Raw genomic sequence first — 114,144 nt, 5'->3', positions numbered from 1 at the left:
AGGGAAATTTCAGCTCCGCCGCCAGCAGCATGGAAACGCCCGTCGCGCCTCCGTCAATGAAGTGACTCGATAGCAAAAAGCCCTTCAGACCCATGCCCGCGCTCAGAATACCGGTCCCAATGAGCGCCACGTTCTTTAAGCCCTCCAAAGCGTTCCGAATGGGCTCGATTGACGGCGGCCCCGGCGGCGGGGCCACCGCGGACCGTTGGCGCCGCCTGTTGAACAGGATAATCTGGGGCAGCAGCATAAACGAAAAATCAGCACGTTGTGAAATCCTGTATACGGGCGGTAGCCCTGCGACGGCGCAGTAGTCAATCAAAACGCCCTACACTGTCCGGTGTAGGGCGTCGGCAAAGAGCAAAAAACCAATTTTCTACCCTACCGGTACGGCCGCGTCGGGGTCGGCGTGGGCGGTGCGGTCCTTAGTCAGGATGGTGTGGCCCAGCTTGTCGCGCTTGGTGGTGAGGTAAGACTCGTTGTGCTGGTTGGGCGCAATTTCAATGGGCATCGTGTCCACGATTTCCAGGCCGTAGCCCACCAGACCGGTGCGCTTGCGGGGGTTGTTGGTGAGCAGACGCATCTTGCTGACGCCCAGGTCGCGCAGAATCTGCGCCCCCACGCCGTAGTCGCGCTCATCCATGCCGAAGCCCAGCTCGAGGTTGGCTTCCACGGTGTCGCGGCCGTTTTCCTGGAGCTTGTAGGCCCGCAGCTTGTTGAGCAGACCGATACCGCGGCCTTCCTGGTTCATGTAAACCACCACGCCGCGGCCTTCGCGCTCAATCTGCTGCATGGCCTGGTGGAGCTGGGAGCCGCAGTCGCAGCGGCAGGAGCCGAAGATGTCACCCGTCACGCAGGAGCTGTGTACGCGCACCAATACCGGCTCGTCGCCGCTGATGTCGCCTTTCACCAGCGCCAGGTGCTGGGCCCCCGTGGAGTTCTGGGTGAAGGCCACCAGCTCGAAGTCGCCGTGCTCGGTGGGCATCTGCACCGCGATGTCGCGGGTAATCAGGCTTTCCTTCCGCAGGCGGTACCGGATCAGGTCCTGAACCGAAATCAGCTTCAGGTCCCAGCGCTTGGCCACCAGCTCCAGATCGGGCAGGCGGGCCATTTCGCCGTCTTCCTTCAGGATTTCGACCAGCACCCCGGCGGGCTCAAATCCGGCCAGGCGGGCCAGGTCTACGGCCGCCTCGGTGTGGCCGGCGCGGCGCAGCACGCCTTCTTTGCGGGCTTTGAGGGGAAAAATATGGCCCGGCTTACCCATATCCTCGGGTTTGGTGCTGGGGTCGATAAGGGCCAGAATGGTCTTGCTCCGGTCGGAGGCCGAAATGCCGGTGGTCACGCCGTTCTTCAGCAGGTCGATGCTCACGGTGAAAGGCGTGGCGTGCAGGGCCGTGTTGCGGCCCACCATCAGCTCCAGCCCCAGCTCTTCGCAGCGGGCCTCGGTGATGGGCGCGCACACCAGGCCGCGCCCGTGGGTGGCCATGAAATTGATAACCTCGGGCGTGGCGCAGCGGGCGGCGCAGATAAAGTCGCCCTCGTTTTCGCGGTCCTCGTCGTCTACTACAATTACTACTTTGCCGGCCCGGATGTCGGCAATGGCGTCTTCAATGGAATCAAGCATGGGAGTTGGGAGCAGATTTTTACGGGCGCCCCGGCGATACAACCGGCTACGGCGGCCCGAAGTTACGGGGTATCGGCGGGCTTTGCGCCGTGGGGGGCGGCGGCCGTGGTGGTGCCACGACTCAAAGTCGTGGTACCACTATCGTTGCTGATGCCGGACGGTCGTGCAACGATAGTGGTACCACGACTAAAAAAGTCGTGGCACCACCACGCTTGGTTACCCTTCGAACAGCACTTCCAGCTGCCGCGTAGCCGCCGCCCAGTTGTAGTGACGGCGCACGAACTGCTGCCCTCTTTCCGCCAGACCGGCCGCCAGCGGGGCTGCTGCCAGCAGCCCCGCGATGTGCCCGGCCAGCTCGGCGGCCGTGTTGCCCACCAGCAGGTCCTCGCCGGGCACCCCGCGCAGGGCGTTGTTGGCCAGGGTCGTTGTCACGCAGGGCAGGCGCATGGCCATGGCTTCGAGCAGCTTGTTCTGCAACCCGGTGCCCACCCGCATGGGCGCTACAAACACGCGGGCCGAAGCGTAGGCATCGCGGATATCGGGCAGCCAGCCGCTGACGGTAACGTGCGCCGAAGCCAGGGCCAGCACCCGGGCAGCGGGCGTGGTGCCGGCAATCAGCAGACGGGCTTCGGGGTGGGTTTGCTGCACCAGGGGCAGAATCTCGGTGGCCAGAAACAGGGCCGCATCCACGTTGGGGTGGTAGCTCATATTGCCACAGAACACGATATCGTATTCTGTGGGTTGGGCCACGGGCTGAAAAAAATCGGTGTCGATGCCGTTGAGCACCACGTGAATCTGCTGGCGCCGGGGGTGGCCGATAAGCTGGCGGTCCTGGTCGGAAATGATGGTGTGGTGCGCAAACCAGTCGAAGGCCCGGGCCTCGTAGGCCAGCAGGCGGCGCGCTTCGAGCGCCAACACCGGGCGCTGCCAGACCGGGGCCTGCGCGGCGCGCCGGGTCATGCCGGCCGAAAATACGTCCATGTAGTCGAGCGTCATGGGGTAGCGGCCGGCGTGGGGACGCAGGTACTCGGCCATCCGGATCAGCTGGCAGTACACGTGCCGGGGCTGAAACTCCAGCAGCAGCGCGTCGAGGCGGCGCTGGGCGGCGGCATCGTAGAAATAGCCCACCTGAAAGGGCCGGCCGGTGGCCAGGGCCCGGGTCATGTTGGCGGCAATACCGGGCTTGCGCAGCGGGTGCACGTGCAGCCCACCCCGGCACAGGGGCCGCACGGCGGCTTCCGCCTCCGCGGTAACGGGCTCATCGGTGAGGGCCAGCAGGCAGATTTCGTGGTGCCGGGCCAGGTAGCGCAGCTGATGGTAAGCCCGCAGCTTGTCGCCTTTATCGAGGGGGTACGGAAACCGGGACAACAGAACGAGCAGCTTCATGGGGGGCAAACTTACGCGCTTTGCACCCGGCGGCTCACGATGCGGTACAGATCGAGGAAGCTTTCCACCACCCGCCGGTTGTCGTAGAGGCGGGCAATGGTGCGGGCCGCTTCCTGCCCGATGGCCGCGTGGCCCAGTCCGCCGCGGTAGTAGCTTTCAATCCGGCTCACCCATTCCGAGGGCTCGTCGCAGAGAATGATGTCGTGGCCGTTGCGCACGAAGATGCCCTCCGAGCCCAGCCCCGTGCTGATCACGCACTTGCCCAGGGCCATGCCCTCGATGATTTTGATGCGCATGCCGCCCCCCGACAGCAGCGGCACCAGCATCAGCTCGTACTGCTGCATAAACGCCGCCGCCGACTCCACGAAGCCGTGCACGAACACGTTTTTCAACCCCAGCTGCTGAATACGGGCGGGCGTATCCTTGCCGGCCAGGTGCAGCTCCAGATCGGGCATTTTCCCGTGCACCGCCGGCCATACTTCCCGCAGAAACCAGTCGAGGCCTTCCAGATTGGGCAGCCAGTTGAGGGAGCCAATCATAAACAGGGTGCGGGGCCTGGCCTGGCGGGCGGCATCCGGCCGGAACCGGCTCATGTCGACGCCGGCGGGCACGAACACCACGGGCTCAGGGCAGCCCAGGGCCCGCAGCCGGCGCTGGTCGGGCTCGGTAATGGCAGCCACGGCGTCGAACCGGCCGAGGTAATGTTCCTCAAATTTCTTCAGTCCCTTAGCCAGATGCGCCAGATAGAAGCGCTTTAGCGGGTTCAGCTCCCGGGCGGCCAGCATCTGCCAGATGGTATATTCCAGGTTATGGGCCCGCAGCACCACCGGCACCGTGGGCGCCACGCGCCTCACCACATCCACGTACCAGGCCACGAAAGTACCTTCCATCTGCACCACATCGAATTGCTCGTCGCGCAGCAGCCCGGTCAGCCGATCCGCTACGGCCGGACTGACGAAGCGCTCCACATTGTAGGGCATGGTGCCCACCAGCAGGTTTTTCAGCGCCTTCACCGGCGACAGGCGGGTATCGACGGGCACCGTGACGAGGCGCACCCCCGGCAGGTGCGCCAGCACGTCGGCCGCCTGGAAGTGCTTGGGCGTGTTGATGGCCAGCACCGTTACGGCGTGGCCCTGCCGGGCCAGCCCGGCCGCTACGTCGTACATAGCAATAGCGCCCCCATCGTGGGGGGGGAAGGGCACGCGGGAACAGACCTGGAGAATGCGCACGGAACGGGACGGGAAATGGAAGGCTGGCAAAGCTACGCAGAAAGGCTTTTCACTGCTGACGAGCCAAGTTTGTCAAATTCCGGTCATTTTACCCCCCCACGCGACAACCATTGCCCGCCCCTCCCCGGACGGGCGTTGGGAGCTACAGGCGCCGGGACTGCGAATTCAGCCGCTTGAACTGCGCCACCAGCGCATTCACCTGCTCATCCGTACCGAGCACCAACAGGATATCGTCGACGCCGGGCCGGGTGTCGGCGCTGGGGCTGATCAGGAATTCGCCGGTGCTCTGCTTGAGGCCGATGACGGTGGCCCCGGTGCGGGAGCGGATATCCAGCTCGCGGATGCTCATGCCCTGCCACTCGCGGCCCAGGTCGTGGTAGCTCATTTCCTCCAGGCGCAGCTTGTTGGGCCCCAGACCGCTGATCATTTCCAGAAACCGGATTACCTCGGGCCGCATAATCAGGTTGGCCATGTGGGAGCCCCCGATTTCGTCGGGCATCACCACCGAATCGGCCCCGGCGCGCAGCAGCTTACTCTCGCTGGTTTTGAGGCTGGCACGGGCAATAATCTTGATGTTGGGGTTCAGCTCCCGGGCCGTGAGGGCCACGAACACGTTGTCGGCATCCTTGGGCAGGGCCGTAATCAGGGCCCGGGCCCGCTCCACCCCGGCGGCGCGCAGCGCTTCGTCGGTAGTGGCGTCGCCGAAGACCACGGGAATAGCCCCGCCCCCTTCCTCGGCCTCCTCCCGCAGCAGGTCCTGGTTCTGCTCCACCACCACCACCCGGGCACCGTTGGCCCGCAGCTCGTGGTAGGCTTTGCTGCCGTTGCGGCCAAAGCCGCAGACAATCACATGGTCGGAGTAGCCGCGGATTTCGTGGTCAGATTTAAACATTTTGAATACGGTACGCAGCTCGCCGTCGAAGATATAGGTTGTCAGCACCGACACGAGGTAGGCAATGACGAGCAAATTGAAGAAGATGTAGATAGAAACAAACAGCCGGCCCGCCGGCGACAACGGATGCACCTCCCCGAACCCGACCGTGGACACGGTAATCATGGTCATGTATACCGCGTCGAGCAGGCCGTAGTCCTCAATGCTCATGAAGCCGACGATGCCCACGCCGAAACTGACGCCGGCCAGCACCAGCGCCAGCACAAACCGGCTCAGGTTGGCCCGCTTCCACAGGATCAGCAGGTTGTTGGTAGTAGAGGGCATGAATGGTGAGTGGAGATTTTAGAGCAGATTTCGGGATGGTGTATATAGTCGTTCAACGAGATGCCTCACCCCCCGGCCCCCTCTCCGAAAAAGGAGAGGGGGAGCCAAACGTCAGAAGCGTGTCCGGTGTTCCCTCCTCTTCTTTTCATTCCGCGCATCAAGCGGCGGAGGGGGTCAGGGGGTGAGGCGTCTCGTTGAACGGCCGGGTACACCAACCTGAAATTTACGTTAGAAGCTGACGTGCAGAGGTACCGCATTCTGAGTTCTCACCATATCACCACCTACATGGCTCCGCGCGGGATAACGGTGCCGAGCAGGTCGCCCAGGCGGTTGTCCATGTCCTTGAGCAGCTTGATGGTGCCCAGGGTTTCGAGCATGGTCAGCTCGTCCATGGGGTGGCGCAGGGCGTCGAGCTGCACGCTTAGCTCACGCTGCACATTCACTTTGTTGAGGCGCAGAATGGCATTGTCGCAGGCCTGCTGGAGCTGGTCCAGCTCCCGGGGCACGTAGATCTGGTGGGTGGTCCAGTTCGGACTCAGGTCGTACTTTTCGGTGGCCAGGTCGCTGACGGTGGCGCGGATATCGGCGCGGCTGTGCTGGATGAAGTGGCGCACGTCGGGCCAGCGACCCTGCTCCAGCTCCTGGCGGCACAGGTGCAGCAGGTCGGCATAAATCGGGGTGCGCAGGGGCGTGTCTTCCAGCTGCCCGAAGATGTACTGGGCCACGGCTATTTCCTCGCTGAGGGGCTGGGCGGCGTAGAGCACCATGAGGCGCACGATTTCCCGCTCGCAGACCTGCACCAGATCCGGTACCGGCTCCATGTCGTCGTGCGCCGGCTTGGTGCTGGTACCCGCCGGAGCGAAATCATCGGGCGAGCCGCCGTACATGGCCATTTCCGCTTCTTCCTCCGGGCTCATCGACGGCGCGGGCACGCGCGGGCTGGAACCGGCCGCGGCCGCGGGCCGGCCGCCGGCCGCACCGGCGCCGGCGGACGAGGAGCCGTATTTCTGCCCCACGTTCTTCACCAGCTTGTTGTACTCCGTAATCAGCACCTGCTCGTCGATGCCGAAGGCCCCGGAGGTCTGCTGCAGAAACACCTGGCGCTTGATGGGGTCGGGCACTTTGGCAATGCTCTGGAGCACGTCGCGGATGGCTTCGGCCTTTTTCACCGGGTCCTGGGCGGCTTCCTTGGCCACCACGGCGGTTTTGAAGCTGATGAAGTCCTGGCTGGCGCTGTCCAGGTGCTCCTTAAAGCGCTGGTCGCCGACTTTGCGGATGTAGCTGTCGGGGTCGTCGCCGTCGGGAAACAGCACCACGCGCACGTTCAGCCCGCCTTCGAGCAGCATGTCGATGCCCCGCAGCGAGGCCCGGATGCCGGCCGCGTCGCCGTCGTAGAGCACCGTCACGTTCTCCGAATAGCGGCCGATCAGCCGGATCTGGCTTTCGGTGAGCGAGGTTCCCGACGAGGCCACTACGTTCTTGATGCCGCCCTGATAGAGGCTGAGCACGTCGAGGTAGCCTTCGACGAGGTAGCAGACTTCCTCCGAGCGGATGGCCTGCCGGGCCTGAAACAGCCCGTAGAGCACATCCGACTTGTGGTAAATCTCCGACTCGGGCGAGTTGAGGTACTTGGCCGTCTTGTCGTTGGCCTTGAGCGTGCGGGCCCCGAAGCCGATAACCCGGCCCGACACGTTGTGAATCGGGAACATCACCCGGCCCCGGAACCGGTCGTAGCGGCGGCCGGAGTCCTTGCCCTGCTCGTCCTCGCGGATGACGGTAAGGCCGGTTTTTTCGAGGTACTTGGCCTGGAAGCCTTCCTTCTGGCCGGCTTTCAGCAGGTCGTCCCAGAGGTCGAGTGAGTAGCCCAGCTCGAAGGTCTGGATGGTATGCTGGTTGAGGCCGCGCTGGCGCAGGTAGCTCAGGCCGATGCTCTGCCCCTCCTCGGTTTCGAGCAGCAGCTTGTGGTAGTGGTCCTTGGCCCAGTTGGAGACGATAAACTGGGAGTCCTTTTCATTCTGGGCCAGCTGCTGCTCGGGCGTCTTTTCCTCTTCCTGGATTTCGATGCCGTACTTCTTGGCCAGGTACTTCAGGGCCTCCACGTAGCTGCTGCCCTCGATGTCCATGATAAACTGCACCACGCCGCCGGCCTTGCCGCAGCCGAAGCACTTGTAGAGCCCCTTGGCCGGGGCCACCGAAAACGAGGGCGACTTCTCGTGGTGAAACGGGCAGCAGGCCCACATATTCTGGCCCTTCTTCTTCAGGCTGACGAAATCACCCACTACCTCCACAATGTCGGCGAGGTGAATAATCTGGTCGATGGTTTCTTTCGGGATGCGGGCCAAGGGTACTGAGGGCAACAGGTGGAGAGCGGACAGGTCTACGAAGGTACGACGATATGCCGCCCGGAAAACACTCTTTTTCCTCCCGCAACACCCACTACCCCGGAACCTCACCCTGGTGCTGCCCACCGGATCGTCCACCGCAAAAGGCGGCTGTCCGGTGGGCAGCATATCGGCCACGAGCAATAAACCTGATATAAGAATATGCGGGCTAATAATTATGGCTGGCCGTGGTTTCCGGGATAATCACCACGTAGTCGTAGCCCAGGATGGTGGCTTCCAGCGCCTGACTGGCCACCGTGAGCTGCTCGCTGAGCAGGGCCCGGCGCAGGGGGCGCAGGTCGAAAACCTGCCAGGCGGAGCCGGGTTTGGTCTGGGCCATGAAGGGCTTGACCATCGCCTCGTCGGCGCTGGAATACGAGGTCACGTTCCTGGTGAAATCATCCGGGTTGGCTCCCCCTACTTTGGTCCCCTGCTTGCCCATGATGAAGATATGCAGCGACTTCTGGTCGTGGCTATCGGCCAGGCTCATGGCCAGGTTGCCGACGTCGTACATATCGCCCCAGATGCTGCGGCCCCGCCCCAGGTGGTAGGCCCCGAATTTAAAGAGCATTTTGGGCAGGGGCTGGCCCACCGACTGGTAGGCCTGCAGCTCGGTGAGCAGGTTGCGCTTCATCAGGTTGATGCGGGTGCGGTGGGCCCCGGGCTTACCGGCTTTGTTGAGCTGAAAGATCTGCCAGCTGGCCACGAAATCCTCCACCATCTGCCGGACGGCCGGGCTTTCCTGGCGCGTGAAGGCCCGCAGGCTGTCGACCCCCGACTGCTGCAAGGCAATCATCGTGCTGGTATCGTACTGGCCCGTTACCATGCCGGCCCGGTCGCGGGCCTGGTAGACCACCGCGCGCTGGCGCAGGTAGGCCCGGGCGGGCGGGCTCTTCACCTGCCCGGCCAGCAGCCCGAAAAAGCGGCCGGGAGTAGCCGACCCCACCTGCTCGATGCCCACGATGGACACGTTCTGGGCCAGCAGGGAACGGGCCAGCTCAAACTCTTCGGCCCAGCTGTAGAACGACAGCGCCATGGGGTGTTGCTTCTCGAAGGTGGACGGCAGACCGGGCTGGGCCGCCAACCGGTTCAGGTCCCGGGCCTGATACTTGTCAATCTCGGCTACGTACAGCGCCGGCTGCAGCACCCGGGCCAGGGCCGTGGTGAAGCCGGGTATCTGCGCCATACCATGATCTTCGCCGACCAGTACGAGCTGGCTTTTCTGAACATCGAGCTGCAGTTTCTCCCAGCCAGTGCCGGCAAACTGCCCGTTGCTTTGGGTGAGGGCATATTGATTTTTCTGCACCAACCGGGTAAGCGTACTGTCCTGGGCCTGCACCGCGGGGCTGAGCAGGCTGCCCAGTATTGTGCAAGCCAGGGGGAGAAGGCGGCAGCCGGCCGGAAAGCGACGTGAGCGGGCCGATAAGAAACGGGAGAAGCAAGCCATGGGAAAACCATTAGTTGGGTTGAGGAAGAATCTGACCCAAAGAAATTGCAGAGCTTTAAGGGCGGGAATATTATTCGACCAAGTGTCGGCCCCACCCCACCAAAGCCCGAGTTGTCCTCCTTTTTTCCATGCCCGACTCTCCTTCCGGTTCCGCTCTTGGCTGGCATACGCTGAGCGCCCGAACCACGGCCGTGCTGTTGCAGCTGCTGCTGTGGGCGCTGCTGTGCGGTTTTTACTTTGCCTGGTACAACCGTCCGAACTACTCCTTCGACGGCCCGATCGGGTCGTTGGTAGGGCTGCGGATGGTATTTGCCATCGGCCTGTTTAATGCGCTGGTGTACCTGATTATCCCGCGCTGGCTGTTGCGGGGGCGGTTCTGGCTGGCCCTGGCCGGAGCCGTGCTGCTCGTGTACGCCTACGGCTTGTTCAACTTCTACGGCTACCAGCTCGCCAACCGGTATCTGCCCGTCACGCCCGCGCTGGCCCGCTATTACCAAAGCGTTTACCAGCCGGGGCTCCAGCGCGCAGTATTCAGTGGTATGGGGCTGCTGACGATGGCGCTGGACATGCAGGCCAATATGGTGTTTCCCGTGGTCGTGAGCTTTCTGGCCTACGCCCAGGTCGTGGACCGGCGGCGGCTGGCCCTGGAGCGCAATCAGCTCGACTTGGAGCTGCGCTACCTGAAAGCCCAGATCAACCCCCGGTTTCTGTTCAATACCCTCGGCACGCTGCACCACTTTACCCGCCACCGCGACCCGCGGGCGGGCGACATGGTGCTGCACCTGGCCGACCTGATGCGCTACACCCTCTACGAGGCCGAAACGGAAACCGTGCTGCTAAGCCGGGAGCTGGAGTTTCTGGACGATTACCTGGCCCTGGAGCGCCTGCGCAGCCGGGTCGCCACCACCATCCACCACACCATCTCGGGCCCCGTCACGACGCAGCATATCGTACCCCTGGTGCTCTATCCCTTTCTGGAGCGGCTGTTTGCCGGTTCCGAAACTGACTCCGGCACTACTATCACCAGCACGATAGAGGTAACTCCGTACGCCGTGCAGGCCACTTTCGCGCGGGTTTGCGCCGCCGCCGGGGCCAGCGGCTACGGCACCGACGGCGCTATCCGGGCGGCGCGGCGGCGGCTGCAACTCCAGTATCCGGAGCGGCATACGGTTGAGCTGACCGAGGACGAAACCAGCGTACGGGTGCGGCTTCATATTCAACTGGTGCCCAATGGGTAAGCCCCTTTCCTTAGCGCCCTCTTTCGTCCCCCGGACCTACTCGGGCCGCGCGCGGGTAGCGCTCCACCTGACGATGTGGACTGGGCTGATGGGCTTCGAATATCTGCTGTCGTTGCTGCAGCCGACGTTGCCGGCCATCACCTTCGCCCTGATGGCCAAAGACCTGGTAGCCGCCGTCGTTGGGTTCTATTTCTTCTCGCACGTCGTGCTTCCCCGGTTTATCGTGCGGCGGCGGTGGCTGCTGAGCGGCTTGGGGCTGGGGGCCATCTACTACTTCTGGGCCCTGCTTTCGCACGCCACCTACGCCGCGCTGGTGCAGTCCGGCGCGGCCCTGGGCGAATGGGGCACTTACGTCCACCGCACGCTGGATAAGGGGGTGTGGGTTGGCGTCTTCTCGTGGTACGGCGTCAGCATGGGCCTCAACGACTTTATCATCATCCCGCTGCAGCCCATTCTGCTGCGGTTTCTGCTGTTTTTGCTTACCAGCAGCAACCGCAGCCTGCGCCTGCAGCGGGAAAATCTGAACCTGGAAATCAACTTTCTGAAAGCCCAGGTCAACCCGCATTTTCTGTTCAACACCCTGAACAATATCTACACGATGGTGGTGAAGCAGGACGAGCGCGCCCCCGCTATGGTTCAGCACCTTGCCCACCTGATGCACTACACCATGTATGAGTCGGATGCGGCGCAGGTTCCGGTACGCCAGGAAACCGGCTTTCTGGCGGCGTATCTGGAGCTGGAGCGGCTGCGCTACGGTCAGAAGGTGAGCATCGGCTACCAGCAGTCCGGCCCCATCGACCAGTTTCAGGTCACGCCCCTGCTGTTTTTCCCGTTCGTGGAAAATGCCTTCAAGCACGGCATCGACAGCAGCCTGGAGGCTTCGTGGGTGACTATCTCGCTGAAGGTGCAGAACGCGCAGCTCCGGTTTGAAGTCAGCAACAGCTGTAGCCCCGCCGCCCCCCGCCGCGAGTTTGGCGGCGTGGGCATCGCCAACGTCCGCCAGCGCCTGGCCCTGCACTTCGCCCCCGCCGACTATAACCTGGTCATCACCCACGACCTGGCCGCTCATACCTACCGCGTCTCCCTGACTCTTCGCCTGTCGCCCCTGGCGGCTCCCGCCCGCCCGCCGGTTGTTCCGGCGCCCGCTCTTACCCCTACCCCATGATCAACTGCCTGATTATTGACGACGAGCCCTTTGCCCGCGAACTACTGCAGGGCTACATTGCCCAGCTGCCCCACCTGCACCTGGTAGCCAGCTGTGAGCACGTATTTGAGGCCCTGGAAGTGTTGCAGCAGCAGCGCATCGACCTGCTGTTCTCGGATATCAACATGCCCCAGGTCAACGGAATTGAGTTTATCCGCTCCCTGCACAATCCGCCCTACGTGGTGTTTGTCACGGCCTCGCCGAACCACGCGCTCGAAGGGTTTGAGCTGGATGCATTGGATTACATCGTCAAGCCCGTGTCGTTTCCGCGCTTCCTGAAGGCCGTGAATAAGGCCCTGGCGGTAATAAACAGTCGCCCGACGGCCGTGGTAGCGGCCGAGCCGCAGTTCCTGTTCGTGAAGGAAGGCCATTCCCTGCGGCGGGTATTGTTCGATGAAATCTACTACATCGAGGGCATGAAGGACTACATCAAAATCATCCTCCAGGACCGCATCATCATCACCTATCTGCGCATGAGCCGGGTGGAAAATCAGCTGCCGGCAACCCGGTTTACCCGCATCCAGAAATCCTACATCGTGCGCATGGACGCCATCAGGGCCATCAGCGGCAACGAGGCCGAGCTGTATAATCTGCCCGAGAAGCTGCCCATCGGCAAGCAGTACAAGGAAGCGCTGCTGGCGCAGTTCGGCCTGAGCTAGCGCTAAATGATCCGCCGGCCCCCGGATCTAACCTTGGCCCGCATTTCCGGGTTATCTTTGCTCTCTGCACTTTGATTTCCATCCTATGGCCATTACCAAAGAAGACGTTCTCAAGGCCCTGAGCTACGTGGAAGAGCCCGACCTGGGCAAGGACCTCGTCACGCTCAACATGATTGAGGACGTGCACATCGACGGCAAAACCGTGTCGTTTTCCGTTATCCTCACCACTCCCGCCTGCCCGCTCAAGGAGCTGATCCACAACGCCTGCGTGCGCGCCATTCATACCATGGTCGACAAGGACGCGGAGGTGAAGGTGAACCTCACGTCCCGCGTGACTACGGCCCGGGCGGCCAATTCGGCCGTGCTCAGCGGCGTGAAGAACATCATTGCCGTGGCTTCGGGCAAGGGCGGCGTGGGCAAAAGCACCGTCACGGCCAACCTGGCCATTGCCCTGGCCCGCACCGGCGCCAAAGTCGGGCTGATCGACGCGGATATTTCCGGCCCCAGCATGCCGCTGATGTTTGGCGTGGAGAACGAAAAGCCGCACGTATTTCAGACTCCCGAGGGCAAAAACCTGATTCAGCCCATCGTCAAGTTCGACGTGCGCCTGATGAGCATCGGCTTCCTGGCCCCGTCGGATAGCGCCATCGTGTGGCGCGGACCCATGGCCTCGTCGGCGCTGAAGCAGTTCATCACCGAAGTGGAGTGGGGCGACCTGGACTATCTGCTCATCGACATGCCGCCCGGCACCTCCGACATTCACCTCACCCTGGTGCAGACGCTGCCCGTGACGGGGGCCATCATCGTGACCACGCCCCAGAAAGTGGCGTTGGCCGATGCGCAGAAAGGCCTGCAGATGTTCCGCCAGCCCCAGATCAACGTGCCCGTGCTGGGCGTGGTGGAGAACATGGCCTGGTTTACGCCCGCCGAGCTACCCGACAACAAGTACTTCATCTTCGGTGAAGGGGGCGGAAAAGCCCTGGCCGATAAGCACGAGGTGCCGCTGCTGGGCCAGATTCCGCTGGTGCAGAGCATCCGCGAAAACGGCGACCAGGGTACCCCGGCCGTATTGCAGCCCGGCACCCCTACCGGGGAAGTGTTCGCACACCTGGCCGAGGAAGTGGCCCGCCAGATTTCGATCCGCAATGCCGCAGCACCCCGCACCCAGGTAGTGGAAATGAATCGCTGAGTACTGCTGATTCGTTTGATTTCGCTGAGCAGCCTGGGCGACCAAGCTGCCGGCGAACTTCGGGGCCGGCCGATTGGTTGCTTCCTTACCGGCCAAAAGGATTACTTTTACGGGCTGGTTCTTTTGGTCCACCTGATGTCCGCTGGTCAGCGCAATCAGCAAAGCCAGCGTTAATCTGCGATTTATGACAACTCTCCCTGCCGTCGAAAATCACCCGCTGCTGCCCCGCATCGAGCTGGCGCTGGACTCCATCCGGCCCTACCTGGCTGCCGATGGCGGCAACGTGCGGGTGCTGGCCATCACCGACGAGATGGTGCTGCACCTGGAGCTGCTGGGCGCCTGCGGCACCTGCCCCATGTCGCCGATGACGCTCAAGGCCGGCGTGGAGGAATCGGTGAAGAAAGCCGTGCCCGAAATCCGGTCGGTGGTAGCCGTGAACCTGACGCCAATGGAAGAGCAGCCCGCCGGGCAGGTTCGGTGATTCTGGTTTTTGGTTGTTTGTTTTTGGTTTTTGGCTCAGGGCCGGTCGTTGTGGCCGGCCCTTGGTGTTTCCGTTGATTTCCAGTCGGCTACCTCGGTTCGGTGATTCTGGTTTTTGGTTGTTTGCTTTTGGTTTTTGGCTCAGGGCCGGCCGTTGTGGCCGGCCCTTGGTGTTTCCGTTAATTTCCAGTCGGCTACCTCGGTTCGGTGATTCTGGTTTTTGGTTGTTTGTTTTTGGTTTTTGGCTCAGGGCCGGTCGTTGTGGCCGGCCCTTGGTGTTTCCGTTGATTTCCAGTCGGCTACCCCGACTGCGGCCCGGGAGTGAAAATTGCCCACGCCCCGCTCCTGCCGGGTTGCGGCGGCCGCGGGGCGCGGTGGTGGGGCCGGCAGATTGCCGGTTCCGGGTTTGGCGGCTACTTGTTCAGGCCCTTGCGTTCGGGCAGGTTTCGAAGCACTCAGCTTCAAGTTTACACACTCCTGACTTTTAAGGCTTTTATTTCAATGCAAACAAGGCCGCATATTAGTAAAATCTCTCCAACAAAGTAGGTTAAACCTAAAACCGTAAGTTGATTATAAAAATATATCACGAGTCCCAACGTCAAAACACAGTAAGTTAAATTAGCCCCAATAATAGGTTTTAAAAGCTTTGGGGAGTCAGTGCCTGAAAACGCAAAACAAGAAAATGAATAAACAGCGAAAATCAATGCTAATATTGAAAGCAGTGTAAGTGCCTTTCGAGGCATTCCAAAATATTCATTGAAAGTCTTAAGAACTTCCGTCAAAATAACAGCCGTTAAAACAGCGCCCAGCCCATCAAGTAAGAAAACAGTTTTTGGTTTCAAGTTCAGGGTTTTATAATTCATTTTACGTATTTCATCGTTTAGTATTGAGTACCGTATATTACACTTTCCGCTAACGGTTTCGGGCTTTGCGTTGGTGGGTATTTTAAAATCGTCAGCCCGTAACCGAAGCTAAATTCATAAATAAAAGTTCATTGCTTATACCCTTGCTCAATGTTATTCGTCTACTGGAACTGAAGCTGATTACTGAACAAAACCCGAGAATGTATTCGTCGCCCCGCCATATTGCCAAACCGCCTGTTGTGCGTTCCTATTTCCTTTTTCGTTGGTTAAAGTCAGATTACGACCTGTCTTTTTTTATTCTGGTTTTGGACCTTTTGAAACAATCGTTCTCACCAAGCCGGGAAACCACCGCTGCAACCAAACAAAAACTCTCCCGTGGGTTGTGAAAACATAATTTCTTCTTCGCTTTATTATGGCCTTCACCATAACTTTCGCAGCTTTATCCGTTGGCCACATTAAATTTGATGGACGTGGATCTGGACGTTCAGGATGCCAAACGCCTTCATTATCAATTCTGGCAATCTCCGACACAACAAATCCAGGATGTATGGTAGTACAACTCACACCGGTACCCTTTAATTCAACCTGCAATGTCAGACCAATTGAATGTACAGCAGCTTTTGAAGCACCATAGGCTCCGACATTAGGGTTAGGAAGATAAGCTCCTACACTGCCCACTAAACCAATGCGACCCTGGTTTTGCTTCAAATGTGGCAGGGCATATTTTACCGTCAAGGCTAACCCGGTGACATTACCTTGTAATTGCCTGTTCCAATCTTTTGCAGTCAACTTATCTATACTCCCAAAAACACCAAACCCAGCATTGGCCACAGCAATATCTAAACGTCCCCAAGTGGTTATGATACTTTGCACAGCATTTTCTATTGATTTTTCTTCCATAATATCAACTGGAACTACCAATGTTTCTCCACCCGAATTCTTAATTTCAAGTGCAATATCCTCTAATAATTCTTTACGTCTAGCAGAAAGCACCACTTTATACCCTAATCTTGCCCACTCAAAGGCCATAGCTTTGCCAATACCAGACGAAGCACCTGTTATCCAAACAACGTTTTCTTTTGTATTTGTCATTGCAATTTTTATTTAGTTTACCTTTTCAATTTTTAAGCTGACGCACAACGGTTTGTAGCTACCCGAAGGGCGGGATTTTTAACACTAAACTCCATTCGGAGAACTGAACTTTCAGCTTGCACAAATGTGTCTGCGAAGCACGAAACCCCGCCTTTTGGGTAGGTGCTGTTAGCGGCTGGTGTTATCATTTCGTTTTTATTGGTATCCAAATTTCTTCTTCAGATATAGGGTCGTTGTTTTTATACTTGTCGCCCAAAACTTCAAAATGAGGTCTGTTGTCTAAAACGTAGTCTGAGTATGGCAACCAAGTCCCTAAAATATATTGAAAAATTGAATTGTCTGTGTTCAAACCTTTATAGTCAAAAACCGCATAAAGTCCGCCTTGTAAATCAAACGTTTCCATTTCGGACGGCACATTGTCAAAGGTCGAAACTTCAACTGTTGCCCACCTTTCAAATTCGTTAGTCATTTTGAAGTCGGCAAAATGATTGGGCTTGTAAACAACCAACGAAATTAGGTCGTTTGTCAAGTTGTTGGTAATTTCTTTTCGTCTTGGAGAAAAAGTCCGCCATAGCTCCCCAATTTTATAATCAGCAAAACTCATTGTTAGTCGTCTGCCGACTAATTTCTTTTCGTTTAATGTTTGAATTCTCGGTATCATTTTTTTAATTAAAAATATTTTTGTCGTCCTTATTTTGTCTAATGTGTCATTCGGAAATGTGGTCGTTTACACTTGCCGCTAACGGTCGGGTATTGCTGCAGGCAGGGAATTCATTGCTGTGTCCGACCCCAACCGCTGCTGAATAAAGTTATAAAAGTAAAAGATAACAAACAAAAGCCCAAAGATGCTTGTCCTGCTGAAACTGAAGCTGACAGCGAACTGCAACCGAAGATAACAACGTCATGCCCTGCTTGCAGCAATACCTTTGTTGCCTGCAGTTATTTGTCGTCAGTAAGTAAAGGCTTTTTTAAAAATCCTATCTATGTCTTTTTTTTATTTCCGTTTCTTTTTATTGTCACTTTGTAAATTCTGCTTTCCATGCAATTGCCAAAGCTGTCATAACTGTATTCCTCTTCATAAATGGTTTCTTCTCTTTTGAAGTTTTTACTTGTCCAATTAACTAAGTCGCCATTTGTATTATAGGTTTCCCTGTCGTTTGGAAACAAACTGGCTGTTTTAAAACTAATTTTAATTGTGTCAGAAGAAAGAATTCTACCATCATTGGAAACAACAGAATTAACCACTTTATTAATATCATATGAGTATTCCGCAATTTCTTTTCCGAATGAATTTCCAATGCCGTCAAATAGAGACAGTTGTATCGGATGTCCTTTGTCATTACAAACGAGGTCTGATTGGCGAAGAATATTTCCTTTAGCATCTTTGTCAGTTGTACTTGTCAAGAAATGATTGGTGTCATAATTGTAAAAAGCGGTTTCTTTTGAAAAGCCAAATTGATTCCATCTTTCGAAAGTTCTTGTCAGTTTAAGTCTGTTTGTTGTATCGTTTGTATATGTTAACCTTGCTTTAAGAGTTCCAATCTCATCATACCTTTCTTCAACTAACAACATTCCTGCTCCATCAAATGTCTTTACATTTTTGTCAACCTGGGTGCCACTTGTGTTATAGAAAGTGTTTGTCTCAACAATTTTTTTAGGCTTTTTGGTTTTGTATTCTCTTTCCTGATTTAATTGCAAAGCAGAGTAAATATTTTGTGAATTAGCAAGGTTGCTAATAATGGTCGATAAAAAAAAGATTGCTAAGATTCGCATGGTCAAATATAATTGCAGGCAACATCTGTATTGCCGCTACTACCCCTTGCCGGAGTGGCGGGTATCATCCTGCCATTGGCACGATACCCGCCACTCAGCTCCCCGCCGCTATAGCGGCAATCAGCAGCGGAAGATTCGGCTCAAGGTAGATGCTTTGGTGGATTTTGCCTAAACGACGCCCCTATTTAGCTGGACTTCCTTTTCATGTGGCGGGCTATTTTACCTTTGCGCCGTATCCACCCAGCTCTTCCCGATGACCAACCCGAACAACCCCGCGCTCCGCTCCTGGATTGACATTCCCGCCGGCCACGACTTCCCGCTGCAGAACCTGCCCTTCGGCATCTTCGAGACGCCGGAGCGCGGCCCCCGGGTAGGCGTCGCCATCGGCGACTACGTGCTCGACCTGTACGCCGTGAGCCAGTTCGGCTTTTTCGAAGACCTCGACATCCCCACCCAGCCCAAGGTGTTCCGCCGCTCGTCGCTGAATGCCTTTATCCGGCTGGGGCGGCCCACCTGGCGGGCCGTACGCCTGCGCGTGTCGGAGCTACTGCGCCACGACAACATCCTGCTGCGCGACAACGAGGAGGCTATGCACGCCTGCCTGGTGCGCCAGCGCGAGGTGGAAATGCGCCGCCCCGTGAAGCCCGCCAACTACACCGACTTCTATTCCAGCATCGAGCACGCCACCAACGTGGGCACCATGTTCCGCGACCCGGCCAACGCCCTGCTGCCCAACTGGCGCCACATTCCCATCGGCTACCACGGCCGGGCCAGCAGCATCGTGGTGAGCGGCACCGACATCCGCCGGCCCAACGGGCAGCGCAAGGCCCCCGACGACGCCGCGCCCACCTTCGGCCCTTCCCGGCAGCTGGACTTCGAGCTGGAGGTAGCCTTCGTGGGCGGCAAAGCCACCGAGCTGGGCCACCCGGTGCCGCTGCAGCACGCCGAGGAGCATATTTTCGGCCTCGTGCTGTTCAACGACTGGAGCGCCCGCGACATTCAGAGCTGGGAGTACGTGCCGCTGGGGCCGTTTCTGGGCAAGAGCTTCGGCAGCAGCGTGTCGCCCTGGGTGGTCACGCTCGACGCGCTGGAGCCCTTCCGCGTGGCCGGACCGGTGCAGGAACCCGAGCCCCTGCTCTACCTGCGCCAGACCGGGGAGCACAACGTCGACCTCAGCCTCGAAGTCACGATTCAGCCCGCCGACGGCCCCGAAACCACCGTGTGTCGCTCCAACTTTCAGTACATGTACTGGAGCATGGCCCAGCAGCTCACCCACCAGACCAGCAACGGCTGCAACCTGCAGGTGGGCGACCTGTACGCCAGCGGCACCATCAGTGGCCACACCCCCGACTCGTTCGGCTCGATGCTGGAGCTGGCCTGGAAAGGCACCAGACCCCTGCCCCTGGCCGACGGCACGGAGCGCAAATTCATCGAGGACGGCGACACGGTGACCATGCGCGGCTACTGCGAAAAGGACGGTGTGCGCATCGGCTTCGGCGAAGTGCGCGGCACCGTATTGCCGGCCAATCCCCTGTAAAACAGAATTTTATTCTGCGAAAGAAGTCCATTCTGATGACCAGGATGGACTTCTTGGTTTTACGGCGAGCTACTGTTCAGCTGGTGGTTCGTCCCCTGCCGGTGGCGCGGGCGCGGGTGGGGTTTCCTCGTCCAGCAGTTCCAGCTCGTGCAGGGCCGTGGTCGGATCGAACATATGGAGCATTTCCAGAATCGATTCTTCCACGCTTTCCGGCTGGGCTGAAGCGGGTGGCACGGGTAACTCGTCGGGGTTAATCATTGGCTGTGGTGAAGTGCGGGGAAAAACCGGTGCACCGGCGAGTTACGGAAGAAAGCAGCCTTGCGCTCCACGTTGGCAAGGGAAACGGCCAGCGGGTACAGCCCGGCAACACCGTTGCTAGGGCAAGCCATACCCGGCAGCCAGCGCCCGAAACGCCTTAAGCTGCTGCTGCTGCCAGGTTTCACTTAGCCCCAGCTCGGCCGCCAGCAGCCGGGCCACCACGGGAGCGGCGGCCTGAGCGGCCCGGGCATCCAGAAACAGCAGCCGCAGCCGGCGGGCCAGCACGTCTTCCACGGTGCGGGCCATTTCGTGGCGGGCGGCCCAGACCACCTGCGCCTGAATGCCGGAAAAACCCACTATCAGCTCTTCCGCCCAGGCCGGATTTTCGCGCAGCAAATCCCGCACCGCGGCGGCCTCACTCCCGTAGGTGGCCAGCGGATCGGCAGCTTCGGCGGGTTGGGCAGCCGAACCTGTTGGCACAAAACCGTGGATGGGCAGCTCCGCCGTTGAGCAGGGCTGAACGGCCAGCGCGCCGAGCTGGCGGGCGCGGTCCACTACGTCCTCGGCCATCTGGCGGTAGGTGGTCCACTTGCCCCCGGTGATGGTGAGCAGGCCCGACGCCGAGACCAGCAGCTTGTGCCCGCGCGAAATTTCTTTGGTGGCGGCCCCGACCTGCGTGGGCGCGGCCAGGGGGCGCAGGCCGGCCCAGGTACTGAGTACGTCGGCCCGTTGGGGCGGGCGGGCCAGGTAGCGGCCGGCGGTTTCCAGAATAAAGTCGATTTCGGCCGCCAGCGGGCGGGGCTCGGTAGCAGCCTGCGCGACCAGCGTATCGGTAGTGCCCACCACTACCCGGCCCTGCCAGGGCACGGCGAACAGTACGCGGCCATCGGGGGTACTCGGAATCATCAGGGCTTCGGCGCCGGGCAGAAACGCCCGGGGCAGCACCACGTGCACCCCCTGGCTGGGCCGCACCAGGGGCGGCGCGGGCTGGTCGAGGTGCCGTACCGCATCCACAAACACGCCGGTGGCATTCACCACTACTTTGGCCCGCAGCTCGTATTCCCGGCCGGTTTCCGCGTCGCGGACGGTGGCCCCGCCGAGGCGGCCGGCGGCGTCTTTTTGCAGGCCCGTTACGGCCACGTAGTTCAGCACCGTAGCCCCGTGGTCGGCGGCGGTCTGGGCCAGGTTCAGGGCGAGGCGGGCGTCGTCGAACTGACCATCGTAGTAGAGCACCCCGCCGCGCAGCCCCCGGGTTTGCAGGCCGGGCAGGTGCTGCCGGGTTTCGGCCGCGCTCAGGGCCCGGGCCGAGCCCAGACTCAGGCGGCCGGCCAGGGCATCATACAGCTTCAGCCCCAGCAGATACCAGCCCTGCTCCCACCAGTGGTAGCACGGAATCACGAAGGCCTGGCGGCGCACCAGATGCGGGGCGTTGCGCAGCAGGCGGCCCCGCTCCCGCAAGGCCTCGCGCACCAGCCGCACGTTGCCCTGGGCCAGGTAGCGGACTCCGCCGTGCACCAGCTTGGTGCTGCGGCTGCTGGTGGCCTGGGCAAAATCGGCCCGCTCCAGCAGCAGCGTACGGTAGCCCCGGGTGGCGGCGTCCACGGCCACGCCCAGCCCCGTGGCGCCGCCCCCGATGACCAGGATGTCCCACTCGGGCGTCTCGGCCAGACGGGCAAGGTGAGTTGCGCGGCGGAAAAAGCTAGGGCTTTGCATGGGGGAAGGAGTTATCAGCGAATCCGGAGCCTGCCCGGAGCGGATGGCAGGAATCAATACCGGCAATAGCACTGACCAACAGTAATTTACCAGACAGCACAGCTCTTACTGAAACCTTAAAAATATTGAACAGTATGTTTAGACTCACTGCTACGTGCTGCTGCCGGGTCGAAGATACCCGAAGCTACCGGTACTGCCCAGAGTAAACGTCCTACCGCTCCACTAACCACAACCGCTATGCTTGCAATGGAATACCGGGGCCCGAAAAGGGTCCGTGCAGTGCAGAAACCAATGCCGGAAATCAAGCATCCCCAGGATGCCATCGTGAAGGTACTGCGCACCTGCATCTGCGGGTCCGACCTGCACCTCTACAACGGCAACGTGCCCGACACCCGCGTGGGCTCCACCTTCGGCCACGAGTTCGTGGGCGAAATCGTGGAAATCGGCAAGGACGTCACCAAGGTAAAAGTGGGTGACCGGGTAATCGTCCCCTTCAACATTGCCTGCGGCGAGTGTCACTTCTGCCGCCAGGGCATGTTCGGCAACTGCCACGAATCCAACACCCAGTCCACGGCCGTGGGCGCCATTTTTGGCTATTCCCACACGGCCGGCGGCTTCGACGGCGGGCAGGCCGAGTACGCCCGGGTCCCCTACGCCAACGTGGGGCCGACCATCATCCCGCCCGATATGGACCTCGATGATGCCGTGCTGCTCACCGACGTGGTGCCGACCGGCTACCAGGCCGCCGAAATGGCCGGCATTCAGACCGGCGACACGGTGGTCGTGTTCGGGGCGGGTCCCATCGGGATTATGGCCGCCCGCTGCGCCTGGCTGTTCGGGGCCGGCCGCGTTATCCTCATCGACCAGGAAGACTACCGCCTCGACTTCGCCCGCGGCTACTCCTACTGCGAAGCCTACAATTTCCGGGAGATGAACGACCCGGTGGTCTTCATCAAGAAAATAACCGACTGGATGGGAGCCGACTGCGTGATTGACGCGGTAGGGGCCGAGGCCGAGGGCAACGCCTTGCAGACCATCACGGGCCGCAAGCTGCTGCTGCAGGCGGGCTCGGCCACGGCCCTGCACTGGGCCATCAACGCGGTGAAAAAGGGCGGCGTGGTGTCCATTGTGGGGGTATATGGCCCGACGGATAATCTGGTGCCCATCGGCAACATGATGAACAAGGGCCTGACCATGCGCGGCAACCAGACCTCGGTGAAGCGGCTGCTGCCCCGCCTGATTGACCACGTGCAGAACGGCATCCTCAACCCCAAGGGCCTTATCACCCACCGCATTCCGCTGGAAGAAGTGGCCGACGGCTACCGCATGTTCTCCGCCAAGCTGGACAACTGCATCAAGACCGTGATGATTCCCCCTACCGCCAACCAGTAATTGCCGCCGACCATGGAAAACAGCAAAGTAAATACGCCCATCGATCCGAAAAGCATCAAGGGCTGGGGCGTGGACGCCGACCCCAAAAATGACCCTACCTACCCCATGCGGGACCGCATGAACGTGGGCCAGGACCCCGACAGCAAGCACCGCCCCGCTTCGCTGCAGCCCGTCGATGTGGAGCTGCTCAAATCGGTGGAGCGGCCGCAGGTATCGGCCGTATTCGGCACGCCGGAGCCCCCTAAGGGGCTCAGCGGCATGATTCGCCGCTTTGCCTTCGGCTACAGCGAAAACCGCTACCGCCACTGGCTGCCCCTGGTGGTAGCCGACCGCGTGAACGTGGTAGAAGGCTTCGTGGAAGATCTGGCCCACGGCAAAGTGCCGAACCTCTGGGCCGAAAAAGGCTATGACATGGACTGGAAGTACAACCGCTCGGGCCTGATCATGAAACTGGCGGCTGTCACCGCCATCGGGGCGGGTATGGCGGTCTGGCTATCGTCGGGCAAGAAAGCTGCCCGCAAGCAAAAGACTTATGCCAGACATGCCAAAGGCTACATTGACTACAACGATTACAGCAGCTAAAGGACCCGTTGGCTGTGCCCCACAAAAAATCCCGGCTGGTAGCCTACCAGCCGGGATTTTCTGTTGAAGGTGGGACTTACACAAGTGGTTTGTCGAACTAGCCGCAAAGCGGCGACACATTGACAGTAAGATGCGGAAAGGCAACCGGGTGCCGTAAAGCGGCGGAACTCATCGTCGGACAGAAGTGCTGCCGCTTTGCGGCTCGAATAATTCATCGACTACCTAACTACCAACGGGCCGCCACTTTGCGGCTAGCCAACTGCGCAATTCCTGTCTTTGTGCGGGGCAACTACTCCGCAATAACCAGCCGTTCGACCTGCCGGTGCGTGGCCGTTTGCAGGATACAGTGATAGATGCCCGCCCGCAGCCCGGTCAGTGCAACCGTAGTTTCATGGATGCCGACGGGCTGCTCCCGGCTCAGCACCGTGCGCACGGTGCGGCCCAGGTTGTCCTGCACGGTGAGCCGCACCGGCCCGGCCAGCGGAAGCTGATAGCGCAAACGCACGGCACCGGTAGCCGGGTTGGGATAGACCTGCAGGCGTGCCACATCGGGTTGCACGGGCTGCGGAGCCGAAGCGGCCTCGGCTTTGCCCGGACGCGGCAGGGTGATGGCCGCGCGGTAGCGGGTGCCGTTGCACACGGCCGCCACCGTGGCTGGAGTGGCTTGGGGCAGCACACCGCAGGCCGCGACGGGTAAGGTCAGAAAGCCAGTACCGACATCTATGGTGTTGACGGGGTAACGGGCCACGAACAGCACATTCTGCTGGGTGGAAGAGCCGCCGATGGGCCGCAGGTTCAGGATGACCTTCAACGTGAGCTCCCCTTTTTCATGTAGGTTATTGCCGCGGGTGTCGTAGGCCGAACGGTAGTTAAAGATTTGATTTTTGATGCAGATGGCATCAAAGTAGTTGGTGCGAAAAGCCGCAGTCAAGCCGCCATTGCTCTGCACGACTGGCGCTTCTTCCTGGGCAAAGGCGGTGACTGGCCGGGGGCTGGCGGGGCCAACTATCTCCAGCACGAGGGCGGTCTGAAAATCCTGCACCTCCAGCCCGGAAGCCGGGTTGATCACGTACTGTAAGTCTTCGGCCAGCCGATACCGGTAGTTTTGGCGCCAGTAGCCGCCACTCTGAAACCAGGTGTCCTGCATCTGCATTTCCACGGTGGGCCGCTTGAGCAGGCTGAACACGCCCATAGCCTCGTTGTAGTAGGGCATTTTTTCCGGCACCGGGTCAGGCTTGGTGGTGCCGGGATTGTTGAATGAGGAGCTGGTGAACCAGTTGTTGGTGCTGATGGTCCCCGTGGTGGTGGTGCTCATCTCAATGGTCATAGGCTGCATAAGCACTTCCTGAGGCCCGGTGGCGTCCTTGCCGCCGCCCATAAAGTAGTCGAGCATGCTCACCGCCGCCCCCACCCATGGCAGCGCCCCCAGGCCCGCCTTGAGGAAGCCGGCGCTTTTGCTGGCCGCGGCCAAGGCATCCAGGGAAGCTGCTTTCGCCGGAAACTGGCCTTTGAGCTTGCCGCTAAACTTGTTGATGTTGTCGTAAGACTTTCCGCCGGCCCCCAACACAGCATTGGCTTTGCGGATGAAGGGAATACCTCTGTCCATATCGGGCCCGGTGGAGCCACTGGCAGTACCCGTACCCCCGTTTTGCATCGACACGAGGGTGCCGGTGGTTTTGCCAATCAGTTGCACGTCAGCCTGCGTAATCAGGTTAACTCTGATGTCAAGCCGGGAGCCAAACTGGCAAACGCAGGGGTCGTAGTCCATTGGAAAATCGGCGACGAACCAGCGGGAGCGGCTGTTGAGGTAGCGGGTCGCGGAAACGAATTCCGGGTTGGTGAGTGGCTCGGTGTCTTCCAACGCCACGCCCAGGGCACTCATTCGGTTGAGCGTACCGGCTTTATACGGCGCGTCGGGACCAAACTTGAGCTTAATTTCCGCGAATTGAAAATTGTTCTGCGGGTCACCCACGGCCGTAAAAATACGCAACACGCTGGTGCGGCGGTTGTATATAATCAGCAGGGGGTTGGTCGTTTGAGACGGAGCCCCCGAATCCTTATAGCCCAGGTCGCGCCGAATTAGCTCCCACCCGTCGCCGGGCGTATCAACCCGCCCCTGGAAGCGGTCCATCACGGCGTTGCTCGGCTGAAGCCAGGGCAAGTCAAGGTAGGGCTGACTGACCCCGGGAAACGGACTATTGAGCGTGTACATGGTACCCCCGTACAGCAACGGCTGATAGTCGCCGTAGTACCAGTTGAAGGTGTTAAGCTTCCCGCTCGGGTCGGCCGCATTGGCCGGGTCGGTACGGATGCCGACGGGCGGGCAAGGGTAGGTTTGCGCAAGCGCCCGCGCCGGGCCGGCCAGGGCTGCAGCGAGCAGCCCTACCCCGAAAAGGGTAGAAAAACGCATACAACAGGGGAAAAAAAGAGAAAAATAACGGCTAGCGGACCCGCTTGCCGACGAAGACTCTATCGATAATGGTGGGCGAAACCTGCGCGCGATACTCCAGCCGGATGCTGTCCCGGGTAGTCAGGTAGCCCTTATAGACAGGAACACTTGAACATCCCCCGCTGGTAGCTACGATGCCCCGCCAAGTAAGACCAATACGGTCATAAGGGGTACGACACCCTTTTGGAATACCAACCAGATAATTGGTCATCGCGCTTGAATGTTGCCAGTCCGGGCCAGAGTAAATCCGCACGCTGAACGTGTCGGCGGGCGCGTCCAGGTTGGCTCCTTGAAACTTGCCGTAGATGGGGGCCCGCGGGTCGCGCCAGGGCACCAGCGTGAGCATTTTGGTGAGCGTGTCCACCCCGTCGTCTTTGGGAAAGCAGGCCAGGTTGGGCGGGCGCGTGGCGATGAGCCGCACGGGAATGGAGCCCAGCGTTTGGTCGTCGAAGCTCACGCCGATGCGGCGGCCCGTGCGCTCATCGACGGGGCCGATGAGCCACTGGTAGCTGGTGTAGGGGGCGCCGGGGGCCGCAAACGCCATCGGCTGGTCGTTGTAGGCCGTGTCGGGGGTGGGCGTGCCAAACGCCTCCGTGAAGGTCAGCGTGAGCGGGTTGGCCTTTTGCCCTTTGCAGGGGTCAGGCAAGGACTCTTTCTCTTGGTCGCGGCAGGCCGGCAGGCTCAGGGCGGCGGCCAGCAAGGCCACGAGCCGCGCTACCCGGAGGGTGGGGGCGGGTAGGTTGTTCGTCTTCATAGCGGTAGTGAAGAGGGCAGTGGAACAGTAGCTAATGTAGCTCTCTCTCCCATTTACGCAAACTGTTTTATTGTTTTTCTTAAAAAATATAGCACTTACGCAACATGGAGACTTGCGTATTTTAAGGGATGAAAAAACATAATCAGGCCAGCCTTCGCGCCCAAGCGTACGGAGCGAGCCCGACTGCCGCCTCAGGTATCAGCCCAGCCGCAGCAGGACTGCCAGCACCTGCCGGGCCTTGGCCGCAAGCCACTAACTCATGCCGCTACCGCGAACAGGGCCGTCAGCTCTGGTACAGCCTCGCCATGCTCCAGCCGCTCGGTAATGCCCCGCAAGACCAGGGCTAGCGCTTGGAGCAGCGCTACCTCGCGGGTGCTACCATAGGCCAGTACGCCTAGCAATTCCGGCACTTCGGCTAGGGCGTGAGGACAATTAGTGATTTTGGGCGGCAGCTTTGGGCTACTCTACCCCACGATTTTTCAATTATTTGATAAGCAACTGTTTACGGGCAAATAGAACCCTCTGCTGCCTGTTTGAAGGGGTTGCCAGCTAAACCGGGGCGGGCCGACCTTTGTGGTTCCAACACCTAAAAGCCACTCCCGCCCCGTGAAGCAACGCCTCATCGCCAAAATTACGACCGTTTTACAGCACGTGCCCCTGGTGGGCCATCTGTCGCGGCAAAAGTTCGTCGCGCAATTCGTTATCGGCCTGATAAAGAGCCGCAACGTGCACTTCTGCGAAGTGGCCCAGCACCTGAACGATGCCGCCAAGCCCACCTCGAATGAAACCCGGATTCAGAACTTCTTCCGCGACGTGGAGCTCGACTACCTGGTGTTGGTTCAGCTGCTGGTCAGCTTGTTACCGGCCACCGGCAAGCTGCGCCTGTGTCTGGACCGCACCGAATGGGACTTCGGCCAGTGTCAGGTTAACATCCTGCTCGTCACCGTGGGCTGCGGCGCGTGGCACGTGCCGCTCTACTGGGAACTGCTCGACAATCGCAGCGGCAACTCCAACGCGGCCCAGCGCATTGCCGTGCTCGAGGCCTGCGTGGCCCTGCTGGGCCGCGAGCGGATTGGCCTGGTGCTGGGCGACCGCGAATTTGTGGGCCATGTCTGGCTGAAGTAGCTCAAAGACAGCGGCTTGAATTTTGTCATGCGCCTGCCCAAGCACCACCTGCTGACCGAGCAGAGCGGCCGCCGTCGCGCCATTGCGGACCTGGGGATGGCCGTGGGGCAGGTGCGCCGCTTGGCCCACGTGCAAGTCGATGGCGTCTGGGGGCAAGTCTGGGTCAAGGCCCTGGCTGAAGGGAAGTTTCTCTTTCTCTTTGGCACGGCCGGCCTGACTTCGCTGGGGCAGTTCTACGCCAAGCGCTGGACGATAGAGCAGTGCTTTCAGAACCTGAAAGGCCGGGGATTCAACCTGGAAAACAGCCACTTGCGCTCGCACGACAAGCTGCGCAAACTCGTCGCGCTGGTCAGCCTGGCCTATGTTTTTTGCCTGAGCGTGGGCCAGGCGGCGGACCGGCGTACGCCAGTGGCGCACAAAAACCACGGCTATCGGGCTACGAGCCTGAGCCGCCATGGCCTGAATATCGTGCGCCAACTCACCCGCCCCGCCACCGATGCCCGAACCAGGCTAGCCCGAATGGTCGAAGCCTTATTGGATTGGCTCATCAAGCAAGTTGCTCGCTATCAGATACCTGTAAAAATCATGGGGTAGAGTACCAGCCTTATATTGTGCCTCGCCAAATCTCCGCTTAATTTCCGCGAACTGGAAATTGTTTTGAATGTCGCCCACGGCCGTGAAAACGCGCAACACGCTGGTGCGGCGGTTGTATATAATCAGCAGGGGGTTGGTCGTTTGAGACGGGGCCCCCGAATCTTTGTAGCCCAAGTCGCGCCGAATCAGCTCCCACCCGTCGCCGGGCGTATCGACCCGCCCCTGGAAGCGGTCCATCACGGCGTTGCCCGGCTGAAGCCAGGGCAAGTCAAGGTAGGGCTGACTCACCCCGGGAAACGGACTATTGAGCGTGTACATGGTGCCCCCGTACACCAAAGGCTGGTAGTCGCCGTAGTACCAGTTGAAAGTATTGATTTTCCCGCTTGGGTCGGCCGCATTGGCCGGATCGGTACGAATGCCCACGGGCGGGCAGGGGTAGGTTTGCGCGAGCGCCCGCGCCGGGCCGGCCAGGGCTGCAGCGAGCAGCCCCACCCCGAAAAGGGTAGAAAAACGCATACAACCGAAAAAAAAGGTGGAAAATAACGGCTAGCGGACCCGCTTGCCGACGAAAACCCGGTCGATGATGGTGGGCGAAACCTCCGCCCGGTACTCAAGCCGGATGCTGTCGCGGGTGGTCAGGTAGCCCTTATTGATAGGGATACTTGAACAGCCACCACTAGTAGCCCTAACACCCCGCCAGGTAATACCAATATTACGATAGGGCACCCGGCACCCTTTCGGAATTCCGACTAGATAATCGAGCGGCTTGGGACTATCGGGAAATTGCCAATCCGGCCCGGAGTAAATCCGCACGCTGAACGTGTCGGCGGGCGCGTCCAGGTTGGCACCCTGAAATTTGCCGTAGATGGGGGCCCGCAAATCATCGTTGGGCACCAGGGTCAACGTTTTGGTGAGCGTGTCCACCCCGTCGTCTTTGGGAAAGCAGGCCAGGTTGGGCGGGCGCGTGGCGATGAGCCGCACGGGAATGGAGCCCAGCGTTTGGTCGTCGAAGCTCACGCCGATGCGGCGGCCCGTGCGCTCATCGACGGGGCCGATGAGCCACTGGTAGCTGGTGTAGGGCTTTTCGGGTCCCTCAAACGCCATCGGCTGGTCGTTGTAGGCCGTGTCGGGGGTGGGCGTGCCAAACGCCTCCGTGAAGGTCAGCGTGAGCGGGTTGGCCTTTTGCCCTTTGCAGGGGTCAGGCAAGGACTCTTTCTCTTGGTCGCGGCAGGCCGACAGGCTCAGGGCGGCGGCGGTCAGTAAGGCCACGAGCCGCGCTACCCGGAGGGTGGGGGCGGGTAGGTTGTTCGTCTTCATAGCGGTAGTGAAGAGGGCAGTGGAACAGTAGCTAATGTAGCTCTCCCCCCCATTTACGCAAACTGTTTTATTGTTTTTCTTAAAAAATATAGCACTTACGCAACATGGAGACTTGCGTATTTTAAGGGATGAAAAAACATAATCAGGCCAGCCTTCGCGCCCAAGCGTACGGGGCGAGCCCGACTGCCGCCTCAGGTATCAGCCCAGCCGCAGCAGGACTGCCAGCACCTGCCGGGCCTTGGCCGCAAGCCACTAACTCATGCCGCTACCGCGAACAGGGCCGTCAGCTCTGGTACAGCCTCGCCATGCTCCAGCCGCTCGGTAATGCCCCGCAAGACCAGGGCTAGCGCTTGGAGCAGCGCTACCTCGCGGGTGCTACCATAGGCCAGTACGCCTGGCAATTCCGGCACTTCGGCCAGCCAACGGTCATCAGCTTCCTGTCCCAGCTCAATATTCATGGTAGTGTTCTTTATAGGTAACTCAAGTTGCGGAGTATCGAACAGAAGCCCCGAAGGGGCGATATATCGGTAGTCACACCCAGTACAAGGCTGCCAAAGCCCCAGCGGGGCGGCACCAATCGTTGAACGAGGTGTCGCCCCGCTGGGGCTTTGGTACGACTCCCGGCCCGTTTCGCTACCGATATTTCGTCCCTCCGGGCTGCTGGTCCGTACTCCGCAACTTGGGTTATGTAAGGTTTGTAAGCCTGCCAGAAGCGTGGCGACGCCCGATGCTTCACCGGTGGAGCGTAGTGTGGCCCTCGCGCAAATCCCGCAAGGCTTCTTCGGCCAGCGCATCAAGCTGCCCGGCCGCTACGTCGGTGGCCAGCTGCTGGTCCCGGCTTCGGGTTTCTGCCGATGGCATTTTCATTACTATCAGCTCGTTGCCGGGGCCAGCCCGAAGGGCTCATCCAGGCGAGTCTGCTGCCCATCAAAGTGAGCGCAAAGCGTGATAGTCTGCATAATCGGGGGTGATTTTATTTCAAAAAACCCGGATGACAGCTGGGAGTTCCGCTGCCATCCGGATTAGTAAGGTAAGCAGAAGCAAGTCAGCCCACTTTTTGCCCTGAATAATCTACGCGCAGTCGCGCGGCTGTGCCGCGCGACTGCGCGTAAGCCCTTTGGCTACTTCTTCCCCTGGATAATTTCCTCCACCACGCCCGGGTCGAGCAGGGTGGTGATGTCGCCGAGGTTGCTGGTTTCGCCCTCGGCTACCTTGCGCAGAATCCGGCGCATGATTTTGCCGGAGCGCGTCTTGGGCAGCCCGGACACAATCTGAATCTTATCGGGCTTGGCGATTTTGCCGATTTCGGCCACGATGGTTTCAATAATGCTGGCCTCGACGTGGGGCTTGTCCGACTCGGAGTTGCAGGCGCCGTCGCGGCAGATGACGAAGGCATAGATGCCCTGGCCCTTCACGTCGTGCGGGTAGCCCACCACGGCGCTTTCCACCACGTTGGCATTCTGGTTGATGGCATTCTCGATTTCAGCCGTGCCGAAGCGGTGGCCACTCACGTTTATCACGTCATCGACGCGGCCGATGATGCGGTACAGGCCGTTTTCGTCGCGGCGGGCGCCGTCGCCGGTGAAGTAGTAGCCGGGATACGGGCCGAAGTAGGTCTGGCGGGCCCGCTCATGGTCGCCGTAGGTGGTCCGGATCATGCCGGGCCAGGGAAACTTAATGGCCAGGTAGCCTTCCTCGTCGTTGCCCTCGATTTCCTTCCCCTCCTGCGTCAGCAGCACGGGCTGCACGCCGGGCAGGGGCTGGCCCGCGTGGGTGGGCTTCAGGGGCGAGATACCCGCCAGCGCCGAAATCATGATGCCGCCGGTTTCGGTCTGCCACCAGGTGTCCACGATGGGGCAGCGCTCCTTGCCCACGTGCTGGTAGTACCAGTACCAGGCTTCCTCGTTGATGGGCTCGCCCACCGTACCCAGCACCCGCAGCGAGTCGAGCGAGTAGCTCAGCACGTTGTCGAGCGGGGTGGCCATCAGGCTGCGGATGGCCGTGGGCGCGGTGTAGAATACGTTCACGCCGTGCTTGTCAATGACTTCCCAGAAGCGGCCGGCATCCGGGTACGTGGGTATGCCCTCGAACAGAAGCGTGGTAGCGCCGCTGAGCAGCGGGCCGTAGAGCAGGTAGGAATGGCCCGTGACCCAGCCGATGTCGGCGGTGCACCAGTACACGTCGTTTTCCTGCACCTGAAACACGTTGCGGAAGGTGTAGTCGGCCCACACCATGTAGCCGGCGGTGGTGTGCACCACGCCCTTGGGCTTGCCGGTGCTGCCGCTGGTGTAGAGCACGAAGAGCGTGTCCTCGGCGTCCATCTCCTCGGCCGGGCACGACTTGCTGGCTTCCTTCACTTCTTCGTGGTACCACACGTCGCGGCCTTCCTGCATGTGCACGGGCCAGCCGATATGCTCCACCACAATCACGCGGCGCACCGAGGGGCAGTGTTCCAGGGCTTCATCCACCACGCGCTTCACCGGAATCTGCTTGGGGCCCCGGTTGAGGCCATCCGACGTGAGCACCACGGTGGCCTGGGCGTCGTTCACGCGGTCGGCAATGGCGGTGGCGGAGAAGCCGGCGAAGATAACCGAGTGCACCGCCCCGATGCGGGCGCAGGCCAGCACGGCAATGGCCAGCTGCGGAATCATGGGCAGGTAGAGGCACACCCGGTCGCCCTTCTCCACGCCGTTGTTGAGCAGTACGTTGGCAAACTGGCACACGTGCTGGTGCAGCTCGCGGTAGGTGTAGCGGATCTGGCGGGTTTTGGGGTCGTTGGGTTCCCAGATCAACGCCAGCTTGTTGCCGCGCTTGGCCAGGTGGCGGTCGAGGCAGTTTTCGGTGATGTTGAGCTTGGCCCCGCTGTACCACTCGTTGTGGCCGCCCACCAGGTCGGCTTTCAGCACCGTGTCCCACTTACGGCGCCAGGTGAAAGGCTCGGCCATCTCGGCCCAGAACTGCTCAGGATTCTCGACGCTGCGGCGGTAGGTTTCTTCGTACTCAGCGAAGGAATGGATGCGGGGATGTTCTGCGGGCATGGTGGTGGGTTGAGGGTTGAAAGTGTTTTTCTACAGTTTTTTTTAGAGCTACAAGCTCCCCTCCTTTTTTCAAGGAGGGGTGGCCGAAGGCCGGGGTGGTTGGCTAGAGTTAAAAAGTCAGGGTTGGAAGTTGTAGATCTGAAGATTCGTTCTGACGTTTCAACCACCCCTCCTCATCTGAGAAGGGGAACTAACCCTAACTTTATTAACTCTAGTCCTACTCCCGGCTGAAAGCCAGCCCTACGCCCCGCTCGTGCAGCCGTTCCCGGATTTCATCCAGAATCAGCGGGTCGTCAATGGTGGAAGGAACGGTGAACTCCTCCCCGTCGGCGAGGTGGCGCAGGGTTTTGCGTAGAATCTTGCCGGAGCGGGTTTTGGGCAGGCGCTTCACGATGAGGGCGTTGCGGAAGCTGGCCACGGCGCCAATCATATTCCGGATCAGGCTGACCAGCTCCTGCTCCAGCTGCTCCTCGCCAATCATCTGCCCGTCTTTGAGCACCACCAGCCCCACGGGACGCTGCCCGCGCAGGTCGCAGGCAATGCCCAGCACGGCGCATTCGGCCACGGCGGGGTGGGCCGCCAGCAGCTCTTCCATCTCGCCGGTGCTCAGGCGGTGGCCCGCCACGTTGATTACGTCGTCGACGCGGCCCATGATGAAGAAGTAGCCGTCGGCATCCTGGTAGCCGCCGTCGCCGCTGAGGTAGTAGCCGGGGAACGTATCAAGGTAGCCGCGCCGGAAGCGGGCGTCGTCCTGCCAGAGCGTGGGCAGGCAGCCCGGCGGCAAGGGGAGCTTCACGGCTACCAGGCCGGGGGTGCCGACGGGCACGGGCTGCCCGGCTTCGTCCAGGATCTGCACGTCGTAGCCGGGCACGGGGTGGCCGGCGCTGCCGGCGCGGGGCGGGCTCATTTCGTCAAGGCCAATCAGCGTGGCCAGCATGGGCCAGCCCGACTCGGTCTGCCACCAGTGGTCGATAACCGGTACGCCCAGACTACTCGCGGCCCAGTCGTAGGTGGCGGAGTCGCACCGCTCGCCGGCCAGGAACAGGTAGCGCAGACGGCTCAGGTCGTAGTCGCGGACCAGCCGGCCTTCGGGGTCTTCCTTCCTGATGGCCCGGATAGCCGTGGGGGCCGTGAAGATAACGCTGACCCCGTACTCGGCCGCCACCCGCCAGAAGGTGCCGGCATCGGGGGTTCGCACGGGCTTGCCCTCAAACAGGACCGTGGTGCAGCCCGTGATGAGGGGGGCATACACAATATAGCTGTGTCCCACGGCCCAGCCGATATCGGAAGCGGCGAAAATGACTTCGCCCGGCTCCAGCCCGTAGACGGCCGCCAGACTGTAGCGCATAGCTACGGCGTGGCCGCCATTGTCGCGGATGACGCCCTTGGGCTTGCCGGTGGTGCCGCTGGTGTAGAGAATATACAGCGGATCGGTGGCCCGGACGGGTACGCACTCCGCCGCGGGGGCCTTCAGCAGCTCCTCGTAGTCTACGTCGCGGCCCGGCTGCAGGGCGGCCGGCGCAAAGGGACGCTGGAAAATGACGGTATGCGCGGGCTTGTAGTCGGCCTGCGCAATGGCGGCATCCAGCAGCGGCTTGTAGGCCACCACCTTATCGGACTCCAGGCCGCCCGAGGCGGCGATGATAACGTGGGGCCGGGCATCGTCGATGCGCACGGCCAGCTCGTGGGGCGCAAAGCCGCCGAAGACGACGGAATGCACGGCCCCGAGTCGGGCGCAGGCCAGCATGGCCACCACGGCTTCGGGCACGTTGGGCATGTAGATAATTACCCGGTCGCCGGGCAACACGCCCAGGTCGCGCAGGCCGCCGGCGAAGCGGGCCGTCAGGTCGAGCAGCTCGGCGTAGGAGTAGCAGGCCTTGGTGTTGGTAACCGGGGAATCGTAGATCAGCGCCGCCTGGGCCGCGCGGCCGTTTTCCACGTGGTAGTCGAGGGCCAGGTAGCAGGTGTTGAGCTTGCCGCCCCGAAACCAGCGGTCGAAGCCGTTGTCGTCCTGGCTCAGGGTTTCCTGCGGCTCCCGGAACCAAGGCAGCTGCCGGGCCTGAGCGGCCCAGAAAGCGGCGGGGTCGGCAAGGCTGGCGGCGTGGGACTCAGCGTAGGTACGGGCGGGAGTAGCCATGGCGGGAACAGGTAGCAGGGTGGAAAAACGGCGGGTGGAAAAGCGGCCGGCTAAGCCGGCGGGGCCAGCAGCGCCTTCACTTTTTCCATGAGCAGGCGGGTGCTGAAGGGCTTGGGAATGTAGAGGTCGGCCCCCACCTCGTAGCCCCGGTCGATGTCGGCCTCTTTGCTCTTGGCGCTGAGGAAAATCACCTTAGTAGCCTGGTGAGCCGGGCTTTGCTTCACGTGCTGGCACACCTGGTAGCCGTCCACGTCGGGCATCATGATGTCGAGCAGAATCACGTCGAAGGGCGTGCGGTCCACGGCGTCGAGGGCCTCGGTGCCGTTGCGGGCAATGCTGACCCGATAGCCACTCTTGCGCATCAGAAATTCGAGCGACATGACGATGTTGGGCTCATCATCGACAATGAGAATGTGGGGCTGTTTCATGGCTCAGGGTAGTTGGGGTGGTTCTGACGTCGGTTCCCGCGGAGGACCGCGGAGGCATGCGCAGAGGTCCGCAGAGTCGTTCGGGCAATTCTTAATTACTAATTCTCAATTACTAATTAAAAATTGGCAGTTCGAAGGAGAAAACGGCGCCCTGCTCGGGCTGGCTTTCCACCCAGATGCGGCCGGCGTGCAGCTCCACGATTTTCCTGGTGATGGCCAGCCCCAGCCCCGAACCCTCGGGCTTGCGGGTGGTCTGGTTTTTGGCCTGGAAAAACTTGTCGAAGATCAGCTGGTGGTAGGCCGGGTCGATGCCCTTGCCATTGTCCTGAATGCTGATCCGGATGGTGTTGGCCGTTGCCCCGGCCGCGGCCCCCACGCCGATGCGGCCGGCCCCGTCGGAGCGGCAGGACTTGATGGCGTTGGAGAGCAGGTTCACCAGCACCTGCATCAGCCGGTCCCGGTCGCCGGGCAGCGGCGGCAGGCCGGGCGGCACCACCACGTCGAGCTGAATGTGCTTGTCGCGCAGCAGCTGCCCCACTGATTCGATGGCGTCGTTCAGGATTTCGGCTACGTCGAGCAGCTCGGTGTCCAGCGTGGCCTGCCCCGACTCGTACTTTTCCAGGTCCAGCACCAGCGCAATCAGCCGGCTCAGCCGCTCCGATTCCTTGATGATGGTGCCCAGAAAGCGGTGGCGCTCCTCCTCGTCCATATCGGGGTTGTCGGCCAGGATTTCCGACAGGGCCCGGATGCTGGTGAGCGGGGTGCGCAGCTCGTGGGTCACGGTGTAGAGAAACTCGTCCTTGCGCTGGTCCAGCTCCTGCAGCTGGTCGTAGGCGCCCTGGAGCTGGTCGGTGAGGCGCTGGAGCTGGCGCGACTGTTTCTGCAGCTGGCGGTTGGCCTCCAGCACCTGCTGCGACTCGCGCAGAATGCCCACCACGTTGTCGAAGCTGATGTCCTCCACCCCTACCGCCGAAGCCAGCAGCAGCCGGGCCGAAGCGGGGCCGATGCTGCCGGCCAGCAGCTTCTCGGCGTAGGCCAGCAGGCGTGGGTCGGCCGCGGGCGGGGCCACGTCCTGGTCGGGGTGGGCTTCGGGGAAGCGGTTGGCAAAAGCGTTCAGGGCCTGGCTGGCGCGTTTTTTTCCCAGAAAGCCGACGAGCAGGGCCCGCACGTCGGGCAGCGGGGCGGCACCCTGCCAGCCGGCGGGGCCTTCGAACACGGTCCGGTAGCGGAATACGTCCACGAACACGTCGGCCTGGCGCTGCTCCAGGGCCGAGGGGCGGCGGGCCAGCGAAATACCCACGTAGAGGCCCACGTTGAAAAACCAGCTCCAGAACAGGCCGTGCGACAGGTAGTCGAGTCCTTCGAGGCCAAACAGGGCGAAGGGCCGCAGCCCGCTGAGGCCGAACAGGCCCTGCGTCAGCACTGAGTCGGGCAGCACGGGGCCCACCATCGTGGGCAGCACCAGGGTAAAAAACCAGATGATAAAGCCGGCCAGGATGCCCGCCGTGGCCCCCTGCCGGGTGCCGCCCTTCCAGTACAATCCGCCTAGCACCACCGGCACAAACTGCGCCACCGCCGCAAACGACACCAGCCCGATGTTGACCAGCGGCAGCAGATGGCCCACGGCGGCGTAGTAGCCGTAGGCCAGCAGCAGCACCAGCACCACGGCCAGCCGACGGCTTTGCAGGGCCATCTGCCCGAGGTAGGCAAACCAGCGCGGCCCCTCCGCCCGGGCCGCCGGAATCCGGACCAGCAGCGGCATGAGCAGGTGGTTGCTCATCATCACGCTCAGGGCAATGGTTTCGACGATAATCATGGACGAGGCCGCCGACAGCCCGCCCAGGTAAATCAGCAGGGCCAGCCAGGGCTGCCCGGCCTGCAGCGGCAGGGCCAGCACGAACGTATCGGCGTCGAGCCGGCCGCCGCCGTCGAGCAGGCGGCCCCCGAACGCCAGCGGCAGCACGAACAGGTTGATGACGATGAGGTAGAGCGGAAACAGCCACATGGCCTTGCGCAGGTGGTCCTCATTCACGTTTTCCACCACCGACACCTGAAACTGCCGGGGCAGCAGCAGAATGGCGGCCATGCTCAGCAGCAGCAGCGTGAGCCACTGCCCCGCGCCGGTGCCGGTGCCGTGCAGCGTGAACAGGCGCTGCAGCTCGGGCACGGCCGAGGCCTTGGCAAATACGTCGGCAAAGCCGTCGAACAGGTAGTAGGTCACGAACAGGCCGGCAGCCAGAAACGCCACCAGCTTCACCAGACTTTCCAGGGCCACGGCCAGCACCATGCCTTCGTGGCGCTCGGTGGCTTCGATGGAGCGCACCCCGAAGATGATGGTGAAAAACGCCAGCGCCACGGTGGTATACAGCGCCGACCCCGCCGCCGCCGCCGCCGCCCCGCCCCCGGCCGCGTCAGCCAGCGTGGCCGTTTCCCGGGTGAGAATATCGAAGGAAGCGGCAATGGCCTTGATCTGCAGCGAGATGTAGGGAATAATTCCCAGCACGCTCACTACCGTCACCAAAGCCCCCAGCGACGCGCTTTTACCATAGCGGGCCGAGATGAAGTCGGCAATGGAGGTGAGGCGCTGCAAACGGCAGATGCGGATGATTTTGCGCAGCACCAGCCACCAGGCCGGCGCCAGCAGCGTGGGGCCCAGGTAGATGACCACGAACTCCAGCCCGAAGTGCGCCGCCCGCCCCACCGAGCCATAATACGTCCAGGCGGTGCAGTACACGGCCATGCTCAGGGCATACACGTAGGGGTTGCTCACCAGGCTCCGCCGCGCCGAGCCCGCCCGCCGCTCCGCCGCATACGCCACCCCGAACAGCAGCGCGAGGTAGCCCAGGGAAAAGCCGATGACGAGCAGTTTGGACATGCTTTTTAATTAGCAATGAGCAATTAAGTAGGCCGAAGGAATTAGTTTGACTTATCAGCACGTCATGCTTCATCTGGCGTCCGCCTGTCGAAGCATCTCTACGCTTCGCTGAACGGACCTGATGAAGCGGTAGAGATGCTTCGACTTCGCGGACGCCAGATGAGCATGACGTTTTTTTTATTGCCAAGTAATTTTTACGACCTACTTACCAATGAGCAATGAGCAATTCCGTTCAGGAAGAGTCAGAAGTTAGTGTATAGAATTCAGTAGATAGTTGGCCGTTACTACCCGGAAGCAAGCGGGGCCGGGGCGTCAGGAATTGCTCATTGTTAATTATTAATTACCCTAACCAGCCAGCCCGTGAGCAGCACCAGCAGCAGCCAGATCAGCAGCACGTAGAGGTAGAGCGTGGGAATGCCCAGCACCAGCCCGCCGTGGTCGAAGGCCGACAGCAGGGGGAAGTTGAGCAGCAGGGCAAACAGCAGACTCACGAAAAGCAGCTGCTGCCCACGGCGTTGCTCGGCGGGCTCATTGGGGACGCGTGGCAGCATAAACGGGAAGCCGATTGGCGGGGGAAGATAACGGGATTTGCCCGCCCCCGGCGGCCGGGCGCAACAAAGTCCGCCGAACCACCGGCCCGACGGACTTTTCACCAGATCAGGGTGTTAGCCGGCTAGCTTTCCATCAGCTTCACGTTGCGCACGTCGCGCACGTAAATCATGCCGATGATGAAGCAGAGCAACGCCACCGTGATGGGGTAAATCAGGCCGATGAGGCTGCTATGGTCCCTGGCGAAGGTGCCCTCGGGCTGGGCTGCGGCCCACACCCCGATGGACGTGGCCACCAGCGGCACGAAGCCCCCGAAGATGCCGTTGCCGATATGGTAGGGCACCGACAGGGACGTATAGCGCACCTTAGTCGGGAACAGCTCCACGAGGTAAGCCGCAATCGGGCCGTAGACCATCGTCACGAACACAACCATGCAGAACACCAGGGCAATCATGGCCGTCACGTTGGGGGCCAGGGCCTTCATCACGGCGGGCACGGCCTTGCCGGCGGCGTCCACGGCGGCGGGCGTTATCTCGGTCAGCGGCCCGGCGAAGGCCTTGATGCCGTAGAAGATGGGCGCCGTAAACAACGCCCCGCAAATCATGCCGGTCATGATGATGCGCTTGCGCCCGATGCGGTCCGACAGGGAGCCGAAGTACACGAACAGCGGCGTGGCCAGCAGCATGGCCACCACCATGATGGTGCTCGAATCGACGATATCGAGCTTGAGGGTGGCATTCATGAAGGTGAACACCTGAAACTGGCTGGTGTAGAAAATCACGCCCTGCCCCATCGTGGCCCCGAACAGCGCGATGAGCACCAGGCGGCGGTTCACGGGGTTCACGAAGGAGTCGCGCAGGGGGCTTTTGCTGGTGGTGCCGGAGGCTTTGGCCTTGGCAAACAGCGGCGACTCGTGCAGCTTGCGGCGGATGTAGTAGGAGGCAATGACCAGGAAGCCCGAGAGCAGGAACGGAATGCGCCAGCCCCACTCCTTGAAGGCGTCTTCGCCCATCAGCTTGCGGGTAATCAGAATCACCGAGATGCTCAGGATCAGACCACCGGTGGCCGTGGTCTGGATGAAGCTGGTGAAGTAGCCGCGCTGCTTGTCGGGGGCGTACTCAGCCACGTAGGTAGCCGCGCCGCCGTACTCGCCGCCCAGGGCCAGGCCCTGCAGCAGGCGCAGCACCACCACAATAAGCGGGGCCGCAATGCCGATGCTGTCGTAGCTCGGAATCAGGCCCGTGACGAAGGTGGCCCCGCCCATAATCAGCAGCGTGACCAGGAAGGTGTACTTGCGCCCGATCATGTCGCCGATGCGGCCGAAGAACACGGCCCCGAACGGCCGCACCACGAAACCTGCCCCGAAAATGGCCAGCGCCCCGAGCAGGGATTTGGTCAAATCGCCCTGCTGCCCGAACAGCACCGGCCCGATGATGGCGGCCAGGGAGCCGAAGATGTAGAAGTCGTACCATTCGATAACGGTACCCACGGAGGAGGCGGTGATGACCTGCCAGATCGTCTTGGACGACACGGCGTTGTTGTCGTGCCCAATGGCGTCGTCGGACAGGCCGCCGGCCAGGGACGCGGTGCCCGCATAGGCCACCGCGTCGCGCTGAGGAAGGTTCTGATTCATGATGATTGGTGGGAAGTAGTGAGATGATGCGTGGTGAGTCAGCGACCTGGTGACTTGGTGGGTTTGCTGTTTTGATTGCACCAAATGCGCCACCTGCACAGATCGAACATCAAACTCACAACCTCACCATTTCACCGTTTCACCACCTACAGGAATACCTGCGTCTGCAGCGTGATTTCGGGGCGGTACCGCACGCTGCTCACCCGGGCCGGGCCGTCGGGCGTGGCGGTCTGGTTGGTGAAATCGGGGCGGGCGCGGTAGTTGAGCGTGAACTTGGCGTTGTGGCCATCGAGGTAGAAGTTGGCCCCGGCGTCGAAGATGTTCACGTTCCGGATGCTGCCATCGGGCTTGCGCAGGCCTTCGTAGCCCGCCAGCAGACAGGAGGCGTAGGGCTGCAGGCGCACCTTGGGGCCGAGGGTATTTTTGGGCAGCAGGTAGCCCGTTTCCACGAACCCGATGTTGCCGGTGCCGGAGTGCGGCACGGCATTGCCGCGCATAGCATTGGTGCCGTAACCAGGATTGGAGGCCCCGATGTAGCGCACGTGGTTGGGCCCGAAGTTGTAGTTGTAGTACACGCCATACACGGTGAAGGCCGTGCCGGCTTCCTTGTTGATGGGCGTATCGAAAAATACGTCGGCCGAGAGCAGCACGATGTCGTCTTTCCGGGTGTCGATGGCCGCAATCTGCGCCGGGGTGAAGCCCGTGCCGTTCACCTGCACCACGCTGCTCGTGGGCCGCGACGCCATGCCGTCCTGGTTGTAGAAAACTCCGGCCCCGATGTTGAACACGCGCTTGGTGCCCAGGTAGGTGCCCACGTTGAAGGGCAGCAGGTTGGATTCCTGGTCCAGGAACTCGTAGCTCGCGTAGCCCTGCCAGATATGGTTGGTGCCCTGCGGGTTGTACTGCGCCCGGTTCGAGCCGACGCTCGTGGCTATTTGACTGCTGCCCGTGCCGGTAGTGGCGGTAGTGCCCAGCCCCAGCGCGTTGCTGAGCGGCCCCGTCTGGTTGGTCAGAAACGACTCATTCACGCTCACGGCATAGTCCAGCTTGCCCACGCGGCCCTTGGCGTAGGCCCCGATGCCGCGGGCAAACTGGTCGATGGCCTCAATAACGGGCCAGTTGGTCAGCGGCGCGTCCAGGGTCAGGAAGTTGAGCGTGCTGGAGCGCGTCATGCGCGAGAGGCCGTTCTGGTAGTGCATCCCGGCGCCCACGCTCACGTACTGGTTGAGCTTGTACTCCACCACGGCTTCATGCACGAAGAGCTGCGGCTTTTTGCCGTCGGTAGCCGGCGCGGCGCCCCCACTCACGGCCGTCTGGTTGTTGATACCGATGTGGGTGTAAATCAGAAAGCGCGGGTTGAGCTGCGACAGAATGATGAGGCGGGAGCGCCGGATGGCGAAGTCCACCTGGTCGTCCTGGAGCTTGCCGGGGGCCCGCTCGGTGCCGGTATTATTCTTGGTGTAGCGCGTCCAGATCTGGTGCCACGTAATGAAGCGCATGTACTTGGAGCCATCGGGCGAGAGGTTCACCTTCATGCCCGCCCCGTAGGGCACCGACTCGGTGGGCGCGGGCGGCGGCGCTACCGGCGGCCCCGACTGCGCCAGCGGCGCGGGCTGGCCGGGCGGCAGCAGCGGCGCGGGCGGCGGCGCAGGCTGGCCGGGCGGCGGGGGCTGCACCTGCGCCGAAGCGCCAGCCGCCGCGAGCAGCGCACTCAGGATCAGGGCGTAACGAATTTTTCGCATGGGGTTGGTGGGTTGGATGCGTGAGCAGAGCGACTTGCCCAAAGCCGGCGACCCAAGCCGCCCGCCTTCGACCCAATCAAATAGCAAAACCTGCCGCATGAAGTCACCTGCATGCTATAGTTTCGCTAAGCGCTATAGCTCAACTCCCCTTAAACCGCTCCCACCGAATCATCATGTACTTATCGCCCAGCTCCGTAACCACCAGCCCCGCCCCTTTGAGATTCTCCGGCTTCTGAAAAAACTCGGCCAGCTCTTTCTGATTAAGGATTTTGTAGGTCGGATGATAGTCGGTCTGGCGCGGGGCCTTCATGCCGTACTTCTTCACCCAGTTCATCACGCTCACGTGGCTTACGCCCAGCAGCCGCTCAATCTCGCGGTAGCTCACGCCCTCTACGTACAGTTGCAGCGCCTTGATAACGTAGTAGGTGTTGACCTCGCGCCCGACCTTCGCCACCGAGAAGTGATAGCCGCAGGTTTTACACTTAAACCGCTGCCGGCCGCCTACTACCCCACTTTTAGTGGCTTCTTTGGATTCACATTTGGGGCAGGCGGACTGGGACATCTTAGGGTGAGTAAGGACTTACGGGCGGGTTTCTATAGCTATTTAGTAAAGATATAGTAGATTAGCTAAATACGGGTTAAGAATTCCTTAACAACCTTTTCAGGTAGCTTGCACGGGGTGTCCCGCGGTGGCAGGCGCAGGGTTTCGCAGGGTCGTGCAACGGATCACTGCGATACCCTGCGGTTTTACCCTGCGAACCACTGCGGGAAAAAAACGCCCGATTTATTGCCCCCGAAGCCCGAACTTCGCCCGAAAGCCCTGCTACTTTATGCCCGCCTCCTTCCGCACCATCGACCCTGCCCACCTCAAGCCCAGCGAGCTGCACCCGTTCCTGGTGGGCGCCATTGCCCCGCGCCCCGTAGCCTTCGCCAGCACCATTTCGGCCGACGGCAGCGTGAACCTGAGCCCCTACAGCTTCTTCAACTGCTTCGGCTCCAACCCGCCGATTCTGGTGTTTTCGCCCGCCAACCGGGTGCGCGACAACTCCCAGAAGCACACCCTGCAAAACGTACGCGAAGTGCCCGAAGTCGTCATCCACATCTGCGACTACGCCATGGTCGAGCAGATGTCGCTGGCCAGCACCGAGTATGAAAAAGGCGTGAATGAATTCGTGAAGGCCGGTTTCACTGAAATGCCCAGCCAGAAAGTGAAGCCGCCGCGGGTGGCTGAAGCCCCGGCCGCCTTCGAGTGCGTGGTGGAGCAGGTCATTGAGCTGGGCCAGAACAACGGCGCCGGCAACCTGATCATTTGCCGGGTCGTTATGGCCCACTTCCGCGAGGATATCGTGCTGCCCTCCGGCCTCGGCATCGACCCCTTTAAGCTCGACGCCATTGCCCGCCTCGGCGGCGACTGGTACTGCCGGGCCTCGGGCAGCAGCCTGTTTGAAGTGCCCAAGCCCAACCGCAACCTGGGTATCGGCATCGACCAGCTCCCCGAGCACATCCGCAACTCCGACCTGCTGACGGGCAACAACCTCGGCCGCCTGGGCAACCTGGAAGCCTCGGCCCTGCCCACTACCGCCGAAACCGAAGCCTTCCGCCAAGAGCCGTTGGTAGCCTACACGCTCAACAAGTACCGGGACAATGCGCCGGAGCAAAGGAAGCACATGACGCTGCTGGGTCAGCAGTTTCTGCTGGAAGGCCGGCTGCCGGAAGCCTGGAAAACGCTGCTGCTGGCTGAAAGCGAGAACCTCAGCTAATCGATGGGAAATGACTCGCCTCCATTACCGTTTAAACAAGCTCACCCTGCGCCAACTGAGCTTCCCGCCCAGAGTTTTGGGCGGCCTGTCTTTTTTCCTGGTGGGGTGTGGCATGAGTGCCTGCACATTACTTATCAAGAAGGCGGAGCTATACCGGCTTTTCCTCAACACCGGGGTACCGGCTACGGCCACCCATTTCGTGGGGAAGGGAATTGACCATCCGCTGGCCGACTTTATGAGCTGGGGCTACTTCACCTACGGGCTGGACCGGGCTGCTTGGGAGACGCTGCTCCAGCACAAGCAATTTATCAGGCAGTCGGAGTGGAACCGGGCCTTTACCCGCACCCCTTTCCCCGTACTGGATGCCTGGCATTTGAAGTATTATAGTGAGCTGGTTCGCCACCCAATCACGATTACCGAGAAGAATAATGTGGCGTACACGGCCACCTTCTTTCCCTATATTCATACCCTGGTTTATGATTCCTCAGCACACCAGGTTCAGCATTTCGTGGCCGGAATGCGGGATTAACGGCTGTTTTCCAGCCTAATTACCGGGCCCATGCGCTTATCCGCTCTGCTTTGTTTGCTGCTGTTGGGCAGTTGTTCCCAAACAGGCCATAAAACGCCTACAATGGCTCCCTGCAACCGGCCGGCAGTGTCGCCCGAATGGCATCGTCGCAACCTGCTGCACTGTTTGTGCCGAAGCCTGGGCCCGGCCTGGGTATCGGCTTTTGCGGCCGGGCACGGCAAGCTGGTGATGTACGTGGCAGTAGACCACAACAACCGCTTCTGCGCCATCGAGCACTTCTACAGCTCCGCGGATTCGGCCCGGCTGGCCGAATCCGGCTTTCTATCCCTATCGAAGCCAGTCTGGCTGCGCCAGGCATTTGCTGGCCCACCCCGCAGGGCGCAATCCAGAACACCTACGACACGCTGCACCTAGGCAGCCGCAGCCAGTTGGTCCGGCACTTTACGATTCCGCTGTTCTGTACTTCAAAAAAACCGTGCGACTGTAGCCAGTAGAATCGTGATTTGGCAGAATGCGTGGAATGGGCTGATGCTGGCGGCCGCAGTGGCTGGTTAGCGCACGATGGTGTAAGGCACCCGTACGCGGAAGGTGGTATCCTCGCCCCGCACCCGCGCTCTGATGGCCCCGTCCCAGTGCGCTTGCACCCTGCTACGGCCTGGCGGCAGCTCACTTGGCACTCGGAAGCGCACCTGCCCCCGGCCGTCGGAATCTACCAGGATGCTGTCCCCGTTAGCGGTCATGCGCAGGCTCCGATCAAGGCGGTAGCCTTGCACCAGCAGCAAGTCGGCGGCGTAGATGCCGCCGGCCCGCACGGTGTCGGATTTGGGTACTGCCTGGGCTCCGAAGCGGAAGAAGATAAGGTCGATGGACCCAATTTTCTGCGTTTGCACGGTGAGCGCGGCCAAGGCCAAGCGCAGTACTTCCGCTTCCTGCTGGGCCAGTACTGCCAGCACTTCCGCGGCCGGAGTGTCCTGGAAATAGAACTGACGATACCCGGCCGGGGTAGACGGCAGTATGGGGTCGGACATACCTCCCGGCAGCTGCCACAGCGTCACCTCCACGCCCGGGGCCAGCGGCTGCATGAAGGTAGTGAAGCTGCGCAACTCCTCGTAGAGGCTGTCGGCGTACAGTGCGGTGCCAGGGGTCAGCAGCGCGGCCGTCACGGCCGGACGGCTGTTCAGGTCGTACGGGGCATATTCGCCGCCCAGGCTTTCCAGCATCGCTGCCCGCATCCGGCGCAGGCGCTCCGACAAGGCTTTGGTACGCCGCAGAATTTCCCGACCCTCGTCCAGCACCGCCACGTCACGGGCCGGCTGGTGATTTCGCGCTACGCTCCACTTCAAGCCCTGCACCATTCTTTCAGCCTCCTGCAGCGCCCGGTCGTTGCTGTGCTGCTGGGTATCGGCCAGCAGCTTGAGGCGCAGCAGGCGCGGATCGGGGCCGGAGTGGCAGCCAACCAAACTACCAAGCAGAAGCAGGCAACCGAGGGTAATTCGCATAGCCACCAAACGATAGAAGCCCGCACGACAGTGCAGGCTCCTAAACTTACCCAATCGTCCCCAAAATCCGCCCAATCCGAAAAATCCGGCCGAATCCGTGGTCCTAGTTCCGCACGGCAATCATCAGACTCAGCTCCTTATACCGCATGTTGAATTTCTTGGCAATGGCGGCATTGGTGAGCGAGCCTTTGTAGATATACACGCCGGCGCGGAAATGCTCGTTGGTAAACAGCACCTCGTTGATGCCGCCGTGCTGGCTGATTTCCTGCAGCATGGGCGTGAAGATATTGCTCAGCGCGTTGGTAGCGGTGCGCGGCACGCGGGAGGCAATGTTGGGCACGCAGTAGTGCACCACGTCGTACTTGCGGAACACGGGCTTGCTGTGGCTGGTCATCTCCGAGGTTTCAAAGCAGCCGCCCTGGTCGATGCTCACGTCGATGATAACCGAGCCCGGGGCCATGCTGGCCACCACGCTTTCGGGCACCATGAACGGAATGCGGCCGTCCTCGGCATTGAGCGCCCCAATCACCACGTCGGCGCGGCGGATCTGCTGGTTGAGCACCACCGTATCGAGCGTGCTGGTGTAGAGCATCATGGTGCCCAGGTTGTGCTTGAGGCGGCGCAGCTTGTAGAGGTGGTTGTCGAACACCTTCACCTCGGCCCCCAGCCCGGTAGCGGCGCGGGCGGCGTACTCGGCCACGGTGCCGGCCCCCAGAATTACGACCTGCGAGGGCGGCACGCCGGTGATACCGCCCAGAATAATGCCCTTGCCCTCGTTGGAGCGGGCCAGGTATTCGGCCGCAATGAGCATCACGGTAGAGCCCGCAATTTCACTCATGGCCCGCACCACCGGCCGCGCCCCCGAGGGGTCCCGGATCAGCTCGAAGCTGATGGCATTCACCTTTTTACGCGTCAGGGCCGAGATAAAGTCGGAGGTGAGGGAGCCGAACTGCAGCGCCGAAATCAGGGTCTGATTCGAGCGCATGAACTCGATTTCGGCCTGGGTGGGCGGGGCTACCTTCAGCACGATGTCGGCTTCGTAGACCTCCTTCTGGGAGTAGGCAATGGTGGCCCCGGCTTCCGAATAGTCGTGGTCGGAGTACTTGCTGGGCTCCCCGGCCCCGCTTTCCATCACCACCTCGTGGCCTTCCTGTACCAGGTGCTTCACGGCTTCGGGCGTGAGGCAGATCCGGTTTTCCTGGAGCGAGGTTTCCCGCGGCAGCCCGATGAACAGCTTGCGCTTACGCGTTTCCACGGCCAGCATGGATTCCTGGGTGAAGTAGGCGCGGCTGGTAGCCAGCGACTCAAATCCGGGGGGTACGGCTTCGGGCATTTTGTTTAATTAGTAATTAATAATTAATAATTAATAATGAGCTGGTTATGCCACCTGATTGGAAGGCCGCGAAATTCTTCATTACTAATTACTAATTACTAATTCCCTGGAAGAGGGTCCAGTGACGGTGAGGGTGATGAGCAGACAATCGGGCGGCAACAGGGCTGCTATGCGGCTGGGCCACTCTATCAGACAAAGATAGCCAGAATCGAAGTACTCCTGCGTGCCAATGTTGACGGCCTCCCGCGGGTCGTCGAGACGGTAGAAGTCGAAGTGGTAGATGGGCTGATCCTGGGCATCGCGGTACTCGTTGACCAGCGCGAAGGTGGGGCTGCTCACGTCGTCGGCCACGCCCAGCTGCCGGCACAGGGCTTTGATGAAGGTGGTTTTGCCCGCCCCCATCTCGCCCTCAAACAACACGATGGAATGGCCCCCGAGCAACGGGACCACCTGCGCCGCCGCCTCGGGCAGCGCCGCCAGGTCAGGAATCAAAATAGTAGTCACGGGCATGGCAATAAGGGGTTCAGCCCGCAAGTTTAGCCATTCTGCGCCGGCTAAAACCAGTTTTGGGTTCCGTGGCTTTCGAAGTGCTTTGCTGGCGGCGGGCGGGATGAGTGACTTCTACGCCGGAGGGGCTAGGTAGCAAGCATCCCGCGCCACCGGGAGGAGAATGTACTAGAGTATGTGGCGCGGGATAATTCGCAGTACAGCTGCTCAAACGTAGCTGTCACTCGGCATAGCCGAGCGACAACACCAACAAAAGCGGCGGGCTTCCGAAGAAACCCGCCGCTTTTGTTGTAATCAACGCTTGGCGCATTGCTCAGGACGGATTGCTTCGTTCCTCGCAATGACAAGTCTACTACCCTTTCGGGCTCAGCGTGATGTACGGGATAATGACCTCCTCCAGGGAGATGCCGCCGTGCTGGAACGTGTCCTTGTAGTAGTTCACGTAGTAGTTGTAGTTGTTGGGGTAGGCGAAGAAATAGTCGCCCAGGGTGAAGACGTAGGCGGTGCTCACGTTTTCGCGGGGCAAAAAGATGCGCTCCGGCTTGCGCACCACGTACACGTCCTTGTCGGTGAAGCCCAGGTTTTTGCCGTGCTTATAGCGCAGGTTGGTGTTGGTGTTCCGGTCGCCCACGATCTTGAACGGGCGCTTCACCCGGATCGTGCCGTGGTCGGTGGTGATAATCATCTTGCCCTTCTTCTCGGCAATCTGCTGGATGATTTCGTACAGCGGCGAGTGCAGAAACCACGACTTGGTGATGCTGCGGTACGCTGATTCATCGGCGGCCAGCTCCCGGATCATGGCCATGTCGGTGCGGGCGTGGCTGAGCATGTCCACGAAGTTGTAGACGATGACGTTGCACTTATAATTGTTGTGCAGGTTGCTCATCTTGCCCACCAGATCCTTGCCGGCCTGCAGGTTCGTGACTTTGTGGTAGCTGAACTTGTGCTTCTGATTGGCCTTCTGGAACATGATTTCCATGAACTCGGCCTCGTTCAGGTTCTTGCCTTCGTCGTCGTCGTCCGTCACCCACAGGTTAGGATATTTTTTCTGGATGTCGCCGGGCATCATGCCCGAGAAGATGGCATTGCGGGCGTAGGCCGTGGTGGTGGGCAGAATGGAATAGTACATTTCCTCCTGATCCACGGTAAACAGCTCGGCGATGATGGGCTCCAGCGTTTTCCACTGGTCGTAGCGTAGGTTGTCGATGAGCAGGAAGTAGACGGGCGTGTCGCCGGTTTCCTTGAGCAGCGGGAACACGCGCTTCTGAAACAGCTCGTGCGACATCAGCGGGGCGTCGTCGACTTCCTTGTTCACCCACTCCTCGTAGTTCTCCATGATGAACTTGGAGAAGTAGTTGTTGGCCTCGTCCTTCTGCATGTTGAAAACCTCAGCCATGCTCTTGCCCTCGGTTTCGTCGATTTCCAGCTCCCAGTACACCAGCTTCTTGTACACGTCGGCCCACTCCGAGGGGCTGAGCCGGTCGCCGAGCTGCATGCCGAGCTGGCGGAAGTCGCGCTGGTAGCTGCTGTTGGTCTTCTCCGAAATCAGGCGCTTGTTGTCGAGCACCTTTTTCACCGAAAGCAGAATCTGATTCGGGTTGACGGGCTTGATGAGGTAATCGGCAATCTTGGAGCCGATGGCGTCCTCCATGATGTGCTCTTCCTCACTCTTGGTAATCATGATGACCGGCAGCGTAGGCTTGACGGCCTTGATTTCGGTCAGGGTTTGCAGGCCCGAAAGGCCGGGCATGTTCTCGTCGAGGAATACGATGTCGAAGTTCTGCTCCTGCACCTGCTCGATGGCGTCGGCCCCGGAATTGACGCCGGTGACGTCGTAGCCTTTTTCGGTCAGGAAGAGAATGTGCGGCTTGAGCAGGTCGATTTCATCATCGGCCCAAAGAATGGAGTAGCGCTGCATGGTGGGGTCTTGGGGGGTTGGGGCTTAGGATCTTGGATTTTCTCGTCCGACCTCACCCTATGAGGAATTTGAAATAATGGCTTGCCGGCTGGTAACGATGACCGGGCGGTTTTCTTTTGCCAGCCACGTTTGACCGACGGTAAAACGCCGTGAATGCGCCGCAATGCTGCGGCAAAGCAACTAGCTTTACCGATATTCGGCTGAATAAGATACAGCGCAACTTGCCGCGGGTTGCAGTGCGGCGAGTTCATTTACCTGTTTTACGGTCTTTATGTTCGACTTTCGCAAGCTGCGCATCTGGCAGGAAGGCCCTGAGCTGACCCTGAAGGTCTACCGCCCTGATGCGCCGCTTTCCGACAGAAGAGCTGTTCGGCCTGACCAGCCAGCTACGCCGCTCGGCCGCTTCGGGGCCGCCCAACATTGCCGAAGGCGGCGGCCGCCGGACGGTCCCGGACCTGTTGCGCTTCCTGACCATTGCCATGGGCTCAGCCAGTGAGCTGGAATCCCAGATTCTACTGGCCCAGGGCCTCAATTATTTACCCACGGAAACCGCCGAAGCCTTATTGGCCGACGTAGTACGCCTACGCAAAATGCCGTCGGCCTATTATCAGAAAGTAAAGTTGAGGGACTTGGGGGCTTAGGATCTTGGGGTCTTGGATGTCGTTCTGATATCCAAGACCCAAGTCCCCAAGTCCCCAAGCCCCCAAGACCTTAAGACCCCAATGAACAAAAAGAAAATCTTCAACGACCCGGTGTACGGCTTCGTCACCATCCCCACCGAGTTGCTGTTCGACCTCATTGAGCACCCCTATTTCCAGCGCCTGCGCCGGATTCAGCAGCTCGGCCTCACCGGCTTCGTGTATCCCGGGGCCCTGCACACGCGCTTCCACCACGCCCTGGGCGCCATGCACCTGATGACGCTGGCCCTGCGCACGCTCAAGGATAAGGGCGTGAAGATTTCGGCCAGGGAAGGCGAAGCGGCCCTGATTGCCATTCTGCTGCACGACATTGGCCATGGGCCCCTCTCCCACGCCCTGGAAACCGCCATTTTCCACGAAGTGCCCCACGAGCAGCTCAGCCTCTACCTGATGCAGAAGCTCAACGTCGAGCACGAGGGCCGCCTCGATCTGGCCATCCGCATCTTTCAGGGCACGTACGAGCGGCCGTTCTTCCACCAGCTCGTAAGCAGCCAGCTCGACATGGACCGGCTCGACTACCTGAACCGCGACTCCTTCTACACCGGCGTGCAGGAAGGCCGCCCCGGCGCCGACCGCCTCATCAAAATGCTGACGGTGGTGGAGGAAAAGCTGGTGCTGGAGGAAAAAGCCGTGTACAGCATCGAGAACTTCCTGGTGAGCCGCCGGCTGATGTACTGGCAGGTGTACCTGCACAAAACCGTGACCAGCGCCGAGCAGATGATTATCCGCATCATCCAGCGGGCCCGCGACCTGGTGCGCGCCGGCCACGAGGTGCCCGCTTCCCCCGACCTACACTTCTTCCTTTCGAAGCCCGTCAGCATCCTCGACTTCGAACAGGACGACACGATCTTACAGCGCTTCGTGCAGCTCGACGACTCCGACGTGTGGAGCGCCGTGAAAATGTGGGCCACCAACCCCGACAAAGTGCTCAGCTACATGTCGCGCTGCATCCTGGACCGCAAGCTGTTCAAGATCATCCTCCAGACCGACCCGTTCGACGACGACCTGCGCCTGGGCGTTATCGAGCTCATTGCCGAGAAGTTCGGCCTCTCGCCCCAGGATGCCAGCCAGCTCATGCTCACCGGCCGCATCAGCAACAACGCCTACGATGCCGACGGCAAGGACGCCATTGAGGTGCTGACCAAAGGCGGCCGGGTGGTGAACGTGGCCGAAGCCTCCGACCTGCCCAACATCCGCGCCCTGGGCCAGCGCGTGGAGAAACACTACATCTGCTACCCCAAGGAAATTGCTAGTTGAGCTGGTTTTTGGTTTTTGGTTGGTGGTTTTTGGGTAGGCCGGCCCGGGCTTAAGTTCAATGCAGCAACGTTCTAGCTTTGTACCAAACAACCAAAAACCAAAAACCAAAAACCATCCGCTACTTTTGCCCCATGGAATTTACCGTAGGCCAGATTGCGGAAGTACTCCGCGGCGCAGTCGAAGGCGACGCTTCGCAACGCATCGACCGGTTAGCAAAAATTGAGGAAGCCCAGCCCGGCGCTTTGTCATTTCTGGCCAATGCCAGGTACGAGCCGTACCTGTACACCACGGGCGCGTCGGCCGTCATCGTGAGCCGCACGCAGGTGCTGCACAAGCCGGTGGCCGCCGCCCTGATCCGCGTAGATGACCCTTACACCAGCTTCACCACCCTGCTGGAGTTCTACCAGCAGGCCAGCCGCACGGGCAAGCGGGGCGTGGAAGAGCCGGCCTTTATGGGCACCAATTCCGAAATCGGCGATAACCACTACCGCGGCGCGTTTTCCTACATCGGCGACAACTGCCGCATCGGCCGCGACGTGGTCATCTTCCCCCAGGCCTACATCGGCGACCGGTGCGTGATTGGTGACGGCACCATCGTCTACGCCGGGGCCAAGATCTACGCTGAAACCGTGATTGGGGCCCGCTGCATCATTCACGCCGGCGCCGTTATCGGTTCCGACGGCTTCGGCTTCGCCCCCCAGCCCGACGGCTCCTACCACACCATCCCGCAGATCGGCAACGTGGTGCTCGAAGACAACGTGAGCGTGGGCGCCAACGCTACCATCGACTGCGCCACCATGGGCTCAACCATTATCCGCGAAGGCGCCAAGATTGACAACCTCGTCCAGATTGCCCACAACGTGGAAATCGGGCGGCACACGGTGGTAGCGGCCCAGACCGGCATTGCGGGCTCCACCAAAATCGGCGACTGCTGCGTGATAGCGGGGCAGGTAGGTATTGGCGGCCATATCAGCCTGGCCAATCGGACTACCGTCACGGCGCAGTCGGGCGTGGGCAAGTCGACGAAGAAGGAAGGCATTCTGCTGCAGGGCTCCCCGGCCTTCAGTTTGCGCGATAGTTTGCGGGCCAACGCCGTTTTCCGCCACCTGCCGGAGCTGGAGCGCCGCCTGAGTGAATTGGAGAATAAGCAGCAGACGCCGGAAAAGTCCTAGCTTTGCAGTCCTTTTGAGTTGCCAGGTATCAGTTGCCAGTTGCGTGTTGCCAGTTGCCAGTTCGTTCAATGACAAACCTGGCAACTGGCAACACGCAACTGGCAACTGATATCTGGTAACTGACAACTCCAGAAATGAACGACAAGCAACACACGATTAAGGCCCCCGTGACCGTGAGCGGTATTGGGCTGCACACCGGCGTCACGGCCAACATGACCTTCTGCCCCGCCCCGGTCAACCACGGCTACAAATTTCAGCGGATCGACCTGCCCGGTCAGCCCATCGTGGATGCCGACGTAGATAATGTGGTAGACCTGAGCCGCGGCACCACCATTGAGCAGAACGGCGCCCGCGTGAATACCGTGGAGCATACCCTGGCCGCTTTGGTGGGCCTGCAGCTCGACAACGTGATGATTCAGCTCGACGGCCCCGAGCCGCCCATCATGGATGGCTCGTCGTTCGAGTTCATCAAGGCCATTATGGAGGCGGGCCTCGAAGAACAGAACGCGCTGCGCAACTACTACGAGATTCCCGAGGAAATCCGCTACCTGGACAACGACCGGGCCGTGGAAATTGCCGTGCTGCCGCTCAACGACTACCGCCTCACGGTGATGGTGGACTATAACTCGCCGGTTCTGGGCTCCCAGCACGCTTCGCTGACCGATATCTCGCAGTTCGCCGCCGAAATATCCTCGTCGCGGACGTTCTGCTTTCTGCACGAGCTGGAAGCGTTGTATAAGCAGAACCTCATTAAGGGCGGCGACCTGAGCAATGCCATTGTGGTGGTCGACCGCGTGGTGAGCGACGAGGAGCTGACCGACCTGGCCACCATGCTGGGCAAGCCCAAGGTGGCGGTGAAAAAGGAAGGCATCCTGAACAACGTCGACCTGCGCTACAAAAACGAGCCCGCCCGCCACAAGCTGCTCGACCTCGTGGGCGACCTGGCCCTGGTGGGCCGGCCCCTGAAGGGTCAGATTCTGGCGGCCCGGCCCGGCCACGCGGCCAACGTGGCCTTCGCCAAGAAGATCAAGAAGAAGATGATGGAGGCCAATGCCGCCGCGGTGCCGACTTACGACCCGGCCCGCACGCCGGTGATGGACATCAACCAGATCATGCAGGTGCTGCCCCACCGCTACCCCTTCCTGCTGATCGACAAGGTCATTCACCTCGACTCGACCACCGTTACGAGCATCAAGAACGTGACGATGAACGAGCCTTTCTTCCAGGGTCACTACCCCGGCAACCCCGTTTTTCCGGGCGTGCTGCAGGTGGAGGCCATGGCCCAGACCGGCGGCATTCTGGTGCTCAATACCGTGCCCGACCCGGAGAACTACACGCCCTACTTCATCGGCATCGAAAACTGCCGCTTCCGCAAAATGGTGAAGCCCGGCGACACAATCATTTTCCGCTGTGCCTTGTTAGCTCCGGTAAAGCGGGGCATTGCTAAGATGAAAGGCCAGGCCTTCGTGAACGGCAAAGTGGTGATGGAAGCCGAAATGAGTGCCGCCATCGTCCGGAAGGAAGCATAGCTTCCAATTAGTAATTAGTAATTAAGAATGAATAATTGGCCGGCTTTGCGCCTTTGCAGATCGACCAAATTCTTAATTATTAATTCTTAATTACTAATTAATCATAAGAATGAACCAGCCGCTCGCCTATATCCACCCCGAAGCCAAGATTGCGCAGAATGTCGTTGTCGAACCCTTTACGACCATCGACAAGGACGTTGAAATCGGGGAAGGCACTTGGATCGGCCCCAACGTGACCATCATGTCGGGGGCCCGGATTGGCAGGAACTGCAAGATTTTCCCCGGCGCCGTTATTGCCGCCATGCCCCAGGATCTGAAGTTCGCCGGCGAGAAAACCATCGTCATCATCGGCGACAACACCGTGATCCGGGAGTGCGTGACCGTGAACCGCGGCACCGTCGACCGGCTCAAAACGGTGGTGGGGGCAAACTGCCTGCTCATGGCTTACGTGCACGTCGCCCACGACTGCATCATCGGCAACCACTGCGTGCTGGCCAACGGCGTGCAGCTGGCCGGCCACGTCGAAATCGGCGACTACGCCATCATCGGCGGTACTTCGGCCGTACATCAGTTTGTGAAAGTAGGCCAGCACGCCATGATTTCGGGCGGCTCCCTGATCCGGAAAGACGTGCCGCCCTTCGTGAAGGCCGGCCGCGAGCCGCTCACCTACAGCGGTATCAACTCCATCGGGCTGCGCCGCCGCGGCTTCTCCGACCCCAAAATCAGCGAGATTCAGCAGCTTTACCGGCTGCTGTTCCTGAGTGGCCTCAACAACAACGACGCCCTGGATAAGATTGAGCTGGAGCTGCTGCCTTCGCCCGAGCGCGATGAGGTAGTCAACTTCGTGCGCAACTCGGGCCGGGGCGTGATTAAAGGCTACTCCCGCAACGGCAGCAGCGCCGACTAGCTGCGTGCGGATCGAAGTCAGCGGGCTGGGCAAACGCTACCAGCGGGAGTGGATCTTCCGGGGCCTGACCCACGTGTTTGAGCCCGGCACCGCCACGGCTATTCTGGGGCCCAACGGCTCGGGCAAAAGTACCCTGCTCAACACGCTTTCCGGCCAGCTGCTGTCGTCTGAAGGTACGCTCACCTACTCGCTGGCCGGCCGCGCCGTGCCGGTGGAAGACGTGCCGCCCCTGCTGGCCTACTGCGCCCCTTACCTGGAGCTGATTGAGGAGCTCACCCTGACCGAGCTGCTGCAGTTCCATACCCGCTTCAAGCCCCTGCGCCCCGGTCTCAGCGCCCACAACCTCATCGAGCTGATGTACCTGGAGAAATCGCGCCATAAGCTGATCCGCGACTTCTCCAGCGGCATGAAGCAGCGCCTGAAACTGGCTCTGGCGCTCTACGCCGCGACTCCGCTCCTGCTGCTCGACGAGCCCACCACCAACCTCGACCGCACCGGCGTGGATTGGTACCGGGAACACGTGCACGCCACCGCGCCCGGCCGCCTGGTGCTGGTGAGCTCCAACGTGCCGGAGGAATACGACTTCTGCGCCCGGCAGCTCAGCGTCACCGATTTTGGGGCCCAGGCGGCCCGGTAAGGAGCGGTTATTGTCGTGGCGGCTGCGTATTTTTGGCTAAACCCCTACGCCTATGTCCGCTCAGCCCAAGCCCTACATCACGCCCGAAGAGTATCTGGCCACCGAACGGGACGCCGAATTCAAGAGCCTCTATTACCAGGGGGAAGTTTTTGCCATGTCCGGGGCCAGCCGGGCGCACAATCTGCTGGTTTCAAACCTGATTATCAGCCTGGGCAGCCGCATTGGAGACCGGTGCAGCGTGTTTCCGAGCGATATGCGCGTCCACGTAGCCGCCAACGGCCTGTACACCTACCCCGACGTGTCGGTGGTGTGCGGGGAGGAAGAGTACCTGGACGAGGCTTACCTCGATACGCTGCTCAACCCGGTAGTGCTGGTGGAAGTGCTGTCGAAAAGCACTGCGAAGGGCGACCGGAGCAGTAAGTTCCTGCTCTACAAGAGCATTCCCAGCCTGCAGCAGTACGTGCTGGTGGACAGCCAGCGCGTGAGCATTGCCGTTTACTCGCGGGCGGCCGCCGGCAGCTGGCTGTTTCAGGAGTACCAGGGCCTTGACGCCGTGCTGCCCCTGCCCGCGCTGGGCCTGGAGCTGCCGCTGGCGGAAGTTTACCGCCGGCTGGAGCTGTCGGCCTGAAGGAAATTTTCAGCCGGGGTCGGCAACTAATTTTCCCCTCCGCAATAAACCCCCAAGTGCTTCCGCCGTATCTTTGCAGCCGAAAACGCGGCCTTGGCCTTCTCCATCCTTCCCCCCTTACTGCCCTGACCCGGCCATGAAAGAACACGACGACTTTGAAGACGACGACCTGCTCGGTGATGACGACGAGCTGGACAACTTCGCCAAATCCGGCGGCAGCGCTACCCGCGGTACTTCCGAAGACCGGCTCTCGGCCAAGTATGCCGACTACCTGATGTGGCGCGATACGGGCTCTTCCCACGATGAGGCCCTGGACCTGGCCACCCTGACGGAGGAAGAATTCACCACCGCCGAGGCCGCCGAAGACCCCGACGCCAACCGCGGCTTCTCCAGCCTCGACGACGAGGACGACGATTTCGCCGACGACGAGGATGAGGACAGCACCTACACCAGCCGCGGCCGCAGCAAAGGTCGCTACGACGACGACGCCTACTAGGCATCAGTTAGCGGAGAGCCGGGAACCAGCCCTGCTATCCTGAGCACAGCGAAGGACCTTATCACTCCAGAACGAAAATCGTTGATGCGACTCGTTATAGAGTAATGAGGTCCTTCGCTTTGCTCAGGATAACAGAGCTGCTTCTAAAGGATTAAACTCTAAGCCCTAACCGCCAAATACGCGGCGCAGAATCTGGGTAGTGCGGGCGACGGGGTTTTCGCGGATGTTGGCTTCTTCCTGGGCAATGAGGGTGAACAGGCCGCCGATGGCTTTTTCCGTGGCGTACTGGTTCAGGTCGGGGTTCACCTGCTTCACCATTGGTAGCTGGTTGTAGCGCGTTACCAGGCCGGTATAGTACTGGGTAGCGCTCACCTTATCCAATGACTGCTGCATGATAGGCTTGAAGGCCGTGGTGAGCTGGGCGGTGGTGGTACGCCTGAGGTAGTTGGTCGCGGCATCCTGCTGCCCCGTCAGGATACCCCATACGTCACTGAAGGTCAGGCTCTTGATGGCGGATATGAAAATAGGCTTGGCGCTCCGGGCGGCATCTTCGGCTCCACGGTTCAACGACAGCTCAAACCGGTCGACCTCGGAGCCCAGACCAATAGCGCGGAGCGTGGAAGCCACCCGTTGGGCATCGGGCGGGAAAGGAATGCGGATAAGCTTGTTGAGGTAGAAGCCGTCCTGCCGGGAAGCCTGGTCGGCTCCTTTCGAAATGCCCTGGGTCAGCGCTTCCCTGAGGCCCAGGGCCGCTTCGTTCTGACTTACTTTCCCTCCGGGCGTGGTGGTCGTGGTCGTCGTACGCGGCTTGGGCAGCCGGATGTCGCCGATTTTGGGGAGCCGGAAAATCTGGGCCGAAGCACCGGGGTGCATTCCCAGCAGGGCCGTCAGGAGCAGAGAATAGCGGAGTAGTTGCATAGCCGGAAGCAGTAAACCAGACCCGCTAACGCGGCCGGTAAAGCCCCTTAGACAGAAACCGGACCAAAAAACCGGGCTGCCCGAAAAGCAAACTGGTCCGGAAAGCCGGCGGGGCTTTTCGGACCAGTGCGGTAAAACGGGGAGGCTCTTCAGCCATCCACCTTATTTGCGGCCGAAGGTACGGTTGAGCAGTTCGGAGGTGCGGGCGGCGGGATTCATCCGGATGCGGCCTTCCTCCGCCGCAATCAGGGCGAACAGGCCGTTCACCGTCTGCTGGGTGGCATAGGGCGTCAGGCTGGGGTTGAGCTTGGTGACCAGCGGAATCTTGTTGTAGCGGGCCACCATGTCGGCGTAGAGCTTCACCGCGCCCGTCTGCTCCAGCGACTGCTGCAAGACGGGCGTGAAGGCTGCCAGCAGCTGGGGTTCCGTTTTCTCGTGCAGGTACACAGTGGCCGCATCCGGTTCGCGGGTGGTCAGCAACCCCAGCGCGTCGGTGAAGGTGATGTTCTGGATGGCATTCACGAAGATAGGCTTGGCCTGGGCCGCAGCCGACTCGGCCGCCCGGTTCAGGGCCACCTCGAAGTTATCGACCAAAGCCCCCAGCCGCAGCGTGCGTAGGGTGGTCGAGACCAGCTCGGCCTCGGGGGGCGTGGCCAGGCGAATGTCGGCGTTGGCGTTGAAGCCGTCGGCGGCTCCGCCGGTAGCCACGGCGTTGGCCACGCTGGTGGTCAGGGCCTCGTGCAGGGCCGAGCTGGCGTCGGCGGCAGTAAGGGCGGGCAGCACCGGCACGACCGGCACGGTGGTTTTCACCGTCGTCTTGGTCACGGGCCTGGCGGCCACTTTCTTGGCCACGGGCTTTTTGGCCACGGTTTTCTTTTGGGTGGTCGTAATCCTCTTGGTCTGGGCCTGGGTGGTGAAAGCCCCGGCCAGCGAGAGGGCCGCAGCGGCTACGAGGAGGCGGAAACGAGTCATGGTCATAAAAAAAACGGAAACTAGACGCCCGGTGTGGTGGTCTTATTCGCTCAAGGGCACAAATTGCACCAAAATCCTCCTCCTTCCTAACCCGAGCCCCATGCCTAAGCTGCCCCACGCGGAAATCATCACCATCGGCGACGAGCTACTCTACGGACAGGTAATCGATACCAACTCGGCCTTTCTGGGGCAGGAGCTGGGCAAGCTCGGGATTCGGGTCCGGCAGATTACCAGCGTGTCGGACCGCGCCGACGAAATCGTGGCGGCCCTGGACCTGGCCCGCACCCGCGCCGACCTGGTGCTGACCACCGGCGGCCTGGGCCCCACCAGGGACGACCTGACCAAGCACATCCTCACCGAGTACTTCGGCACCGAGCTCGTCCTCAACGAGGCCGCCCTGCGCGACGTGGAGGGCATCTTCGCCCGCTTCAACCGGCCCATGCTGGAGGTGAACCGCCAGCAGGCCTTTCTGCCCGCCACCTGCGTACCCATCCGCAACGCCGTAGGTACCGCGCCAGGCATGTGGTTCGACGACCAGGGCACGGTGTTCGTGAGCATGCCCGGCGTGCCCTTCGAGATGAAGCGCATGATGACCGACACCGTGCTGCCCCGCCTGGCCCGCCACTTCCAGGTACCGCCCATCGAGCATATCGTTATTCAGACTGTGGGCCTGGGCGAGTCGTTTCTGGCCGAGCTGATTGCCGATTGGGAACACGCGCTGCCGGCCAATATCAAGCTGGCTTACCTGCCTTCGCTGGGGGCCGTGCGCCTGCGCCTGACCGGCCAGGCCGACGGCCAGCCCAACCTGCGCGGCCGCATGGAAGCGTTGCTGCCAGTCCTGCGCGAGAAGCTGGGCACCTACGTCTTCGCTGAAACCGACATTCCACTGGAGCAGGCCGTAGGCCGGCTGCTGGCCGAGCGGGGCCTTACCATTGGCACCGCCGAGAGCTGCACCGGCGGCTACGTGGCTCACAAGCTCACCAGCGTACCGGGCAGCTCCCACTACTTTCTGGGTAGCATCGTTTCCTATCATAACAACGTCAAAATCAAAGAGCTGGGAGTGCTGCCTGAAACCTTGGCTGCACATGGCGCCGTGAGCGAGGAAGTGGTGCGCCAGATGGCCGAAGGCGCCCGCCAGCGCCTGGGCGTGGACGTGGCCCTGGCTACCAGTGGCGTGGCCGGCCCCGATGGCGGCACCGACGAAAAGCCCGTGGGCACCTTCTGGCTGGCCTACGCCGACGCCCACCAGACCATCACCCGCAAGATCAGCTTCAACCGGGGCCGGCAGCTCAACATCGAATACGCCACCAGCTCGGTGCTGAACCTGCTGCGGCTGAGTTTGCCAACGGAATAAAGTTTTGCCGGCAGCAGCTACCCGCGGGTAAGGCCCGTCGTTTTCCGGCTCATTTCACCGACGGCCACGGATCCTTTCGCCTTGCGGGGCGCTCCGCTTGCGGCTTTCTGCTACCTTTGCGGCACTAAACTCCCCACCCAACAATCCCAACCCAAGAAACTACCGCATGGCACGAGTGGAAATGGTGATGCCCAAGATGGGCGAAAGCATTATGGAAGGCACCGTCCTGAAATGGCTCAAGCAAGTTGGCGACGCCATTGAGCAGGACGAATCGGTGCTGGAAGTGGCTACCGATAAAGTAGATACCGAAGTGCCCGCCATCTACGCCGGCGTGTTGCAGGAGATTCTGGTGCAGGAAGGTGAAGTGGTAGCCGTGGGTGCGCCCATCGCCATTGTCGAAACCGACGCGGCGGCTGCCGGCGCTTCGGCTCCGGCCGCCGCTCCCGCCACCCCGCAGGCCGCGCCCGCCGTGAACGGGGCCGCCCCTGCGACCGAAGTTCCCTACCTGGCCGAGCAGCACGACCCACAGGCCGCCAGCCGTCTGGCCGTAGCCCAGCCCGGCCGCTTCTACTCCCCGCTGGTACTCAGCATCGCCCGCGAGGAAGGCATTTCGATGGCCGACCTGGAATTCCTGCCCGGTACCGGCAGCGAAGGCCGCGTGACCAAGAAAGACATCCTCGACTACGTAGCCGGCGGTAAGCAGCCGCTGGGAACCACTGCAAGCGCACAGCCGCAGGCCGCCAGCCCCGCCGCTCAACCCCAGCCGGCCGCCCCGGCCGCAGTCCAGTCCCCAACCGCAGTTCAGGCTCCCAAGGCCTCAACCCCCCAGGTCCCCAACAACAAGCCGATGCCCTCGGTGAGCGGCGGGCAGGAACTGATTGAGATGGACCGCATGCGCAAGATGATTGCCCAGCGCATGGTCGACTCGGTGCGTATTTCGCCCCACGTTACTTCCTTTGTGGAAGCCGACGTGACGGACATCGTGAACTGGCGCAACAAGCACAAGGACGCTTACAAGAAGCGCGAGGGCGAAAACCTCACCTTCACGCCCATCTTCATCCAGGCCATTGCCCGCGCCATCCAGGATTTCCCGCTGATCAACGTTTCTATCGACGGCGACTACATCATCAAGAAGCGCGACATCAACATCGGCGTGGCCGTGGCATTGCCTTCCGGCAACCTCATCGTGCCGGTGATTCACAACGCCGACCAGCTCAACCTGAACGGGCTGAGCAAGAAGATGAACGACCTGGCCACCCGGGCCCGGGCCAACAAGCTCAAGCCCGAAGACCTCGAAGGCGGCACCTACACGCTGTCCAACGTGGGCTCGTTCGGCAACGTGATGGGCACGCCCATCATCATGCAGCCGCAGGTAGCCATCATGGCGGTGGGGGCCATCAAGAAGAAGCCGGCCGTGATAGAAACCCCTCAGGGTGACCTGATTGGCGTGCGTCACTTCATGTTCCTCTCCCACTCCTACGACCACCGCGTCGTCGACGGTTCGCTGGGCGGCATGTTCGTGCGCAAGGTTGCCGACTACCTCGAGCAGTTCGACCCGAACACGGCTATCTAGGCTGCGTTCAGGCCCTCCTTCCGGAACGTCATGCCTCGGCTTCGCCCGGCATGACGTTCTTTTTTGCCTTTTGCTTTCCCCATGAAAAACGCGCTTTCCCTCGTTGCCCTGCTTATTTCCCTGGGCCTGATCCTCTACCTCTACCAGCAGGTTACCCGGCTGGAAGAAGCGCTGAAAGTGTCGCAGCAGCGCTTCACCGACTGCGAGCAGGTAACCTTCCAGCTCCAGATGAAAGCCAACGGCACCGTGCCCCGCGGCGACCTGCCCGCCGACACCACCCGGTCGCGCTAACAGGAGCCGCTGCCCCGGATAGCTACCCAAATACCAAAAACGCCCCGTCATACAACATGACGGGGCGTTTTTGCTGAGCTGAAAAGCCGGCTACTATGCTTTCACGCCGAGCAGCAGCAGCATGAAGGCAAACTGCCGGGCTACGTCGTTGATGGATTTGAAGCGGCCCGAGGCCCCGCCGTGGCCGGCGGCCATATCGGTGTGGAGCAGCAGCAGGTGGTTGTCGGTCTTCACGGTACGCAGCTTGGCCACCCACTTGGCGGGCTCGAAATACTGCACCTGCGAGTCGTGCAGGCCGGTGGTGACGAGCATGTTGGGGTAAGCCTGGGCCTTCACCTGGTCGTAGGGCGAGTAGGACAGCATGTAGTCGTAGTACTCCTTCTGGTTGGGGTTGCCCCACTCGTCGTACTCGCCGGTGGTGAGCGGAATGCTGGAGTCCATCATCGTCGTCACCACGTCCACGAAGGGCACGGCGGCTACTACGCCCTTATAGTACTCGGGGTGCAGGTTCACCACGGCCCCCATCAGCAGGCCGCCGGCCGAGCCGCCCATGGCGAAGAGCTTCTGCGCGGAGGTAAATTTCTGGTCGATGAGGAAGCGGGAGCAGTCCGTGAAGTCGGTGAAGGTGTTTTTCTTCTTGAGCTTCTTGCCGTCCTCGTACCACTGCCGGCCCATTTCCTGCCCACCCCGGATGTGGCAGATCACGTAGGCAAAACCCCGGTCGAGCAGACTCAAACGGGCGGCGCTGAAAGTGGCATCCGTGGAGTAGCCGTAGGAGCCGTAGGCGTACTGCAGCAGCGGGGCGCTGCCGTCCTTTTTAAAGCCCTTCTTGTAGACGATGGACATGGGAATTTTGGTGCCGTCGATGGCCGTGGCGTAGGCGCGCTCGGTCACGTAGTCTTCCTTTTTGAACCCGCCCAGCACGGTCTGCTCCTTCAGCAGCTGCCGGGTGCGGGCCGTCATGTCGTAGTCGTAGGTGGAGGTGGGCGTGGTGAGTGAGGAGTAGCCGTAGCGCAGCACGGGCGTATCAAACTCGGGGTTCACGCTGACGAAGGCCGTGTAGGTGGGCTCACCGAAGTTGAGGTAGTGCTCCTGCTTGTCCTTCCAGCGGATGACGCGCAGCTGCAGCAGGCCCTCTTTTCGCTCGCCCAGCACCAGGTAGTCCTTGAACAACTCCATGTTTTCCAGGAACACGTTCTTACGGTGCGGAATCACTTCCTGCCACGCCGCCTTCGCCGTATTGGCCACGGGCGTTTTCAGCAGGCGGAAGTTGGGGGCCCCGGCGTTGGAGCGCACGTAGAAGTCGTTGCCGAAGTGTTCGACGTCGTAGAGGTGGTCGGCTTCGCGGGGCAGAAACATCTTAAACGCCTCCATTGGCTTGGCGGCCTCCAGAAACCGGGTTTCCGACGACATGGTGCTGCCCATGTGCAGGAAGATGTACTTGCGCGACTTGGAGCGGCTCACGCCGGTGTAGTAGGTGTTGTCCTTCTCCTCATACACCAGCACATCCTGCTTGGGGTCGGTGCCGAGGGTGTGGCGGTACACCCGGTAGGGCAGCAGCGTGGCGGGGTCTTTTTTGGTGTAGAACACCGTCTGGTGGTCGGTGGCCCACACAGCGTCGCCGCTGGCGTTGGCAATCTTTTCGGGGTAGAGCTGGCCGGTGGCCAGGTTGCGGAAACGCAGGGTGTAGAGGCGGCGGCTCACCGTGTCGGCGGCGTAGGCCAGGGTCTGGTTGTCGTCGCTCACCGCGAAGCCGCCGATCTGGAAGTAGGTTTTGCCTTTGCCCATCTCGTTGCCGTTGAGCAGCACTTCTTCCGGTGCCGACAGGCGGCCTTTTTTGCGGCAGTAAATCGGGTATTCGCCGCCCTGCTCGTAGCGGGTGTAGTAGAAGTAGCCATTGTCGCGGTAGGGCACCGACTCATCCTGCTCCTTGATGCGGCCTTTTATTTCCTGAAACAGCTTTTCCTCCAGCCCCTTGACGGGGGCCATCTGCTGCTCGAAATACGCGTTTTCGGCGCTCAGGTAGCTGAGCACCTCGGGGTTTTCGCGCTCGTTGAGCCAGTAGTAGTTGTCGGTGCGCGTGCCGAAGGGCGAGGCCAGCGGCTTGGGCTTGCTGGCGGCCACGGGGGGCTTGGTCATGGCAGAAGTGGTTGCGGATGGGGAAGTCTGGGCCTGGGCCACGCTCAGCGCCAGCGTGCAGAGGCCGGTCAGCCAGGGTTGAAGTCGGTTCATAAGCTTGCGCGAAGAGGGTAGAGAGGCCCTAATGTAAAGGGTTTGGCAGCAATCTGAGGTACCGCAGGCAGGAAACGGTGAACGGGTGGGCAACAAAGAGGCCACCCCATCCGGGGCGGCCTCTTTCATTGATCCGAAAGCCGGGGTTCTAACTACAGCGCCGCCAGACCTTGCTCCAGCGCCGTGATTTTGGCTTCGGCATCGGCCAGCTTCTGCCGCTCCCGCTCCAGCACGTCGGGCTTGGCATTGGCCACGAACTTCTCGTTCGAAAGCTTTTTCAGCACCGAGTCGCGGAAGCCGCGGGCGTACTCCACTTCCTTTTCGAGGCGCTCCTTCTCGGCGCCGAGGTCAATCTGACCTTCCAGCGGCACGAAGAACTCCACCCCGCCCGATACGAAACCTACGGAAGCGGCCGGGGCTGCGTCTACCACGCTGATGTCGGTGAGGGCGGCCAGCTTGCGGATGACGCCATCGTAGTCGGTCAGCAGGCTGGCGTCGTCGGTTTTAGCAGCCAGGGTCAGCGGCTTGTTGGGGCCCAGGCCCTTCTGGTTGCGGATGACGCGCACGCCGGCCACGATGTCGAGAGCCTTACTCATGCGGGCAACCAGGTCGGCAGCGCCGGCGGCGGGCTTGGCTTTGGGCCAGGCCGCTACGCACACGTATTCCTTGGGGCCCCGCGCGGCCAGCTCATGCCAGATTTCCTCCGTGATGAAAGGCATAAACGGGTGCAGCAGCTTGAGCAGGGTTTCGAGGAAGCCGGTAGTGTGCCGGAGCGTCTCGGCATCAATCGGAGCCTGGTAGGCGGGCTTCACCATTTCGAGGTAGAACGAGCAGAAGTCGTCCCACACCAGCTTGTAGACGGTCATCAGGGCGTCCGAAATCCGGAACTTCCCGAAATGCTCGTCCAGCTCCGTAATGGTAGCCTGCAGCCGGGCCGAAAACCACTCCACCGCTTTTTCATTCACGAAGGGCAATGTGGCGTCCACTTCCCAGCCCTGGGTGAGGCGGAAGGCATTCCAGAGCTTGTTGGAGAAGTTACGGCCCTGCTCCACCAGCTTCTCATCGTAGAGCAGGTCGTTGCCGGCCGGGGCCGAGAACAGCATCCCGGTCCGCACGCCGTCGGCGCCGAACTGCTTGATCAGGTCGAGCGGGTCGGGCGAGTTGCCGAGCTGCTTGCTCATCTTACGGCCCTGGGTGTCGCGCACGATGCCGGTGAGGTACACGTTGCGGAAGGGCACTTCCTTGCGGTACTCCAACCCAGCCATAATCATGCGGGCCACCCAGAAAAACAGGATGTCGGGGCCCGTCACCAGGTCGTTGGTGGGGTAGAAATAGTTGATGTCAGCGTTATCGGGGTCCTTGAAGCCGTCGAACACCGAAATGGGCCACAGCCACGACGAGAACCAGGTGTCGAGCACGTCCTCGTCCTGGCGCAGGTCGGTGAGCTGCAGCCCGGCATTGCCGCTCTGCTCCCGGGCCAGCTCCAGCGCCTCTCCAGCACTCAGGGCTACCACGTAGGTGCCGTCGGGCAGGTAGAAGGCCGGAATCTGCTGGCCCCACCACAGCTGCCGCGAGATGCACCAGTCGCGCACGTTCTCCATCCACACCCGGTAGGTGTTCTTAAACTTGGCCGGGTGCAGCCTGATGGTGTCGTTTTCCACCGCTTCCAGCGCCGGCTTGGCCATGTGCTCCATCTTCAGGAACCACTGCATGCTCAGGCGCGGCTCAATCACGGCCTTGGTGCGCTCCGAGGTCTGCACGATGCTGGCGTACTCCTCCACCTTCACCAGGTGGCCGGCTTCCTCCAGGTCCTTCACGATGTTGCGGCGGGCCGCAAACCGCTCCTGCCCCACGTAGAGCACCGCCTTGTCGTTGAGCGTGCCGTCGTTGTTGAGAATGTCGATAACGGGCAGGTTGTGCTTCACGCCCAGCTCGTAGTCGTTCAGGTCGTGGGCCGGGGTCACCTTCAGCGCGCCCGTGCCGAAGTCGATGCTCACGTACTCGTCCAGAATCACCGGGATTTCGCGGCCCAGCAGCGGAATGCGCACCGTGGCCCCATGCAGGTGGGTGTAGCGCGGATCATTGGGGTTCACCGCCACGGCCACGTCGGCCATAATGGTTTCGGGGCGCGAAGTGGCTACTATGATTGAGTTGCCGGTTGCCGGTTGCCAGTTGCCAGTATCGTTCTGCTGGTCGCCTTCACTGGCAACTGGCAACTCGGAACTGGCAACCTCATAGCGCAGGTAGTACATCTTGGCCATCACATCCTTGGGAATCACTTCCTCGTCGGACAGCGCGGTCTGGCCCAGCGGGTCCCAGTTCACCATGCGGATGCCGCGGTAAATCAGGCCCTTCTGGTGCAGATCCACGAACACGCGCAATACTGCCTGGGTCAGCTCGGGCTCCATGGTGAAGCGCGTCCGGTCCCAGTCGCACGAAGCGCCGAGCTGCTTGAGCTGCTCGAGGATGATGCCGCCGTATTTTTCCTTCCAGGCGAAGGCGTGCTCCAGAAACTGCTCCCGGGTCAAATCCTTCTTCTCGATGCCCTGCTCTTTCAGCAGCGCCACTACCTTGGCTTCGGTGGCAATGGAGGCGTGGTCGGTGCCGGGCACCCAGCAGGATTCCTTGCCCTGCATGCGGGCCCGGCGCACCAGCACGTCCTGAATCGTATTGTTGAGCATGTGGCCCATGTGCAGCACGCCCGTCACGTTGGGCGGCGGAATCACGACCGAATAAGGCTGCTTGCGGGGGTTGGCTTTGGCTTTGAAGAAGCCCTGCTCCTGCCAGCGCTGGTACCATTTGGCTTCAACGTCGGCGGGCGTATAGGTTTTGGCGATGGACATCGTCAAGGGGAAAATCGGTTGGGAATAGCGGCAAAAGTAGGCAATTCAGGCCGGGTGGAAAATCCTGCCCTTCACGAGCCGGCCACGCCAAGCTTCATCTTACAGCAAAGCCTTTTTAGTCCCTTGTATGCAGGAATCAAGTTACCTTTGGGGGCGACACAAAAACGCTGCGGAGGTTTAATCGGTTTTTGATAACTTCTGACATTTTTTCTCCGCCGCATTTTTTGCCCCCATGGCTGCGCTTTTTGCTTTCCTGAAGACCAAGAAACCGGTCCCAACGCCCGGTTCTCCCTCAATTCCCTCTTCCTCAACCGTTACCATCCGTATTGGCATGGGCCAGCTGCTGGTAGAAGGCGGCGAGCCGGAACGGAATCTGGACCGCGCCGCCCGCATGATTGGCGAAGCGGCTCAGCAGAGCTGCGACTTAGTACTGCTGCCCGAAACGCTGGACTTTGCCTGGACGCACCCCAGTGCCTTAGCCGAAGCCCAACCCATTCCAGGCGCGTTCAGCCACCAGCTCTGCCAGGAAGCCCGGCGCCACAACATCTATGTGTGCGCCGGCCTGACCGAACGCCTGAATGGCCGCAACTATAACACGGCCATCCTGATCAATCCCCAGGGCGAAATCATTATCAAGTATCACAAGATCAACCTGCTTGCCGTTGAGTTGCCTTTCTATGCCGTGGGGCAAACACTCAACGTAGTAGACACGTCCCTGGGTAAAATTGGTGTCAACATCTGCGCCGACAATTACCTGGAAGGGCTGTCCATCGGGCACACGCTGGCCCGTATGGGCGCGGAGTTTATTCTGGCCCCGGCCTCCTGGACCGTCGATTATTCCACCACTGAAGAGTCGGATCCTTACCGGGAAAAATGGGTGAAGCCTTTTTCCATACTGGCTAGCCTCTACAACGTGGCCGTCGTGAGTACCACTTCCGTGGGCTACGTGGTAGGGGGCCCCTACGAGGGCAAAAAGAGCGTGGGCTGCTCCCTGGCCGTCGATGCTACCGGCGTACGCGCCCAAGGCACCTTCAATGAATTTGCCGGCGAATTGATTGTTGCCGATTTACCCCGCCCCGTCCGGCCTGAGCAAGGCACCGCCATCGGCGACATGCTCCGGCGCAAAAGCTACCGATTCGACGAGCTGCCTTAGCCCGGGCCGCGCTTCGCTTACTACCCAACCCTTCCGTTTCACCACTCCCTATTGCCTTTGTCCTCGCCCATGCCGCACAGCTACCATCGCTGCCCGCGCTGCATTATGGATACTACTGTTCCCGGCATCCGTTTCGATGCCCGGGGAGAGTGTAATTTCTGTGCGCTGCACGATAAATTGGACCGCGCTTTTCCACTAGGAGAAGCCGGTCGTCAAAAAGTACAGGAATTCGCAGCCGACATCAAGCGCCGGGGCCGGGGGAAGAAGTATGACTGCGTGCTGGGCATCAGCGGTGGGCGCGACAGCTCCTTCACGCTTTGGTACTGCGTCACGCAGCTCGGCTTACGGCCGCTGGCCGTCCACTTCAACGATGGCTTCGGCAACCCCATAGCGGGTGAAAACATGGTTACGGCCTGCCGGAAGCTGGGGGTAGAAATGCGTACCATCACTTCCGATTGGCGCGAATCCAAGGATCTGAAAATTGCTTTTCTGAAGGCTTCCACTCCCGATATGGAGGAAGGCACCGACTTGGGTATTGCGACGGCGCTGTATGGCGTAGCAGCGAAGGAAGGTATCCAACGTATTATCATCGGGCAGTCGTTTCGCACGGAAGGCATTGCCCCGTTGTCGTGGAATTTCCTCGATGGCAAATACCTGAAGGCCGTGCACAAACAGTTTGGGACGGTGCCGCTGCGGTCGTGGACGCCCAATGATCCGGGCTTCAATCTGGATCTGAAGGAAATGTTCTACTACACCTTCGTGCGTCGCATCAAAACCGTGACGCTGCTCTACCACGTCGACTACGTGCGCACCGAAGTAGACGTGCTGCTGGAGCGGGAGCTAAGCTGGAAAAACCCTGGCGCCCACTACTTCGACGACCTTTATCAAAGCGTCATCTACTACCTCAACCGGATTAAGTTCAACATCGACCGGCGTTTATTCAACTACTCGGCCCTGGTTCGTTCCGGGCAGATGACCCGTGAAAGAGCGTTGGAACGAGTCAGCAAAATCAACTCCATCGAAGACGAAAAAGTTATTACCCTGTGCATCAAGCGCCTGGGTTTGACGCGCGAGGAATTCGACCATATCGTGGCTTCCCCGCCCCGCACCTTTCGCGACTACCCCAACAACTACAGCAGCATCCGGCGGCTGCGCTGGCCCATCAAGGTCTTCAGCCGCCTGAACATGCTGCCCGAATCGGCCTACGACAAATATTTCAACTGCGGCACCTAGATCACGGACTCGGCCGGATTTTTCGGATTAGTCGGATTTTGTAGTCGGCGCGGTTATGCAGTCAGGACGGGCCAAACAGCAAAGGCCACCTGAACAGGTGGCCTTTATTAGGGTAAGAAATCGTCCACGAAATCCGTGGAATCCGAAAAATCCGGAGGAATCCGTGGTTCAGAATCCGTGGTTCAGGCTACGCTTCGGCGTGCAGCCACTCCTTCTTTTTGAGCAGCGCCTCCTGGGCCTCGCGGTAGTCGGGGTCGTCCACGCAGCAGTCTACGGGGCACACGGCGGCGCACTGGGGCTCCTCGTGGAAGCCCACGCACTCGGTACACTTATCCGAGACGATATAGTAGTACTCGTCCGAAATCGGGGTTTGGGGAGCGGTGCCGGAAACGGTGGCCCCGCCATCCACCTGCACTTCCTTCAAAGCCGTGCCGTCGGCCCAGCGCCATTGGGCACCGCCTTCGTAGATGGCGTTATTGGGGCATTCGGGTTCGCAGGCACCACAGTTGATGCACTCGTCGGTTATCATGATGGCCATAGCCGCTGTCGTCTGGTTTGGTGATGCGGTTCTAATACGTACTTCCCTACGAAAAGACGGGCCGTCGGGAACCGCTCCCGCCCGACAAAAGTAGAAACTAACAATTACTCTTGCGAGTTTTTTACTTAAGCCGGTCTTTCCCCGTTTCCTGCGACTTTTGCAGCGCGGCTTCTCTGCCGCCTTGCCGCTCCCCTAGTTTTCCTCCATGAATCATTCCGACCGGCTCGCCGCCTTCGTAGCCCTGGGCCACCGCCTCCAAACTCTTTCCGCCGACGAGCTAACCGAGCTGGCCGCCCGGGCCCGCAACCAGAACAACTGGTTCGACGAGCCCAACGTGCGCGCCGCCGTGCACGGCGTGGCCCAAATGCTGGGCGAAACGACTCTGCGCTCCTGGGCCGGCCGCTACCCCGCCGAGCCCGCCACCAGTCGCCGCATCGGGGTGGTGATGGCTGGCAACATCCCGCTGGTAGGCTTCCACGATCTGCTCTGCGTGCTGCTCAGCGGCCACCAGCTGCTGGCCAAGCCCAGCTCGGAAGACCGGCTGCTGATGAGTTGGGTGGCCGACGAGCTGATCAGCATCGAGCCCCGCTTCGCGGAACGTATTGCTTTTGTGGAACGGCTGAATGAGGCGGATGCCTTTATTGCCACCGGCTCCAACAACACGGCCCGCTACTTCGAGTATTATTTCAGCAAGAAGCCCCACCTCATCCGCCGCAGCCGCACCAGCCTGGCCATCCTGACCGGCCAGGAGCCGGCTGAGGCGCTGGCGGCGCTGGGGCGCGACATCTTTCAGTACTACGGCCTGGGCTGCCGCAACGTGAGCAAGCTCTACGTGCCGGAAGGCTACAAATTCGACGCGCTGCTGGATGCCCTGGAGCCCTGGAACACGGTGCTGATGCACAACCGCTACCAGAACAACTACGACTACAACAAGAGCATTCTGCTGGTAAACTCCGTACCCCACTTCGACAACGGCTTTCTGCTGCTCACGCCCGGCACGGCGCTGGTGTCGCCCATTTCGGTGCTGCACTACGCCGCCTACGCCAGCGAGGTCGACCTCGTGGACCAGCTTACTGACGCGGCCGAGCAGATTCAGTGCATCGTCTCGGACGGGCACCAGTACGCGGGCAGCTTCGCCTTCGGCCAGGCCCAGAATCCGACCGTCAGCGACTACGCTGACGGAGTAGATACCATGATCTTTCTGGCAGAAATAGCGTAATAGAAACAGCCCATATAAACTAAGCAACAAATTCGCCTCTTTCAGGCCTTTTAATTGCATTCCTTACCGCAATTCGATAAATTATCAACACGCTAAGTCAACCTAACTCATTCATCCCCACCATGAACACCTTTGCACATTGCCCGGAAATCGTCGCTAAAGAAAATCTGTCTACGCTTAAGTTTGCCGTCGAAGACGTCCTGCTGCTACCCGCCCAAAAACAGTGGCGTCGCTTTGAAGCCGAGCGGGCTACTACCCTTGGCAATGGCTACCACGGCAAAGTGGATATCTACTTCCAAACCGCTGACGGTGCAACCAAACGCGTTTACACAACCGTCTGGGCCAATGATGCCGAGCATATTTCGCTTAAATCCGGCGCTGCTATTCCGTTGCGTTCCGTGCTGGGTTTCGACTTTTATTAAGCCGTCATATTCCCTGCTGCGCCGGCGCATTTCCGCTGATCGATTTTTTTAACTGTTTGTACAATATAAAGCCCCGTACATTTTGCACGGGGCTTTTTGGTGTTCATTTCGCTCGCCCTCAGGTAAGAGCCAAATTGCACTCACGCCAACCAGCGCAGGAGCTAAATCCGGTCCAGCGTTTTCTGTATCAGGTCATTCACGGTTGCTTCGGCATTGGTGGCAAATTCGCCCGTGGCACGGTTAGCCACAATAGCATTCAACGATACCACTTCGTGGCCCAGCATCCGCGCGAGGCCGTAGTAGCCGGCAGTTTCCATCTCGAAGTTGGTCAGGCGGAATTCGCCTTCGGCACTCTGGTGGCGGAAGCCCTGGAACCGGCTGATCAGATCGGGCATGCGCAGGTCGAGGCGCAGCACCCGGCCCTGGGGGCCGTAGAAGCCAGGGCAGGTGAGGGTGTTGCCCACCAGCATGCCCGCGCCCAGCTGCTCGCGCATAAGATCGGTGCCCCGCACGCAATACGGACGGTAAGGCAGATCCAGGGCCTGCTGAATACCGGCCGCCACTTCAATTTCCAGCCCGGTTTCCACCAACGGATAGAACTGCATAAGCGAGTCGAGGCCCACGGCGTGCTCCGTAACGAGGTGGGAGCCCACGGGGATGTCGGCCTGCAAAGCCCCGCTGGTCCCTACCCGCACGATGCGCAGCGCAATGCGCTCCTCCAGCGGCCGCGGCTCCCGCGTTACGAAGTCGATATTGACCAGCGCATCAAGCTCATTGAGCAGGATGTCGATGTTGTCGGTGCCCATGCCGGTGGAAATCACCGTCAGACGCTTGCCCTTGTAGTAGCCCACGTGGGTCACAAACTCACGCTTGTGAATCTGCGTTTCGATGGAATCGAAGTGCTGGCTGATCAGGGGTACCCGCTCCGGGTCGCCGACGGTGATGATGGTGTCGGAGAGATGGTCGGGCAGCAGGTTGAGGTGGTAGATGCTGCCGTCTTTGTTGAAAATCAGCTCGGAGTCAGGAATAGGCATGGGTGGGAGAATTAGGAATTAGGAATTAAGAATTAAGAATTAGCAATTAAGAGCTGAAGAAGAGGGAGTGAAAAGAAGTCGGATAGCCGATCGGACGAAAAAAGGCAATGCTGACCCTTTATTTTCAATTCTTAATTCTTAATTGCTAATTCTTAATTCCTACTTGGGGCGCGGTAGGAAACCAGGCCCTGCTCGGGGCTGTAGTTGTTGCTGAGTTTAGGATACGTACCCGTGCCGTCGTAGGGCCGCTTGTCGGGGTGCTGCTGACAGGTGATTGAGCAGGCTCCTGCCAGCTGCTGGCTGCACGTTTCGCACAGCGGTACGTGGGCGTTGCAGTGGGGGTTGGCACAGTTCACCATCCGGTCGGAAGGCGTGGCGCAGCGGTGGCACTGGGAAATGATGGTCGGATTCACGCGGTTTACGTCTACCGTCACGCGGTTGTCGAACACGTAGCACTTGCCATCGAAATCCTCGCCGCCGGCTTCGATGCCGTACTTGATAATGCCGCCGTGAAGCTGGTACACGTTTTCGAACCCCTGCTCGAGCAGGTAGGCACTGGCCTTTTCACACTTCACGCCGCCGGTACAGTACGTCAGGATTTTCTTGTCCTTAAACTCCTTCAGCTTTTCCAGCCGCCCGGGAAAGTCCCGGAAGTTCTCCATATCCAGCGTCACGGCATTCTTAAAGCGGCCCACGTTGTACTCGTAGTCGGAGCGCACGTCGACCACCACCACGTCGTCGCGGTCCTTGAGGTCCTTGAACTCCTGGGGCGAGAGGTGCTGGCCGGTTTTTTCGTGGGGCCTGGTATGGTGCAGGCTGCTGTGCACTATTTCAGGCTTCACGCGCACGTGCAGCTTCTGAAACGTGTGGCCCGGCACGTCGTCCACCTTGAACTCCAGCGCCGCGAAGCGCGGATCCGCCTGCACCAGGCGCATATACTCCTCGCAGTCGGCCGTGCGCCCCGACACCGTCCCATTAAGTCCCTCGGGCGCTACGATGATGCGACCCAGCAGATTCAGCCGCAGACACAGGCGGTGCTGCTCCTCCCGAAAAGCCTCCGGGTCGGCAATGGGCGAATAGCAGTAGTAAAGCAGAACGCGGTAGTCCATCTTTTTTCAATTAAGAATTAAGAATTAGCAATTAAGAATCGGGAGCCCGGCTGGTGAATTCTTAATTGCTAATTCTTAATTATTCATTAAATTTTCGCGGCCGGGTTGCCGAATACGGTTTGGTTGGCGGGCACGTCGGCCACCACAACGGAGCCGGCACCCACGCGGGCTTTGGCCCCGATTTTAACGCCGGCCACGATAATGGCCCCGGCGCCGATGAAGGCCTGTTCTTCGATAATAGCCCCGGCATTGATGATGGCCCCCGCCCCTATCTGCGCGTAATCGGCCACTTCAGCTTTCACGTCGACCACGGCATTGGCCCCGATCAGGCAGCCGTTGCCCAGCTTGCTGTTGCTGGCCACTACCGCACCCGCACTGATCAGGTTGCCGTGTCCCAGCCAGGCGTGGGCCGCAACGCTGGCCTTGGCATGAATGGCATTCACGGGTACCACCTGATATTCGTCGTGCAGCATATTGGTCAGGCTGCGGCGGCTGGCGGTGTCTTCGGTGGCCACGAATACCTCACATTTCTTGCCCAGCAGCTTCAGCAGCTGCTGGTCTTCGGTATTGCCCATCACGGGCACGTCGTTGAGTTCCGTGTTCTGGAGCTTGGCGTCGTCGTCGAGCAGGCAGTACACCACCACGTCATTGCTGGTGAAAGCGTCGAGAGCATTGAGGCCCAGGCTTTGGGCGCCCAGAATGATAACCGGATTTTCCATAGAAACAGCAGAGCGCCGACGAGCGGCGGATTGTGGCGAAACGGCAAAGATACGCGGCCCAGCGCGGGGCACCAAGTTCCGGGTTCCGGAGGACTGCTCCGCTACAAACCAATGCGCCGCAGGGCCCGGGCAGCGTAGTCGTTCTGCAAGGCCAGCAGCAGCACCACCGGCAGCAAAGACGACCGGTAGCGGTTGAGGGTGCCAAGGTTGGGAGTGCTCAGGCCCATCAGCGCAGCCAGCGCTACGCAATACACCAGCAGAGCCAGAACCAGGGCGAAAGGAAGATGACTACTGCGGCCCTGCAGCAGAGCAACGAACGCTACACCCAGAATGAACAACAGCACCGCATTTTCCAGGCCCACTACCACGTAAAATGGCTTGGCGCTCTCACCCAACCACGGCCGCACCAGCGCACTAATGACCGCTTTAGGGGTGTTACGCGCTATACTTTCGGGTGTAGGAGCCAGATCCTCAAATTTAATGTGGGGCCGGTAAAAGGAATGATCCTCAATGTCGGAATGAATCTGGATCAGCTGGCTACTGAATTTATTGAAGCGAAACGTAGGGCTAACTTCGCTGACCGCAGCCACGCCAGCCAGCAATACGGCACCGAAGATAGCAGCCTGCACCCAGCGTTTCTGGGCTCCACCTAGCTGCTGCACCAATCGAATGGCAGCTAGCCCACTAAGCGCCGCAAAAAGCGGCACGGCAAAGAAAAAACGGATTTTAAAGTGTAGGACAGCCAGCAGCAGCACCCCTATCAAGGTGGCTAACCGGGGTTTTTCGGCCCCATACAGCCAGGGTAGTACCAGCGCCAGCAGCCACGCCCCGCTGCCCACTAAGATGCTTTCTTTCGTCAGGCCCGACGTCCAGTATACCACGGTGGGCCATACCAGCCAAGCTACAATGGTTGCACCCCGGGGAGCGGTGGGAAAAACCCGATGGAAGACCCGCACCAGTTGCCAGCATCCCACGAAGTTGAACAGGGACGGATAAAGAGCGCTGAGAAACAGATTCCCGTTGGAAGCCACCCGCACCAGCGACATCAGCTTGACAATAAAAAACGCATTGGAATAGCCATGGTATACCAGATGGCCCCGCTTGTAATGATATTCGTTACTCACTAGGGTTTGTAGCCAATCCAACGGCTTATCCCAGAACTGATAGGATAACGCCTCCGCCCAGTAGTGCAGGTAGGCAGCATCCGCGGTGAGCAGGTAGCAGGTTGCCGCGGAGGCTAATACCTTCAGCCCTAGTAGCGGCAGCAGCCAGCGCCTGGTTTCCGGCTCGTGCCACTGTCGGCGAATCCACTGGATAAGCAGCAGCAACAAACCAATATTGAGCCCGAGGGCTAATGCTATTTTCATGAACTGGTGGTATTCTTCTGCAAAATACAGCTCCCAATGGCGCAATGCAGACAGCGCCGGGGCTGGCAGTAGCCCCGGCCCAACGCCAGCAGCCCCTGGGAGTCAGCCGCAGTGCGGTGGCGGAACCCTACCTGCGTATAGGACTCCAGCAGCTGGTTGCTTTCCGCGGGCAGCTGATCCAGCAAAGCTACCGCCGATTCCACTAACCCTGGCTGCCCAACTGAATGAGCATAGGCCACGCGCAGCGGCACTACCACATTAGTCACCAGGAGCTGCACACTTGCCCGACCCAGGGCCGGCACCTTACCGGGCTTACCGGGCTGGTAATGCTGCCGCCAGTACTCCGATACGGGAGCCTGAAAAAACTGCTCCAGGGTCGCCCGGCTCCCGGCGCTCAGCAAGGCGTCGAACAACGCAGGGCGGGCATGCAGCAATGCCGCCAACTGGGCCAGCCGTACTGGGGGGAAGTTAGCCGGACGCAGGCGCAGGAAATTCCACTCGTGCTTAGGCAGCGCCGTCGGCAATTGATATTTGTGCCGCAGAAACTCGTGTTCCTGACGCAGACCATTTATATACTCGTCCTCCCTGGTATCCTCGGTTTCCGCCAGAAACCCGGCTTGGCCAAATATCAGGGCTTCCACCTGGTGCCGGTCGTGGCGGTGGCGGCGCAGCACCTGCAGCGGCAGGGCTTTAGCCAGCCGGGCAAAGGGCTCCGTGTTTTTCTGGAAGCCGAAGGCCGCCGCCAGGGCGTGGTAGGTGGTGGCTTCCCAGTCGTTTTCCAGCGTTTGGTGCAGTGTTTCCAGTAAGCAAGCCTTCTGCTCCACCCGCTCCAGCAGGGCCCGCTCCACCATCATCGTGCGGATGATATCGGGTACCATGGCCAGGAACGGGGCGCAGGGGAGCGTGACCGGGGCCGCCTGCTCCACCAGCTGCCGGTACCGCTTTAGCATGTCCGGGGAAATACGCGGGGCCAGCGCCAGCACCGGAATCAGGGAACCGTTGGTACGTCGTACATCCTGGTCAGCGGTGTACACCACGTGTAGTACTACCTGGTCGTACTTAGCATCCGTTTGATGTCCGTGGCGGTGCCAGTCGGAGGCGCGCAGGTGGATTTCCACGGCCCCGTTCCATTCCACCTCGCCCAGCTGCAGCCGGGCATTGAGGAAATCGGGGCCGGCGTCGGCGTTGCGGTAGCCGGGGCGCAGCACCGTTATTAATTCCCCGGCATCCGTTTGCAGGCTGGTTTTATCGAAATACTGGTACTGCCAGATGTAGTGGAGGAAATCTTCTTTCATAGCGCATAAGCAATAAAGTGAAACCCCCGGCAACTCCCGGCGTTCGGTCCCCAGCTGCTTTTCCACCCGACCCGGGGAGGACCTGAAAGTGAAAAGCTACGGAGCGTTGGTCGGGCGATACAGTAAGATAGGAAATCCGGGCGGCCCTGAAACCTAAACCGGCCCGCCCCCGCACGAAGCGGAAGCGGGCCGGTCGAAACGGCGGGGGCAGTCCTGACGACTAGCGCAGGTCGATAACTTTCACGCCTTTGTACTTCGTCTTGTCGAAGTTGAAGGTAGTGGCATCAATGGGCGGGTTCGGCTGGAACTTGCGGATTGTGTAGGTGTAGCGGTTGCCGTTCTTCTTGAACATCTTCCAGCTTTTCACCGTCTTATCAGCCTTGCCTACCGTCACGCGCACCTTGTACACGGGGTTGTCCTTGTTCTCGGGCGACAGCTCAATAACGTCGCAGGCCACGCCGGCTTCCTTCACTTCCTGCACGTAGGCATACTTGTAGCCCTTCTTGTAGAGCGTAAAAATCTGCGTCGGCGACGTTTCCTGCTCGGCGGGGTCGAAGTCGGAGATGTTCACCTCATTCTCAGCCCGCATGTAGGTCCACATGGTCTGGCCGTTGTTGATAATCTCCTGGCCGTTGAGCTTCACCCGGAACTTCTGCCCACTCACGGTGATGTCGCCGGTGATATTTTCCTTGAGCTTAGCCGCATCGTTTTCCAGGGTCTGAGTGAAATTGGCTTTAAAAGCCTTCAGCGCCTGGTATTTGGCACTCATCTGGTCAAGAATCTTACCCGCTTTGGGGTCCTGCTGGGCCGAGGCCGTCGACATCAGCGACACGGAAAGAGCGAGCAGGGAGAGGATTTTTTTCATTACAATCAAAGGTGGGATGAATAGCTCAGCGGGCAGAGCCGGGATGTCGGAAAGTAGAACTCTGCCGGGCGATGGAGCAGGCGGACGAGGGTAGTACTAAAAACCCCGGTCTAAGTTCTCAATTCCCCGCTCTAAGCGCTTATTTGGGCAGGGTATTCAACAACTGTTCCAAACTGTACTCATCCGGAATTAATACCTCCCGCGCCTTACTGCCTTCAAACGGCCCAACGATGCCAAAGTGCTCTAATTGATCAATCAGACGGCCGGCGCGGTTGTAGCCCAGCTTCAGCCGGCGCTGCAGGAGCGAGGTGCTGCCCTGCTGGTGGGTGACGATAACGCGGGCCGCTTCCTCAAACATACTGTCGCGCGAAGACGGGTCGAAATCTTCGGCGTCGCCGCTCCCGCTACCGCTTTCGCCCACCACTTCGGGCAGCAGATAGGCGTCGGGGTAGCCCTGCTGCTCGCCGATGTAGTCGCAGAGGCGGTCCACTTCGGGCGTGTCGATAAAGGCGCACTGCACCCGGATGATGTCGGAGCCCTGGGAGATGAGCATGTCGCCCTGGCCCACGAGCTGGTCGGCCCCACCCGCGTCGAGAATGGTGCGGGAGTCGATTTTGGAAGTCACCTTGAAGGAAATCCGGCAGGGAAAGTTAGCCTTGATAATACCGGTAATCACGTTCACCGACGGGCGCTGGGTGGCGACGATCAGGTGAATGCCGATGGCCCGGGCCAGCTGGGCCAGGCGGGCAATGGGGGTTTCCACTTCCTTGCCCGCCGTCATCATCAGGTCGGCCAGCTCGTCAATCACCAGCACGATGAAGGGCATGAAGCGGTGCCCCTTCTTGGGGTTGAGGCGGCGCTCGATAAACTTGCGGTTGTACTCCTTCAGGTTGCGGCAGCCGGCATCCTTGAGCAGATCGTAGCGTCGGTCCATTTCCATGCACAGCGAGTTGAGCGTGTTCACCACCTTCTTGGTATCGGTGATGATGGCTTCCTCGGTGTCGGGCAGCTTGGCCAGGAAATGGCGCTCAATCTTGTTGAAGATGCTCAGCTCCACCTTCTTCGGGTCGACGAGCACGAACTTCAGCGTGGCAGGGTGGCGCTTGTAGAGCAGCGAGGCCAGAATCACATTCAGGCCCACCGACTTGCCCTGACCCGTCGCTCCGGCCATCAGCAGGTGGGGCATCTTGGCCAGATCGACCACGAACACCTCGTTGGTGATGGTGCGGCCGAAGGCAATGGGCAGATCCATTTCGGTGTTGGCAAACTTCTCGGTGGCGAAAACCGAGCGGATGCTCACCATCTCCTTCTTAGTATTCGGCACCTCGATGCCGATGGTGCCCTTGCCCGGAATGGGCGCGATGATGCGGATACCCAGCGCGGCCAGGCTCAGGGCAATGTCGTCTTCCAGGCTCTTGATCTTGGAGATGCGCACCCCGGCGTCGGGCACGATTTCGTAGAGCGTAACCGTGGGCCCGATGGTGGCCTTGATGCTGGCGATATTGATGCCGTAGTGGCCCAGCGTCTCCACGATGCGGTCCTTGTTGGCTTCCAGCTCCTCCTTGCTCACCTGGGCCTTGGCCACGCCGTAGTCGTTGAGCAGCTCCAGCGTGGGGTACTGGTAGCGCGAAAGGTCCAGCGTGGGGTCGTAGTTAACGGCGGGCATGGTGTCCGCATCGTCATCGTCGTCGGCAATGGCGGCCATGTCGGCCCCGGCGGCCGGGTCCAGCTCGCCGGGCTTGCTGGCAATCTGCAGGGCCGGAGTTGCGGCTTCCCGCGGCGTAGGTGCGGGAAGCGGCGCATCGTCATCGGCCAGATCGGCCATGGTGAGCGGCGTAGGCACCCGGGAAGGCGGAGCCACCACCGGCTCAGGGTCGGTGGGCGTTTCGAAGGAGAAGCTCGGACCGCTGCTGGCGGAAGCCGCCGCCCCGGCCGCCGCCAGCGTAGCGGAAGCACTGGCCAGGGAAGTAGCCGCCGTGGAAGCCACGGACAGCGGCACCGCCGCGGCAGCTACGCTGAAAGCAGGCGCGGGCGCGGGAGAGTTGATGGGGCCGGAAATGATGGCCGGCGCTTCTGATTCTGCATCTTCCTCCCCGAACGCCGGGGCGGCCACCGGCTGGACCGGGGTCGGGGCTGGCGTAGCCACGGGTCCTACGCGGCGCAGCGTCATTTGCGGCGGGGCTTCCTCTTCTTCCTCGTCGCCCTCAGCCGAAACGACCGAGTTGAAATTCCCGATGGCCGTTTCGGCGTTGTGCGAATGCGTTTCCGAGCCGAAAGCCAGCCCATCCTCGTCGTCCGACGTGCTGCGGCCCAGGTTCAGGCTGGTGACGTTGAAGAAGTACACCACGAAGGAAATCAGCAGGAAAGCCAGCAGCAGCACCGTACCCCAGCCGATCAGACTGTCGAGCCAGAGGGCCGCTTCGTAGCCGATGCCCCCGCTCAGAAAGTCGAGGCGGTGAGCCAGGGCCGGGTCGGCGTCGGGGGCGGCCAGGGTGAGCACCACGTAGCCCAGCAGCAAACTCAGCCAGCCCATGGTGAACAGGCACAGCGCCAGCACGTAGCTCAACGACAGCTCGGCCAGGCGGAACACAATCTTGTAGCCCAGGAAGAACACGATGGGAATGACGGCAAACGCGGCCACGCCGAAGCCCTTGTGAATCAGCAGCTGGGCCAGCATGGCGCCCAGCAGCCCGAGCCAGTTGCCCGATTCCTGCCCGGCCTCCTTCACCGGCGTGTTGCCCAGGCTTTCCACGACGCTCTGGTCGGCGTGCCCGGTAAACAGGAACGAGACGAAGGCAATGGTCAGGTAGATGGACGTGAGCAGGAAGAAGAAGCCCAGAAACAGCTGGAAGCGCCGGTCGCGCAGGAAGCCGAACATGCCGCCCAGGGAAAGGGAAGGCAGCTTGAGGGGCTTGCGCGGAGCTTTGGGCGCGGCTTTGGGGGCCGCCTTGGCGTCGTTGCGGCGCGGTTCGCGCGCGGGCTCCGCGTTTTGCCGGGGTTGGTTACGGACCGGCCGCGGCTCATTGGCTCGGGCTGGCTCCGGAGAAGAAGATTGTCTGTAGGTATTTTTCGCCATTATCCCGCACTAAAAGGCCAAATCTAGAGATTTTCAGCGGTTTTGCCAGCCTGGCTGGCCGTTTTTGGTTGATCGTTTTTGGTTTTTGGGACTACCCGTCCGAGGTCGTTTTTTTCCAAAAACCAAAAACGACCAACCAAAAACGAACTTCAGTTGCTGACGGTCGGCTGCACTTCGTAAAGATACAGGTGCCAGTACGCCGTCCTACTCGAAAACTCGCCGCGCGCGACCAGCCCGCTGCGCCCCGGCGTAGCCAGCCGCGCCGCCGACAGCACGTAGCGCCCGCCCAATTGCCGGAAGGCCGCGGCATCGAAGGCGAAGTCCTGCACCACGCGGTGCTGAAACCCGGCCACCCGGAAATCCTTGCCCAGCTCGGCCGAAAACAGGTAGCAGCGGTTGCCCCAGGCATCGAAGTAGCGGCGCAACTCGGGGCTCTTGGCCAGCTCGCCGGCAATGATGGGGCGGAAGCGGTGCTTGTAGGGCAGCGGGTAGTTGTTCTGGTAGGAATCGAGGGTATAGAAGTTGTTGAGCTGAGCTACGGCCGGCGGCAGGCCCAGGCAGGCCACGCGGTACTGCGGCGGTTCCAGGCCGGTTTGCTGCCGGATGGCCGCCTGCACCCGCCCAAACAGCGCCGGGGCCACGTAGGCCGTATAGTTGGGCTCGTGGGGGTTGGGGCGGCCGGCCAGCTCGCGTAGGTTGTTGAGCCATTCGGGATTCATGCTGAGCCCGATAACTACCTGCAGGACCAGCACCGCCGCCTGCCAGCGGCCGGGCAGGTAGCGCAGGGCCAGCGCCAGGACCCAGAACCAGAGCAGCGGCGCCAGAAAGTGAAACCGCCCAACATTGAACGCGCCCAGCAGCGCCACCCGTCGCTGCCCCAGCGCCACCAGCTGCGGGTAGAAGCCACTAAACAGGGCCAGCCCCGCCAGCGCCAGCAGCCACGGGGCCAGCTGCCGCCCCCGCGCCGCCCGCTGCCCCGCCGGGGCCAGCGCCACGGCCGCGGCCACCGCCAGCAGCACGGCCACCCGCAGAAACCGGCTGGCATGGTACTGCCCGAACAGGAAAAACTGCGCCGCGCTGCGCAAGCCGGCCTTCAAGCCCGGTGGCGTAATCTGCGCCATATCGAACTCCAGCCGGTGCGGCACAAACTGCTTCGCCACCAGCAAGGAATAGAACAGAGGCCACTCCACCACCAGATACCCGGCCAGCAGAAGCAGCAGCCCGGCCAGAAACGGCCCGTTCGGGCGGCGTGCGGACCACCAGTCGCGCAGCCACAGCGCGCCCAGCGCCGCCAGCACAAACGGCCCCACAAACACGAACATGCTCCAGAGCGGGAACGCCGCGATAATAGCCCAGTGCCACCACCGCCCCGTCCCGCGGCGCAGCGCCAAAAATGCCAGCAGCAGCGCCGGCTGCCCCAGCACCGACAGCCCGTACATAGAATACAGCGGCAGCAGGCCCCAGGCCAGCGCCAGCGCGGCCGCCAGCCGGCGCTGGCCGGGCTCCGGCAGCAGCTCACGGCGCAGCAGCGCATACATAGCCAGCAACCCCAGCAGCCGCACCAGCGCCTGCTGCACGAGGTAGGCAGCCCACGGCGGACCCAGCGCAAACAACCCCACCGTGGCGCTCAGGCCCGGGCGCAGGGCGTTGCGGGGCAGCCCGTTCATGAGGGCCGGCACGGTAGCGCCCTGGTCGTAGCGGAAGGATACTCCCTGCCTGACCAGCAGATAGGGAATATTCAGTTCCGCATCCAGATTATCGTCGAGGGTGATGTAGCTGTGCGCCCGCAGAATGCCATATGGCAGCAGAAACAGCAGCAAGCCCAGCAGTGCCAGCAGCAACGGCGAAAGCCGGGGTACAGCAGAATTTTCAGATGATAGCACAGCGTACTGGTTTGCCGCAAAAGTACCCCGCCGCGCCGAATACTCCGACCTGCACCAATTGCAGGGCCTGCTTGGAAGTGGGTTTTCCTCTTTCTACGCCTTGCGCCATGACCAACTCCTCCCTCCCCACCCCCGGGAAACGAGCGTCCTGCCGGGTTGAATCTGATGCTTTCAACCAGTGGCGGCGGGCTACGTGGCGGAGTTTCGTGCCGCCCCAACAGGCCCTGCAGCGCATGACCGTGCGTCTGGGCCGGCTTACCAACCCGCTGACTCCGCTTTTTTTTAAACGACAACAGCCGGGTGCTCAATCCGTGGTCAACTTCCCGACGGGGCTGCGCTACGGGTGCGAAAGCACGCACACGCTGCCCTGCGTGGCCTATGTTAGGCAGCCCGGCGTCAGCGCCAACATCGGCGACCTGGACCCGGGCTGGACCCGTAACGCTGGCATCGGGCGGCAGCTGTTCGGGACGCGGAGGAATGGCTACACGCCTGTTCGCAGAGCGGAGCCAGCGGCCGGTCACCCGTCGCCGGCGTTTATTCTATCGTTGTTTCGGAGGCCACGCTGCCCTGCAGCTCATAGCCGGCAGGAATAGTAGCGTCTTTCCCTTTTTTTAGCAGAAAGAGCGGGCTGACTACCACGGCCAGGCCGATAGCGGCCCCTTTGGTATCAGTACCGGCGCTGCTGGTACTGCTGCCCGTGAGCGGAATCATCTGGCCATCCACGGCCTGCACCACGCTGGGCCGGATGGCCAGGCTGCCTTCCTTCCCCATGCCTTTGCGCTGCTCCGCACTGATGACCTGGGCGCTGCCCGGCGCACCGGCCTTTATCACGGCGCGGCCACTCACCATCACGTCATACTTCACCCGCAACGACACATTCTGGCCCGTTTGGGCATCCCTGGAAGAAAGCACATTAGTGGTTTCGAGCACTATCAGCGTGCCCGCGCGCAACAACGTGCCTTTGGGGGCCTGGGCCGGGATGGCGGAGCTCAATACCAGGAGCGCAGAGAAAAGAGAAAGGGCAAGGACGCTTTTCATAGCTGGGGTGAGTTTAGGTGAAAAAAAATCAGCACATTTCCTGTATTTATTTGCACTAAAATACGCCTTATTTCCTGATTCCGGCCCTACTCTCTCTGGTCTTTCCGATGTTTGGTTTATCTAGCTGCGCGGATGAAAGGCCGTAATAACCTGCCGCAGGTAGTCCCGGTCGAGGTGAGTATAGATTTCGGTGGTCGTGATGCTTTCGTGGCCCAGCATTTCCTGCACCGCCCGCAGGTCGGCCCCGCCCTCGATGAGGTGGGTAGCAAAGCTGTGACGGAAGGTGTGGGGGCTGATGGTTTTGCGGATGCCGGCCTGCGCGGCCAGGGCCTTGATGATGGTGAAGATCATAACCCGGGACAGGCCGGCGCCGCGCCGGTTCAGAAACACGATGTCCTCGGAGCCCCGCTGCACGTCGAGGTGGCAGCGCACCGCACTGATGTAGATGCCGATGTGCTTGAGCGCGTCGCGGCCGATGGGCACCAGGCGCTCCTTGTTGCCCTTGCCCAGCACGCGCACAAAGCCCTGGTCGGCGTAGAGATTGGACAGGCGCAGGGTAATCAGCTCCGACACGCGCAGGCCCGAGGAGTACAGGGTTTCGAGCATGGCCCGGTTGCGGGTGCCCTCGTTAGTACTCACATCAACGGCATCGAGGAGCTGGTTGATTTCCTCGTAGCTGAGCGTATCGGGCAGCTTACGGCCGGTTTTGGGCGCCTCCAGCGTGTCGGTGGGGTCCAGCGTGAGCAGGTCCTCCATGATCATGTAGCTATAAAAAGCCTTGATGCCGGAGAGGGTGCGGGCCTGGGACGTGGCACTCAGCCCCAGCTCACCCAGCCAGGCCAGAAAGTCACGCAGCACGCGCGTGGTCACCTGGGCCGGCGTGGCGGGCAGCTTCGTAATGTCGAGATACTGCCGCAGCTTGCCGATGTCGCGCGCGTAGGCCTCCACTGAATTGGGCGACAGGGATTTTTCCAGCTGGAGGTAACCCTCAAACTGGCGGATGCTAATGGACCAGGCAGACACGGCAGGACGCAAAGTGAACCGAAGCAGGCCCCTTAGTCGGAAGTTTGCACATCAAAGCGGCCCTCCTTTATAGTTATCACCCGGCCACTGACCGCCGAGGTAGCCGTGAAGCTGAACGTGCCCGATACGACGTGAAACTTGGTGGTGATGTTAGTGACCGAGCCAGTGCGCTGGCGGGCCTCCACCTTGGTGATGGTCATGGAGCCCTGATTGGCCGAGCCCGCCACAAACCGGTGGCCCGACTCGGAGTACTGGGCACTGAAGCCGTTGCCGAGGGTATAAGTGCCCGGCTTCACCTCGGGCACCTGCACCGCCAGAGTAAACTCGTCGTAGCCGTCGGCTTCGTCGTGGTCGTCGGAGGCGCGCAGGGTGAAGTTGCCGGGGGTTTTGAGGCCGGCGCTGAGCGAAGGCAGCAGCGTGTGGTCGGTGTGGGGCAGCCAGAGCTGGTCGTCGAGCCGGCAGCCGAAGGTACCTTTACCGTCCTGGGTGGCCTCGGGTAGCTTGGGGGTAATGATTTCTTCGGCCTTTTTGCAGCCCGGACCAGCTAGCAGCAAGGCCAGCGGCAACAGATAAAGCAGTCGGCGGTTTTTAGGAAGCTGTATAGTCATAAGTAGGTGGCGAAAATCGTTTTGCATTAAAAAGCACGTCATGCTGAGCTTGTCGAAGCATCTCTACCGCTTCATCAGGTCCGTTCAGCGAAGCGGTAGAGATGCTTCGACAAGCTCAGCATGACGTTCCAAATAGGTCAAACTAATTCTTGTTGGGTACTTAGCGCCGCAAGATAGAAATTCGGGCCTGACTTTGGCGGCTAGTTCCGACCGGTTCGGATGCGCCTATCTTTAGCCCCCGCCAGGTCCCTCAGTTCCCAAGCCCCCAAGACCCCAAAATGCAGATCCTGATTCTCAACGGCCCCAACCTCAACCTGCTCGGGCAGCGCGAGCCGGGCATCTACGGCACCCGCTCCTTCGACGACTACCTGCCCGAGCTGCGCACCGCCTTCCCCGACTTCACCCTCGCCTACTTCCAGAGCAACCACGAGGGCCAGCTCATCGACAAGCTCCACGAAGTCGGGTTCAGCTACCACGGCGTGGTGCTCAATGCCGGCGGTTACACCCACACCAGCGTAGCCCTGGCCGATGCCGTGGCCGCCATCAACACGCCGGTGGTGGAAGTGCACCTGAGCAACCTGCACGCCCGGGAGGACTTCCGCCAGCGCAGCCTGCTGGGCAAGAACTGCGTGGGCAGTATCAGCGGCTTCAAGCTCGACAGCTACCGGCTGGCCCTGCAGTATTTTGAAGGGCTGAAACCGAAGCGCGTAGGGTTTAAAGTGTGAAAGGTGTGGTGGTAAACCGGCTGTCATCCTGAGCCTGCGAAGGACCTCTACCGCAATGGCAATTACTTTGGCAATGAAGCAGTAGAGGTCCTTCGCAGGCTCAGGATGACAGAACGTTTCACAATTTCACAAACCCACAACTTCACCGCCGTTACCTTTGCGGCTCTTCATCTGACTTTACTACCTATGTATACTTTCACTCCCGGGCCGGCGGCCGTTTATCCGGCCGTGCGCGGCTATCTGCAGGATGCGTTTGACGAAGGCTGGCTGTCGGCCCCGCACCGGGGCGAGCGGTTCACGGGCCTGATGCGGCAGACCGTGGCCGACATGAAAGCCAAGCTTAACATCCCCCAGGACTACACCATCTTCTTCCTCAGCTCGGCCACCGAGTGCTGGGAAGTGCTGGCCCAGAGCCTGACGCCCACCAAAAGCTTCCACCTCTACAGCGGGGCCTTCGGCGAAAAGTGGTTTGAGTACGCCAAAGCCCTGCGCCCCGCCTCCACGGGCCAGCTGTTCGGCATCGATGAGCTGCCCGAAATCTACACCCTGCCCCTGCCCGACCAGTCCGGCGACACGGACCTGATCTGCATCACCCAGAACGAAACCTCCAACGCCACCCAGCTGCGCGACGGCTTCATCCTGAACCTCTACAACCGCCTGGGCAACGCCCTGCTGGCCGTGGATGCCACCTCCTCGATGGCCGGCATCCAGCATAAATATATCAAGGCCGACATCTGGTTTGGCTCGGTGCAGAAGTGCTTCGGGCTGCCGGCGGGCCTGGGCATCATGGTGTTGTCGCCGCGGGCGGTGGCGCGGTTTCGCAGCCTCAACGAGCGGGGGCACTACAACAGCCTGGTGAGCCAGTACGAGAAGATGCTCAACTTCCAGACCACCCACACGCCCAACGTGCTCGGCATCTACCTGCTCAGTCGCGTCCTCCAGGACCGGGAGCCGATCAAAGTTGTGCACCAGCACCTGCAGGAGCGCGCCGCCAAGCTCTACGACTACTTCGAGCAGGCCACGCCGCTCACGCCGCTGGTGCAGAACCCCGAAACCCGCTCCACCACCGTCATTGCCCTGCAGGGAGCTCCGGCGCTGATTGATGAAATCAAGCGCAGCGCCCTGGCCCAGGGCCTGCAGCTGGGCAACGGCTACGGCACCTGGAAAGCCTCCACCCTGCGCATCGCCAACTTCCCCGCCATCCCCGACGCGGCCTACGAGCAGCTGGTCCAGTTCTTCGCTAATCGCTGATTTTCACTGATCAGCAAATGATGCCGCTGATTCAGCCTCCGTCTGCGCCCGTTTCGTGGTACTCCTCCTTATAGGTAGCGGTGCGCAGCGCTGATTCAGCCTGCGTCTGCGCCCGAGGCGCCGCCGGAATCAGCGCCATCATAGTTCATGCGGGAGTAAATCAGTGTCATCGTTTGCTAATCAGCGAAAAACAGCGGTCCATGTTCAGCCTCAAGGAAATTTTCTCCGTCACGCTCACGCTGTTTGCCGTGATTGATATTCTGGGCTCCATCCCGATTATCATCCAGATCCGGCAGCGCGAGGGCAAGATTCACTCCGAGAAGGCCACGCTGGTGGCGGGGGTGCTGATGGTGGTGTTCCTGTTTCTGGGCCAAAGCATTCTGAGCCTGTTCGGCGTCGATTTCCAGTCGTTTGCGCTGGCGGGGGCGGTTATCATCTTCCTCATCGGCATGGAAATGGTTTTGGGCGTCGAGCTTTTCAAGCACAACCCGGTGGCCGCGTCCGGCTCCATCGTACCGCTGGCTTTCCCGCTCATCGTGGGCGCCGGCACCATGACGACGCTGCTTTCCCTGCGGGCGGCCTATTCGCTGCCCAATGTGCTGGTCGGCATCGCCCTGAACCTGGTATTCGTGTTCATCGTGCTGAAAAGCAGCGCCTGGATTGAGCGCAAGCTGGGCAAAGCCGGCGAAGATATCCTGCGCCGGGTGTTCGGCGTGATCCTGCTGGCCATTGCCATCAAGCTGTTTAAGGCAAATTTTTAATTCAATGTGCCAACGGGTTGGAATGTGGCAAATGTGCTGCTAAAGCATAGCACTGATCAGTAGTACATTACCCACATTCCAACCCATTCGCACATTACCCAATATGATTCATCTCTTCACCGACGGCTCTTCCCGGGGCAACCCGGGGCCGGGCGGCTACGGTACCATTCTGCGCTACGGCCCCCACGAAAAGGAAATCACCCAGGGCTTCCGCCTCACCACCAACAACCGCATGGAGCTGCTGGCCATCATCGTGGGCCTGGAAGCCGTGACGCGCCCCGAAATCCCGATTACCGTCGTCACGGACTCCAAGTACGTGGTAGACTCGGTGGAGAAGAAGTGGGTATTTGGCTGGATGAAAAAGCCCGACTTCGGCAAAAAGGCCAACGAGGACCTGTGGCGGCGCTTCCTGAAAATCTACCAGCAGCGCACCGTGCGCTTTCAGTGGGTGCGCGGGCACAACGGCCACCCCGAAAACGAGCGGTGCGACCAGCTGGCCGTGGGCAGCGCCACCCGCGGCCCGCTGCTGATTGATGAGGGCTACGAGAGGTTAGTGAACAGTTAACAATGAGCAATTATCGATAAAGCCGCAGTCCGCTCACAAACGCTTCAGGTGCGTTTTCCTTACCCTCATTAGCAGCTCGCTTCCTACCATTGCTCATCATTACCCGTTGAAGCGGTTTAGAAAGTCAAGCAGTCTGTCATCCTGAGCAGAGCGCAGGACCTTATCCCGGCTGAACGGTACCCGCTCGATGAACTACCAGGCGGGATAAGGTCCTGCGCTGCGCTCAGGATGACAAACGCTTAGAAAAACCGACTTCCTAAACAGCTTCGTTAATTGTTCCTGGTCTTGGCCAACTCCTACTTTCAGTTCAAGCATTTCCGCATCGAGCAGGAGCACTGCGCCATGAAGGTATGCACCGATGCCTGCGTGCTGGGGGCCGCGGCTGAGCTGGCCGGGGCCACCCGGATTCTGGATATCGGTACGGGCACCGGCCTGCTGGCGCTGATGGCGGCCCAGCGCAACCCACAGGCGGTGATTGAAGCCGTGGAGCTGGACCTGGCCGCCGCCGCCCAGGCCGTCGCCAACGCCGCCCGCAGCCCGTGGGCCAGTCGGGTAACGGTTCACGCGCAAAGCCTGGCGCAGTACGCTGCCACCACAGTACCCGCTCCTTTCGACCATATTCTCTGCAACCCGCCCTTCTTCCGCCACTCCCTCCGCTCCCCCGACGCGGCCCGCACCGCCGCCCGCCACACCGCCCCCGACTCCCTGAGCTTTGAGGAGCTGGCCCAGGTTGCCGCGGTTTTGCTGACCCCGGCCGGCCAGCTCACGGTGCTGCTGCCACCGCCCGAAATGCAGCATTTTGAGCGCGAAGCGGCCTTGGCGGGTCTGTTCGTCGGCGGGCGACTCAGGCTCCGGCACCGGCCGGGCAGCAAGGACCTGCGCCACATCACCACCTTTACGCGCCAGCCGCAGCCTCTGGTAAGCCGGGAACTGGCAATGCACGAAGCCGGCAGCGAGGCGTATTCGGCGGATTTCCGGGCGCTGCTGGGAGATTTTTACCTGGCATTCTAGGCCTCGATGGGCCTGGTTATGGGCAGCAACTGGGCTACCTGGGCCAGCTTATCCTGGAACAGGCTATCCAGCAGATCGGTGGCTAAGCGGGAGAATTCACTGGCCGGGTAGTGGCGCTGTACCGTGCCCGCGGCCAGCAGGGTGATTTCGTCGCAGGTTTCGGTGAGGGAGCCCAGCAGGTGCGACGTGAGCAGAATGCCCCGCCCCTGCCCGCGCAGCCGCAGCAGAATTTCCTTCAGCAGCAGGTTGGTGCCCATATCCAGCCCGTTGAACGGCTCGTCCAGAATCAGGTAGCGAAAGTCCTGCACCAGCAGCGCCAGCAAGGCCAGCTTTTTCTTCATGCCCGCCGAGTACTCGTCCGCGTACTGATCGAGGGGTAGCTCCAGCAGCGCGTTCCAGGCCTCAAAATCGACCACGGGCCGCCGCCGGGCCTGCAGGCAGAACGTCAGGTACTCGCGGCCCGTCAGCCGGGGGTAGAAGTAAGGCTCGTAGGGCAGCACGCCGGTGTGCTCGCGGATAACGAGTCCGGTGGTTTCCTGAATCCGGCCGGTGTAGTCCGTCAGCAGACCGTAGAGGCAGTGCAGCAGCGTCGTTTTGCCGGCCCCGTTGGCTCCGACCAGCCCGTGAATGGTACCGGGGCGCAGGTCCATACTCACCTGCCGCAGCACGGCCTGGGTCCCGAAACTCTTGCTCAGCTCACGGATGCTAATCATTCCAGTAGGGCTTTAAATGTTGGTGGCTTTTCCAGATCAGCACCAGAAAAACCGCGACCAGCAACGGGGTGTAACTTGAATTGAGCAGCGGCAGCAAGGCAACAGCCACCACCCCACCCTGCGTGAGCCGAACCAGCGTGGCGTGTGGGTAGAAGCTGTACTTGGCCATCACGCTCATACTCACCACCACCAGCCCCCACCCCAGCAGACCCGCGGCCCCGGCCCAGGTGGCGGGCCCCAGGGCCATCAGCACCCCGAACGGGGCGGCCGTGAGCAGGTAGAGCAGGAGCGCCAGCCCCAGCTTGCGCCGGCGGAAAGCGCGGGGCCCGGCCCCGTACAGCGTCAGCATGGTCAGGGGCTCGGGGATGGTGTAGCAGTAGGTCACAAACAGGCTCCAGGCCCCCAGCACTACGGCCGGCACCACGGTGACCGGCTGCCAGACGGCCGCTGCCAGCCCCACGCTCCAGACCAGGCCGCCGCCCAGCTGCCGAAACCCGCTCACCCACTCGAAAGCCTCGCTGCGCAACAGGCTCCGGCGGCGGCGCCCTTTGGTCCCGGGCTGGCCCTGCGGCAGGTAGAGCACCAGCGGCACTGCGGCCAGCATGAGCAGCGCCGCGCCGAAATGTCCCAGCCCGAGCAGAATCCCCCACCCGGGCACCAGCCACAGGGCATACTCCGCCAGCAGCCAGCTCCGCAAGTGGGGCGAAGCGATGCGCAGAAAGTCCAGATCCGTCCGCTGCCGGTGCACGGACCAGCACCACAGCAGTCCGAATGCGGGCCACGCCCACTGCGTGGCGGGTGTGGTGAGCAGCAATTCGATCAGCTTCCCCGCGGCCAGTACGACCAGGGCACCCAGCAGCACCAGCCGCACCCAGCCCAGCTCGGCCAGCTGCCGCCCCAGAATCCGTAGCCGCAGCAAAAGGTAAGCGCGCATTTTGTCGGGCTTAGCGCTGGTCCTGAGCCGCTGGCGGCCGGCTCACCTCGTGTTCTTCGAACCGGATAGCGTAGTCAGCCGCCAGCTCAGCCAGGATAGGCTCGTACAGATCGGCATGAATGGGAATCACGACGCCGCGGTGGGTTATTTGGCCCTGGGCCAGCCGCCGCACGGCCATAGCCAGCGGCAGGCCCACGGTTTTGGCCATGGCGGTATGCGTGGCGTCATCGCCGAGCACGACGAGCGAGGAAGTGCGCTGCAAAGGCTGGCCGTCCACTTCAAAGTTGAACAGGTGCTGCATTACAATCATGTCCTGGTCGCCGTTCTGCAACGCCCATTTCGTGGTCAGCAAACGCTCCAGCAGCTGAGCCGGCGTGGCATCGGGCAGGCCTACGGGGGTGGCGGTGAACAGGCCCAGCCAGGTCAGCTTCTGCATTTCGGGGCCGGCGGCTTCCAGGCTTAGATGGGTGGCCAGGCGGTGCGGCAGGCTCGCGCCGGGTGCCGCCCCGGGTAAGTAGGATTCGATCAGCTGCGCCCAGGTCATGTCGGGCCCATTGCCCAGGTGCACGGAGTCGTCGGTGAGGCCGAGGCGCACCAGGGCCTGCCAGGCGGCGCAGTAGCCGGGCCGGCGCAGGGTGCCGCGCAGAATAGTAGGGATGTCGTCGAGGCCGTAGGGGGCGCGGTAGCTGAGCGAGTCGCGGTTGGCATAGCCTTCAAACTGCCCGTAGCCCGGCACGTCCAGCGTATCGAGCCGAGTGAACAGCTGCTGGTAGGGAATGAAGCGCGGGTGGCCGTGCTCCAGGTATTTGGCCGTGCTCTGCCCGGCCAGGACCACGTTGCGCGGATTCCAGGTGAACTTATAGCGCCACGGGTTATCACCCTCCGAATCGGGAGCCATCAATCCGCCGCAGTACGACTTGAACGAAGTCAGCCGCCCGCCCCGGGCCCGGATGTGGCCCAGCGCCTGCATGGCCGACATATGGTCGAGGCCGGGGTCGAGGCCGCACTCCATCAGAATCAGAATGCCCGCCGCCCGCGCGTCGGCGTCCAGCGCCCGGATATCCTCACTCACGTAGCTGGCCGTGACCAGGTGGCGACCGTGACGCACGCAGGCCCGGGCCACGGGCAGGTGAAACAGCGCCGGCAGCATCGAAATCACGATATCGGCGGCGGGCACCAGCTCATCCAGCAGCTCTTCGCGCTGAATATCGAAGGGGACGGCGCGGGCATAGTCGCTGTGGGCGGCCAGTACGGGAACCAGATGAGCCGGATTCACGTCGGCCACCGTCAGCTGCCAGCCCTCGGTGGACGCGTGCTGCAACAGGTAGGTAATCAGGGACGAAGCCGAGCGGCCGGCGCCGAGTAGCAGGATGCGGGACATGCAGCAAGGAGCAATGAGTAATTATCAGTGAGCCCGGCGGCGCGGCTGATAATTGGGGTGGGAAGGACAGGAAAGGGAATTTCCGCCAATAATCGGCAAAAAAAGCTACTCTGGCTCGTACTCCTGCCGGTCTGCCTACCCATCAATTGTTCATTGTTCATGGGTAACTGATAATTGTAGTACATTCACCGCCCCTTCCTGCCCGGGGCCGCCATTCGGCTCCGAAATTTGTTCTTTTCATTCCCCGATGGCCCATCCGCTCCATCTGACCATCACCGTGGAGGTGCTGGATTCCGAAGCTGAACTTTCTCCCGCCGAGGCAACCGTCTGGCACCAGGCCCGCGCCGCTACCGACCATTCCTACGCGCCCTACTCCCACTTCCACGTGGGAGCCGCCCTGTTGCTCGACGACGGCAGCGTATTCCGGGGCACCAACCAGGAAAACGCCGCCTACCCCTCCGGCCTCTGCGCCGAGCGCACCGCCCTGTTCGGCCTGGCCGTCAATCAGCCCGACCGCCACATCGTGGGTATGGCCGTCGCGGCCCGCCCCGCCACCGGGGCCTTCGGACCAGCCATGCCCTGCGGGGCCTGCCGCCAGGTGATGACGGAGTACGAAAACCGCCAGGGCCGGCCTATTCCGCTGCTGCTGCCCGGCCCCAATGGCAGTATCTACCGCTTCCGCTCCCTGGGTGATCTGCTGCCCTTTCAGTTCAACGCCGACGACCTGCCGAAGGTGAAATAGAGTGATTATGAAATGGTGAGCGGTCTTTTGGCGGTGCATAACCGCGCCAACCGAACGACGACCCGCCATTTCACAAACTCACTCTATCATCCTTCCTACTCTATGCCCGCATCCGAGGAACATCAGCTGACGGTGAGCCGCACGGCCCGCTACTACCAGGCCGGGGTGTTGTCGGGCGCCACGCGGCAGGTGTGGTTCGTGTGCCACGGCTACGGACAGCTGGCCGCTTACTTCATCCGCCATTTTCACAGTCTGCCGCAGCACGACCCCACGACGGTAATCATTGCTCCCGAAGGCCTTTCCCGCTTCTACCTCAATGGTACCGGCGGCCGCATTGGTGCTACCTGGATGACGCGCGAAGACCGGCTGGCGGAAATCGAGGATTACGGGGCTTACCTCAACCAGCTGGCCGGCGCTATTCTGACGCGCTGCCCGGCCGACGTCCAGGTAACGGTGCTGGGCTTTTCGCAGGGGGCCGCCACCGTGAGCCGGTGGCTGGCCCGGGCCCGGTTCCGCCCGGCCCGGCTGATCCTCTGGGCCGGGGCCTTCCCCGCCGATATGGAGTTCACCGTGGCCACGCGCCTGCTCGAACAGCTGCCCGTCGTGCTGGTGTGCGGCGACCAGGACCAGTTTATCAGCCCCGAAGAGCTGACCAGGCAGCAGCAGTTTTTGCAAAGCCTGGGGGTGGAGCCCGTAATCATCCGGTTCCCGGGCCGGCACGAAATGAATCTGGGCGTGCTGCAGCAGCTGCATCAAGCGGGCAGTGGTGTGGGATAAGCCGGGACTTGCAAGCATGTTGCCTGTCAAGCAGTGACGAAACAATCGGTCCTATGCTATGGGCCAGGTGTCATAAGCGCAGCATGCCCCGACGTATACCAACGTCGGGGCATGCTGCTTTCACAAGGCTTTCTTCACTGCTCCGGACGGATTGACGCCGGTTGATGCGCGGAATGGCGCACGCCCCGCAACGACAGTCGCTCGGCTGTGCTAATCCCGACGGATCAGCGTGGCCGCGCCCTGGGCCCCGGCGAAAACCGTGATTTCGGCGATGTGGACGTTGGCTGGCCGCGTGACCATAAACTGAATGACTTCGGCAATATCTTCGGGCTTCAGCGGGTCGAAACCATCGTAGACTTTCGCCGCCCGGACCGCGTCGCCTTTGAAGCGCACCGCTGAAAACTCCGTCTCCACCGCGCCCGGGTTTACCTCGGCTACCCGAATGTGCAGCGGCAGCAGATCGATGCGCATAGCTTTCGACAGCGCCGCTACGGCTGCTTTGGAAGCGCAGTACACGTTGCCGTTGGCGTACACCTCGTGGCCCGCAATGGAGCCGATATTGATGATGTGGCCCTGCTGACGCTCCTTCATCCCGGGCAGTACGGCCTGGCTCACGTTCAGCAAACCCTTCACGTTGCTGTCCAGCATGGCATCCCAGTCGTTCGGGTCGCCGTCCTGAATGGGGGCCAGCCCGTGGGCCCCGCCGGCATTGTTGACCAGCACATCAATCGTCCGGAACTCTGCCGGCAAGCTGGCTACGGCGGCGTTCACCGCCGCCCGGTCGCGCACGTCGAAGGTGAGGATGTGGACGGGCGTGGGGGCCAGCTGCCGGGCCAGCTCGTCGAGCCGTTCCCGCCGCCGCCCCGTGATGACCAGCTGAAAGCCCGTCTGGGCCAGCGCTACGGCCGTGGCGCGGCCAATGCCGGAGGAAGCCCCGGTAACCAAAGCGGTACGTGTCATACGTGGTGCGAAGCCGGCCCCGGGGCCGACGGTTATTCGATATTCAGATACAGCGTGACCGTGTTGCTTTTCATGCTCTGCAGGCTGCGGCTGTACACGTCGGTACCGGGCTGCAGCAGGTTGGTCAGGCCGTGGGAAAAGCGCAGCTCGGGGCCGAACTTGAACAACGGATAAAACAGGTCCAGGCCCACGCCGTACTCGATGGCAACGTCCCCGGAGGAAGCGCGCAGCAGGTTACGGGCCGGATCCTTGCGCCGGTTGCCCACGCCTACGCTCGACTTGATTCCGCCGATGACATACAGGCCGGTGTTGCGGCGACGCTCCGACTTAAACTTCAGCAGCAGCGGTAAATCAATCTGAGTACCGCCGATTTCCTGGGTCAGGATGGAATCGGCGGGCGTGTAGCCGAAAGGCTGGTACTCCACGCGCCGGGTGATAAAGCTGGCCCCCGGGGTGAAGCGCAGGCTGAAATTATCGGCCAGGCGCACATCGGCAATAAAGCCCACCGACAGCCCCGGGCTGATGATGGAGTTAGCCGACACGTTGCGGGCCTGAGTATAGGCCGTCGACTGCTCGATCTTGTAGCGGGAGAAGTTGGGCGCGATGTACATGCCCGGATGAAACCACTTGTCGCTGTAGCCGGGCAGGTTATCTACCGTGATGGATTTCACCCGGCCATCGCTCCCCCGGCTGGCACTGGCCCGGCCTTTTTTCTGGGCCTGAGTAGCGAGCGGCAGCCCAATAATTATCAGGGCTACCAAAGTCAGGCGGCTTACTTGTGAGCCGTATAAATGGAGCTTATGCCAAAGGTGAGGGGTTGCCATACGGGAGTTTTGAAGCCGACGTGTTGGAGGATAGCCATGAATTCCGGACCATCCGGGAAAGCCTGCACCGACTCGGGCAGGTAGGTGTAGGCGGCGCGGTCCTTGGAAATCATCTTCCCGAAGACCGGCAGAATACGCTTGAAGTAGAAGTTATACGCCTGCTTCATCGGAAATGCCGTGGGCTTGGAGAATTCCAGAATCACCACTTTGCCGCCGGGGCGCAACACCCGGTGCATTTCCTTAAGGCCCTTCTGCAGGTTCTCGAAGTTGCGCACCCCGAATGAAGCCGTCACGGCATCGAAGTGGTCATCGGGGAAAGGCAGGTTTTCCGAGTCCCCCAGTTCCAGCTGAATGCGGTGCGTAAGGCCTTTGCTGACCAGCTTACGGCGGCCTACTTCAAGCATGCCTTCCGAAATATCCACGCCCGTAACCTGCGTTTCGGGCGACAGGCGCAGGCTTTCGATGGCAAAATCGGCGGTACCGGTGGCAATATCCAGAATGCGGGCCGGGCGCAGGGACTTAAGCTCACCAACAGCCTTGCGGCGCCAGTAAATATCGGTGCCGGCACTCAGAAAGTGGTTCAGGAAATCGTACTTGCCCGCGATGCTGTTAAACATCTGGGCAACCTGCGACTTCTTGCCGGCGGCATCATCTTTATAGGGAACAACGGACATACTTCTGAGGCGAACAACGGGAAACCGGGGGCAGAATTGCCCAAACATAACGCCTCGCGGCGCATTATGTTGAAAAAAAACGGGCCGGGCGTATTGCCCGGCCCGTTTCGTACGCTCACACTGACGGTTTAGTCGTTGTCAGTCTTCACTTTGGTCTTCTCCCCGTTGGCGTCTTTGGTCTTCGCGTCGATGGTACCTTCTTTGGTCTTGGTCTTCGACTCTTCGCCGTTGGCGCCCTTGGCTTTCACCTTCACCTTGTCGCTGTCCTCGTCCACTTTGGTTTTCACCTTCGTGCCGTCGGCCATCTTCACTTTGCTCTTACCGGGCTGCAAAGGGGCCGCCGTGGTCGTGGTCGTGCTGGTGCCGGTCGAAGTTCCCGTCGACATAGACCCCGAACCAGTGGAGGTAGCGGCACCGGGGTTCAGGGTTGGCATGGCTTCTCCTTCCTTCAGAATCGGACGGAAGTCTACGCGGCGGTTAAGCTGCATGTTCTCCGGCGAATCGTTCGGCGCATCCGGACGACGCTCACCGTAGCTCACGGTCGTCATACGGGTTTCGGTGACACCACTTTTCTTGAGGTAGTTGTACGCGGCATCAGCCCGGTTCTGCCCCAGGACAATGTTGTACTCGTCGGTGTTGCGGCTGTCGCAATGCCCTTCGATCGAGATGTTGAGGCCGGGGTTAGCCTTCAGAATGCTGCTGATGTTGTTCAGCTCGCGGATCGACTCGGGACGGAGCTTGTACTTATCCGTATCGAAGTAAATCTTCTTGAAGGCCGTCATGCCGGCGTTCGTGGTATCGATGTAGTCGATGTAGAAGTTCTTCTCAATGACGGTGGAGTCATTGGTCGAAATCGGTACGGCGAATTCCTCGGTCGTGATGTTCTTGCTGTCTTTCGACACGGCTACCTGGTAGGTCCGGCCCGAGAGCACGCTTACCTGGTAGTCGCCGGTTACGGGCTTGGTTACGTCGCGGTAGCTCAAGGCCGTTTTATCGGCCTGGGTTCCGTTGAACACCAGCTCGACGCCCGGCACCACCGTGCTGTCGCGCCTGGTGAAGACCTTGCCCCGGATGATGGCGTTCTTGATGTAGTTGATGGTGTAGATGTCCTTCTCCCCGTAACCGCCGATGCGGTAGCTCGACAGATAGGCGTAGCTGCCATCCGGGCTCAGACGGTAATAGGTATCGTCATCGGGGGTGTTGATGGGGTAGCCCATGTTCTCGGGCGTGCCCCACTTGCGGCCAATCTCATCGTATTCCGATTTGAAGATGTCGTAGCCGCCCATGGTGTTATGACCCCGCGAGCTGAAATACAGCGTCTTGCCATCCCGGCTCAGGTAAGGGCTGTCGTCGTCATACCTGGTGTTGACGACATTACCCAGCGGTTTGGGGTCACCCCAGTCGCCCCCAGCTTGCCGGGTAGCCACGTAGATGTCCAGCGTGTTGTCTTCCGAAAACTTACTCGTTGAGAAGTAAATCGTCAGGCCGTCGGGCGTGATGAAACCATCCGACTCAAAGGCTTTCGAGTTGATGTTGTTGTTCAGCTTTTTGGGAGCCGTCCAGTCGCCGGCCGCTTTCTCCGAGTAGAAGATGTCGCCGTTTTCGTCCTGACGATACATAAGCATCTTCTGGTCGTTGTCGAACACCTGAATCGAAGCATCGTGGCCTTTGCCGTTGAGCACTCCGCTCAGCGAACGGGGCTTCTCCCAGTTTTCATCGTCGATGCGCTTGGCTTCGAAGATATCCTCGAAGTATTCGCCGTCGGAAGCAACGTTGCCCTTATTGGTGCTGGCGGTATTGCCGGCTCCCGTCACGTTTTCACCCCGCGAGGTGAACAGCAGCATCTTGTCATCCGCCGAGATTACGGGGCTATGCTCCGAGAAGCTGGTGTTGATGGTGGGGCCCAGGTTTTTGACGAAGATGTCCTTGGGGCTGTTGAACTGCACCTTGGCATTCTTGCTGTGCTGAATGAGCTGAGCCAGGGAAGCCTTGCGGGTGTCTTTCTTCTTCAGCGTGGCGTTGTACTTCTGAAAGTGCGTTACTGCCTCATCGAAGTTGTAGTTCAGGTGGTCGACCCGACCCAGCCAGTACTCCACGTCTTTGGCCACTTTGGGCTTCAAACGCTGCGCTTTATAGATATAATCGCTGGCTTTCTCCTTGTCGAAAGACATGTAGGCAATACCGGCCCGAAACAGCGCCAACGCATTGTTGGGCTCTTTGGCTAATACCTGCTCATAGAAAGGAATCGAGGCCCGAAAGTTCTCTTGTTCAAAGTACTTGTTTGCAGTCTTCAGCTGCTTACGGCTGCTCTGGGCCAGGGCAGGCTGAGCCACGGCCGCGGCAAGAGCGAAGGCGCAAGAGGCTTTCAATAACCTTCTGACTAAGTTGTCCATTGTAGGAGGGGTTTGGGAATAAGGAGTTGCAGGGGGTTTCACAGGAATAACTGCCGCCTTACGGGGCGGTTATTTTTTTTAAGAGTTGCCTCTTATACTGAAAACCTGTTCCAGGGTTAAGTCAGCCAGCGGTTTTTTCGGGGCGTAAACGCTGAAAACGAAGGTCAACTGGCAGCAGACCCTGGTCTTGGACGGGATGGAACCAAGCAAGTTGCGGGCAAAGATAGAAATTTTATAATACGACCTTTGCCACATCCAATTGCGGGAGAACTTTATCTAATCCGCTTTTAAACTGTGTTTTGCGGTCACGATTCCCTTTTGGAACTGGGCGCAAGCCGCGCAAATATAGTTGTGCTTTGTAAATAACAAGGGTTTTTTAAGAAAATTTATGATTCGGGGTGCCCGGCGCATTCCGCTACCTTTGCGCCCGTACTTTGTTTTTCTGCCATGATTATCCGCGCCGCCAAATTTCTAATGAGCAACTCGCGGGTGGACCAGTGTCCGCCACCCACGCTGCCCGAATATGCCTTCATTGGGCGCTCCAACGTCGGCAAGTCGTCCCTGATTAACATGCTCACCGGTCAGAAAGGCCTGGCCAAAACATCTTCTCTGCCCGGCAAGACCCAGCTGATCAACCATTTCCTGATCAACGACGCCTGGTATCTGGTCGATTTACCGGGCTATGGCTACGCTAAAGTCAGTAAAGACTCCCGGGCGGCATGGTTGAAGATGATCAACTTCTACATGCGCCGGCGCGAAAACCTGGCCTGCGTCTTTGTGCTGGTTGATTCGCGCCACGAACCGCAGACGCCCGATCTGGAATTTATGGAAATGCTGGGCACCGAAGGCGTACCCTTTGTTATGGTGTTCACTAAAACGGATAAGCAGTCCGGCTCGCGCACGCAGCAGAACATCGTGACCTACCTCCAGAAAATGAGCGAAACCTGGGACGAGCTGCCCCGTCATTTCATCACCTCAGCCGAGGAAAAAACCGGGCGGGAGGAAGTACTGGACTTTATTGAGGAAATAAACCGGCAATTGGCCCAAACGGCGGAGAATGCGTAGCTTGGCCCCGTAATTGCCAAGCTCAGGGCCACGCCATTTCCACTTTTTTATTCTCCGTTCTTCTCTTCGGTTTATCCATGAAAAAAATCCCGTTCGTGCTGGCCCTAGCCCTGTTGGCCGTATCCGCTCCGGCTTTCGCGCAGAAGACCAAGGTAAAAATCAAGGGTGAGGCCCCGACCCCGGAGCTTACCGCCCCCGCTCCCACCGAGGCAGCTGCCCAAACCGTGCCTCCCGTTGCTCACGTGAAGTCTATTCCGGTTGCGGAGTACTACGAAGGCGGCCAGGAGGCCATGTACGAGTTCATTAATAAGGAGCTTAAATACCCGATCATGGCTCGCCGGAACCGGATTCAGGGGTCCTGTATTGTAAGCTTCACCCTGAACACCGACGGAACCATGTCCGGTGTTAAGCTGGTCAAGAACGTGGGCGGCGGCTGCGGGGAAGAAGCGCTGCGCGTGGTGCGGTTGCTGAAGTTTAAAAAGCCTGATTACGCCATCTTAACCAGCCTCCCGGTGGGCTTTAAGCTGCCCGCCCCGGGACCGGCGGCGGCAGCGACCGAATAATTTCGTCTTTCTCTTACCCAACTGCCTTTTCTATGCCCTACGACCTGAAGGAAATTGCTGCCATCAGCGGAATGCCCGGTCTTTTCCGTCTCATCAGCCCAACCCGGGCCGGCGTTATCGTGGAGTCACTCGCGGAAACCGGCAAACGGTCCGTGGCCTCGGCCCGCAACAAGGTTTCGCTGCTGCAGGAAATTTCCATCTACACCCAGGACTACGACCAAACCGTGCCCCTGACGGAAGTTTTTGAGCGTATCTACCAGAAGTTTGGAACCGACCTGCCCGTAACCAACAAATCCGACGACCGTGATCTGGCGGCCTTCATGGGCACCATCATTCCCGATTACGACCGGGAGCGGGTATACCTGTCTGATATCAAGAAACTGGTATCGTGGTATAAAGCCGTCAGCGCAAAACTGGAATACCAGGCCCCGGTAGCTGAAGAAGCGCCCGCACCAGCAGAAGCGCCCGCACCGGCTCCGGAAGACAAGCCAAAGGCTAAAAAGAAAACGGCCAAGACGGCCGACGACAGCCCTACCGAAGAAGAAGCCCTTAGCACCGCTGGCATTATTCCGGCTGAGCCGGAATCTACGGAGCCTATCAATCCGGAAATCACCGAGGAGAAGTCCGCGAAGAAAGGCGACAAGAAACAAGCGTAGCCGCTTGCTGTCCATTAAAAAAGGCCACCCGATGATCGGGTGGCCTTTTTTAATGGACAGTAAGCGGCTAGCGGCTAGCTGAGCGCCGCCGCCGTGGCAGCGGTGTATTCCCGGGCCATAAACTCCTCGGCCTTCTCCACCAGTTCCGTCGAGCCAATGAAGAAAGGGCACCGATCGTGCATCCCCTTGGGTTCCAGCTCCATGGTGCGGGAGCGGCCGTCGCTGGATTTGCCGCCGGCCTGCTCCACGATGAAAGCCAGCGCGTTGCACTCGTACATCAGGCGTAGTTTGCCGCTGGGGGCCGTCTTAGTGGCCGGGTAGATATAGATTCCGCCTTTGAGCAGGTTGCGGTGGAAATCGGCTACCAACGACCCGATGTAGCGGGCCGAGTACCCTTGCTGTTTGCAATGGGCCACGTAGGCCGTCATGGCTTCGGAAAAATGATCCGAATTTCCTTCGTTAAGCGAATAGATAGCACCCGTTTTGGGCGTCGTAATCTGGGGGTGCGACAGAAAAAACTCCCCCAACGACGGCTCATACGTGAAGCCATTTACCCCATTCCCGGTGGTGTACACCATCATAGTGCTGGGGCCATAAATCACGTAGCCGGCGGCCACCTGGTTCGTCCCGCTTTGCAGGCAGTCCTGCTCGGCACCTTCGTTGCCAGTGGGAGATACGCGACGGTAAATACTGAAAATGGTGCCGATGCTGACGTTCACGTCAATATTGGAGGAGCCGTCGAGCGGGTCAATGGCTACCACGTATTTACCCTGCACGTTGCCGGTCTGAATCATCTCCTCATCTTCTTCGGAAATGATGGTGCATACCTCCCCGCCGTTGCGCAGGGCCCGGATGAAGCGGATGTTGGCAATTACGTCCAGCTTTTGTTGCTCCTCGCCCTGCACATTGCGGTTGCCGTAAGCGCCGGCAATGTCGATCAGGCCGGAACGGTTGATTTCGCGGTTCACAATTTTAGTCGCCAGGGCAATGTCGCGCAGCAACTGGGAAAGCTCGCCGGTGGCGTAGGGAAAATCTTCCTGCTTGCGCATGATGAAGCGGTCCAGGGTGGTACCGACGGGCAGGGCCAGTTTGTTATGATCCATAAGGGGTGGGAAAATGAGCAGTGGGTCTGGCCTACAAAACTAAGCTTTTTCGCCACATCTGCGGCTGGCTGCCTACTTTTGGACCATGCAGCAACAGCACGCACTGAAGGTTTATAAGTTCGGGGGCGCCTCGGTGAAGGACGCGGCCGCCATCCGTAATCTGGTGCAAATAGTCGGGGAGCACCGGCGTACAGGGCCCTTGCTGGTGGTGGTTTCGGCGATGGGTAAAACCACCAACGCCCTGGAGGAGATTTTTGAGCGGGCCTACTCCGGCATTGATTACCGCCCGGCGCTGAACCAGCTGGAAGCCTTTCACCGCACGACTGCGCGGGAGCTGGCGGCCGGCCTGGGGCCGCACACGGCGGCCGATATCAACGAGGCATTCGACCACGCTTTCCAGGACTTGGAGGCCCACCTGGCGGGCGTTAGTGCGCAGCGCGAGTATGACGAGCAGTATGACCAGATAGTGAGCTTTGGCGAGCTGCTGGCCTCGCAGCTGATTGCCTTCGTACTGAACGATACCCAGCCGACCCGCTGGCTGGACTGCCGCCCGCTGCTGCGCACGGATGCCTGCTGGCGGGAAGGACGCATCGACTGGCTAACCACCGAAGCCAGCCTGCGGACCACCGTGCCCCGGCTGCTAGGCGAGGCCAACGTACTCGTCACCCAGGGCTTCGTGGGCGGCACCGCGGCGGGCCGCACCACCACGCTCGGCCGGGAAGGCTCCGACTACACCGCCGCTATTTTCGCCTACTGCCTGCCGGCCGAATCGGTGACGATCTGGAAAGACGTGGCCGGGCTGCTCAATGCCGACCCCAAGTTTTTCGCCGATCCGGTGCGCTACCCCGCCATCAGCTACCAGGAAACTATTGAAATGGCCTACTATGGAGCTTCGGTCATCCACCCCAAAACCATTCAGCCCCTGGCCGCGCGCCGGATTCCCCTCTTCGTAAAGTCGTTTCTGGACCCGGCGGCCGCCGGCACGCGCATCGGCGACGGGCAGCACGCGGCGCTGGTGCCGGCGTTTATCCGCAAACCCGGGCAGTGCCTGATTTCCTTCGGCTCGAAAGACCTCACGTTTATTTCGGAGCAAAACCTGGAAGTAATTTTTGGGGCGCTGGCGCAGGCCCGGCTCAAAATCAACATGATGCAGAACTCGGCCATTTCCTTTTCGGTCTGCACCGACTTTGTGGCCTCCCGGCTGGAGAAGCTGCTGCGCCAACTGTGCGACCAGTTCACCATTCACTACAATACGGGGCTGGAACTCTACACCATTAAGAACTACGACCCCGCCAGCATCGGACGGCTCACGACCGGACGCGAAGTGCTGCTGGAGCAGCGCACCCGGCAGACGGTGCAGGTGGTTTGCCGGGGGGGCAGCGAGTTCATTCCGTAGCGGGTGGGAGCCCATCAGCAAGGCTTTGTGCCTACCCGCCCGGCCTCCCCCGGGCGGCCGCAACGGGTTCTACGCTTGCCACGCAGACTCACAATGCTGACTAGCTGAGTTAGCAAGCATTTTTCATATATTGTTCATCTCCTGTCATTTAATCACCATCACATCCAGCTATGCTGCAAGTTATAACGCTGCTTTTTCTGCTTTGCCCTAAGCCCCGCGGAACAGCCGGAAACGAAGAATTTCCGGGGCGGCACAAAACCTTTTAGGCCTGCACTTCCTTGTATCCCTACCTTTGCGGGCGCTAATTCCCACCGATTGCTCATCGCTTCGTCACCTTAGATGAGGCGCGACCCGGGTCCCCTTTTGGGGTTGCCGGCCCTGCATTCAACCAACTCTCGCCATTCCAAACGCAACGCCGCGCTTGGCGCCGGCGAGTCCGGCCGGAGTCCTGGCCGGGGTTTTCCACTGATTTTTCTTTTTCACTTTACCTTTTCAACATGGCAGTTCTCGTTGGCAAACGTGCTCCTTCTTTCAAGGCTACGGCCGTAATCGACAGCGAATTCGAAGAGGATTTCTCCCTCGACCGCTACCTGGGCAAGAAGCACGTCATCTTCTACTTCTACCCCGCCGACTTCACCTTCGTTTGTCCTACCGAAATCATTGCGTTCCAGGACCGGCTGGCTGATTTCGAAGCCAAAGGCGTGGCCGTCGTCGGATGCTCGACCGACACTCACTTCTCCCACTTCGCCTGGCTGCAGACGCCCCGCGACAACGGCGGCATTCAGGGCGTAACCTACCCGCTGGTGGCCGATGCCACCAAAACCATTGCTTCCAACTACGACGTGCTCGGCGGCCACTACGACTACAACGAAGCCGGCGAAATGACCTTCGTAGGCTCGCCCCTCGCCTACCGCGGCCTGTTCCTGATCGATAAGGATGGCATCGTCCGCCACCAGGTGGTCAACGACGGTCCGCTGGGCCGCAGCATCGACGAAGCCATGCGCATGGTCGATGCTTTGCAATACTTCGAGGTGAAAGGGGAAGTGTGCCCCGCCAACTGGGAAGAAGGCAAGGAAGCCATGCTGGCTACCCGCGAAGGCGTAGCCAACTACCTCGGCAAGCAGCACTAGCGCGTAGCGCTTAAAATACGTTTTGAAAAGGCTCTGACCACATGGTTGGAGCCTTTTTTCGTTTACCGGCTGGCAAACGCCTATTTTTGCCGGACTGCCTGCTTTTTTCCAGCTACCAGCCAACCGGGACCAGGCACTAAGCACTAAGCACCAGGCACCAAGCACTATCCCTTGCTTTTCCTTTACAACACCAGTCTTTGGCTTTACGCCCTGCTGCTGCGGCTCGTAGCGCCTTTTGTGCCCAAAGCGGCGCAGTGGACCAATGGCCGGCACGGACTGCTGCAACAGATTGAGCACGCTTTGCGGCACGAGAACGGGCCGCGCGCGTGGTTTCACTGCGCCTCCTTGGGGGAGTTTGAACAGGGTCGGCCGTTGCTGGAAGCGTTCCGGCAGCAGCATCCGCAGTATAAAATCGTGCTGACGTTCTTTTCGCCCTCGGGCTACGAAATCCGCAAAAGCTGGCCGGGAGCCGACTATATTTTCTACCTGCCGCTCGATACGGCCAGTAGCGCCCGCGCATTTCTGGACGCGGTGCAACCCGAGTTGACGGTATTCGTGAAGTACGAGTTCTGGTACCACTTCCTCACCGAGCTGCACCGCCGCCGGGTTGCTACTATCTGCGTGTCGGCCATTTTCCGGCCGGAGCAGGCATTTTTCAAGCCCTGGGGCGGCCTCTTTCGGCAGATCCTGGGTCGCTTTACCCATATCTTCACCCAGAATGAAGCCTCAGCCGAGTTGTTGCGGCAAATCGGCGTTACCCAGGTCAGCACGGCCGGCGACACGCGGTTTGATACGGTGGTAGCCATGGCCGCCGCGCCGCCGAAGCCCTTACCCCTGCTGGCGGCTTTCGTAGCCGACGGGGCGCCGGTGCTGGTGGTGGGCAGCAGTTGGCCCGAGGATATTACCATGCTCACGCCCGCTATTCGGGCGCTGGCTCCCGCAGCGCTGCGCGTGCTGGTGGCCCCGCACGAGCTGCATGAATCTGGTTTCCAGCAGGTAGAAGCCCTGCTGCCGGGTCAGGTGGTGCGCTATTCCCGGGCCACTGCGGAAACCGTCGGTACGGCCCGGGTGCTGCTGATTGACTCCATTGGCCTGCTGCGGGAGCTATACCGCTACGGCACGCTGGGCTACGTGGGCGGGGCCTTCGGCAAGGGCCTGCACAACACGCTCGAAGCGGCCGTGTTCGGGCTGCCCCTGCTGTTTGGGCCGAACTACCAGAAATTCCAGGAAGCCCGCGACCTGGTCCAGCTCGGCGGGGCCGATGCAGTGAAAGACGCCGAAGAGCTGGAAACGGCCCTGAAATTCCTGGTTTACAACCCGGAGCAGCGGTTGCCCATCGTGGCCAAAAACCGAACCTACGTGCTCACCCACGCCGGAGCCACCGCCCGGATTATGGCGGCCCTCCCGTAGTGGCTGCCCCCAACCGAAGCCCCAAGCCCCAAGCCCTCCTATGACCGGCATCGTTATTAAATCTACCGGCTCGTGGTACCTCGTGCGCGAAACCGCCACCGGGCTGCTGCACCGCTGCCGTCTGCGCGGCAAGTTCAAGCACAAGGGCCTGAAGGTGAGCAACCCCCTGGCCGTGGGCGACCAGGTAGACTTCACCGTGGAGGAGCAGACCGAGGGGGCGGGCGTGATTCACCACATCGAGCCGCGGCACAACTACATCATCCGCCGCTCAGTGCACAAGAGTGAGCACGCCCACATTGTGGCGGCCAACCTGGACCTGGCCCTGCTGGTGGTCACGCTGGTGTCGCCGGCCACGTCATTCGGATTTATCGACCGGTTCCTGGTCACGGCCGAGGCTTACCAGATTCCCGTGCGGCTCATCTTCAACAAGGTGGACCTCTACGACGAGGAGCTGGCGGGCTACCAGGAGCAGATTCTGAAAATGTACCGCCGCACCGGTTACGAGGGCCTGCGCTGCTCAGCCCACACCGGCGAGGGGCTGGCTGACATCGACGCCCTGCTCGACGGCAAGGTGACCTTGCTTTCCGGGCACTCGGGCGTGGGCAAGAGCACCCTCATCAACGCCCTGGTGCCCGACCTGGACATTAAGACCGCCGAAATCAGTCAGTTTTCCGATAAGGGCGTGCACACTACCACCTTCGCCGAGATGCTGGAAGTGCGCCCCGCCACCTACATCATCGACACGCCGGGCATCAAGGAGCTGGGGCTGGTCGACATTCCGCCCGCGCAGCTGGCCCACTACTTTCCCGAGATGCGCGCCCTGCTCAACCAGTGCCGCTACCACAACTGCCAGCACGTGCACGAGCCCGGCTGCGTGGTGCGCGAAGCCGTTGACAACGGCAAAATTGCCCTGCCCCGCTACGACAGCTACCTGAGCATGCTGGCTGGCCAGGACAACCGGCACTAGCGGCCGGCAGCCCCTCAGGGGCCAAACGCTCACGCCCCACCAAAGCAGCTGGGCCGGCTGCTTTGGTGGGGCGTGCGCTTAGGGGGCTACGGGCGCCGTCGGTGGCGGGTGCCATCGACGGCGCGGCGGCTAGTGGGTGATGGTGTACTGACGGGGCGGGCCGCTGCTGCCAATCACCGTGGCGCTGACTTTATCGAGCTGAATAACCGCATCCGCGTATACGAAGGAAGGCGGCCCGTACGTCACCCGGGAGAAGCTGCTGCGGAACTGCTCGGCCTCGCGCGGGGCTGCCTTAACGCGGTAGCTGAGGGTTGGGAACAGGGCCGACCCCAGCGTATAGTATTCCGTATCCGCGTTATACTCCTTCAGCGTAAAGTTCGACCAGTCGGCGGCGTTGCCGTAGCTTTTGAGCAGCAAGGCCAGGCCTTCCTCCTGGAATAGCTTCATCTGCTCCGCCTTGCGGGCCATCCGCGCCTCAAAGTCGGCCGTTTTCTCAAACTCGCCTTTGCGGCTCCATTTGTCGAAGTTGTACTGGGCATAGGACCCGATCCGAATGGCCGTGCCGGGCACCTGCCAGATCTTAAGCGTGCCGTCGCGGCTCACGCTGGCCAGGCTGGTGCCGTCGGGGCTGAACGCCAGGTTCTCTACTTCGGCCGTGTGCAGCTCCCCGGATAAGTCCTGGACCAGCATGCCCGTCACCATATCCCAAACGCGCACCTTCCGGTCGCCGCCCCCGGTGGCAATCAGCTGCCCGTCGGGGCTGAAGCAGGTGGCCCACACATCGGAGACGTGCGCGGGAAATACGCGGACGGTCCGCTGGACTTTCAGGTCCCACAGGCGAGCCGTATTATCCCAGGCGCCACTCACCACATACTTGCCGTTGGGCGAGTAGCGCGCATCCCACACCTCATCGGTATGGCCCGACAGCACCATTTTGGGTTCCCAGGTGACCGTGTTCCAGATGCGCAGCGCGTGGTCGCCATTGGCCGTGAGCACCTCCGAGCCATCGGGGCTAAACGCTACCGACGTGACGTTGTTGGTGCGGCCCTTCGCCGTTTTGGCCCGATCGTAGGCCGTGGGTACGGGGGGCGCATCCGCAGCCTCCGGGGCTTTGAGCGAGGCCAGGCGCTGCCCGCTGAACGTATCGACGACCAGGGCCTGCCCATCCCAGCCCGCGCTGGCCAGGCGCTTGCTATCGGGGCTGAAGGCCACGTCGCGGACGTAATCGGTGTGGTCCGTGTTTTTACGCAGGAGCTCCCCGGTGATGGCATCCCATAGAATCAGGGCGTGATCAACGCCGCCCGAGGCAATGTAGCGGCCATTGGGGCTGAACTTCACGCAGACCACATCGTCCGTGTGTCCTTTCAGCGTGAGCGCCGGCTGGCGGGTAGCCACGTCGTACACCACGATGTCGCGGCCCAGGCCGCAGGTGACGATGCGCTTGCCGTCGGGGCTGTAGTCGACCCCCAGCAGGGCGGCCTTGGTTTTGATGTCGCCCTGCAGCCAGGCGCTGGCCGCGGGGGCGGAAGCCGGCGTCTGGGCCTGAGCGCCGGCGCTGTACAGAAGCGCTGCGCCAACGGCAGCGCGGAGCAGAGTAGAGGAATTGAGGAACATAAGCAAGTGGCAAAAGGTGTGTAAAAGTGGGCAAGCGGGTTAGTAGAGCCCTCCCACCCGGCGGTCGGGCAGGTCGGGCAGATCAGGCAGCGTGAGCGGGGAGCGGTGTTCGGCGGAAGTTGTATCGGTGAGGGCCTGCAGAAAGGCAATGAGCTGGTCTTCCTGCTGCGGCGGCAGCGGGTGCGTGAGCTGCAGCTGGTGAAACGGACTGCGGATGGCCTGCGCCAGCGTAGCGGCCTGACCATCGGCGCCGTAGGGCGGCGTAACGGCCACGTTGCGCAGGGTCGGGGTTTTCACCCATTCGCCGGGGCGTACCTCGTGGCGCTGCCCATCGCGGAAGGAGGAGCCGGCATGGCAGCCCGCGCAGCCCAGCCGGGCGAGAGAAAACAGCTGCTGGCCCGCCTGCGCCGCCGCGGGCAGGGGCCGGCCGCGCCGCCGGGCCACGTCGTAGGGAGCATCGCGGCTACGCAGGCTTTCGACGTACGCCGTCAGGGCCGCATTAATCGTGGCCTCCCCGATCGGGGCGTGCAGGGCCTGATCGAACCAGTGGCTATACTGGGAGCTTTGATTCAGCCGGTCCGTAATCAGGGCGTAGCTGCTGCCCATCTCCACCGGGCTGCTGATAACCTGGCCAATCACCTCGCTCATCGTGGTGGCCCGCCCGTCGTGGAAGTAGCGGCGCTGACCGGCCGCATTGAGCAACGTAGGCGCGTTGCGGCCCAGGTTGGCCGTAAAGCGGAGCGCCCGGGAGGTAATGCGGTGGTCGGTGAAGGCTTTGTCGGGCCGGTGGCAGGAAGCACAGCTCCGTTTACCATTGATAGAAAGCGCCGGCTCGAAGAACAAGACCTTGCCCAACGCCCGGAGGGCGGCCCGGTTAACCGGCGGGCCCGCACTTTGGGAGGAAGCCGAGCACCCATATAGCATTAATCCCGTAAAAAAAATTAACATTAAGCGATATGAGGCAGAGAAGAGCCGCATTGTTTTGTTTAATATTTTGTGTGCAATCCCTAAACAAATAAATCGGACTACCGGGGCCGCATTTGGCAAATAAAGCCCATTACTCGTCAAATAACCGGTTTAGCAGGATGAACGCGGCTGTAACCGGTATTGGAAAAATACCCGCGCCGTCAGCTACCCGCGAAGCGCTGCTACGGCAGCCCATTTTATGAATATGCAGGCAATGCTGCCCTCCTGGCCGGCCCCCTGAGCTGGTCGATGGCCCCAGGACGCGCGGGCAATTGCTGATCCGGACCGCGAAGATCTGCCTGGCAGCCGTCATCAGGCGGCAGAGGCGGCCCAGTTGCGCGGATGGCCCACCCGGGTGCGAAGCCCAGCAGCACGCCCGTGCGGGCTTTGGACAGCCTTTTCAGCTACTCCTCCGCACACCCTGGTTACACGGCCGAACAGATGCCGATACGCTACCCGATGCATATCCTCCCATACTGGGAGAGCAGATCCGCACGTTGGTGAGCACCTCTTGGGCTGGGTGCTGATTCATCGGGGCACGACCATCGCCAGACCTGCTATTACACCACAAGGCAGTGGTCTAACGTAGAGGCTGTTTAGGGTTTCGAAAAAGCTGTCATCCTGAGCGGAGCGAAGGACCTTATCACGTCCGTACCACTTGGAATTAGGCCAACATGAGCCGTCGTGAGAAGGTCCTTCGCAAGCGTACGCCAGATGAAGGATGACAAACGAAACCCTAAACAGGCTCGTAAGCTGATACTGCGGTTGTGGTTGTCGATGATAATTTTAATTCGGGCGGTGGGCCTTTTCAGGTATTTGCTGAGAAGCTGTTTGAGTTAGCAGAATTTGAGCACCCGTCTGATGTCTGCCAAGCTAATCCACGCTAACGCGTGGATTAGCGTTCGGTCGTATTCTACTCTACCCCACGATTTTTCAATTATTTGATAAGCAACTGTTTACGGGTAAATAGCACCCTCTGCTGCCTGTTTGAAGGGGTTGCCAGCTAAACCGGGGCGGGCCGACCTTTGTGGTTCCAACACCTAAAAGCCACTCCCGCCCCGTGAAGCAACGCCTCATCGCCAAAATTAAGACCGTTTTACAGCACGTGCCCCTGGTGGGCCATCTGTCGCGGCAAAAGTTCATCGCGCAATTCGTTATCGGCCTGATAAAGAGCCGCAACGTGCACTTCTGCGAAGTGGCCCAGCACCTGAACGATGCCGCCAAGCCCACCTCGAATGAAACCCGGATTCAGAACTTCTTCCGCGACGTGAAGCTCGACTACCTGGTGCTGGTTCAGCTGCTGGTCAGCTTGTTACCGGCAACCGGCAAGCTGCGCCTGTGTCTGGACCGCACCGAATGGGACTTCGGCCAGTGTCAGGTCAATAGCCTGCTCGTCACCGTGGGCTGCGGCGCGTGGCACGTGCCGCTCTACTGGGAACTGCTCGACAATCGCAGCGGCAATTCCAACGCTGCCCAGCGTATTGCCGTGCCCGAAATCTGCGTGGCGGTGCTGGGCCGCGAGCGGATTGGACTGGTGCTGGGGGACCGCGAATTTGTGGGCCATGTCTGGCTCAAATGGCTTAAAGACAACGGCTTGAATTTCGTCATGCGCTTACCCAAGCACCACCTGCTGACCGAGCAGAGCGGCCGCCGTCGCGCCATTGCCGACCTGGGCCTGGCCGTGGGGCAGGTACGCCGCTTTGCCCACGTGCAAGTCGATGGCGTCTGGGGGCAAGTCTGGGTCAAGGCCCTGGCTGAAGGGGAGTTTCTCTTTCTCTTTGGCACGGCCGGCCTGACTTCGCTGGGGCAGTTCTACGCCAAACGCTGGACGATAGAGCAGTGCTTTCAGAACCTGAAAGGCCGGGGGTTTAACCTGGAAAACAGCCACTTGCGCTCGCACGACAAGCTGCGCAAACTCGTCGCACTCGTCAGCCTGGCCTATGCTTTTTGCCTGAGCGTGGGCCAGGCGGCGGACCGGCGCACGCCAGTGGCGCACAAAAACCACGGCTATCGGGCTACGAGCCTGAGCCGCCACGGCCTGAATATCGTGCGCCAACTCACCCGCCCCGCCACCGATGCCCGAACCAGGCTAGCCCGACTAGTCGAAGCCTTATTGGATTGACTCATCAGGCAAGTTGCTCGCTATCAGATACCTGTAAAAATCGTGGGGTAGAGTAGGCTGCGGGTAGAAGCCCCTACAATGTCCTGTTAGGCGCGCGCAACTGCCATTCCAGCCAGTTGCTTGCCAGGAGCCATGGGGAAGGAGGAGGAAACGCAGGCCCTAATTCTGCAACTTCAGGGCGGGAATTACATTCAACTGCCGACAGAGGTTAGGAGTATACCTACGAACCGTTTCCAACTCTTATCCCTACAGCCCATGCACACGCAAAACCAAGCCCTCCTCGACGCCCTCAATGCCTGCATCGCCGCCTGCGAGCACTGCGCCACCGCCTGCCTGCAGGAACAGGACGTAAAAATGATGGCCCGGTGCATCAGCCTCGACCGCGACTGCGCCGACATCTGCGCCCTCACCGCCCGCTTCGTGGCCCGCGGTTCCGAGCACGCCCCGCACGTCATGAAAGAGTGCGCCGAGCTCTGCAAAGCCTGCGGCGACGAGTGCGAAAAGCACGCCCACATGCAGCACTGTAAAGAGTGCGCCGAGGCGTGCCGCCGCTGCGAGCAGGCCTGCCGCCAGGGCATGGCCGCTTAATTCCCCGCTTCCCTTGTCCCTCAGAGCCCGGTCGCAGCAGGACCGGGCTTTGCTGCTTCAGGCACAAACCAGTTCCCCGCCACTGCGCCTCGCCCAAACCAACGGGAAGGCTGGTAAGGGGGGCTTAGCCGCGGTGTCTTACCGTTCGTTAAGCTCCTAATTCCCACACTTTCTAACTCAACTCCATGAAAAAGTTTCTCGCTTCCGCCACTCAGTCCGCCTTGGTCGCCGTTCTGTTGCTCAGCGCTCCGCTCGTTCACGCCCAAACAACGGGCGGCAAAATGTCGGACGACAAGATGAAATCCGGCAAAATGAACTCCATGGGCAAGATGTCCAAGGACTGTTGCATGATGAAGGACGGCAAAATGATGATGATGAAGGGCGGCAAGATGATGCCCATGACCGAAAACATGACCATGGCCGACGGCACGGTGTGCATGACCGACGGCACCTGCAAAATGAAGGACGGCACCACCATGACCATGAAAAACGGCCAGTGCATGATGATGGACGGCAAAATGACCACGATGGACGGCATGAAAAAGGGCAGCAAAATGAAGTCCGGTAAAATGGGCGCCATGAAAATGTAGTTTCCGTTATTTCTGTCTCGTCCGGCTAAACGTCGACAGGAATACGGCAAGGGCCCCGTTCGGATTTTCCGGCGGGGCTTTTTGCTTGCGAATGGACTTGGCTGGGAGTTAAATAGTTCAGGGACAGGTGCGGCCGTTCCTCGTTGTATAGGTGCACGGCCTAGTCGACGAGCAAGCGGGCCTGAGTCAGGTCGTCGGGGAGCACAAAGAGGAATTCGTCTTTGAGGATGCCGTTGACGCGCTCGGCCAGCGCGTTCTGGTAGCAGTCATAGCCGTCGGTCGTCGAGCAGCGCAGCCCGGCGGCTTGCAGGGCGGCCTGGCAGGCATCGGAACAGTACTGGCTGCCCCGGTCGGAGTGGTGAATCAGCCCGGTGGTGGCCGGGCCGGCCCCGCGCACGGCCTGGGCCAGGGCAGCAGGCAGCCGGTGGTGTGCAGGCTGGCGTGGACGTGGTGGCCGACGATGCGACGGGAACAGGCATCGGTGAGTAGACTCAAACAGACCGCCCCCAATGGCAACCCCCAAAACCACCGCCGCAGGTGCCGCCGCAGCCGCGCCCGCCGCAACCCTCACCATCACGCCGCAGCCCAGCCGCGCCTACCTCACGGCCACCGTGGACGAGGACAGCGGCGAAGTCACCGAAACCAGCCGCTTTCGCTACTTATACTCATCGCGAAGAGCAAAGCGAATCTATGCTTAAGATTGTGCTATGAAGGTGATGCTTCCCGA

At 60.7% G+C, this 114,144-nt stretch carries 104 protein-coding genes and 1 pseudogene (1 of these 105 only partly in view); 46 read left to right on the top strand and 59 right to left on the bottom strand.

All coding sequences use genetic code 11. The annotated features are described in order from the left end of the window. From ABD833_RS09455 to ABD833_RS09425, 7 genes are all read right to left on the bottom strand, one after another. A protein-coding gene (locus tag ABD833_RS09455) for a YitT family protein (protein ID WP_345072575.1) crosses the window boundary here: on the bottom strand, positions 1–148 show its 5' portion. The gene continues 701 nt to the left of window position 1, outside the view; the window shows 148 of its 849 coding nt (coding positions 1–148); the start codon lies at positions 146–148; the stop codon falls past the left edge of the window. 225 nt (positions 149–373) lie between these two features. Then, positions 374–1,621 (bottom strand): bifunctional 3,4-dihydroxy-2-butanone-4-phosphate synthase/GTP cyclohydrolase II, encoded by a 1,248-nt coding sequence (locus tag ABD833_RS09450; protein WP_345072573.1) that lies wholly within the window; start codon positions 1,619–1,621, stop codon positions 374–376. A gap of 216 nt (positions 1,622–1,837) precedes the next feature. Continuing rightward, positions 1,838–3,007, bottom strand: coding sequence for a glycosyltransferase (locus ABD833_RS09445; protein WP_345072572.1), 1,170 nt, complete (start codon positions 3,005–3,007; stop codon positions 1,838–1,840). Positions 3,008–3,018: 11 nt separating this feature from the next. Next, positions 3,019–4,236 carry a glycosyltransferase family 4 protein gene (locus tag ABD833_RS09440; protein WP_345072571.1) on the bottom strand — a complete coding sequence of 406 codons (1,218 nt, stop codon included), beginning with the start codon at positions 4,234–4,236 and terminating at the stop codon, positions 3,019–3,021. Between the two features lie 142 nt (positions 4,237–4,378). After that, on the bottom strand, positions 4,379–5,452 hold the full coding sequence (locus tag ABD833_RS09435; RefSeq protein ID WP_345072570.1) for a potassium channel family protein: 1,074 nt from the start codon (positions 5,450–5,452) through the stop codon (positions 4,379–4,381). A 281-nt stretch (positions 5,453–5,733) separates the two neighbouring features. Further along, positions 5,734–7,794 carry a DNA primase gene (gene dnaG / locus ABD833_RS09430; protein WP_345072569.1) on the bottom strand — a complete coding sequence of 687 codons (2,061 nt, stop codon included), beginning with the start codon at positions 7,792–7,794 and terminating at the stop codon, positions 5,734–5,736. A 208-nt stretch (positions 7,795–8,002) separates the two neighbouring features. Then, on the bottom strand, positions 8,003–9,280 hold the full coding sequence (locus ABD833_RS09425) for a hypothetical protein (RefSeq protein ID WP_345072568.1): 1,278 nt from the start codon (positions 9,278–9,280) through the stop codon (positions 8,003–8,005). A 128-nt stretch (positions 9,281–9,408) separates the two neighbouring features. Between ABD833_RS09425 and ABD833_RS09420 the strand changes: the two genes are divergently transcribed. From ABD833_RS09420 to ABD833_RS09400, 5 genes are all read left to right on the top strand, one after another. Beyond that, complete coding sequence (locus tag ABD833_RS09420) at positions 9,409–10,518, top strand: sensor histidine kinase (protein WP_345072567.1); 1,110 nt, start codon at positions 9,409–9,411, stop codon at positions 10,516–10,518. Further along, positions 10,511–11,683 carry a sensor histidine kinase gene (locus ABD833_RS09415; RefSeq protein WP_345072565.1) on the top strand — a complete coding sequence of 391 codons (1,173 nt, stop codon included), beginning with the start codon at positions 10,511–10,513 and terminating at the stop codon, positions 11,681–11,683. Before ABD833_RS09420 ends, ABD833_RS09415 begins: the two co-directional genes overlap by 8 nt. Beyond that, positions 11,680–12,381 carry a LytR/AlgR family response regulator transcription factor gene (locus tag ABD833_RS09410; RefSeq protein ID WP_345072563.1) on the top strand — a complete coding sequence of 234 codons (702 nt, stop codon included), beginning with the start codon at positions 11,680–11,682 and terminating at the stop codon, positions 12,379–12,381. The genes ABD833_RS09415 and ABD833_RS09410 overlap by 4 nt, the downstream gene beginning before the upstream one ends. An 85-nt stretch (positions 12,382–12,466) precedes the next feature. Beyond that, on the top strand, positions 12,467–13,570 hold the full coding sequence (locus tag ABD833_RS09405) for an Mrp/NBP35 family ATP-binding protein (protein WP_345072561.1): 1,104 nt from the start codon (positions 12,467–12,469) through the stop codon (positions 13,568–13,570). A gap of 184 nt (positions 13,571–13,754) precedes the next feature. Next, positions 13,755–14,051: a NifU family protein gene (locus tag ABD833_RS09400; protein ID WP_345072559.1), complete on the top strand. Its 297-nt coding sequence runs from the start codon at positions 13,755–13,757 to the stop codon at positions 14,049–14,051. A 466-nt stretch (positions 14,052–14,517) separates the two neighbouring features. Here ABD833_RS09400 and ABD833_RS09395 read toward each other — a convergent pair whose 3' ends face one another. The 4 genes from ABD833_RS09395 to ABD833_RS09380 form a co-directional block, all read right to left on the bottom strand. Further along, positions 14,518–14,913 carry a hypothetical protein gene (locus tag ABD833_RS09395; protein WP_345072558.1) on the bottom strand — a complete coding sequence of 132 codons (396 nt, stop codon included), beginning with the start codon at positions 14,911–14,913 and terminating at the stop codon, positions 14,518–14,520. A 294-nt stretch (positions 14,914–15,207) separates the two neighbouring features. Beyond that, positions 15,208–16,005 carry an SDR family NAD(P)-dependent oxidoreductase gene (locus ABD833_RS09390; protein WP_345072557.1) on the bottom strand — a complete coding sequence of 266 codons (798 nt, stop codon included), beginning with the start codon at positions 16,003–16,005 and terminating at the stop codon, positions 15,208–15,210. Between the two features lie 184 nt (positions 16,006–16,189). Then, entirely contained in the window at positions 16,190–16,666 is a 477-nt protein-coding gene (locus tag ABD833_RS09385) for a GyrI-like domain-containing protein (RefSeq protein ID WP_345072556.1), read from the bottom strand. Positions 16,667–16,986: 320 nt separating this feature from the next. Next, positions 16,987–17,778, bottom strand: coding sequence for a hypothetical protein (locus ABD833_RS09380; RefSeq protein WP_345072555.1), 792 nt, complete (start codon positions 17,776–17,778; stop codon positions 16,987–16,989). Between the two features lie 253 nt (positions 17,779–18,031). Between ABD833_RS09380 and fahA the strand changes: the two genes are divergently transcribed. Then, positions 18,032–19,315, top strand: a complete 1,284-nt coding sequence (gene fahA / locus ABD833_RS09375) for a fumarylacetoacetase (RefSeq protein WP_345072553.1) — start codon at positions 18,032–18,034, stop codon at positions 19,313–19,315. A gap of 69 nt (positions 19,316–19,384) precedes the next feature. Here the strand turns inward: fahA and ABD833_RS09370 are convergent, their stop codons facing one another. Both ABD833_RS09370 and ABD833_RS09365 read right to left on the bottom strand, forming a co-directional pair. Continuing rightward, the gene (locus ABD833_RS09370) at positions 19,385–19,573 is read right to left on the bottom strand and encodes a hypothetical protein (protein WP_345072551.1); all 189 of its coding nucleotides are present in this window, start codon (positions 19,571–19,573) and stop codon (positions 19,385–19,387) included. A 117-nt stretch (positions 19,574–19,690) separates the two neighbouring features. Beyond that, positions 19,691–21,286, bottom strand: coding sequence for a glycerol-3-phosphate dehydrogenase/oxidase (locus ABD833_RS09365; protein ID WP_345072550.1), 1,596 nt, complete (start codon positions 21,284–21,286; stop codon positions 19,691–19,693). Between the two features lie 237 nt (positions 21,287–21,523). Between ABD833_RS09365 and ABD833_RS09360 the strand changes: the two genes are divergently transcribed. Together ABD833_RS09360 and ABD833_RS09355 are read left to right on the top strand one after the other, a co-directional pair. Continuing rightward, positions 21,524–22,678, top strand: a complete 1,155-nt coding sequence (locus tag ABD833_RS09360) for a zinc-dependent alcohol dehydrogenase (RefSeq protein WP_345072549.1) — start codon at positions 21,524–21,526, stop codon at positions 22,676–22,678. Positions 22,679–22,690: 12 nt separating this feature from the next. Next, on the top strand, positions 22,691–23,260 hold the full coding sequence (locus ABD833_RS09355; RefSeq protein ID WP_345072548.1) for a hypothetical protein: 570 nt from the start codon (positions 22,691–22,693) through the stop codon (positions 23,258–23,260). Positions 23,261–23,549: 289 nt separating this feature from the next. On the opposite strand, the gene ABD833_RS09350 is transcribed toward ABD833_RS09355, so the two are convergent. The 3 genes from ABD833_RS09350 to ABD833_RS09340 form a co-directional block, all read right to left on the bottom strand. After that, complete coding sequence (locus ABD833_RS09350) at positions 23,550–25,670, bottom strand: T9SS type A sorting domain-containing protein (RefSeq protein ID WP_345072547.1); 2,121 nt, start codon at positions 25,668–25,670, stop codon at positions 23,550–23,552. A 31-nt stretch (positions 25,671–25,701) separates the two neighbouring features. Further along, positions 25,702–26,463 carry a hypothetical protein gene (locus ABD833_RS09345; protein ID WP_345072546.1) on the bottom strand — a complete coding sequence of 254 codons (762 nt, stop codon included), beginning with the start codon at positions 26,461–26,463 and terminating at the stop codon, positions 25,702–25,704. A gap of 257 nt (positions 26,464–26,720) precedes the next feature. Further along, a complete protein-coding gene (locus ABD833_RS09340) occupies positions 26,721–26,873 on the bottom strand; it encodes a hypothetical protein (RefSeq protein ID WP_345072544.1) in 153 nt (50 codons plus the stop codon). Between the two features lie 196 nt (positions 26,874–27,069). Between ABD833_RS09340 and ABD833_RS09335 the strand changes: the two genes are divergently transcribed. Then, complete coding sequence (locus ABD833_RS09335) at positions 27,070–27,588, top strand: hypothetical protein (protein ID WP_345072543.1); 519 nt, start codon at positions 27,070–27,072, stop codon at positions 27,586–27,588. 27 nt (positions 27,589–27,615) lie between these two features. Further along, positions 27,616–28,182 carry a transposase gene (locus ABD833_RS09330; protein WP_345072541.1) on the top strand — a complete coding sequence of 189 codons (567 nt, stop codon included), beginning with the start codon at positions 27,616–27,618 and terminating at the stop codon, positions 28,180–28,182. Here ABD833_RS09330 and ABD833_RS09325 read toward each other — a convergent pair. The 12 genes from ABD833_RS09325 to ABD833_RS09270 form a co-directional block, all read right to left on the bottom strand. Next, positions 28,120–28,698 carry a hypothetical protein gene (locus tag ABD833_RS09325; RefSeq protein WP_345072540.1) on the bottom strand — a complete coding sequence of 193 codons (579 nt, stop codon included), beginning with the start codon at positions 28,696–28,698 and terminating at the stop codon, positions 28,120–28,122. The two genes, ABD833_RS09330 and ABD833_RS09325, sit on opposite strands and share 63 nt — an antisense overlap. A 30-nt stretch (positions 28,699–28,728) precedes the next feature. Then, on the bottom strand, positions 28,729–29,499 hold the full coding sequence (locus tag ABD833_RS09320; protein WP_345072538.1) for a hypothetical protein: 771 nt from the start codon (positions 29,497–29,499) through the stop codon (positions 28,729–28,731). Positions 29,500–29,756: 257 nt separating this feature from the next. Beyond that, on the bottom strand, positions 29,757–29,957 hold the full coding sequence (locus ABD833_RS09315; protein WP_345072536.1) for a type II toxin-antitoxin system HicB family antitoxin: 201 nt from the start codon (positions 29,955–29,957) through the stop codon (positions 29,757–29,759). Between the two features lie 274 nt (positions 29,958–30,231). Continuing rightward, positions 30,232–30,360, bottom strand: coding sequence for a hypothetical protein (locus tag ABD833_RS09310; protein WP_345072535.1), 129 nt, complete (start codon positions 30,358–30,360; stop codon positions 30,232–30,234). Between the two features lie 260 nt (positions 30,361–30,620). After that, complete coding sequence (acs, locus tag ABD833_RS09305; protein WP_345072533.1) at positions 30,621–32,537, bottom strand: acetate--CoA ligase; 1,917 nt, start codon at positions 32,535–32,537, stop codon at positions 30,621–30,623. A gap of 217 nt (positions 32,538–32,754) precedes the next feature. Beyond that, a complete protein-coding gene (locus ABD833_RS09300; RefSeq protein ID WP_345072532.1) occupies positions 32,755–34,674 on the bottom strand; it encodes a propionyl-CoA synthetase in 1,920 nt (639 codons plus the stop codon). Between the two features lie 50 nt (positions 34,675–34,724). Next, positions 34,725–35,102, bottom strand: a complete 378-nt coding sequence (locus ABD833_RS09295) for a response regulator transcription factor (RefSeq protein ID WP_345072531.1) — start codon at positions 35,100–35,102, stop codon at positions 34,725–34,727. Positions 35,103–35,214: 112 nt separating this feature from the next. Then, entirely contained in the window at positions 35,215–37,977 is a 2,763-nt protein-coding gene (locus tag ABD833_RS09290; RefSeq protein WP_345072530.1) for an ATP-binding protein, read from the bottom strand. Between the two features lie 329 nt (positions 37,978–38,306). Then, on the bottom strand, positions 38,307–38,528 hold the full coding sequence (locus ABD833_RS09285) for a hypothetical protein (RefSeq protein ID WP_345072529.1): 222 nt from the start codon (positions 38,526–38,528) through the stop codon (positions 38,307–38,309). Between the two features lie 122 nt (positions 38,529–38,650). Further along, a complete protein-coding gene (locus ABD833_RS09280; protein WP_345072528.1) occupies positions 38,651–40,159 on the bottom strand; it encodes an MFS transporter in 1,509 nt (502 codons plus the stop codon). A gap of 146 nt (positions 40,160–40,305) precedes the next feature. Next, positions 40,306–41,901 (bottom strand): hypothetical protein, encoded by a 1,596-nt coding sequence (locus tag ABD833_RS09275; protein ID WP_345072526.1) that lies wholly within the window; start codon positions 41,899–41,901, stop codon positions 40,306–40,308. A gap of 139 nt (positions 41,902–42,040) precedes the next feature. Further along, on the bottom strand, positions 42,041–42,463 hold the full coding sequence (locus ABD833_RS09270; protein ID WP_345072525.1) for an IS1/IS1595 family N-terminal zinc-binding domain-containing protein: 423 nt from the start codon (positions 42,461–42,463) through the stop codon (positions 42,041–42,043). 268 nt (positions 42,464–42,731) lie between these two features. On the opposite strand from ABD833_RS09270, the gene ABD833_RS09265 reads away from it, so the two are divergent. From ABD833_RS09265 to ABD833_RS09255, 3 genes are all read left to right on the top strand, one after another. Continuing rightward, positions 42,732–43,661 carry a flavin reductase family protein gene (locus ABD833_RS09265; RefSeq protein ID WP_345072524.1) on the top strand — a complete coding sequence of 310 codons (930 nt, stop codon included), beginning with the start codon at positions 42,732–42,734 and terminating at the stop codon, positions 43,659–43,661. Between the two features lie 10 nt (positions 43,662–43,671). Further along, on the top strand, positions 43,672–44,190 hold the full coding sequence (locus ABD833_RS09260; RefSeq protein ID WP_345072523.1) for a hypothetical protein: 519 nt from the start codon (positions 43,672–43,674) through the stop codon (positions 44,188–44,190). Positions 44,191–44,292: 102 nt separating this feature from the next. Next, positions 44,293–44,604: a hypothetical protein gene (locus tag ABD833_RS09255; protein ID WP_345072522.1), complete on the top strand. Its 312-nt coding sequence runs from the start codon at positions 44,293–44,295 to the stop codon at positions 44,602–44,604. Between the two features lie 137 nt (positions 44,605–44,741). On the opposite strand, the gene ABD833_RS09250 is transcribed toward ABD833_RS09255, so the two are convergent. The 4 genes from ABD833_RS09250 to porX form a co-directional block, all read right to left on the bottom strand. After that, on the bottom strand, positions 44,742–45,689 hold the full coding sequence (locus tag ABD833_RS09250; protein ID WP_345072521.1) for a hypothetical protein: 948 nt from the start codon (positions 45,687–45,689) through the stop codon (positions 44,742–44,744). Between the two features lie 103 nt (positions 45,690–45,792). Beyond that, positions 45,793–47,022 (bottom strand): alanine dehydrogenase, encoded by a 1,230-nt coding sequence (locus ABD833_RS09245; protein ID WP_345072520.1) that lies wholly within the window; start codon positions 47,020–47,022, stop codon positions 45,793–45,795. Positions 47,023–47,106: 84 nt separating this feature from the next. Next, positions 47,107–47,526, bottom strand: a complete 420-nt coding sequence (gene tsaE, locus ABD833_RS09240; protein WP_345072518.1) for a tRNA (adenosine(37)-N6)-threonylcarbamoyltransferase complex ATPase subunit type 1 TsaE — start codon at positions 47,524–47,526, stop codon at positions 47,107–47,109. 355 nt (positions 47,527–47,881) lie between these two features. Beyond that, entirely contained in the window at positions 47,882–49,447 is a 1,566-nt protein-coding gene (gene porX / locus ABD833_RS09235) for a T9SS response regulator signal transducer PorX (protein WP_345072516.1), read from the bottom strand. Between the two features lie 341 nt (positions 49,448–49,788). Here porX and ABD833_RS09230 point away from each other — a divergent pair, with 341 nt between their 5' ends. The 8 genes from ABD833_RS09230 (at position 49,789) to ABD833_RS09195 (ending at position 56,771) form a co-directional block, all read left to right on the top strand. Further along, entirely contained in the window at positions 49,789–50,088 is a 300-nt protein-coding gene (locus ABD833_RS09230) for a four helix bundle protein (RefSeq protein WP_345072515.1), read from the top strand. Positions 50,089–50,169: 81 nt separating this feature from the next. Further along, positions 50,170–51,402 carry an HD domain-containing protein gene (locus tag ABD833_RS09225; protein WP_345072513.1) on the top strand — a complete coding sequence of 411 codons (1,233 nt, stop codon included), beginning with the start codon at positions 50,170–50,172 and terminating at the stop codon, positions 51,400–51,402. A 131-nt stretch (positions 51,403–51,533) separates the two neighbouring features. Next, complete coding sequence (gene lpxD / locus ABD833_RS09220; RefSeq protein WP_345072512.1) at positions 51,534–52,574, top strand: UDP-3-O-(3-hydroxymyristoyl)glucosamine N-acyltransferase; 1,041 nt, start codon at positions 51,534–51,536, stop codon at positions 52,572–52,574. A gap of 134 nt (positions 52,575–52,708) precedes the next feature. Further along, a complete protein-coding gene (locus ABD833_RS09215; protein ID WP_345072511.1) occupies positions 52,709–54,103 on the top strand; it encodes a bifunctional UDP-3-O-[3-hydroxymyristoyl] N-acetylglucosamine deacetylase/3-hydroxyacyl-ACP dehydratase in 1,395 nt (464 codons plus the stop codon). A 109-nt stretch (positions 54,104–54,212) separates the two neighbouring features. After that, positions 54,213–55,010 (top strand): acyl-ACP--UDP-N-acetylglucosamine O-acyltransferase, encoded by a 798-nt coding sequence (lpxA, locus tag ABD833_RS09210; protein WP_345072509.1) that lies wholly within the window; start codon positions 54,213–54,215, stop codon positions 55,008–55,010. Positions 55,011–55,014: 4 nt separating this feature from the next. After that, a complete protein-coding gene (locus tag ABD833_RS09205) occupies positions 55,015–55,647 on the top strand; it encodes an ABC transporter ATP-binding protein (protein ID WP_345072508.1) in 633 nt (210 codons plus the stop codon). Positions 55,648–55,699: 52 nt separating this feature from the next. After that, entirely contained in the window at positions 55,700–56,275 is a 576-nt protein-coding gene (locus ABD833_RS09200; RefSeq protein ID WP_345072507.1) for a Uma2 family endonuclease, read from the top strand. A gap of 136 nt (positions 56,276–56,411) precedes the next feature. After that, complete coding sequence (locus tag ABD833_RS09195) at positions 56,412–56,771, top strand: hypothetical protein (RefSeq protein WP_345072506.1); 360 nt, start codon at positions 56,412–56,414, stop codon at positions 56,769–56,771. Between the two features lie 165 nt (positions 56,772–56,936). Here the strand turns inward: ABD833_RS09195 and ABD833_RS09190 are convergent, their stop codons facing one another. Both ABD833_RS09190 and ABD833_RS09185 read right to left on the bottom strand, forming a co-directional pair. Then, complete coding sequence (locus ABD833_RS09190) at positions 56,937–57,689, bottom strand: DUF4197 domain-containing protein (protein ID WP_345072505.1); 753 nt, start codon at positions 57,687–57,689, stop codon at positions 56,937–56,939. Positions 57,690–57,851: 162 nt separating this feature from the next. Continuing rightward, positions 57,852–58,661, bottom strand: coding sequence for a DUF4197 domain-containing protein (locus ABD833_RS09185; RefSeq protein WP_345072503.1), 810 nt, complete (start codon positions 58,659–58,661; stop codon positions 57,852–57,854). A gap of 100 nt (positions 58,662–58,761) precedes the next feature. Between ABD833_RS09185 and ABD833_RS09180 the strand changes: the two genes are divergently transcribed. From ABD833_RS09180 to ABD833_RS09170, 3 genes are all read left to right on the top strand, one after another. Continuing rightward, the gene (locus tag ABD833_RS09180; protein WP_345072501.1) at positions 58,762–60,015 is read left to right on the top strand and encodes a competence/damage-inducible protein A; all 1,254 of its coding nucleotides are present in this window, start codon (positions 58,762–58,764) and stop codon (positions 60,013–60,015) included. Positions 60,016–60,181: 166 nt separating this feature from the next. Further along, positions 60,182–61,588: a dihydrolipoamide acetyltransferase family protein gene (locus ABD833_RS09175; protein WP_345072500.1), complete on the top strand. Its 1,407-nt coding sequence runs from the start codon at positions 60,182–60,184 to the stop codon at positions 61,586–61,588. A gap of 81 nt (positions 61,589–61,669) precedes the next feature. Then, positions 61,670–61,879 (top strand): hypothetical protein, encoded by a 210-nt coding sequence (locus tag ABD833_RS09170; protein WP_345072499.1) that lies wholly within the window; start codon positions 61,670–61,672, stop codon positions 61,877–61,879. Positions 61,880–61,972: 93 nt separating this feature from the next. Here the strand turns inward: ABD833_RS09170 and ABD833_RS09165 are convergent, their stop codons facing one another. Together ABD833_RS09165 and ABD833_RS09160 are read right to left on the bottom strand one after the other, a co-directional pair. Further along, positions 61,973–64,111 (bottom strand): S9 family peptidase, encoded by a 2,139-nt coding sequence (locus ABD833_RS09165; protein ID WP_425553609.1) that lies wholly within the window; start codon positions 64,109–64,111, stop codon positions 61,973–61,975. Positions 64,112–64,263: 152 nt separating this feature from the next. Beyond that, the gene (locus ABD833_RS09160; RefSeq protein ID WP_345072498.1) at positions 64,264–66,954 is read right to left on the bottom strand and encodes a valine--tRNA ligase; all 2,691 of its coding nucleotides are present in this window, start codon (positions 66,952–66,954) and stop codon (positions 64,264–64,266) included. 232 nt (positions 66,955–67,186) lie between these two features. Here ABD833_RS09160 and ABD833_RS09155 point away from each other — a divergent pair, with 232 nt between their 5' ends. Together ABD833_RS09155 and ABD833_RS09150 are read left to right on the top strand one after the other, a co-directional pair. After that, the gene (locus ABD833_RS09155) at positions 67,187–68,107 is read left to right on the top strand and encodes a carbon-nitrogen hydrolase family protein (protein WP_345072497.1); all 921 of its coding nucleotides are present in this window, start codon (positions 67,187–67,189) and stop codon (positions 68,105–68,107) included. A 69-nt stretch (positions 68,108–68,176) separates the two neighbouring features. Then, entirely contained in the window at positions 68,177–69,340 is a 1,164-nt protein-coding gene (locus ABD833_RS09150) for an N-acetyl sugar amidotransferase (RefSeq protein WP_345072496.1), read from the top strand. 187 nt (positions 69,341–69,527) lie between these two features. Here ABD833_RS09150 and ABD833_RS09145 read toward each other — a convergent pair whose 3' ends face one another. Continuing rightward, positions 69,528–69,878 carry a 4Fe-4S dicluster domain-containing protein gene (locus ABD833_RS09145; RefSeq protein ID WP_345072495.1) on the bottom strand — a complete coding sequence of 117 codons (351 nt, stop codon included), beginning with the start codon at positions 69,876–69,878 and terminating at the stop codon, positions 69,528–69,530. Between the two features lie 205 nt (positions 69,879–70,083). Here ABD833_RS09145 and ABD833_RS09140 point away from each other — a divergent pair, with 205 nt between their 5' ends. Beyond that, positions 70,084–71,097 (top strand): acyl-CoA reductase, encoded by a 1,014-nt coding sequence (locus ABD833_RS09140; RefSeq protein WP_345072493.1) that lies wholly within the window; start codon positions 70,084–70,086, stop codon positions 71,095–71,097. A 122-nt stretch (positions 71,098–71,219) separates the two neighbouring features. Then, the gene (locus ABD833_RS09135) at positions 71,220–71,519 is read left to right on the top strand and encodes a hypothetical protein (protein WP_345072492.1); all 300 of its coding nucleotides are present in this window, start codon (positions 71,220–71,222) and stop codon (positions 71,517–71,519) included. 161 nt (positions 71,520–71,680) lie between these two features. Here ABD833_RS09135 and ABD833_RS09130 read toward each other — a convergent pair whose 3' ends face one another. The 11 genes from ABD833_RS09130 to ABD833_RS09080 all read right to left on the bottom strand — a co-directional run bounded on the left by ABD833_RS09130 (position 71,681) and on the right by ABD833_RS09080 (position 85,536). After that, the gene (locus ABD833_RS09130; protein ID WP_345072490.1) at positions 71,681–72,553 is read right to left on the bottom strand and encodes a nucleoside phosphorylase; all 873 of its coding nucleotides are present in this window, start codon (positions 72,551–72,553) and stop codon (positions 71,681–71,683) included. Positions 72,554–72,705: 152 nt separating this feature from the next. Beyond that, complete coding sequence (gene trhO / locus ABD833_RS09125) at positions 72,706–73,662, bottom strand: oxygen-dependent tRNA uridine(34) hydroxylase TrhO (RefSeq protein WP_345072488.1); 957 nt, start codon at positions 73,660–73,662, stop codon at positions 72,706–72,708. Positions 73,663–73,748: 86 nt separating this feature from the next. After that, entirely contained in the window at positions 73,749–74,381 is a 633-nt protein-coding gene (locus ABD833_RS09120; RefSeq protein WP_345072486.1) for a NeuD/PglB/VioB family sugar acetyltransferase, read from the bottom strand. Positions 74,382–74,482: 101 nt separating this feature from the next. Further along, the gene (locus ABD833_RS09115; protein WP_345072484.1) at positions 74,483–75,748 is read right to left on the bottom strand and encodes a hypothetical protein; all 1,266 of its coding nucleotides are present in this window, start codon (positions 75,746–75,748) and stop codon (positions 74,483–74,485) included. Then, complete coding sequence (locus tag ABD833_RS09110) at positions 75,745–77,043, bottom strand: DUF2851 family protein (RefSeq protein ID WP_345072483.1); 1,299 nt, start codon at positions 77,041–77,043, stop codon at positions 75,745–75,747. Before ABD833_RS09110 ends, ABD833_RS09115 begins: the two co-directional genes overlap by 4 nt. A 220-nt stretch (positions 77,044–77,263) precedes the next feature. After that, a complete protein-coding gene (gene lolA1, locus ABD833_RS09105; protein WP_345072482.1) occupies positions 77,264–77,908 on the bottom strand; it encodes an outer membrane lipoprotein periplasmic chaperone LolA1 in 645 nt (214 codons plus the stop codon). A gap of 139 nt (positions 77,909–78,047) precedes the next feature. Continuing rightward, positions 78,048–80,984, bottom strand: coding sequence for a DNA translocase FtsK 4TM domain-containing protein (locus ABD833_RS09100; protein WP_345072480.1), 2,937 nt, complete (start codon positions 80,982–80,984; stop codon positions 78,048–78,050). A 149-nt stretch (positions 80,985–81,133) separates the two neighbouring features. Next, entirely contained in the window at positions 81,134–82,867 is a 1,734-nt protein-coding gene (locus tag ABD833_RS09095; RefSeq protein ID WP_345072479.1) for a DUF6044 family protein, read from the bottom strand. A 534-nt stretch (positions 82,868–83,401) separates the two neighbouring features. After that, complete coding sequence (locus ABD833_RS09090) at positions 83,402–83,905, bottom strand: hypothetical protein (RefSeq protein ID WP_345072477.1); 504 nt, start codon at positions 83,903–83,905, stop codon at positions 83,402–83,404. A gap of 120 nt (positions 83,906–84,025) precedes the next feature. After that, positions 84,026–84,928, bottom strand: coding sequence for a site-specific tyrosine recombinase XerD (gene xerD / locus ABD833_RS09085; protein WP_345072476.1), 903 nt, complete (start codon positions 84,926–84,928; stop codon positions 84,026–84,028). Between the two features lie 32 nt (positions 84,929–84,960). Then, positions 84,961–85,536: a Riean_0653 family protein gene (locus tag ABD833_RS09080; protein ID WP_345072475.1), complete on the bottom strand. Its 576-nt coding sequence runs from the start codon at positions 85,534–85,536 to the stop codon at positions 84,961–84,963. A gap of 278 nt (positions 85,537–85,814) precedes the next feature. Here ABD833_RS09080 and aroQ point away from each other — a divergent pair, with 278 nt between their 5' ends. The 5 genes from aroQ (at position 85,815) to ABD833_RS09055 (ending at position 89,849) form a co-directional block, all read left to right on the top strand. Next, positions 85,815–86,261 (top strand): type II 3-dehydroquinate dehydratase, encoded by a 447-nt coding sequence (gene aroQ, locus ABD833_RS09075; protein WP_345072473.1) that lies wholly within the window; start codon positions 85,815–85,817, stop codon positions 86,259–86,261. Between the two features lie 186 nt (positions 86,262–86,447). Next, positions 86,448–87,512 (top strand): aminotransferase class V-fold PLP-dependent enzyme, encoded by a 1,065-nt coding sequence (locus ABD833_RS09070; RefSeq protein ID WP_345072472.1) that lies wholly within the window; start codon positions 86,448–86,450, stop codon positions 87,510–87,512. Positions 87,513–87,712: 200 nt separating this feature from the next. Then, positions 87,713–88,273, top strand: coding sequence for a MarC family protein (locus tag ABD833_RS09065; protein ID WP_345072471.1), 561 nt, complete (start codon positions 87,713–87,715; stop codon positions 88,271–88,273). A gap of 103 nt (positions 88,274–88,376) precedes the next feature. After that, positions 88,377–88,838: a ribonuclease HI gene (rnhA, locus tag ABD833_RS09060; protein ID WP_345072470.1), complete on the top strand. Its 462-nt coding sequence runs from the start codon at positions 88,377–88,379 to the stop codon at positions 88,836–88,838. Between the two features lie 285 nt (positions 88,839–89,123). Continuing rightward, on the top strand, positions 89,124–89,849 hold the full coding sequence (locus tag ABD833_RS09055; RefSeq protein WP_345072469.1) for a tRNA1(Val) (adenine(37)-N6)-methyltransferase: 726 nt from the start codon (positions 89,124–89,126) through the stop codon (positions 89,847–89,849). Here ABD833_RS09055 and ABD833_RS09050 read toward each other — a convergent pair. Genes ABD833_RS09050 through ABD833_RS09040 form a run of 3 tightly spaced genes read right to left on the bottom strand, consistent with a single transcriptional unit; the run spans position 89,846 to position 92,877 of the window. After that, positions 89,846–90,562, bottom strand: coding sequence for an ATP-binding cassette domain-containing protein (locus tag ABD833_RS09050; RefSeq protein ID WP_345072468.1), 717 nt, complete (start codon positions 90,560–90,562; stop codon positions 89,846–89,848). The two genes, ABD833_RS09055 and ABD833_RS09050, sit on opposite strands and share 4 nt — an antisense overlap. Further along, entirely contained in the window at positions 90,555–91,496 is a 942-nt protein-coding gene (locus ABD833_RS09045; RefSeq protein WP_345072466.1) for a hypothetical protein, read from the bottom strand. Before ABD833_RS09045 ends, ABD833_RS09050 begins: the two co-directional genes overlap by 8 nt. A 10-nt stretch (positions 91,497–91,506) precedes the next feature. After that, positions 91,507–92,877 (bottom strand): saccharopine dehydrogenase C-terminal domain-containing protein, encoded by a 1,371-nt coding sequence (locus ABD833_RS09040; RefSeq protein WP_345072464.1) that lies wholly within the window; start codon positions 92,875–92,877, stop codon positions 91,507–91,509. 247 nt (positions 92,878–93,124) lie between these two features. Between ABD833_RS09040 and cdd the strand changes: the two genes are divergently transcribed. Together cdd and ABD833_RS09030 are read left to right on the top strand one after the other, a co-directional pair. Continuing rightward, on the top strand, positions 93,125–93,619 hold the full coding sequence (gene cdd / locus ABD833_RS09035) for a cytidine deaminase (protein WP_345072463.1): 495 nt from the start codon (positions 93,125–93,127) through the stop codon (positions 93,617–93,619). A 102-nt stretch (positions 93,620–93,721) separates the two neighbouring features. Beyond that, a complete protein-coding gene (locus ABD833_RS09030; RefSeq protein ID WP_345072462.1) occupies positions 93,722–94,396 on the top strand; it encodes an alpha/beta hydrolase in 675 nt (224 codons plus the stop codon). Positions 94,397–94,606: 210 nt separating this feature from the next. Here the strand turns inward: ABD833_RS09030 and ABD833_RS09025 are convergent, their stop codons facing one another. The 4 genes from ABD833_RS09025 to ABD833_RS09010 all read right to left on the bottom strand — a co-directional run bounded on the left by ABD833_RS09025 (position 94,607) and on the right by ABD833_RS09010 (position 99,187). Beyond that, on the bottom strand, positions 94,607–95,356 hold the full coding sequence (locus ABD833_RS09025; protein ID WP_345072460.1) for an SDR family NAD(P)-dependent oxidoreductase: 750 nt from the start codon (positions 95,354–95,356) through the stop codon (positions 94,607–94,609). Between the two features lie 32 nt (positions 95,357–95,388). Further along, complete coding sequence (gene porT / locus ABD833_RS09020; protein WP_345072459.1) at positions 95,389–96,117, bottom strand: type IX secretion/gliding motility protein PorT/SprT; 729 nt, start codon at positions 96,115–96,117, stop codon at positions 95,389–95,391. A gap of 11 nt (positions 96,118–96,128) precedes the next feature. After that, the gene (ubiE, locus tag ABD833_RS09015; RefSeq protein ID WP_345072457.1) at positions 96,129–96,854 is read right to left on the bottom strand and encodes a bifunctional demethylmenaquinone methyltransferase/2-methoxy-6-polyprenyl-1,4-benzoquinol methylase UbiE; all 726 of its coding nucleotides are present in this window, start codon (positions 96,852–96,854) and stop codon (positions 96,129–96,131) included. A 128-nt stretch (positions 96,855–96,982) separates the two neighbouring features. Then, complete coding sequence (locus ABD833_RS09010; protein ID WP_345072456.1) at positions 96,983–99,187, bottom strand: OmpA family protein; 2,205 nt, start codon at positions 99,185–99,187, stop codon at positions 96,983–96,985. 507 nt (positions 99,188–99,694) lie between these two features. On the opposite strand from ABD833_RS09010, the gene yihA reads away from it, so the two are divergent. The 3 genes from yihA (at position 99,695) to ABD833_RS08995 (ending at position 101,531) form a co-directional block, all read left to right on the top strand. Next, positions 99,695–100,312 (top strand): ribosome biogenesis GTP-binding protein YihA/YsxC, encoded by a 618-nt coding sequence (gene yihA, locus ABD833_RS09005; RefSeq protein ID WP_345072455.1) that lies wholly within the window; start codon positions 99,695–99,697, stop codon positions 100,310–100,312. A 77-nt stretch (positions 100,313–100,389) separates the two neighbouring features. Beyond that, complete coding sequence (locus tag ABD833_RS09000) at positions 100,390–100,875, top strand: energy transducer TonB (RefSeq protein WP_345072454.1); 486 nt, start codon at positions 100,390–100,392, stop codon at positions 100,873–100,875. Positions 100,876–100,907: 32 nt separating this feature from the next. Then, positions 100,908–101,531: a DUF5606 family protein gene (locus tag ABD833_RS08995; protein ID WP_345072452.1), complete on the top strand. Its 624-nt coding sequence runs from the start codon at positions 100,908–100,910 to the stop codon at positions 101,529–101,531. Between the two features lie 74 nt (positions 101,532–101,605). On the opposite strand, the gene fbp is transcribed toward ABD833_RS08995, so the two are convergent. Next, positions 101,606–102,634, bottom strand: coding sequence for a class 1 fructose-bisphosphatase (fbp, locus tag ABD833_RS08990; protein WP_345072451.1), 1,029 nt, complete (start codon positions 102,632–102,634; stop codon positions 101,606–101,608). An 85-nt stretch (positions 102,635–102,719) separates the two neighbouring features. On the opposite strand from fbp, the gene ABD833_RS08985 reads away from it, so the two are divergent. From ABD833_RS08985 to rsgA, 4 genes are all read left to right on the top strand, one after another. Continuing rightward, positions 102,720–104,030 (top strand): aspartate kinase, encoded by a 1,311-nt coding sequence (locus ABD833_RS08985; protein WP_345072450.1) that lies wholly within the window; start codon positions 102,720–102,722, stop codon positions 104,028–104,030. A 497-nt stretch (positions 104,031–104,527) separates the two neighbouring features. Continuing rightward, positions 104,528–105,160 carry a peroxiredoxin gene (locus ABD833_RS08980; RefSeq protein WP_345072449.1) on the top strand — a complete coding sequence of 211 codons (633 nt, stop codon included), beginning with the start codon at positions 104,528–104,530 and terminating at the stop codon, positions 105,158–105,160. A 171-nt stretch (positions 105,161–105,331) separates the two neighbouring features. After that, complete coding sequence (locus tag ABD833_RS08975; RefSeq protein ID WP_345072448.1) at positions 105,332–106,570, top strand: 3-deoxy-D-manno-octulosonic acid transferase; 1,239 nt, start codon at positions 105,332–105,334, stop codon at positions 106,568–106,570. A 40-nt stretch (positions 106,571–106,610) separates the two neighbouring features. Continuing rightward, positions 106,611–107,537, top strand: a complete 927-nt coding sequence (rsgA, locus tag ABD833_RS08970) for a ribosome small subunit-dependent GTPase A (protein WP_345072446.1) — start codon at positions 106,611–106,613, stop codon at positions 107,535–107,537. Between the two features lie 129 nt (positions 107,538–107,666). On the opposite strand, the gene ABD833_RS08965 is transcribed toward rsgA, so the two are convergent. Then, complete coding sequence (locus ABD833_RS08965) at positions 107,667–109,151, bottom strand: WD40 repeat domain-containing protein (RefSeq protein ID WP_345072445.1); 1,485 nt, start codon at positions 109,149–109,151, stop codon at positions 107,667–107,669. Between the two features lie 39 nt (positions 109,152–109,190). Further along, positions 109,191–110,075: a cytochrome-c peroxidase gene (locus ABD833_RS08960; protein ID WP_345072444.1), complete on the bottom strand. Its 885-nt coding sequence runs from the start codon at positions 110,073–110,075 to the stop codon at positions 109,191–109,193. Between the two features lie 1,102 nt (positions 110,076–111,177). Here ABD833_RS08960 and ABD833_RS08955 point away from each other — a divergent pair. From ABD833_RS08955 to ABD833_RS08945, 3 genes are all read left to right on the top strand, one after another. After that, positions 111,178–112,239 (top strand): IS4 family transposase, encoded by a 1,062-nt coding sequence (locus ABD833_RS08955; RefSeq protein ID WP_345072443.1) that lies wholly within the window; start codon positions 111,178–111,180, stop codon positions 112,237–112,239. Between the two features lie 255 nt (positions 112,240–112,494). Beyond that, positions 112,495–112,827, top strand: a complete 333-nt coding sequence (locus ABD833_RS08950) for a four-helix bundle copper-binding protein (protein ID WP_345072441.1) — start codon at positions 112,495–112,497, stop codon at positions 112,825–112,827. A gap of 185 nt (positions 112,828–113,012) precedes the next feature. After that, positions 113,013–113,417 carry a DUF6799 domain-containing protein gene (locus tag ABD833_RS08945; RefSeq protein ID WP_345072440.1) on the top strand — a complete coding sequence of 135 codons (405 nt, stop codon included), beginning with the start codon at positions 113,013–113,015 and terminating at the stop codon, positions 113,415–113,417. 25 nt (positions 113,418–113,442) lie between these two features. Here ABD833_RS08945 and ABD833_RS08940 read toward each other — a convergent pair. Further along, positions 113,443–113,784 (bottom strand): annotated as a pseudogene (locus ABD833_RS08940) (transposase); the annotation flags it as partial. 142 nt (positions 113,785–113,926) lie between these two features. Here ABD833_RS08940 and ABD833_RS08935 point away from each other — a divergent pair. Then, a complete protein-coding gene (locus ABD833_RS08935) occupies positions 113,927–114,115 on the top strand; it encodes a hypothetical protein (protein ID WP_345072438.1) in 189 nt (62 codons plus the stop codon). Positions 114,116–114,144 lie beyond the last annotated feature (29 nt).

It is taken from the genome of Hymenobacter fastidiosus (assembly GCF_039539565.1).
Lineage (GTDB): Bacteria > Bacteroidota > Bacteroidia > Cytophagales > Hymenobacteraceae > Hymenobacter > Hymenobacter fastidiosus.
The sequence above is the reverse complement of the archived record's forward strand: the minus strand, read 5'-3'. Positions and strand labels throughout refer to the sequence as shown.

Coding starts and splice junctions, on each gene's coding strand:
- ABD833_RS09450 (WP_345072573.1), bottom strand. CDS start 1,621: ATGCTTGATTCCATTGAAGACGCCATTGCCGACATCCGGGCCGGCAAA.
- ABD833_RS09445 (WP_345072572.1), bottom strand. CDS start 3,007: ATGAAGCTGCTCGTTCTGTTGTCCCGGTTTCCGTACCCCCTCGATAAA.
- ABD833_RS09435 (WP_345072570.1), bottom strand. CDS start 5,452: ATGCCCTCTACTACCAACAACCTGCTGATCCTGTGGAAGCGGGCCAAC.
- ABD833_RS09425 (WP_345072568.1), bottom strand. CDS start 9,280: ATGGCTTGCTTCTCCCGTTTCTTATCGGCCCGCTCACGTCGCTTTCCG.
- ABD833_RS09420 (WP_345072567.1), top strand. CDS start 9,409: ATGCCCGACTCTCCTTCCGGTTCCGCTCTTGGCTGGCATACGCTGAGC.
- ABD833_RS09415 (WP_345072565.1), top strand. CDS start 10,511: ATGGGTAAGCCCCTTTCCTTAGCGCCCTCTTTCGTCCCCCGGACCTAC.
- ABD833_RS09410 (WP_345072563.1), top strand. CDS start 11,680: ATGATCAACTGCCTGATTATTGACGACGAGCCCTTTGCCCGCGAACTA.
- ABD833_RS09405 (WP_345072561.1), top strand. CDS start 12,467: ATGGCCATTACCAAAGAAGACGTTCTCAAGGCCCTGAGCTACGTGGAA.
- ABD833_RS09400 (WP_345072559.1), top strand. CDS start 13,755: ATGACAACTCTCCCTGCCGTCGAAAATCACCCGCTGCTGCCCCGCATC.
- ABD833_RS09395 (WP_345072558.1), bottom strand. CDS start 14,913: ATGAATTATAAAACCCTGAACTTGAAACCAAAAACTGTTTTCTTACTT.
- ABD833_RS09390 (WP_345072557.1), bottom strand. CDS start 16,005: ATGACAAATACAAAAGAAAACGTTGTTTGGATAACAGGTGCTTCGTCT.
- ABD833_RS09385 (WP_345072556.1), bottom strand. CDS start 16,666: ATGATACCGAGAATTCAAACATTAAACGAAAAGAAATTAGTCGGCAGA.
- ABD833_RS09380 (WP_345072555.1), bottom strand. CDS start 17,778: ATGCGAATCTTAGCAATCTTTTTTTTATCGACCATTATTAGCAACCTT.
- fahA (WP_345072553.1), top strand. CDS start 18,032: ATGACCAACCCGAACAACCCCGCGCTCCGCTCCTGGATTGACATTCCC.
- ABD833_RS09370 (WP_345072551.1), bottom strand. CDS start 19,573: ATGATTAACCCCGACGAGTTACCCGTGCCACCCGCTTCAGCCCAGCCG.
- ABD833_RS09365 (WP_345072550.1), bottom strand. CDS start 21,286: ATGCAAAGCCCTAGCTTTTTCCGCCGCGCAACTCACCTTGCCCGTCTG.
- ABD833_RS09360 (WP_345072549.1), top strand. CDS start 21,524: ATGCTTGCAATGGAATACCGGGGCCCGAAAAGGGTCCGTGCAGTGCAG.
- ABD833_RS09355 (WP_345072548.1), top strand. CDS start 22,691: ATGGAAAACAGCAAAGTAAATACGCCCATCGATCCGAAAAGCATCAAG.
- ABD833_RS09350 (WP_345072547.1), bottom strand. CDS start 25,670: ATGCGTTTTTCTACCCTTTTCGGGGTAGGGCTGCTCGCTGCAGCCCTG.
- ABD833_RS09345 (WP_345072546.1), bottom strand. CDS start 26,463: ATGAAGACGAACAACCTACCCGCCCCCACCCTCCGGGTAGCGCGGCTC.
- ABD833_RS09330 (WP_345072541.1), top strand. CDS start 27,616: ATGCGCCTGCCCAAGCACCACCTGCTGACCGAGCAGAGCGGCCGCCGT.
- ABD833_RS09325 (WP_345072540.1), bottom strand. CDS start 28,698: ATGCGTTTTTCTACCCTTTTCGGGGTGGGGCTGCTCGCTGCAGCCCTG.
- ABD833_RS09320 (WP_345072538.1), bottom strand. CDS start 29,499: ATGAAGACGAACAACCTACCCGCCCCCACCCTCCGGGTAGCGCGGCTC.
- ABD833_RS09315 (WP_345072536.1), bottom strand. CDS start 29,957: ATGAATATTGAGCTGGGACAGGAAGCTGATGACCGTTGGCTGGCCGAA.
- ABD833_RS09310 (WP_345072535.1), bottom strand. CDS start 30,360: ATGCCATCGGCAGAAACCCGAAGCCGGGACCAGCAGCTGGCCACCGAC.
- acs (WP_345072533.1), bottom strand. CDS start 32,537: ATGCCCGCAGAACATCCCCGCATCCATTCCTTCGCTGAGTACGAAGAA.
- ABD833_RS09300 (WP_345072532.1), bottom strand. CDS start 34,674: ATGGCTACTCCCGCCCGTACCTACGCTGAGTCCCACGCCGCCAGCCTT.
- ABD833_RS09295 (WP_345072531.1), bottom strand. CDS start 35,102: ATGAAACAGCCCCACATTCTCATTGTCGATGATGAGCCCAACATCGTC.
- ABD833_RS09290 (WP_345072530.1), bottom strand. CDS start 37,977: ATGTCCAAACTGCTCGTCATCGGCTTTTCCCTGGGCTACCTCGCGCTG.
- ABD833_RS09285 (WP_345072529.1), bottom strand. CDS start 38,528: ATGCTGCCACGCGTCCCCAATGAGCCCGCCGAGCAACGCCGTGGGCAG.
- ABD833_RS09280 (WP_345072528.1), bottom strand. CDS start 40,159: ATGAATCAGAACCTTCCTCAGCGCGACGCGGTGGCCTATGCGGGCACC.
- ABD833_RS09275 (WP_345072526.1), bottom strand. CDS start 41,901: ATGCGAAAAATTCGTTACGCCCTGATCCTGAGTGCGCTGCTCGCGGCG.
- ABD833_RS09270 (WP_345072525.1), bottom strand. CDS start 42,463: ATGTCCCAGTCCGCCTGCCCCAAATGTGAATCCAAAGAAGCCACTAAA.
- ABD833_RS09265 (WP_345072524.1), top strand. CDS start 42,732: ATGCCCGCCTCCTTCCGCACCATCGACCCTGCCCACCTCAAGCCCAGC.
- ABD833_RS09260 (WP_345072523.1), top strand. CDS start 43,672: ATGACTCGCCTCCATTACCGTTTAAACAAGCTCACCCTGCGCCAACTG.
- ABD833_RS09255 (WP_345072522.1), top strand. CDS start 44,293: ATGGCTCCCTGCAACCGGCCGGCAGTGTCGCCCGAATGGCATCGTCGC.
- ABD833_RS09250 (WP_345072521.1), bottom strand. CDS start 45,689: ATGCGAATTACCCTCGGTTGCCTGCTTCTGCTTGGTAGTTTGGTTGGC.
- ABD833_RS09245 (WP_345072520.1), bottom strand. CDS start 47,022: ATGCCCGAAGCCGTACCCCCCGGATTTGAGTCGCTGGCTACCAGCCGC.
- porX (WP_345072516.1), bottom strand. CDS start 49,447: ATGCAGCGCTACTCCATTCTTTGGGCCGATGATGAAATCGACCTGCTC.
- ABD833_RS09230 (WP_345072515.1), top strand. CDS start 49,789: ATGCGCCGCTTTCCGACAGAAGAGCTGTTCGGCCTGACCAGCCAGCTA.
- ABD833_RS09225 (WP_345072513.1), top strand. CDS start 50,170: ATGAACAAAAAGAAAATCTTCAACGACCCGGTGTACGGCTTCGTCACC.
- lpxD (WP_345072512.1), top strand. CDS start 51,534: ATGGAATTTACCGTAGGCCAGATTGCGGAAGTACTCCGCGGCGCAGTC.
- ABD833_RS09215 (WP_345072511.1), top strand. CDS start 52,709: ATGAACGACAAGCAACACACGATTAAGGCCCCCGTGACCGTGAGCGGT.
- lpxA (WP_345072509.1), top strand. CDS start 54,213: ATGAACCAGCCGCTCGCCTATATCCACCCCGAAGCCAAGATTGCGCAG.
- ABD833_RS09200 (WP_345072507.1), top strand. CDS start 55,700: ATGTCCGCTCAGCCCAAGCCCTACATCACGCCCGAAGAGTATCTGGCC.
- ABD833_RS09195 (WP_345072506.1), top strand. CDS start 56,412: ATGAAAGAACACGACGACTTTGAAGACGACGACCTGCTCGGTGATGAC.
- ABD833_RS09190 (WP_345072505.1), bottom strand. CDS start 57,689: ATGCAACTACTCCGCTATTCTCTGCTCCTGACGGCCCTGCTGGGAATG.
- ABD833_RS09185 (WP_345072503.1), bottom strand. CDS start 58,661: ATGACTCGTTTCCGCCTCCTCGTAGCCGCTGCGGCCCTCTCGCTGGCC.
- ABD833_RS09180 (WP_345072501.1), top strand. CDS start 58,762: ATGCCTAAGCTGCCCCACGCGGAAATCATCACCATCGGCGACGAGCTA.
- ABD833_RS09175 (WP_345072500.1), top strand. CDS start 60,182: ATGGCACGAGTGGAAATGGTGATGCCCAAGATGGGCGAAAGCATTATG.
- ABD833_RS09170 (WP_345072499.1), top strand. CDS start 61,670: ATGAAAAACGCGCTTTCCCTCGTTGCCCTGCTTATTTCCCTGGGCCTG.
- ABD833_RS09165 (WP_425553609.1), bottom strand. CDS start 64,111: ATGAACCGACTTCAACCCTGGCTGACCGGCCTCTGCACGCTGGCGCTG.
- ABD833_RS09160 (WP_345072498.1), bottom strand. CDS start 66,954: ATGTCCATCGCCAAAACCTATACGCCCGCCGACGTTGAAGCCAAATGG.
- ABD833_RS09155 (WP_345072497.1), top strand. CDS start 67,187: ATGGCTGCGCTTTTTGCTTTCCTGAAGACCAAGAAACCGGTCCCAACG.
- ABD833_RS09150 (WP_345072496.1), top strand. CDS start 68,177: ATGCCGCACAGCTACCATCGCTGCCCGCGCTGCATTATGGATACTACT.
- ABD833_RS09145 (WP_345072495.1), bottom strand. CDS start 69,878: ATGGCCATCATGATAACCGACGAGTGCATCAACTGTGGTGCCTGCGAA.
- ABD833_RS09140 (WP_345072493.1), top strand. CDS start 70,084: ATGAATCATTCCGACCGGCTCGCCGCCTTCGTAGCCCTGGGCCACCGC.
- ABD833_RS09135 (WP_345072492.1), top strand. CDS start 71,220: ATGAACACCTTTGCACATTGCCCGGAAATCGTCGCTAAAGAAAATCTG.
- ABD833_RS09130 (WP_345072490.1), bottom strand. CDS start 72,553: ATGCCTATTCCTGACTCCGAGCTGATTTTCAACAAAGACGGCAGCATC.
- trhO (WP_345072488.1), bottom strand. CDS start 73,662: ATGGACTACCGCGTTCTGCTTTACTACTGCTATTCGCCCATTGCCGAC.
- ABD833_RS09120 (WP_345072486.1), bottom strand. CDS start 74,381: ATGGAAAATCCGGTTATCATTCTGGGCGCCCAAAGCCTGGGCCTCAAT.
- ABD833_RS09115 (WP_345072484.1), bottom strand. CDS start 75,748: ATGAAAATAGCATTAGCCCTCGGGCTCAATATTGGTTTGTTGCTGCTG.
- ABD833_RS09110 (WP_345072483.1), bottom strand. CDS start 77,043: ATGAAAGAAGATTTCCTCCACTACATCTGGCAGTACCAGTATTTCGAT.
- lolA1 (WP_345072482.1), bottom strand. CDS start 77,908: ATGAAAAAAATCCTCTCCCTGCTCGCTCTTTCCGTGTCGCTGATGTCG.
- ABD833_RS09100 (WP_345072480.1), bottom strand. CDS start 80,984: ATGGCGAAAAATACCTACAGACAATCTTCTTCTCCGGAGCCAGCCCGA.
- ABD833_RS09090 (WP_345072477.1), bottom strand. CDS start 83,905: ATGAAAAGCGTCCTTGCCCTTTCTCTTTTCTCTGCGCTCCTGGTATTG.
- ABD833_RS09080 (WP_345072475.1), bottom strand. CDS start 85,536: ATGACTATACAGCTTCCTAAAAACCGCCGACTGCTTTATCTGTTGCCG.
- aroQ (WP_345072473.1), top strand. CDS start 85,815: ATGCAGATCCTGATTCTCAACGGCCCCAACCTCAACCTGCTCGGGCAG.
- ABD833_RS09070 (WP_345072472.1), top strand. CDS start 86,448: ATGTATACTTTCACTCCCGGGCCGGCGGCCGTTTATCCGGCCGTGCGC.
- ABD833_RS09065 (WP_345072471.1), top strand. CDS start 87,713: ATGTTCAGCCTCAAGGAAATTTTCTCCGTCACGCTCACGCTGTTTGCC.
- rnhA (WP_345072470.1), top strand. CDS start 88,377: ATGATTCATCTCTTCACCGACGGCTCTTCCCGGGGCAACCCGGGGCCG.
- ABD833_RS09050 (WP_345072468.1), bottom strand. CDS start 90,562: ATGATTAGCATCCGTGAGCTGAGCAAGAGTTTCGGGACCCAGGCCGTG.
- ABD833_RS09045 (WP_345072466.1), bottom strand. CDS start 91,496: ATGCGCGCTTACCTTTTGCTGCGGCTACGGATTCTGGGGCGGCAGCTG.
- ABD833_RS09040 (WP_345072464.1), bottom strand. CDS start 92,877: ATGTCCCGCATCCTGCTACTCGGCGCCGGCCGCTCGGCTTCGTCCCTG.
- cdd (WP_345072463.1), top strand. CDS start 93,125: ATGGCCCATCCGCTCCATCTGACCATCACCGTGGAGGTGCTGGATTCC.
- ABD833_RS09030 (WP_345072462.1), top strand. CDS start 93,722: ATGCCCGCATCCGAGGAACATCAGCTGACGGTGAGCCGCACGGCCCGC.
- ABD833_RS09025 (WP_345072460.1), bottom strand. CDS start 95,356: ATGACACGTACCGCTTTGGTTACCGGGGCTTCCTCCGGCATTGGCCGC.
- ubiE (WP_345072457.1), bottom strand. CDS start 96,854: ATGTCCGTTGTTCCCTATAAAGATGATGCCGCCGGCAAGAAGTCGCAG.
- yihA (WP_345072455.1), top strand. CDS start 99,695: ATGATTATCCGCGCCGCCAAATTTCTAATGAGCAACTCGCGGGTGGAC.
- ABD833_RS09000 (WP_345072454.1), top strand. CDS start 100,390: ATGAAAAAAATCCCGTTCGTGCTGGCCCTAGCCCTGTTGGCCGTATCC.
- ABD833_RS08995 (WP_345072452.1), top strand. CDS start 100,908: ATGCCCTACGACCTGAAGGAAATTGCTGCCATCAGCGGAATGCCCGGT.
- fbp (WP_345072451.1), bottom strand. CDS start 102,634: ATGGATCATAACAAACTGGCCCTGCCCGTCGGTACCACCCTGGACCGC.
- ABD833_RS08985 (WP_345072450.1), top strand. CDS start 102,720: ATGCAGCAACAGCACGCACTGAAGGTTTATAAGTTCGGGGGCGCCTCG.
- ABD833_RS08980 (WP_345072449.1), top strand. CDS start 104,528: ATGGCAGTTCTCGTTGGCAAACGTGCTCCTTCTTTCAAGGCTACGGCC.
- rsgA (WP_345072446.1), top strand. CDS start 106,611: ATGACCGGCATCGTTATTAAATCTACCGGCTCGTGGTACCTCGTGCGC.
- ABD833_RS08965 (WP_345072445.1), bottom strand. CDS start 109,151: ATGTTCCTCAATTCCTCTACTCTGCTCCGCGCTGCCGTTGGCGCAGCG.
- ABD833_RS08960 (WP_345072444.1), bottom strand. CDS start 110,075: ATGCTATATGGGTGCTCGGCTTCCTCCCAAAGTGCGGGCCCGCCGGTT.
- ABD833_RS08950 (WP_345072441.1), top strand. CDS start 112,495: ATGCACACGCAAAACCAAGCCCTCCTCGACGCCCTCAATGCCTGCATC.
- ABD833_RS08945 (WP_345072440.1), top strand. CDS start 113,013: ATGAAAAAGTTTCTCGCTTCCGCCACTCAGTCCGCCTTGGTCGCCGTT.
- ABD833_RS08935 (WP_345072438.1), top strand. CDS start 113,927: ATGGCAACCCCCAAAACCACCGCCGCAGGTGCCGCCGCAGCCGCGCCC.